Source organism: Microcoleus sp. K4-B3, from assembly GCF_036704615.1.
GTDB lineage: Bacteria > Cyanobacteriota > Cyanobacteriia > Cyanobacteriales > Microcoleaceae > Microcoleus.
Genome location: NZ_JAUBSF010000013.1, coordinates 1 through 107,702 on the forward strand (window position 1 = coordinate 1; position 107,702 = coordinate 107,702).

Here is a 107,702-nt window from a genome sequence, read left to right on the forward strand (position 1 = left end):
AATATGAGCAAGTAGTGTTGACGATTTGTGGAATAGTAAGGTTGCGAATTAGAGCGCTAATATTACCATGAGAAATATCTGCTACATCATCAGGTAAAAATCAACGCACATAACTAGATATTTTGGCTTAATTATCAACAATAAATATCTCAAAGCCTTATTAGAGCGTACAGAGTCGCTAATTTAGGATGATTGCATTTACGTCATACAGCCGGCGTTACACAAAGGCTTTAATTATTTTTGGAGATGTCTAATGTTTTCCACTGATCCACTCAATCGCGAAAAAGCGACAGAGGTAGTAAAAGAAGCTTACCTTGCAATTGATGAAGCAGAACCCGAAATTATTTTTTGCGACAGCCCCTACGAAGCTACCAATCTTGTTATTGGCTGCGAATCACTTACTCAGCTATACGAAAAATTTGGAGTCAACCTTTTTAACCAATTTTCAGAGCAACTGTACGGCGAGGCTTGGGAAAATATAAGCGAACAGCTTTCATATGAATTATTTCGCCTCCTTTGCCCGGATGAATGGAATGATTTTTCTCGTGTTTTTAGGGAACTATTAGAAGAAAGCATTGGTCATGAAGATGTTTTTGATACTGAAGGTTATGAGCCTGTAGATTCTAGAGTATGGACTGAATTTGCTGCAAATTGTGACTTCTGTTTTTCCGTATTAAAGTGCAAACACAACCCCATAACGTGGCAAGCGCTTAAGTCTTTGACTATGCACTGCGGCTGGATTTTTCCCTATAAAAAAGTTTGCATTGTGTGCGATCGCCCTCGCATTCTCTCCTTCGACAGCCAACACCGCCTCCACGCCGAAGGAGGACCCGCCATTCAATTTGCCGATGGATACAGCCTCTATTCCTATCACGGCGTCACCTTACCCGAAAAATACGGAAAAATCCACCCCAACGAGTGGCAACCGCAATGGCTGTTAGAGGAAGAAAACGCCGAACTCAAGCGAGTGCTAATTCAAGGTATTGGTTACGATCGCATAGCCCGCGAATTAGCAGCCGTTGAATTAGATACTTGGCAAGAATACACCTTATTAAAAATTGAGAGAAACGTTGACTTAGAGCCGGTTTATCTGTTAAAAATGACTTGTCCCAGCACCGGATTGATTCACGCTTTGCGAGTGCCGCCCGATATCAACTCAGCCAGAGAAGCGATTAAATGGGTGAATTGGGGAGTCGATTATGAGGATTTTTCAGTACAAACTTAAGGAGGCAAGAGTTATGCAAAGCATTAAAGTACGATCGCACGTCGGATCAGACGGGATGTTGCATTTGCAAGTCCCGGTTGGGATAAAAGATACAGATTTAGAAGTTATTGTAGTTTTCCAGCGCATATCACCCGCAACTGAAGCTAAAACACCGGAAGATTTAGGCTGGTCTCCCGGTTTTTTTGAGACAGTAATAGGAAGTTGGGAGGGAGAACCGCTTGTTCGTCCTGAGCAGTTGGAATATGAAATCCGGGAAGAATTGCTGTGATTTATCTTTTAGACACCAATACTTGCATCCGTTTGTTAAATCCAGACCGCAACTCATCGGTATCTCGCCGACTAGCAATGATGCGGTCAGGTGATGTAGCAATATGCTCTGTAGTTAAAGCAGAACTTTACTGGGGTGCTTTTAAAAGTTCTCGTCAAGATAGCAATCTAGCTAGACTAGAACGTTTTTTCAATGAGTTTGTAAGTTTACCTTTTGATGACCAGTCTGCCCTAATTTACGGTCAAATTCGCACTCAATTAGCTGCATCTGGAACACCAATTGGCCCTAATGACCTTTTGATTGCCTCTATTGCTCTCGCCAACAACCTAATCGTGGTAACTCACAATACCCGCGAGTTCAGCCGCGTTGAGGGTTTGCGTCTGGAGGATTGGGAGATAGAGGTCTGAGTTAGATGTATCGAGTTTGCATCTACTCAAAATCAAAACTTCTTTCACAACAAAACAATGCTTGCGACCCAAATAAAACTATGAAATTCACCCTAGATATAGAAAACAACCCTACAGGCTGGCCCGACCACACTCAGCTACCAGAATCCGACGGTACTTTTGTGAAAAATTTCCAAGAACATCCCCAAAGCATTCTGTTAACCGATTCAATTACTCCCGTCTTCCAAAGCATTCATCCAGATGGTAACTATTGTATCGGTCAAGACAGCGGCATTTATTGGCGATTAACTGAGCCGCTAGAACGGGGTGCGGAAGCACCGGACTGGTTTTATGTGCCGAATGTGCCACCAACTATTGACGGTCAATTGCGGCGTTATTATGTGATGTGGCAAGAATTTGTAGCACCGTTAATTGTGTTAGAATTTGTATCGGGCAATGGTGCAGAAGAACGGGACAGAACGCCTTTGTTGCGATCGGGTCAACAGGAAACTAAGCCGGGTAAATTCTGGATTTATGAAAATGTCATCCGTCCGGCATTTTACGGAATTTATGAAGTAACTAAGGCTAGCGTTGAAGTCTATCACCTGATCGAAGATAGGTATCAATTAGTTGCTGCAAATGAGCGCGGTCATTATCCCATTGAACGGTTAGGAGTGGAATTGGGAATTTGGCAAGGAAGGTATCAAAATGTTGAGTTACCTTGGCTGCGCTGGTGGGATAGTGCAGGAAATTTGCTGTTATCGGGAGCAGAAAGAGCCGATCGCGAACAAGAAAGAGCTCAACAAGCAGAAGACCAATTAGAGCAATTGCGCGCTCAGTTGCGATCGGCTGGAATCGAACCGGAATTGTGAATTGTCTGCAAGTGCGATCGCGCCCATCCCCAGCGATCGCACCTAAAAACTTTACAATGGCGATCGGGAACTCCGATCGCTCCTATTGAAGCTAAAATCAAACAACAACCCAAAATAAATCTATGGGACTCTTTGACAAAATTCGCGGCGAATTTGTCGATATCATCGAATGGTTGGACAATACCAGCGACACCATTGCCTATCGATTTGAGCGCCACCAAAACGAAATTAAACAAGGTGCTAAACTAACTGTACGACCAGGACAAATAGCAGTCTTTGTCAGCGAAGGCAAAGTTGCCGATGTCTTCGATCCAGGAATGTACGAACTGTACACCCGCAACTTACCCGTTCTCAGCACCTTAAAAGGTTGGCCCTACGGTTTCAACTCTCCCTTTAAAGCAGAAGTCTACTTTTTTAACACCAAAATATTTACCAACCTAAGATGGGGAACCTCTAACCCTGTAATTATCCGCGATCCAGAACTCGGCCCAGTGCGAATGCGGGCTTTTGGAACCTACAACATTAAAGTTTCCCATCCAGAACAACTCTTAAAACAACTAATCAGCACTGACGGACTATTTCAAGTAGATGAAATCAGCGCTCAACTCCGCAATACAATAGTCAGTGCCTTTGCCAATTGGGTTGGCAGTTCCCGCGTTCCCCTCTTAGACTTTGCAGCCAACTACACCCACATGGGCGAACAGGTACGAGTTGCCATAGAGCCAAGTATCCAGCAGTTTGGGTTAGAGTTAACTCAGCTATTAATTGAAAATATCTCGATGCCTCCAGAAGTTGAAGCAGCACTCGACAAACGAGCCTCGATCGGACTTCTGGGAAATATGCAGCAATATACCCAATATCAAGCTGCTAACGCCATAGAAGCATCAGCAAATAACCCTAGCGGCGGCAATCAAGCATTAGAATTTGGCATGGGAATGGCACTAGGTCAACAAATGACAAATATGATGCAGTCACCAGCATCCCAAACTCCGCCGCCACCTCCCCCACCAACACAACATCAGTGGTATATTGCCCAGAACGGTCAACAATCAGGCCCTTTTGGATTGGATCAACTTCTGCAAAATGGTTTGACACATCAGGTAATGGTTTGGCGTGCGGGTTTAGACGGCTGGAAGTTAGCATCGCAAGTGCCGGAATTAGCATCTTTGTTGGCGACAGTACCGCCGCCTCCCCCGCCAGCCGCAGCCTAAAATTTTGCATATTTAGTTAATTGGTAATTCGTAATTAATCTGCTTTCCAAATTACTAATTACCAATTACATCACCAATAAACTATTATGAATACTTCTGAACCTGCTGTTAAACGTTTTCCCTGTCCTAGCTGCGGGGCTTATTTAGAGTTCAACCCCCAAGCAGGAAAACTCAAGTGTGCTTACTGCGGCTGGGAAGATGCAATTCCCCAAACTGCTGAAGAGGTAAAAGAAAATTCTTACGAACAATACCTACAATTCGACGAAACAACGCTGACAACTTTATCAACAACCGCCCTTGAAGTAAAATGCAATGATTGCGGAGCAAGTGTTACTTTTGAACCGCCGAAAGTAGCGGGTAAATGCCCATTTTGTGCTTCTCCAATTGTGACGCAACCTGCAAAGGCTAGCCCTAGCGTGCATCCAGAGGGAATTGTACCCTTTGAAGTTACTGATAAACAGGCCAGAGAAAGCATTCAGAAGTGGCTCAGCAACCGCTGGTTTGCTCCCTCTGCTTTGAAATCCCTAGCCCAACAGGAGAAAATTCAAGGGGTTTATTTGCCGTTTTGGACTTACGACACTTATACGGTTAGTTACTATAGGGGCGATCGCGGAGAACACTACTACGTGACTGAAACTTATACGGAAACAAACTCGCAGGGCGAAACTGAAACTAAAACTCGCGAAGTCCAACATACTAGGTGGTGGCCTGCTTCTGGCAGAGTCAATCGCTCTTTTGACGATATTCTGATTCCCGCTACAACTTCAGTCGATCGCCCCCGTCTGGATGCGTTAGAACCTTGGCATCTCAAGGAGTCGCTGCGCGCTTACAATTCATCTTATTTAGCTGGGTTTGAAGCGCAGCGATCGCAAGTTTCTCTCACTCAAGGATTTGAATCTGCTAAAAATGTCATGGCCGGTACTATTCGCTACGATGTTTGTAGAGATATCGGCGGCGACGAGCAGCGGGTTCACAGCATTTCTACTGATTATAATGCTATCACTTTTAAGCATATTTTGCTACCTGTGTGGCTGTGTGCCTATCGCTATCAAAACCAGCGATATCAAGTAATGGTTAATGCACGTACCGCTGAAGTTCAAGGCGAACGTCCCTACAGTGTTTGGAAGATTACTGCTGCTGTTGTTAGCGGTGTGGTACTTGCGGGTGTTATGTACCTCTTGTTTACTGGTAATTGGAGATATATCCGTGTTCCCGGTCTCCCTCAGCCCCAACCTCAACCAACTTCCCTACCTGTACCGAGCCAAAAATTACCGCCAGCGCCTGTTCAGTCTGCTAATTAGTTCATTCTTCATTTTTTATTTAAACGAAGTACAACCGCGTCTCTGAGCGATCGCCCTCACAGAAGAGTGCGATCGCTTGCTAAACTGTATTGCCAACATTCAACTCACCAAGGCGCTTCAAAATACTCAGCACGCTGTACAAATCATTCCCCGGATTGAAAAGGTAAAACTTCCGAGAAAAAGCGTACTGTGGTGTTTCTCGCTTAACTAACTTAACAAATAGAAAATCTGCCCCATTCATTAACAGTCCGTAAGTAGGTCGATCGGCACTCACATTAGCTAACATATAAGCCAATAACTGCGGAATCCCTACCTCCAAAGAAAACGCAGCTTTCTTTGATTCAATAACTACTACCCACAACTCCTGAAATAAAGCCAAAACATCCAACTGTCCCCTCACAATCACTCCCTCATATTCGTCAACAATTTCTACAGATTTTTCTGAAGTAACATGAAAAGGAGCAAGATAAAAATCAGCTAAATCCAAAAACGGAGACAGCACCACCATTTTGACTGTATTTTCGAGCAGCGGCGGATGTTTGAGCAAATTCCTGTAACTTGCTTTCACTCTGTCTAATCGTTGTTTTTCATAATCACTGATTTCTGGCAAATCATCTTGCCACTCGCGAAAAAATTGGTCATCCTCAATCCACTCTATTTTGAAGTGGGTTTCCAAATCATTCAGTGCGACATTTCTAGCTTGAATTGTTTGTACCATAAATTTAACTAATTAATTGAAATTTGCCTCATAATTGATGATAGCAAAAAGTCCTAGATTTCCGTTAATACTGAGGTATTGCATCTTTGGGAACAGTCCTTTGACAATCAAGCAATTTCGTCCGGGGCCCCCGGATCGCGGCTGGGGAGCCAGAAAAAAGCTCTGCGTCGTCCTCACAAGCCCCCGGATTGCGGCTGTCAGAGCAATCTAAAATCTAAAATCTAAAATCCCCTCACATCCACCAGCCCCAGTTCCCAAAAAAATGTAACGAGTTGTAAAGTATAATTAAACCGAAGCGAACACAGAGGCCAAGTAGTATCAAATGCGAGTTGCGATCGCCGGAGCAGGCTTAGCAGGACTTTCCTGCGCTAAATATCTTACCGACGCGGGCCACACCCCCATCCTCCTAGAAAGTCGGGACGTACTCGGCGGCAAAGTCGCCGCCTGGAAAGATGCAGACGGCGACTGGTACGAAACCGGCCTTCACATCTTCTTCGGTGCATACCCAAATATGCTCCAACTATTCAAAGAACTTGACATCGAAGACCGGCTGCAATGGAAAGAGCACTCGATGATTTTCAATCAGCCGGAAACCCCCGGAACCTATTCCCGCTTTGACTTTCCCGACCTTCCGGCCCCCTTCAACGGCGTCGCAGCCATCCTGGGCAACAACGATATGCTCACCTGGCCCGAAAAAATCCGCTTCGGTATAGGTTTGATTCCGGCGATGCTTCAGGGTCAAAGATACGTCGAAGAAATGGACAAATACTCGTTTTCCGACTGGCTCAAAAAGCAAAACGTCCCCCCCAGAGTCGAAAAAGAAGTATTCATCGCCATGTCCAAGGCGCTCAACTTCATCGACCCTCACGAAATATCTGCAACCATACTGCTGACAGCCCTCAACCGCTTCCTGCAAGAGAAAAACGGCTCGAAAATGGCCTTTTTAGACGGTTCCCCCACAGAGAGGTTGTGTCAGCCGATGGTAGACTACATAACTGAGCGCGGTGGCGAAGTACGGCTGAATGCACCCATCAAAGAGTTTTTGCTCAACGATGACAACACGGTGCGCGGCTTCCACATTCGGGGGGTAAAAGGGGCAGAGTCAGAAATTCTGACGGCGGATATTTACGTTTCCGCGATGCCGGTTGACCCGCTGAAGCTGATGATGCCGAAACCTTGGGGCGAAATGGATTATTTCAAACAGCTCGAAGGCTTGGAGGGAGTACCCGTCATTAATGTACACTTGTGGTTCGATCGCAAGCTAACTGACATCGACCATTTGCTGTTCTCGCGATCGCCCCTGCTGAGCGTCTACGCCGACATGAGCAACACCTGCCGCGAATATGCCAACCCAGACAAATCAATGCTGGAACTGGTTTTAGCACCGGCAAAAGACTGGATAGGCAAATCTGACGAAGATATCGTCGCAGCCACAATGGTCGAGTTAGAAAAACTCTTTCCCGATCAAATCCCAGAACCAGCCAAACTGCTCAAATATCACGTAGTCAAAACCCCACGTTCCGTTTACAAAGCCACTCCCGGACGCCAGCAGTGCCGTCCCACACAAACAACTCCCATTAGCAATTTCTATCTAACGGGGGATTATACAATGCAGCGTTATCTTGCGAGTATGGAAGGTGCCGTGCTTTCTGGTAAGCTGACAGCGCAGGCTATTTCGACGGCCAATAACAAATGAAAAATTAAGAATTTTTCATAAAAACGTAAAAGAATCTCCCGTTTTCTAAACGGGGGAATGTCAGTTCTAATCTTTAAATTTCTTATTCTCGGATGCTGCAACTGTCAAAACTCCAGTGCATGAGAACTCTGGCTTCTGTGGATGACTCTTACGAACTGTGCCGCCAAGTCACGGCGAGTTATGCCAAAAATTTTTATTTAGGCACTCAACTCATGCCCGAAGCCAAGCGTCGGGCGATTTGGGCGATTTACGTCTGGTGCCGCCGCACCGACGAACTCGTAGACGGGCCGGGTTCTGATGCAACGACCCCTGAAACCCTCAATCTGTGGGAAAAACGGCTAGAATCTGTGTTTGCCGGCCATCCTCACGACGACTACGACGTAGCTTTGGTGGATACGCTGTCTCGTTTCCCGATCGACATTCAGCCGTTTCGAGAGATGATTGCGGGCCAGCAAATGGACTTGTACCGCAGCCGCTACGAAACTTTTGAAGAGCTCAATCTTTACTGTTATCGAGTAGCGGGTACTGTCGGGCTGATGTCGATGTCTGTCATGGGTGTAGACGAATCGAACTCCGCTGCTAACTGGAATTGGCACTGGGGGAATAGAATTCCCAAAGAAGAAGCCATCTCCCTCGGTATTGCCAAGCAGTTGACTAATATTCTGCGCGATGTCGGAGAAGACGCCCGCCGCGGCCGCATTTACATTCCCTTAGAAGACTTAGCCTTGTTTAACTACACTGAAGAAGATTTATTCAACGGTGTAATTGACAACCGCTGGCGGGAATTGATGCGGTTTCAAATTCAGCGAGCTCGCAAATTATACGCCAGCGCCGAGCCCGGAATAAAAGTGCTCAGTCCCGATATCCGCTGGACTGTTTGGGCTGCTACCATGCTGTACAGCAGGATCTTAAATGCGATCGAACGCAATCAGTACGATGTTTTCCAGAAGCGGGCTTATGTTAGCAATTCTCAAAAACTGCTGTGTCTCCCCGCCGCTTGGCTGAAGTCAAAAGTGCTTTAGCCGCAGGCAATTTTGCTGGCGATTCGGCAACGGGTAAGGGGTATTTGTCAAGTTACAAATTATATGATGTCCAGCAAATTGCATATTAGATTTGTAGGGACGCGCTAGTGCCGTGTCCCTGCCTGTTGTGTGTCGATCTAAGTCAAAGTGGCGGTGTAGCGGGTGAAATTTTCAATTGATCGATCGAACTTTCCAACAATTGCTTTTCCTGCTGGAGTTTTGCCTCTAAATTTTGAATTTGTTCCCGGCGGGCTTCAACTTCAATCAAGCGGCGAGACAATTCTTGACTCTGCAAAGTGAGAGATTGCCGCCAATCTTCTGCTTTCTGGGCTTCTTGCTGCAAAAAATCGGGAGTAAAGCCTGTTGTTAAATATTTCTCTACTAATTGTAGCACCCAGTTGGTCGCTGCTTGAATATGCAAAACCTGGCTATTTTCGTCAACATTTGCTAATAATAGCATCCCTTCATTTAAAAGATTAGTTGCAGAGTAAATTATATTTTGAGTATAATTTTTCGGTAATCTCAAAAAACTTTCTTCACTAAGAATAGCCCAAGTATCATCAGAATTTTGGCAAGCCAGCAATTGCAGACTTATCTCGCCTAAAATTTCCTGATTTTGTACTTGCGCTAAATATAACATGAGGGTTATTGGTTATTGGTAATTGGTGATTGGTGATTGGTTATTTGTTATTTGTATATCTCGCTTCTAGCCGAGTATCGATCCCCCTAAATCCCCCTTAACAAGGGGGACTTTGATCCCTCTTGTCCCCCCCTTAATAAGGCAGGTAGGGGGGATCTAGACTTCGATAAAAACAAAAGAGACGGTCAGTTTAACGTGTTTGTTGTCACTAATGGCCACAGCCTGAGAACAAAATTACAGTCCACAGTGAACTCTTAAAACAACTTTAGCCGATCGCGCCTGCGGTGGGTGAGAATCAATATTTTCCTTGGGATTCCCAGATTTTTCGCCCTCACGCAGCCTACAAATGGACTAAAAACAGTCAACAGTTAACAGTCAACTGTCAACTATTAAAACACCTTTAGCCGATCGCGCAAAATCTCGGCCTGTTTTTCGGCTTCCGCCAAAGCATCCCTCGCCCCCTGAACCACATCAGGAGTAGCCTTGTCCACAAACTTCTGATTAGTCAAACGCGCCGCAGTATGCTTAATTTCAGCTTCCACTTTGCTCAACTTCTTTTCTAATTTAGCACGCAAAGCCGCCAAATCGACCACCCCAGCCAGAGGAATCAATACTTGCACAGTACCGACAACTCCAGCAATTGTCTGTCCCAAATCTGCATCCACACTAGCCGTAACTGTCAGATTTTCGACTTTTGCCAAATCCTGAATGTAAACACCTCCATCTGAGATGATTTGGCGTTCTTTCTCGTTTTCGCTTTGCAAAATCGCCGTCACCTTCACACTGGGTTTGATATCAGCATCCGCCCGCAAATTGCGAATAGTGCGAATTGTACCGAACAACAACTCAAACTGCTGTTCTAACTCTGGATCAATTAGCGAGATATCGGCTTCAGGATAAGCTTGCAAAGCCAAACATTCACCATCACCTGTTTGAGTCAGAGTGTGCCAAATCTCCTCAGTAATGTGCGGCATAAAAGGATGCAGCAGCTTCAGAATACCTTCCAACACAAAAGCAAAAGTTTGCTGTGCCACTTTCTTAGAATTTGGTTCAGCATCCTGTTGCAAGCGAGACTTGACTAACTCAATATACCAGTCACAGAAATCGCCCCAAATAAATTCATAAAGTCCCTTCGCCGCTTCTCCCAAACCGTAAGTTTCCAAACAATTGCGGCTTTGTTGCACAACTTGATAATAGCGAGAAAGAATCCAGCGATCGCACAATTCTAACCCTTCTTCTCTCCCTCCCTCGGTAAGGGGGGGTTGGGGGGGGTGAGGAATTCCCAACTGCTGCGGCGTCTGTCCCTCCAAATTCATCATCACAAACCGCGCCGCATTCCACAACTTATTCGTGAAGTTCCGCGAAGCTTCCACCGATTTTGATTCATCAGTTTTGCGATCGTACTCCATGCGAATATTTTGACCTGCCCCTACCACTTCCTTAACCAAAGTGTAGCGCAAAGCATCAGTACCGTACTTACCAATCAACAGCAGCGGGTCGATACCGTTATTTTTACTCTTAGACATTTTCTGACCGTTTTCATCCAACACCAAACCGTGAATGTAAACAGTATCAAAAGGCATCTTTTCAGTAAAATGTCCGGCCATCATCGTCATTCTAGCCACCCAGAAAAAGATGATATCAAAACCCGTAACTAAAGTCGTTGTCGGATAGTAAAACTCCAAATCTTTAGTTTCGTCCGGCCATCCTAAAGTTGAGAAAGGCCACAACCCGGACGAAAACCAAGTATCCAATACGTCTGGATCTCTTGCTAGCTGCACGTCATTACCAAATTTAGCCGTAGCTTTTTCCTTAGCTTCAGCTTCAGTTTTCGCCACCACAAACGGCGTCGTATCAGTAATTTCGCCGTGAGTTTCGCTAACAGCATACCACGCCGGGATTTGGTGTCCCCACCACAATTGTCGGGAGATACACCAATCCTTCAGCTTCACCAACCAATCGCGATAAACCTTTGTCCATCTTTCAGGAACAAAGACTGGTGAGTTACTTTTATCTAATGCTTCTAAAGCACGTTGAGAAAGAGGATCTATCTTCACAAACCATTGCGTAGATATCAAAGGTTCGACCGGAACTTTGCCGCGTTCGCTGTAGGGAACTGTATGCTTATAATCTTCTATTTTAACCAAAACTCCGTCAGTTTCTAACCGCTTTACCACATTTTTCCGGGCAACAAATCGGTCTTGTCCCTGGAACTCTCCGGCATTTTCATTTAAAGTGCCGTCCTTATTCATAATGTTAATAAACGGCAAGTTGTGACGCTTACCCATCTCGAAGTCATTCGGATCGTGGGCGGGTGTCACCTTGACACAACCAGTTCCGAAAGTCGGATCGACAAACTCATCAGCAATGATTGGGATTTCGCGATTGACGATCGGCAAAGTCACAGTTTTACCGATAAGATGCTTGTAGCGATCGTCCTGTGGATTCACCGCCACCCCAGTATCGCCCAACATCGTTTCGGGCCGAGTCGTCGCCACCTCCAAATAACCAGAACCGTCCGTCAAAGGATAGCGGAAATGCCACAAATGGCCCTCAACTTCCTGCTGGTCTACCTCCAAATCCGACACAGCAGACTGACTCGCCGGACACCAATTCACCAGGTAATTGCCGCGATAAATTAGCCCCTCATCATACAGGCGGACAAACGCTTCTAAAACCGCAGCGGATAAGCCTTCATCCATCGTAAAGCGTTCGCGCGACCAATCGACAGACACGCCCAAACTGCGTAATTGATTAGTAATAGTATTGCCCGATTCCGCTTTCCACTCCCAGGCCCGTTCCAAGAATTTTTCTCGGCCTAAATCGTGGCGAGTTTTGCCTTCTGCTTTGAGTTGCTTTTCGAGAATAGTTTGAACTGCGATGCTAGCATGATCCGTTCCCGGCAACCACAGGGTATTGCGTCCAGTCATGCGGTGATAGCGGACGAGGACATCAATCAGCGTCTCTTCAAAAGCGTGTCCCATGTGGAGGCTGCCGGTCACGTTGGGCGGCGGGATAACTACGCAGTAAGGTTCGCCGCCTTTTTCGGGGTCAGCTTTGAAGGTTTGGTTGTCTTCCCAGTATTTTTGCCACTTGGCTTCGGTGGCTTGGGGGTCGTATTGGGGGGGTAGGTTTGCGGTCATGGTGGCTTGAGAGTTTGATCTTATTTAAGATTGTGCCACAGCGGGGGGAAGAGAAGAGGTTTGAACCGCAGAGGGCGCAGAGGGCGCAGAGGGAAGAGTGTTGGGAGGGTTTTGGATTACGATTGTGATTATTGGTTTGAGAAGAGGAGAGAAGAGAGTTGGAAGATGATCTGAATGAGTTGACTTATGCTGTGATTGGGGCGGCGATGGAGGTTCATCAGGAGTTGGGGCCGGGGTTTTTGGAAGCGGTATATGAGAATTCGTTGCGTGAAGAACTCTCGCGCCGGGGAATTCCTTTTCAACCTCAACCTACAGTAAATGTAACTTATAAAGGTGTTGTGGTTGGGGAAGGCAGATACGATATGCTGGTTGCCAACACTCTCGTTGTTGAATTAAAGTCAGTCCAAACTATACTTCCTATCCATGAGGCTCAAGTTATTTCGTACCTCAAAATGACTGGTTATCCTCTAGCCCTTCTCATCAACTTTAACGTCCGCTTTTTAAAAGAAGGAATCCGCCGCCTCATCCTCTCCTAACAAACCCTCTCATCCCTCTCCTCTCTGCGCCCTCTGCGCCCTCTGCGGTTCATTCCTCTTAATATCTTTAATTACTTCACCTCCTTATAATCCACCCCATAACTCGTATCTCTCCCCGACAAATACGTCGTTTTCCCCGTTAAAGTCTCCAGAGCTTTTTTCGTTTCAGCCGAAGTAATCGTATTCAGCGGCACGCCGAACTTGCTAGCCAAACCAGCCGCCACGCCCACACCTTGTCCTTGATAAATATTCACCGTCGCAATTCGCCCGACAGATACCGCCATACCCACATAACCCGACGATCGCCCGACAATGGCTAAATTCTTGACTTTGCTAGCCAAAGCGCTTTCTATGCCGAAATTATACACTGGGAGCGGCGGAATTCTCGCAGATAAATTCTTGACTCCGCCCCGCATATCGAAATCGTAAGAAAAACTGCCGATCGACTTTTCGGGTGCAGTTCCCCCTTTGATAATTTCCTGCCCCGTCAGCGGATCTACCACATCGCGAACGTTCAAAGTTTGCCTGATATAAACCTCGTCTGGAATAAATACTCTCACATCTTTACCAGATTTCTTTTGTAGCCAGTATTGGAGAAATGACATTTCTCTAATCATCTCAGGAGTCGGTTTTCTGCCGTTAGCTTCCATCTTCATGATTTGGTCAACTTGGTATTTAAACAGAAACCCGTTCCAGGAGAGCACATTTTTGTTATAAACGCAGACATTGCCTTTATCAAAAAAGAATCCTTTATTTTGGCTAAAGGGCAGATTTCTGTCTATGTGATACGCTGCTCCTATAGCTACGCTTCTGATGTCGTATCCGTCTGTATATGGCTGATAAATCGTACTCCAGAAATTCCTCATCCAGAATTTTGTACTAGCCGGATCTTTAGATTTCATAATGCTTTCTTTAATCTTTTTTACCAAAGGCCGATTGTATAGAATTTCATCTTCTATGCTGCGGAATTCGGACATCGTTATACCTGTAATTCTCGGAACTACAGAGACAGCTAAAGTTTCATTTTTGGATTTTATATTTTGAGATTCATATCCTGTATAATAAGATAACCCTGCTTTTCTGGCGAATTCGGCATCTTGAGTTACGTCAATAAAAGAGTTGGCTTTAATTATTAGATTGCTGCCTTTTACTTCGGCATATTCAATTTTTTTATCTACGACGCGGGGAGTAAGAGTTGAGTTGGAAATAACTTTGATTTTGGCTGCTAAAAGCATCTGTTTGAGAGCTCGATCTGCCAGTTTTGGGTCTAAGCAAGATTCGGGCGCATTCGCTTTATCTAAAAATTCCTTAAAACATTGGGCGTAGGGTTGGCGGTACCAATCGGGGATTTTATCTAAATCGATGTAAGCTAAACCGCCGCGGGTGAGTAAGCCGCCCAAAGGAGCACTTCGGTAGTTCGATCGCACGATCGCAACTTTACCCTTTGCGCCTAAAGTTTTCTTAGCCCATATCGCCGCACATATCCCCGGTACTTCATCGCCATACACTACTACATCGAACTTTTGCTCCGGTGATTTTTTGCGAGGTACCGGAGGCGGACTGCTGGATTTTTGGTGCAGAGTTCCATTGTCTAAGGTTGCACTTGCTGGGTTTCTATTTGCGATATAATTTTCTGCTTCTCTGAAAGGGGGATAGTTAACTAAAAGTTTGACGGCGACAAAGAAGATTGCAATTGAAGCTAATTTCTTGAAAGTAGAGAGCATTCAGTTGACTCGTTTATAAATTTGCATTACCTGAAAGCGCAGTTCAGGGTTTACGGAATTGAATATAGCACGTTTAGATAGTTTCGACACAATTTTAACTTTTCCGGGAACCGTGGTAAACGAATCTTCTCAACCCAAACCTGGTGATGCTGTCCTTGGCAGCCAAAATGCTACAATTACATCAATCACCAATTTAAACATAAAAAACATGACTTTTGAGGCGGTTTTAAATCTTGTTAAGCACTTGTCTCTAGCCGAAAAGTTACGATTGATTAAGTGGATAGTTCCTGAAATAGAACGAGAATTAGTTGTTGGGCCGACTCCCCGCAAATCATTGTGGGGTTTATGTGCTGACTTGGGAATTGCACCTTCTGCCGCTGATATAGATGAAGCTCGGAGGGAAGAATGGGCGAATTTCCCAAGGGAGGATTTCTAATGCTGCGTGCTGTACCTGATACTCATGCTGTTATCTGGTATATATTTGCCGATTCACGACTTTCGGTGACAGCTAGAACGACAATAGAACAGATAGCTGCCGAGGGAAATCAGGTGGCTTTTTCATCAATTACATTAGCAGAAATTGTCTATCTGAGCGAGTGAGGGCGGATTAATTCAACCACTGTCGATCTATTATTGAGAGAAGTTGAGAGCGATGATGCCTTATTGGTTGAAATTCCTTTCGATCGCAATATAGCTTTGACTTTAAGGCAAGTTGACCGATCGCAAATTCCCGATTTGCCCGATCGCATTATTGCTGCTACTGCTTTGTATCTTAATGTACTCGTTATCAGTCGCGATCGCCGGATTCAATTATCTAGTATAGACACAATTTGGTAAATCTGAGTCACTCGGCGCAAGTTTAACTTTTCCGGGAACTGTTGTTAGCGGTTTTGCCTGTGTTACTGGTTTGGGAGGGCTTTTGATGTGGGTAAGGATGGGGGGTGCGATCGCATCTCAGATATCTGGTGTCGGGAAGGGCGATCGGTTACAATAATTTAAGAACAACAATTGAGTCATCTTAAAAATACAGAAAAAATGGAAAAAGTTTTTGTACATCCTGAATGTCCTTTTTCAGCAGAGACATTTAACCTATTGGCACAATTTAATGCTCATACCAGCTCTGATTTTTACATGGAACACAAAAAAGATTTATTAAAATATGTAGAAGAGCCATTGAAGTATATTTTAAGCCAGGTAGAAGAGCAGTTACCTGATTTTATTAAAAAGTATATAAATATTAAGTATGAGAGCTGTTGCGTCATTGATTCATCAAAATATCCGGTATATATAGTCTATAGGGTAGACTACTGTATTTTTAACAGTATGATTCCTCTCCAAGCTCCTCAGTTAATGTTAAAAGTTAAAGATCAGAGATTAACTTTTGGTTTGGAGGTAAAAGAAAATGTGTTTCAGTTAATGCTATATAACTACAAAGAAGAATATAGAGATGACGTTGATTTTATCGAAATCCTCAAATGCTATAACTTGAGTAATAAACAACATCATTTTTCTTTAAAATCTAGCTGGATAGAGGAAGATTTTGATGACAACGAGCATTTTTTTTATGATTTCGACCTAAAGGGTATTTATTGCCAAATGAAATCCGAAAAAAATTTGTATGAGTTATTAGAAAATATCTTGGAAAATGTTCCTGTCGATTCACAACAATCTGAAAAATTTGAAGACGTTTTGTTTGGTGATATTTTTGCTGGTATATCACTTGAATCACAACAAATATTAGAATATTCTGCCCAACAACTAATTTATAAAATAGCGCAAATATTTAAAAAGATATTTCCATTATTTTTAATTTCTAGTCTCTACGATGACCCGGATTTACCTCGTCTACTCGATGAATATCTTTCAGTCTATGAAAAGGGATTTAATGCAGTGTATCAACTAGAAACAATTTCAGGAATTACTGGTTTTCAAACAACCCAACTAACCCAATGGATACACGCCATTAACCGCAAAGGCCAAGCCATCATTCAAGGCCCACCCGGAACCGGAAAAACCTTTATAGCCGAAAAACTAGCCAAACACTTAATCGGCGGCGGTGACGGTTTCTCAGACATTATCCAATTTCACTCCGCCTACACCTACGAAGACTTTATCGAAGGCCTCCGCCCAATAACTCAAAACGGACAATTAACCTACTCAATAGTTCCCGGTAGATTCCTAGAATTCTGCGAAAAAGCCGAAGCCTGTGAAGACACTTGCGTTCTCATTATTGATGAAATTAATCGCGCAAATCTCTCTCAAGTCTTTGGCGAGTTAATGTATCTCCTAGATGACCGACAAGACACAAAACGCTTTATTACACTAGCCAGCGGTCAAAAGTTTAGAATCCCTGCAAATGTCCGCATTATCGGCACAATGAACACCGCAGACCGTTCTATTGCCTTAGTCGATAACGCACTCCGCCGCCGCTTCGCATTCATTCCCGTTTATCCCAATTATGAAGTGCTGCGACAGTATCACCACAGAGAGGAAACAGGTTTTCCAGTTGATAAATTAACTAGCATTCTAAAAGATGTCAATCGCGCAATTAACAACAAACACTATGAATTAGGCATCTCCTTCTTTTTGACAAAAACCTTAGCTGAAGATATCCAAGATATTTGGCAAATGGAAATTGAGCCATACCTCGAAGAATACTTCTTTGATAACCTGGAAAAAATGGATGAGTTTCTCTGGGAGAAGATCAAGAATAAATTGGGCTATTGACAATCTAACGCCGTCATTAACGCCCATACCGTGGCGTTACTGCATCCACCACAATTATGAAACCAGAATCCAGCCGACTTATCGAACTTACAGAATATCAATTAGCAACTTTTGAACAAGATTTTATCCCCGAATCAGTAGGAGATAAAATATATATGAATTATGCCAAGGAAATAGAGATAGAATTTCCCAACCCTAAAACAAAATATCAATGGCACTTAAAATCTAAAGGCAGAGTGGGCAACATTCCAATCACTCCTGAATTTCACATCGCCATCCGCCCAAAGGTTCCCATAAACAACCTCTTCGGAATGATTGACTATGCCTACAACCTTAAGATAAAATTTCCCCAAGGATCGATTCAGTGCCAATCTTTACAAGAAAGTTACGAGAAATTAGCTAACATTCTTGCCCACAAAATTCTAGAACGCTGTCGCAAAGGATTATATCGCGATTACTTATCCAAAACCGAAAGACTCGCCTACATTCGCGGTCGCGTCGATTTGCGGTCAGCCCTGCAAAAACCTTGGGATGTTAAACTAAAATGCCACTATAACGAACAAACAGGCGATATTGAAGATAATCAAATTCTGGCTTGGACACTTTTCATCATTGGTCGCAGCGGTTTGTGCGGTGAATCTGTTTCATCCACTGTGCGAAAAGCCTTTCACGCACTCCAAGGATTTGTTACATTAAAACATTTTAAATCAGAAGCTTGTATTGATAGAAATTATCACCGTTTGAATCAAGATTATCAACTTTTACACGCCTTATGTCGCTTCTTTTTAGATAACACAGGGCCCAGTCACGAAAGTGGCGATCGCGAAATGCTCCCTTTTCTCATAGACATGGCTAATTTATATGAACAATTTGTCGCTGAATGGCTCAAAGCAAATACACCAAAAGGCTTTTTTGTCAAACAACAACACCGAGTCACCCACGACCAAAACTATTTCGATCGGATTGACTTACTGCTGTGCGATATTGCAACAAGTAAAGTCCAATACGTCCTCGATACAAAATACAAAGCTCCCGATAAAGTAGGCAGTAATGACCGTCATCAAATAGTGGCTTACGCAAATGCCTTAAATTGCCAAAATGCAATTCTCGTCTACCCGCAAAACCTCCAACAGCCACTAGATATAAAAAATGACGATATTCGAGTTCGCAGTCTAACTTTTTCCCTAGATAGCGACCTCCATGAAGCCGGAAAAACCTTCTTAACCTCTCTACTTCCAAACACCCTCCCCTAACTCTACTCTGCGCCCTCTGCGGTTCATTTCTCCAAAAAAAAGAGGCGCAATTGCGCCTCCCAAATCTTTCATGTCAGGGTTCTAAACACTAACAGCCACTTTCGCTTCCTTCGCAGTCAACTTCTCGTAAGTCGCCCGCATCTTCAATCCGACTAACACTTGGAACAAACCAGTTCCATTGTTGGAACCGGGATATTCGCGGTGCTGAAGCAACAGGTGAGTTAACTCGCCTTCATACTTCGCAGAAATCTTGCTCAAATGGCTTTCGATGTAAATCACTTCTTCGAGATTTTCAAACTGACCGTCTACTTCCAAAATGGAGACTTCGTGTCCGTAGAAAGCATCGGGCCCGTAGTACATCTTAATTCCGGGATAAGAACAAGTCAGCTTGCGGCCGCAAGGAACCCAGTTAATTGTTGAACCTTCGTCAAACAAATACGCAGGCTCAAAATTGGCGACGCCTTCGCGCTGGATCATCTGCACCCGCAGAACTTTCCGCTCTTTGTCATCTTTGATCAAGTTGGTCGGCAACACTTGAATTACCACATCAGCATATTGCTTTTGCGGGTCGATGTAGGCCGTAAAATCCGGTTTGCGAGCATTGATCGCAAACAGCACGTCTTCGTAACGGTGGCCCCGTTCCGCCATGTCGCGCTGGATTTTCCAAGCAATTTTTACCTCGTCGCTGATGTCGAGGTAGACGCTGAAGTCGAGGAGCGATCGAACTCGCTCGTCGTAAAGGGGATGCAGCCCTTCAATCACAATCACGTGATTCGGCTCTACCCGCTCAGGAGGATCGAGCAGACCGGTTTCGTGGTTGTAAATCGGCTTGTCGATCGCGTGACCTTCTTTGAGCGCCTTCATTTGCTCGGCCATCAGGTCAAAATTGTTCGCTCTCGGGTCAAGGGCTGTAATCCCTGTTTCCTTGCGCTGCTTGCGATCGAGACAATGATAGTCGTCAAGGCAGATTACAGTAACGAAATCTTCCCCGAACAAATCTGTCAATCGGCGCAAAAAAGTAGATTTTCCGCATCCGGAGTCTCCGGCAACGCCAATTAAAACCACGCGATCCGGCTTACTGGTCATAGTTTCCCTCTAACAAAATCACTGTTTACTAACTAACTCAAGTCTAGATTCCACAAAATTTCAGTCCCCAGATAGCGACAAGCAGGCTTTGTGCGGCTTTGCTACCCCGAGACGATGGAGTTCTCACCAGCATACAGCAGTCAGTTGACTGCCTGCCCGGGAAGACCCAAACAATCTTCAACGCAAGTAATTAATACTAACTTTAGTGGTTAATCTTACCAGAATGCATCGGCCCCCTACAAGCTCAACCTCATTAACTGGTGAAATCCTCCTTTAGGCTGTGCTGCATTTAAATTGTATATTTCAATCCCCTATTCCCCCTAGAGTCAAATCCTCGAACCCTCTCCGTTCTACCCCTCCCCCTCGAATCCTGTCCCCGAATCCCCAAATCAGAAGGACTTATCGGGGCAGATCCCCCTATCGGGTAAAATATTGGCAGTACGCAGACAACAATAGCTATAGGTCAACAGCCGAACGCAAGAGGGCTCGGTGAGCGCGGCGTTCGGCTAGTAGGGATTGGATACGCGAGCGATCGCAACTTCAACACTCCCGCCGGCGTGGCGAGGCCCAAAAATTGGCGCGGCCAATTAGTCCCGATGGCCTTAAGAAAAAAGTAAATTGAGTCTAACGTCACATTCTCTTTCTTTATAACTCTGTATCGTGAAGGAAAATCAACAAATGTACAGCCCAAGCATATCTGGTGTTGCGGCAAACTCAGAATCAGGCAGCCGCATCTTTGTCTACGAAGTGGAGGGTATGCGTCAGAGCGAAGCAACTGACCAAACAAGTAACCCGATTCGCCGTAGCGGCAGCGTATTTATCTCCGTGCCCTACGAGCGCATGAATCAGGAAATGCGCAGAATTGCTCGCATGGGTGGCAAAATTGTCAGCATCCGCCCCTCAAACAGCGCTCCCGAAACTAATAATGGCAAAGTCGCACCAGAAGCAGGGCTAAAGAGTCAGAAATCTGGAGAAAAAACTAAGCCCATGACTCAAGCCAAGGAAAAAGTTCAGGTTCCTGTTAACCTCTACAAGCCGGCCAATCCCTATATTGGTAAGTGCATTTCTACAGAAGAATTAGTCAGAGAAGGCGGCGAGGGTACAGTCCGTCACGTCAAATTTGACATTTCTGGAGGCAAGTTACACTATCTCGAAGGTCAAAGTATCGGGATTATTCCTGATGGGACGGATAAAAACGGCAAACCTCACAAAATTCGGCTTTATTCGATCGCCTCCACCCGTCACGGAGACGATGTAGACGACAAAACAGTCTCTCTGTGCGTCCGCCGCCTAGAGTACAAAAGCCCGGAAACCGGTGAAAAAGTCTTTGGTGTTTGTTCGACTTTTCTCACCGCTTTGCAACCTGGAGATGATGTCAAAATCACCGGCCCGGTAGGCAAGGAAATGCTGTTGCCAGACGACGAAGAATCCACTGTGATTATGATGGCTACCGGTACGGGTATTGCTCCTTTCCGGGCTTATTTGTGGCGGATGTTTAAAGAAAACAATCCCGATTACAAGTTCAAAGGTTTAGCTTGGCTGTTCTTTGGAGTTGCTTACACTCCCAACATTCTGTATAAGGAAGAGTTGGAGCAATTGCAACAAGAATTCCCCGATAATTTCCGCTTGACTTATGCCATCAGCCGCGAGCAAAAGAATGCTGACGGCGGCAAGATGTACATTCAAAACCGGATTCAAGAGAACGCAGACCAATTGTGGGAATTGGTTCAAAAGCCGAATACTCACACTTATATCTGCGGTTTGAAGGGTATGGAAGGCGGAATTGATGAGGGAATGTCGGCTGCGTCTAGCAAGTACGGCGTTGACTGGGCTGGCTATCAGAAACAGTTGAAGAAAGAGCACCGTTGGCACGTTGAAACTTATTAATGTGTTACCTGATTTAATCTGATTTGTAGGGTGGGCTTGGCTCGCCCTACAATTGTTTTAAACAGTTTTTAGTTTGGAGAAGCTTGAACGGCCCACAAAAAGTGTACAATATACACTAAGCTCACCGAAAAAGGGAGATAACTGACATGATCCTAATTCCTACCCAACAACTGACCTTTAAAGAGTATCTGGAATACCAGGGAGAATCAGGTGTTTGTTATGAATTATATCGGGGACATATCATTGAAATGCCAACACCGACAGCTATACATATCAAAATATGTGAATTTTTGGTTTACCAGTTCCGGCGCTTCTTTGCAGCACACAACCTACCGCTAGTTGCAGTTGTCACTACCGCAGTCCGAACCGAGGAAAACTCTGCGCGCGTTCCTGATGTTGTGATTTGCACTCAGAGTCTGTGGGAACAAGTCTGCGCGCAACCTGGTTCCGCAGTCTTGGACTTTGAAGAAAAACCGCTGTTAGTTATAGAAGTTACCAGTCAAAATTGGCGGGACGACTACATCCGTAAACGGGCAGAATATGACTTAATTGATATCCCTGAATATTGGATTGTAGACGCTAATCAACCGAAAATACGAGTGTGTAGCCGTCCAGAAAATGAAGGCAGTTACTCTCACCAGGAATTTTTGCCGGGACAGCAAGTTCAATCTGTACAGTTCGCTGAATTTATTTTATCGGTGAATCAAGTGCTATCTCCGCCGCTAGTAGAAGATTTAATTCGAGAAGAAGAAGCACAGCGACAGCAGCTAGAACAGCAAAATCAGGAACTAGAACAGCAAAATCAGCAGCTAGAACACCAAGTTAATGCAGAACGCCAGCGGGCGGAAAGATTTGCCCAGCGACTCCGAGAAATGGGGGTAGACATGGATTCAGAACTGTGAATTGTCATCTCAAATTAGATCCCCGACTTCTTAAAGAAGTCGGGGATCTGGATATTGAGCTTACTTAAATGACAAATTGCTTGATTAGCATACAATGGTTATGGCTTAATTGAGTTTCTACGGGTCAAAGTCGTGGCTTTCAAAATTGGTTTGTTAGGTTTGGGTACAGTTGGCGCGGGTACAGCAGAGATTTTGCTCTCCCCAGATCGCCGCCATCCGCTGTTGCAGGAATTGGAAATTTATCGGGTGGGAGTGCGCGATATTTCTCGAACTCGGTCTTTACAATTGCCAGAAAATGTGCTGACAACTGACCTAGAAGCGATCGCAACTGACCCGGAAATAGATATTGTAGTAGAATTGATTGGCGGATTGGAACCGGCGCGATCGCTCATTCTGCAAGCTATTGCCAGCGGCAAGCACGTAGTCACTGCCAACAAAGCAGTTATCGCCCGCTACGGTAATGAAATCTTCGAGGCCGCCAACAAAAAAGGCGTTTACGTAATGCTAGAAGCTGCTGTCGGCGGCGGCATTCCAGTCATTCAAAGCCTCAAACAATCTTTAGGTGCAAACCGCATTCAAACTGTCACCGGCATCGTCAACGGCACAACTAATTACATCCTGACGCGGATGCAAACAGAAGGTGCAGACTTTGCCGAAGTCCTCGCCGACGCTCAGCAATTAGGTTATGCTGAAGCTGACCCCACAGCAGATGTAGATGGATTAGATGCTGCCGATAAAATTGCTATTTTAGCCTCGCTAGCTTTTGGCGGACGCATCAAATTAGCAGATGTTCACTGCGAAGGTATCAGAAAAGTTAGTGCGGCTGATATTGACTACGCGGACAAGCTGGGATTTGTGATTAAATTGTTGGCGATTGCTCAAGAAACCTCCCACTACAATCGGAAGCAAGCGGAGGGAGAAAGCGAACTGCTGTCAATTCGAGTGCATCCGAGTTTTGTTCCGAAAACTCATCCGCTGGCGAGTGTTAACGGGGTTTACAATGCAATTTTAGTCGAAGGAGAGCCGATCGGGCAATTGATGCTGTACGGGCGCGGCGCGGGTGCGGGGCCCACAGCGAGTGCGGTGGTATCCGACATCATGAATGTGGCGGCCATCCTGAAAACCGAAACTGTTCCGATTCCCCATCCTTTGCTTAGTTGCAGTCACCAACACTACTGCAAAATAGCTCCGATGCAGGAACTTGTTACTCGCTTTTACGCCCGTTTTCTGACGCGCGATACTCCGGGGGTAATTGGCAAACTCGGCACTTGTTTCGGCAATCACAAAGTTAGTTTGGAATCAATTGTGCAGACGGGGATTCACGACGATTTAGCAGAAATTGTCGTCGTGACTCACGATGTTAGAGAAGGTAATTTTCAACAAGCACTCGATGAAATTCGCGCGATGGAAGCAGTCCATAGTATTGCTAGCACGTTGCGAGTTTTGTAAAAGTGATTTGCTAGGGGCGGGTTTCATATCCAATCTGTTAGCATCGGATTATTCCTATCTCTCTTCTCGACCTCTGCGTGAATCAGCGTCCATCCGTTGTCATCTGCGGTTAATACATTCTCTTTTTTTAACCGCAGATACAGGCAGATTAACACAGATTAACGCAGATGAAATTGAGATTATTCGTTGTGCGGTGGCGGGTTTATGTAGATTTTTTGTACTTATTAAATATTGTTGGTAAAACCGGCGCCTACCAGATAATGAAAGGAACTGAATTGGATTTTGTCGATCGCCAAACGGGAAGGCACTTGCTAGATTCCCTGTATGAAAAGTTTGCAAAACCCCAACTGCACGATACTTTTAAACCCAATAACCCTTCAATTTACATTCGGCACGAGTCAGGGCAAGTTATTGATGGAAATTATATCATACAAAAAGTGTTTGAAGACTCTCGCACTGGTTTTTATGCTGAAAGTCGCGTTCCCATTTCTGGCAATAATCCGCCTGTTATGGTGATTCGCGGATACGGTTCTTGGTATCCTTTCGATCGCGTTTTGGAAGATACGCCAGATGTATTTATGGCAAAACTAGAACGCCAGTTAAAATCGGCGCAAACTGCGGGTGCTATTGATTGGATAAAGCAGCAATTTCACAGCGGAAATCCGCCCGATGTCATCGGAGAAAGTTTGGGCGGCAAAGTTGCTCAGCAAATAGCCGCAAAATACCCGGATTATATTCGATCGACTGTAATTTTTAATTCTTTGGGCGTTTCGGAAAAGTTAGCTCAAACTTCCACCGCTAACAATGTTTTTCACTACTTTACTTTAGGCGAAAGGTATGCTTTCTGGGCAAATGAAGGGGATTACATACCGGGAAGGATTTTTGTGATTTCCAAGAAAGGCAACAACTGTTGTTATAAAATCGAAGAGGCGATCGTCCGGATGGCGCGTTTTGAAGGCAAGTTTCTCAAAAGACGCGCGATTGTGGCAATATTGGCTCAGTTGCTGTTGGTAAACAGACACAATGCGATCGTCCTCAACAAGCGACGGCCAGTAGTCGTTCAGATCGATCGCACTCAATTGCAAATTTTCCGAAAAAACCGCTTTGTGTAAACTCAGACAGAATTGCTTCAGGCCGCAGATGGCTGATTTTCCGGCGCTGCGACGGCCAGAAGCAGACAAAGTGCTGCGATCGCTATTAGCAAAATTGTAACATCTCGATCGCCAAAGAAGCATCTAAATCTAGCTGTACATATCTGCGTAGATCTGCGTGCATCTGCGGTTAATAATTCTCTGTTAAATATTCTACACAAATTCTCCCTTAGCAACCATCACCACCTTACCACCAACCAAAACTGCTATTTTCCCTTCATTTTGGGCTGCTTGTAACAACAGCAAAGAAGGTCGATCGATTTCATAACCCTGCTCCACTCTGACATCAATCTTTGCTGCCCCATAATAAGCATATTCTACCAAATATCCAGCCAAACAGCCGTTAGCACTGCCAGTCGCCGGATCTTCGGGAATTCCTAATGAATGGGCAAAAACTCGCACGCTTAAATCATTAAGGTCGCTGTAAGTTTCTGGGCAAAATATCAAAATTTCTTTCGCTTCCATTGTATCAACTAGCTCAAAATATTTATCTAAGTTGACTTGAGCTTTTTTGAGCGAGGCGAGAGTTTTTAACGGTACAATTATAAACGGCACTCCGGTCGAAACTTCTTGAATTGGGAATCTCGAATCAATTTCATCGGGTGCTAAATTCAGGACATTTGCCAAACTTTCGGCTGATAAAACTTGACCAAAACTAGGCGGGTTTTGTCGCATCCACAAAATATCTGCCGATTCATTGTGATAATTAAAAGTGACGGGGATTTGACCGACGGCTAGATTGAGAATTACTCGATCGACCTTTTCGCGAATAATCTCTTGCTGCAACACAAACGCAGTCCCCAAAGTCGGATGACCCGCAAAGGGCAATTCCTTTTTGGGCGTGAATATCCGCACGTCATAGCCGCCATCTCGCGGATCGGGCGATCGAATAAACGTAGTTTCTGAATAATTGATTTCCCTCGCTATCAGCAGCATTTGGGCTTCAGATAGTTCGGCAACTCCCGCACCGCAAAATACAGCTAGTTGATTGCCAGCATATTTTGACTCCGCAAACACGTCAACTATGTAATAATTCATAATTATGCCTCTGGTAAAATGGTCAGCAAAGTCGGACACGGCAATGCCGTTTCCCTACTCCCAAATAATCTTGTAGGGACACGGCACTGCCGTCTCCTGATTTGTCGTTTTCTCGTTACCAGGCTCTGCCTAGTAACGCAGATCCAGAGGCTCCGCCTTGCCAATGCCCAATGCCCAATGCCCAATGCCCGAATTCCCTACTTCAAACAGCGAATTGCTTCTAACATTCCCCTAGCTTTATTGAGAGTTTCTTCGTACTCCATATCGGGGTTAGAATCAGCCACCAAACCAGCACCGGCTTGCACGGAAACCGAATGTTTATCGCCTCCTTGAGAGCGAACAACCATAGTCCGAATTGCGATCGCACTATTCAACTGTCCCTCAAAATCATAATACCCGTAAACCCCAGAATACGGCCCCCGGCGACAACCTTCCAACTCGTGTACAATCTCCATCGCCCGAATTTTCGGAGCACCGCTAACCGTACCCGCAGGAAAACCCGCTTTCAACAAATCCCAAGCAGTCTTATCCTCAGCCAATTCTCCCACCACATTGCTCACAATGTGCATGACGTGAGAATAACGCTCAATTTCCATTAATTCGTCAACTTTTACAGTACCGTTTCGACACACTCTTCCTAAATCGTTCCTGCCCAAATCAACTAACATGACGTGTTCCGCAATTTCCTTCGGATCTTGCAGCAATTCAGCCGCCAAAGCATCATCTTCTTGAGGAGTTTTACCCCGGCGGCGAGTGCCGGCAATCGGCCGCAAAGTTGCAATCTTTTTGCCATCAGCAGTGTTTTCCGCCTTCACCATAATCTCGGGACTCGAACCGATAATCTGCCAATCTCTGAAATTAAAATAAGCCATGTACGGAGAAGGATTAATCAGACGCAAAGAGCGGTAAAGTGCAAAAGCATCGCCACTGTATTCAGCCTCTAGTCGCTGCGAAATAACTACTTGAAAAATATCTCCCGCTTTGATATAATCCTTAGCCTTTAAAACATTGGCACAATACTTTTCACGGGTAATATTACTCGTGTAAGCCAATTCTGTATTTCCGGTTGTGGAACGGGCATCTTGCCCGTTATTGGGAGGTGTCCATTCTATGAGAGTAGATTGCTGGGAAAGCGGCGATTGCAGCTTCTGAACTAACTTACCAACCCGATCGCACGCTTGCTGATAAGCCTGGGCCAAATCAACGCCAACCTCGCGCAAATCCGCATAGGCGACAGCCCAAATTTTCCGCTTCACCTGGTCGAAAATCAGCAAATTATCCACCTGCATCCACAACCCATCCGGCAAATCATTCTCGCTGGCTGGATGCACCGGAACTCGCGGTTCTATCCACTTAATTAACTCGTAACCCCAAAAACCGAACAGCCCGCCAATTCCCGGCGGTAACTGCGGCAATTTGACGGGTTTGTAAGACTGCAAACATTCAGTTAAAGCCGCAAACGGATCGCCCGCAAATACTTTTTGGGAACCGTCGCGGTAAACTTGAGTTGTGCGATCGCCCTTAGCCTCCAAAATCCACAGCGGATCGCACCCTAAGAAACTATAACGCCCGAGTTTTTCCCCACCTTCCACCGACTCCAGCAGAAAACTGTAAGGTTGACCCGCACAAACCCGATACCACGCAGATACGGGCGTATCCAAATCAGCAACCCATTCTTGATACACGGGTACAAAATTGCCTTGTTTCGCCAGTTCCGAAAATTGTGAGAAATCGGGAAATATCATATACTAACTTCGCTATACAATCAATAAACAAAAGACGGAAACCAACATCCCTCCGGCGACCTATACTCGCCAAGTGCCATCACCGCCATCGGCTTGAGGGCGCGCAGCCCCTCTTGCAAGCACCAGCGAAACAAACTTGCGTACCTCAGCGGCAAGTGAAAAGCCAGCAATTGATCGGAACTGTACGCAGCAGCCCCCAAGAGCAAAGCCTGCATATCCGCTTCAGTTTCCGCGACGCTGTGGCTCAAAGCAGACACCGCACAAGTATAAGCCACAATCTGACCTTGCCGGCAGGCAACGAAGGGAGAAAAGTCATTCAGGGCGTATTCAATCTCCGAAGTTCGATCGCACCCGCACAGTTTTTCGCACAAAGCCGCACATTCAGCAACATCCTCACTTGTCATCTGCCGCACCTCAAACCCATACTGCGGCTGGCTGCGAAACTTCCCCTCCATTAACACGAAAGGTTCTTTCACCTCAAAACCCAAAGAAGCGTACAGCGACAGCGACGCCATATTAAAAGATTCTTGAACCAAACGGATGCCCACAGCGTCCTGTCCGCGTTCCAGCAAAGCTTTCATGATTTCCCGTCCCGTGCCGCGGCCTTGAAAAGTTCGATCGACACTGACGGGCCCGATACCGCGAATCGGGTTGCGTTCGTCCATAAATCCGCAGCCGACAACGGCACCGGAACTCTCGGCTACTACCTCAAAAAACAACGGACTTTCGATCAGAAGGTCTATAATTTCAGTTGAAAACTCCAACGTCGGAAAATCTGTAGGGAATTGGTGGCGATCGGAAATATCTTTAAAAGCTTCATAAGTAATGGCAGCGCAAACATCTATATCCTGATGAGTTGCTCGCCTGATTACCAGATTCATGGTTAATTTAATTATTAATTTTTATTAATTTTTAATCGCATTTAAAGTTTGCAGTAGCGCTTGGGCTCTGTAGGTTTACCCTCCTGCGCCCAAGCGCTACTACAAACCAGAAAATGCAAGCTGAGCTTTTCAGGAAATACTACCCGATAATAGCTCAGCAATTCGCTAAAAACCTAAACTTCGTAGGTCTTTTTACCCGTGAACTTCACCTTAATCGGATTGGGATTGCTGCCAATATTGCGGTCAATCTTACCGACGAAAGGACGACCTTCGTTCACCTTCTCAGGGAACACGCCATCCTTGGGATGCAGGTACTCATTAGAACCGTCGGGAAACACGCGGTAAATTTTGTAGTTCGTGATTTTGAATTTAGCCCGCAGTTGCTGGCCGCCCAAAGCGATGCACTGCTCCTTCCGGGGCAGATGCAGCAAGTTGTCGCCTTGACGCATAATCGCAGCGCCGCCACTCGGCATTTCAAACACCTGTTCCTTGGGGCTAGTCCAAGTGATCGCGTACTTCTCTTCAACTAGCGCCTTGGTCAGCAAGCCGCCGGTGCTGCCGCCGAAAAGAGGGGGTTGTCCAGTGAGTTCTTCTGCCATAAACATATCCAAAGGATTTTTACGGCATCGTATCATCATGACGCGACACGGCTGTCGAAATTGTAAGGAAAGTTAACAGTTTTTGGGCGATCGACATTTTCTGATAATTGATAATTGATAATTTGGCATTTATTTAAGTCTTAAGTCAAGAACCAACTCGGATTGTAGCCTCGCGGAATTTGACTCAAAGCGGTTCAAGTTTCTTGACCAACTATCCCATCTGCCTTAATCCCAAAATTTTACGTCGTGTCCTCGGAATGCGCGTATCTCGGCTCATTGGTGACAACTTAACGTCAAACGTAGTATCGGTCTGCTGTTTGACGATTAAGACCCGATCCCCCCTAGCCCCCCTTAATAAAGGGGGGACTGGAAACGTCTTCAAGTCCCCCTTCTTAAGGGGGATTTAGGGGGATCTAGACTCAAGTAAATTTGCGTTTTTTTTATTAAGTTTTGCGTTTTTTTTATTAAGTTTTGCGTTTTTTTTATTAAAAAGTTTTAACTCTAGTATACTTTATTTTAAAAATTACGTAATCAAGGATATTAATCTATCATATCACCTCTTTGTGACTCAAAACTGTGCCTAAAGTAATAAAATCTCCAAAAATCCACTTTATCTCCGGGCTGCCTCGTTCGGGTTCTACCTTACTCGGAGCTTTACTGCGACAAAACCCCCGGTTTCACGCCAGTATGTCTAGCCCTGTCGGGAGTCTGGTGAGCCGAATGCTGGAAGCGATGAGCGAAGACAATGAGTTTTCCGTTTTTATCACCCCTGAGCAAAAACGGGCATTGACCTTAGCGATATTTTCAACGTTCTACGAGTCGCAAGCAGATAAAGAAGTCATCTTTGATACGAATCGGTTGTGGTGTAGCAAGTTGTCTTTAATTCAAGAGCTATTTCCCACCTCAAAGGTGATTTGCTGCGTGCGGAATGTGGCTTGGATTATGGACAGCATCGAACGGTTAGTCAGAAAAAATTCCTTTGATGTTTCCCGCTTATTTAATAACCCCACCGAACGCGCCACTGTTTACACCCGGACTGAAACCTTAAGTCAGGGGAGTAGGTTAGTAGGGTTTGCTTACAACGCCCTCAAGGAGGCTTTTTATAGCGAATACAGTTCGCGGTTATTGCTAGTCGATTACGACTTGCTCGCACAAAAACCGGATAAGGTTTTGCATTTAATTTATCAATTTCTGGAGGAGGAACCGTTCAACCATGATTTTGAAAATGTCCAATATGATGCACCAGAATTTGACAACCGACTCAACCTGAAAGGGCTGCACACAGTCCGTTCCAAAGTCGAGTTGCGATCGCGCCAAACGATTTTACCGCCAGATTTATTTACCCAGTTTAACCAGTTGTCTTTTTGGACAAATACTAGCAATAGTTTGGCGAATTTGATTGTTCCCCAGCCCATAGAAGCAACGGTTCAATCCTAGTCCCCCTTTTTAAGGGACGAAAGTTTCACTCACTCAAACAACACAACAGGAAAAAAATCAAATGACCAACTTCACCGTTAACCAAACTACTGATGACGGCACTGGCTTAACCTCAGGGACTCTCAGTTATGCAATTCTGCAAGCCAACCAACTAGCAGGAAATGACACCATTACCATCAATAACGATGTGCGTGTCACTGGGGTAATGAAAACCTTGGTGGACAGCAACATCACTATTGTGGGCAACAACCACAGCATCAGCGGCGATGCCAATAATAACGGCATCAACGACAACGGCGACGTGCGCCCCTTGTTCATCCTGTCGGGAACAGTTGGCATTTCTGACCTGACCATCACCAAGGGACGGGCTAAAGGCGGAGATAGTGGAAAAGGCGGCGGTGGTGCTGGACTGGGCGGCGGCTTATTCATCTATGATGGCAATGTATCTCTAACTGATGTCGCCTTCAGTAATAACGCAGCACAAGGCGGTAGTAGCGGTGTCAGTGGACTGAGTCGCGGCGGCGGCGGACTATTTGGCAATGCTGGCGGCGGCGGCGGCGGCGGACTGTTTGCCGGTAGCACTGACAACAATGGCGGCTATGGAGGCAATGGCAACTACGGTGGCAGCAGCAACGGCGGCTTCGGCGGTGGCGGACAGTATCAAAGCTCTAGTAGCGGCCCTGGTGGCTTCGGTGGAGGAGGAGGTGGTGGTCCCTATGCCAACGGTTTTAGTGGCGGCTTCGGCGGTGGCGGCGGCTACGGCTTCTATGGTGGAGGGCAGGGGGGTTATGGCGGCGGCGGCAGCTTCGCACAGGGCGGCTTCGGTGGTGGCGGAGGCGGCTACAACGGCGGTGGCGGTGGTGCTGGACTGGGAGGTGGTATCTTCGCCCGCAGTGGTTCTTTAACTCTAAACGATACCAGCTTTACGAACAATACGGCTACAGGTGGGACGGGAGATAGCCCAGGTCAAGGCTTGGGTGGTGCAATTTTCATCATGCAGTCCACCACCAACACCAACGGCAATAACCAAGGAATGCCTACCGTCATAGCCACTGTTACTGCTGTAAATAATCCGACCTTCAGTGGCAACAGTGCGGCAGATGATGCGGGGGCACCCACCAACAACGATAATAACTACGGCATCAGTTTCAACAGTGCCCCTGTTGCTGTTGATGACAGTGCTTCCACATTCTTTGGGACTCCCGTCAACATCCCAGTTAGTACCCTACTGGCAAATGATACCGATGTCGATGGCGACCCCCTCAGCATCACTGCTGTTAGCGGTGCTACCAACGGTTCCGCCGTCCTGAACAATAACGGCACACCCAGCAATACCGCAGATGATTTCGTTTCCTTTACCCCAAATCTTCTGTTCTTTGGCAATGCCAGCTTTAACTACACCCTCAGCGATGGTAGCCTCACTGATACTGCGACAGTGACTGTGGGTGTCGGTCTGAACATTTTTGGCACTAATTTTGCGGATAACCTGATTGGCACCATCGCTAACGACATCATCGACGGCGGTAATGGCAACGATACCATCTACGGCGGCGCAGGTAACGATAGCCTCTACGGCAACAATGGCAACGACATCTTGTATGGCGATGGACTGATGGATGGCGGCGCGGGTAACGATACCCTGACGGGTGGTAATGGCGACGATACTCTCAAAGGCGGTGGCGGTACTGATTACCTCTCTGGTGGTAATGGCAAAGACCTGCTTTATGGTGGTCTTGGCAGTGATTTCCTCACAGGTGGCAACGGTAACGATATATTTGCCTTTGCTGCTGGGGAAGGGACTGATACCATTACTGATTTCTCAGACGGTAATGATTTGATTGGTCTGTCCGGCGGTTTAACCTTTGGTCAACTGTCCTTCTCTGGCAGCAACATCATTATTACCAGCACCAATGAAATCCTGGCAACGCTGACGGGTATTAATACCACTACCCTCACGGCTGCTGATTTCATGGCGATTTAGGATTACAGCCCTTTTGGGTGATTGGTGATGCGATCGCGTTTGAGAACAAAAAAAATGCGATCGCACTTTCGTCCATAAAGCCTATTTAATCAAACGCGCTTAAAACAACAGGAATCACCCCATGCCTAGTTGCAATCGCGCCAAACGATTTTACCGCCAGATTTATTTACCCAGTTTAATCAGTTGTCTTTTTGGACAAATCCTAGCAATAGTTTGGCGAATTTGATCGCTCCCGGGCCCATAGAAGCAACGGTTAAATCCTAGTTTCCCTTTTTAAAGGACGAAAGTTTCACTCACTCAAACAACACAAAAGGAAAAAAATCAAATGACAAACTTCACCGTTAACCAAACCACCGATGACGGCACTGGCTTAACCACAGGCACCCTCAGCTACGCCATTCTCCAAGCAAACCAACTAGCAGGGGATGACACCATTACCATCAACAATGATGTTCGCGTCACTGGGGTAATGAAAACCTTGGTGGACAGCAACATCACTATTGTGGGCAACAACCACATCGTTAGTGGCGATGCCAACAACAACGGCATCAACGACAACGGCGACGTGCGCTCCTTATTCATCTTGTCGGGAACTGTCGGTATTTCTGACCTGACTATTGCCAACGGACGGGCGCAAGGCGGCGCTGGTGGCGGCGGCGGTGCCGGACTGGGGGGCGGCTTGTTCATCTATGATGGCGATGTCTCCTTAACCAATGTCGCTTTTAGTAATAACGCAGCCCAAGGCGGCAGCGGCGGCTACGGCGGCGGCGGCGGTATGTTTGGCAATACTGGCGGCAGCTACGGCGGCGAAGGCGGCGGCGGCGGACTGTTTGGTTCTGGCACTGGCAACAACGGCGGTTACGGCGGCAACGGCAATTATGGCGGTAGCAGCAATGGCGGCTTCGGCGGCGGCGGTGTTGCCGTGAGCAGCGGACTCAACGGCGGTGCTGGCGGCTTCGGCGGTGGCGGTGGCAGCGGATTAAGTGGCGGATATGGCGGTGCTGGCGGCTTCGGCGGCGGCGGTGGCGGTATATCTGCCATAGGAGTCGGCGGTGCTGGCGGATATGGCGGTGGCGGCGGAACTTATGGCGGTACTGGCGGCTTCGGAGGCGGTGCTGGCAGCAATTCTGGCGGCGGCGGCGGTGCTGGACTGGGGGGCGGCATTTTTGTCCGCAGTGGTTCTTTAACCCTCAGCAACACCAGCTTTACCAACAACACGGCTACAGGTGGGACGGGGGTTAACTCAGGTCAAGGTTTGGGTGGGGCAATTTTTCTCATGCAGTCCACCACCAATACCAACGGCAACAACCAGGGAATGCCCACCACCCTTGGCACTATCGATTTTGTGGGTTCGTCTACCTTCAGCGGCAACAGTGCCGCTAACGATGCGGGGACTCCCACCAATAACGATGATGTTTACGGCACACAAATACCTACAACCAACCAACCCCCCGTCGCTAACCCCGACAGTGCCACCACTGCCAAAAATACTGCCGTAACCATCCCGGTAAGTACCCTGTTAGCTAACGATACCGATCCCGACAGCAACCCCCTCAGCATCACTGGTGTCAGTAATGCTACCAACGGTGCGGCAGTCCTGAATAATAACGGCACTCCTCTCAACTCGGCAGATGACTTGATTGTCTTTACCCCGACGACTGGGTTCAGCGGCAATGGCAGCTTTGACTACACCCTCAGCGATGGCAGCCTCACCGACACTGGTAATGTCACCGTTGCCGTGGGAACTAACCTTTCTGGTGGTAACGGCGACGACTTGCTCAACGGCACAGCAGGCAAGGATAACCTCTCTGGTGGCAACGGCAAAGACACCCTCAACGGCAATGCTGGCAATGACACTTTAGCAGGTGGTAACGGCGGTGACATCCTCAACGGTGGCGACGGCAACGATTTGTTGCAGGGTGACGAAAGCGACGAAAGCAGCAACGGCAAAGACATCCTCACTGGCGGTGCCGGCAATGATGCCCTCTATGGCGGTAACGGCAAGGATGATTTGACTGGCGGTACTGGCAACGACATCTTAACTGGTGGCAGTGCTTCTGATACTTTCATCTTCGCCGCCCTAGACGGCACTGATACGATTACCGACTTTAACGATGGACTCGATTACATTGGTCTGTCCGGCGGTTTAACCTTTGGTCAACTGTCTTTCTCTGGCAGCAACATCATTATTACCAGCACCAATGAAATCCTGGCAACGCTGACGGGTATTAATACCACTACCCTCACGGCTGCTGATTTCATGGCGATTTAGGATTACAGCCCTTTTGGGTGATTGGTGATGCGATCGCGTTTGAGAACAACAAAAATGCGATCGCACTTTCGTCCATAAAGCGTATTTAATCAGAGGCGCTTAAAACAACAGGAATCATATCAATTCCGGTTGCACTCATACATGATATAGAGGACACGGCAGTGCCGTGTCCCTACCGCGATTAATTGTACGGACACGGCACTGCCGTCTCGAAAGCTGTGGGTAATATTAATTCCGATGCTTGAAGAGATCGGAATTAATCTAACAAATTTTCCCCCAATCCTGCTGATATTTATCTCAAATTCAGTGACAGATAATATCGTTTCCGTTAGCATCGGAATGATATAAACGGAGGACACGGCAGTGCCGTTTCCCTACCACGATCAATTGTAGGGAAACGGCACTGCCGTGTCCTCTGTATCATTCCGGTGCAGCCGGAATTGATATAAGCTATCAAACTTGTCTAATTTTTTCTGTCAATTCCGTTGGGATTTTTGGTAATTATCGTGTCTAATTTTAGGTGCATCTTTAGGCATTTCCCGCATCAACTCTATTTCCCAATGTACTCAGAACAGGAGCATCTGACGCTTGGAAGCTTTCCTAAAAATTTATTGACAATCTTGGGTAAGTTTGATATCATCGAGCTAAACAGTGGGAATAGTGAAATGAAATTCACTCCCTCTATCTTTTCCAGGGGAATCTACCCAAATTTTGCCTCCCCAGCCGGCAACAATCTGCTTGCAAATTGCCAATCCCAAACCGGTACCGCCGGCACTGCGGCGCAGCGCTCCTTCTTCTTGATAAAATCGATCGAACACTACTTTTAAACTATTCGCCTCGATTCCCCTCCCCGTATCCGATACCAGCACTTCCACCATCCGAGAACCGTTGTATTTCGCTCGCACTGTCACGCTTCCCTGAGGTGTGGTGAACTTGCAAGCGTTGTCTAGCAGTTTGGAGAGCACCTCCACCAACCACTCTCCGTCAGCTTGCACTAAAGGCAATTCTGCCGACACTTCGGCGATAATTTCCGGTAACTGTCGATCGACCGTGCGCGATCGCACGCTGCTGAGGGCTAAATCAACGCATTCTTGCAGCGTCAGCGATTCTACATTCCATTGAACTCGCCCGCTTTCTAAGTGAGAAAGAGTTAAGAAATCCTGCACGAGTTTTCGCATTCGATCGGCATCGCCGAGGGCAGTTTCTAACATGATTTGCCGCAACTCTGCGGGCATATCCGGTTCGGAACTCAAACTTTCCAAACAAACTTGAATTGTAGAAAGTGGAGTGCGGAGTTCGTGTCCGGTGATGGCAATTAGATTGCTGCGAGTGCGGTCTAATGCTTCTAATTGTTGGTTGAGTTCTTCTAAATGAGCGTAGGTTTCTGCTTGAATTAAGGCTGCTCCGAGTTGGGTGGCGATCGCCTCTACTAAAGAAATTTCGTCTTCTTCCCAAGGCAAAACCGCTCGGCACTGGTGCATTTCCACCATGCCCAAAACTCGCCCCTGATAAAGCACTGGCACCATTAACCAAGAAACAATTTTCCAATTTTTTACAGTTTCCCTGAGGGATTTTGTATTGACAATCAGCGGGTGTTGTGCTGTGTCTTGGATGTAAACTCGCTCTTGCCGCGCCACCGCGTCGCTCCATATTTGATTTTCCTGCAACAGCCAAGTCTGATCCAGCATGGAACTAGCGCCCGGAGCCAAAAACTCGCGATCGATTTTGACCGCCACATCTGTGGCCTTGCACCGATAAATCAAACACCGGCTTGCCGACAGGGCAGTTCCCAGTTCTTGCACTGCGACTTCGACGATTTCTTGCGGGTTGAGAGACTGCCGCATTGCCGTGGTAATTAAGTTTACGAGGCGTTCTTTGCGTTCCTGAGCGGCGATCGCGCTGTATGCTTTGAGCAGTTTGTGCTGGCCTGCTTGCAAGTAGGTTACTAAGCGTTCGGTAAAAGCGTCGCTCAATTGGGGATTGGGAATTGTTGAGTTTTTTGGCGCACTTATGTCGGGTTTGGCGGCTTTGGAGGTGGCGGATTTCCTCGTTTTTTTCGGTGTTTTGAGTAGCTTGTAAGTAGTTCGCGCTCGATCGATCTTTTCGGCCAATTCCGGGCGATATTGGACAATTCTATCGAGCAACAATGCGGCAGCTTTGGAGGTTACCTCGCGATCGAACGTCCAAATTCCTTCAAATCTGCGAGCTTGATCCATCAACATTGGCCCGCGATCGTCCTGATTGTCGATCGGCACAATTTTTTCATGACAAATCAGGCAAGTTGAGTAGTGTTGCCCCAGCACCACTAAGTGCCACTCTTTACTTAATCCGTCCTCCGGTGCAAAAGCCACAGTTTCGTGACACTCCGAAGCATTTTTAAAGTCTGTTTCCGGTGCTGCCAGCACGTATACCTGAGAGGAACGTGAGGCAATTCGTCGGTAACGGTGAGCTTCCTGGCGGTAGAAGCGCTCTCGCTGAAAGCTTGCAATGACTAGCGGTGCGTCGGAACCCGCCAAAACCAAGTCTTCCATCGCGTGAGACAGGGCTGTCATGGAAGATTTGAAATAAATTTGTGCCCGCAGTTGGGGCAAAGCTTGCAGAAGTTCTGCCAGTAGCGAAATAGGGACGATCATCTAGCCTTAAACGTGCATTTTTGCCGATGACAAAACAGGATCGATAGGAGGTTTAGAGCGATCCCTTTTCAGTATCTGATACATTTATGCTTCATAACACGACTGTTTAAGTCATATCATGCTAGCCATATCATTTAGACGAATCTAAGCAGAGGTATGCCTCCCAGACCTTGAGTTCATCCCAAAGTCACCTGTTTTTACCTCTAGGTTTTGACGCCAACTCATCTATTCAGGCTTCGATTCGGGCGTTAGCACTCTCACCATTCAGACTTGTTAGGCACCGCTTGCGGATCTCTTGCATTATACTATTCTTGAGCTATTTGATATCAGTGCGATCGGTATAGGTTTTTGGCGATCGAGCTACTTGGTAATTAAACTTTATAAAAGCACAAGTAATTGGCTATTAGTTAAAAACTAACGACCAATTATTTTGAGGACTTATCCCAATAAACCCGGTTTTTACCCACAATGTATGAATAAACCGGGCTTCTGACACCGAGCGTGTAAGTCCTATTTTTTTTTTTGAGGCATCGCGCCTGAGTATAAATGCTGCGGCTGTGGTTGTATCAGGCTAGTTCGCCCCCTTCGTCGTTGCCGCCCGGAGATGATTTGTAGAGAGCATCTAATTGTTCGCGGGCGTCTTGGACAGTCAGCGAACGCATCACTAACAGTGGCTCATTGACAATGTTGCCGTGTTCGTCTAAAAGTTCTGGATGCGGTACAGATTGAGAGCGAGGATAGGATGGGTAGGGATTATTTGCCCTGAATTGTTGAGGGCGCTGGGACTCCATACCTACGGTGACGAGACTGCGGATTAAGTTACCGACTGCCAGAAAGGCAAGAACGGTAAAAGCTAAAATATAAAGCAGGTGCAACATTATTTTCTCCTCCGGGCTAAACAGCCACACAGCAATTTACAAATGTGTTTCAGCAAGTAATAACTTATTAACTGGAAATCTGTTTGAGGTTGTCAAGTCAGCCAACACATTTCCACAAGTTTGGGATTTGAGTGCAAGTTTAACTTAAATTCGCTTCCTTATTTTCCTGGGGGAGCTGACTGCAATGAGCGAAAGCGCGCCGATACTTGCCAGCATTCGGCGAGCAGTCTGTGCCACGGCATCAGTGCTGCGGTTTCAATGCCAACTTGACCTGCTGTTGCTTGAAATAGAGCTTTAGCCGCGCCTACTTCTTGCTGAGCCTGTTTGACTCGCGCCAGCAAGTCAGATTGATCTTCGCCGCTGAGAAAGGGTATTTCCTCAGTTTCTAAGAGCTTTGCCGATCGGTCGAACCAGTAATTGAAATCCTCTAACAGCGGTTCCAGTAACGCTTTGAGCAATTCTGATTCGGGCAAGTTGGAATTAAGCATGGATCAAAAATGGGTTATTTATCTATTATAGTCTTAGACGGTCTTTACAAATTGTAACATATTTTTAACAAACATTCAAAAATTTAACAACAATTAGCCAATGAGTTTGAACAAATTTAACAATGTCAGCAGCGATTTTTGATTTGCAATCCCAAAATTTTGCTAAATATCCGCTCAGACTCGCTAGCGACAGCTCATAGCAGAAGGAAGAAGGAAGAAGGAAGAAGGAAGAAGGAAGAAAAAAACTATGCCCAGCCCAATGCCCAATGCCCAATGCCCAATGCCCAGAATCACTAATTTCCAGGAGTGTACCCCAGCCGGAAGTCGGCGCTTGCTGTCCCAATCTGAGTAAGATAGAAGCAACTGCAACTAAATTAATTGCTAATTCAGCCGATGTCTAGCTCAGAATCCATGTCCGCTCCAGAAGAGTCCGTTAAGATTGAGTTGCCCCGCACGAGTGAGTCGGAGGCACTAAAAAAAATTCGCCACACCACCTCCCACGTTATGGCGATGGCGGTGCAGAAGTTGTTTCCCAAGGCGCAAGTGACGATCGGCCCTTGGATTGAAAACGGTTTCTATTATGACTTTGACACTCCCGAACCTTTTACGGAACAGGATTTAAAAGCCATTAAAAAAGAGATGATCAAAATCATCAACCGTAAATTGCCTGTAATTCGCGAAGAAGTCAGCCGCGAGGAAGCGGAACGCAGAATTAAGGAGATTAACGAACCTTACAAATTAGAAATTTTAGAAGGTTTGATCGAACCGATTACTCTTTACCATTTGGGTGACGAATGGTGGGATTTGTGCGCCGGGCCTCACTTGGATAATACCAGTGAATTGAATGCGAGGGCGATCGAGCTAGAAAGCCTAGCAGGCGCTTACTGGCGCGGCGACGAAACCAAAGCTCAGTTGCAGCGCATTTACGGCACAGCTTGGGAAACTCCCGAACAATTAGCAGCATACAAACACCGCAAAGAAGAAGCATTAAGACGCGATCACCGCAAATTAGGCAAAGAATTAGGCTTGTTTATCTTTGCCGATCCGGTGGGCCCGGGTTTGCCTTTGTGGACGCCAAAAGGCACTGTTTTGAGAAGTATTTTAGAAGATTACTTGAAACAAGAACAAATCAAGCGCGGCTATTTGCAAGTGGTGACTCCGCACATCGCCCGAGTCGATTTGTTCAAAATTTCCGGCCACTGGCAGAAATACAAAGAAGATATGTTTCCGCTGATGGCAGAAGATGAGGAAGCGGCAGCAAACGAACAGGGTTTTGTGATGAAACCTATGAACTGCCCTTTTCACATTCAAATTTACAAAAGCGAATTGCGTTCCTATCGCGAATTGCCGATGCGCTTAGCGGAATTCGGCACAGTTTACCGCTACGAACAATCGGGAGAATTGGGCGGTTTAACGCGGGTGCGCGGCTTTACGGTGGATGATTCCCACTTATTTGTCACGCCGGAACAGTTGGATCAGGAATTCTTGAATGTGGTGGATTTGATTCTGTCTGTCTTCAAGAGTCTGCAACTGAAAAACTTTAAGGCGCGTTTGAGTTTCCGCGATCCGAACAATTTAGAGAAATACATTGGTTCCGATGAAGCTTGGGAAAAGGCTCAAGGTGCAATCCGCCGCGCGGTAGAAACTTTGGGAATGAATTATTTTGAGGGAATTGGGGAGGCGGCTTTTTACGGCCCAAAACTCGATTTCATTTTCCAAGATGTCTTGGATAGAGAATGGCAATTAGGAACTGTTCAGGTAGATTACAATTTGCCAGAACGTTTTGATTTGGAATACGTCGCTGAAGACGGCACTCGCAAGCGTCCGGTGATGATTCACCGCGCTCCTTTCGGTTCTTTGGAACGCTTGATCGGAATTTTGATCGAGCAGTATGCGGGCGATTTTCCGCTGTGGTTAGCGCCGATTCAGGTGCGGTTGTTGCCTGTCAGCGCCGAGTTTTTGCCGTTTGCTAAGGAAGTAGCGGCTAAGATGAAAGCGCTAAATATCCGCGCTGAAGCTGATGAGAATAGCGAGCGTTTGGGCAAGTTAATTCGCAATGCTGAGAAGGATAAAATTCCGGTGATGGGTGTTGTGGGTGCGAAGGAAGTTGAGGCGAATAGTTTGAATATTCGGACTCGGGCTTCTGGGGAGTTGGGGGCGATTTCGGTTGATGAAGTGATTGGGAGGTTGCAGGGGGCTATTAGTAGTTACGGCGATTTTTAGGGAATTTTAATCGCAGATGCACGCGGATTAACGCAGATGATATTTTGATATTGTCTGCGTTTTTCTAATGGAGCTGATAAAATAGTAGTGGTAAACGGGAAGTACGCTCATGCCTAATCCATTTCCGGGGATGAATCCTTATTTAGAACATCCTGATTTTTGGCCAGAAGTCCATCATTTACTGATTAGTGTGATTAAGGAGTCGTTAACTCCGCAATTGCGCCCTAAATACCGCGTCGCTATTGAAAAGCGAATTTACGAAATCAAAGGTGAAAATTCTCTATTAGTAGCGATTCCTGATGTCTCTATCCAACAGAAACGCCGTCCCGCAAGTGCGATCATCGCATCTAATGCTGTCGCCGTCGCTTCCCGAACTGTGCAGCCTTTAAAAGTGAGAATCCCAGTGTCGGAAGAATTTAGGGAAGGATATTTAGAAGTAATCGATATGGCAACCAAGGAAGTTGTCACGGTTCTTGAAGTGCTTTCGCCTGCAAATAAACGCCGGGGGGAAGGTCGAGAAAAGTATGACAATAAGCGAAATAAAATATTTGATAGCAGTACCCATTTAGTCGAAATAGACTTGTTGCGGGGTGGGGAACCTTTGCCAGTTTTCGGACATTCCCATAAAAGCGACTGCCGCGTTTTAGTCAGCCGCAGCAATCAACGCCCGATCGCAGATTTATACTTATTTAACCTTCCCGATACAATTCCTGCATTTCCCTTGCCTTTGCGTCCAGAAGATGTAGAGCCTGTTCTGGATTTACAGGCGCTGATTAATCAAGTATACGATCGCGCAGGTTATGATTTTGAAATTGATTACACAGCCGATGCAGTGCCCCCGCTGTCAGAAACGGATGCTGTTTGGGCCGATTCTCTGTTGCGGGACAGAGCGTTAAGGGGATAATACAAGTAGGTAAATTAACAGGAGCTAGATTAATGCCTAATCCGTTTCCAGGGATGAATCCTTATTTAGAAAGTCCTGAATTGTGGCCTCAAGTACATCACTTGCTAATTAGTAGCATTTTTGAATCATTAGTGCCGCAGTTGCTGCCAAAATATATCGTCGATATTGAAAAAAGAGTTTATGAGCTTAGCGGGGACAATTCCCTATTAGTGGGGATTCCTGATGTCACTGTGCAGCGTTCTCCTAGTCCAACCAACCCTACTTCTTCTAATGTTGCAGTTGCCGCACCGCCTGTGACAGCTTTGAAAGTAAGACTGCCAGTACCTGTGGAATTTAGGGAAGCATATTTAGAGATACGAGATACAGCAACTAGGGAAGTTGTGACAGTGATTGAATTGCTGTCACCAGCCAATAAGCGCCCTGGCAAAGGGCGAGAAATGTATGAAGCAAAGCGAGAAAAGGTGTTTGGTAGTCGGACTCATATGATTGAGATTGACTTGCTGCGAAGTTACCAACCCATGTTAGTTTTTGATAACGATATTGAGGCAAATTATCGGATTTTAGTGAGTCGCGGAAATCAAAGGCCTTGGGCGGATTTGTACCTTTTCAATTTACCCGATATGATTCCTGCGTTTCCATTGCCTTTGCGCGCAGGCGATGCAGAACCAATTGTAGATTTACAAGGGTTATTAAATGGGGTTTACGATCGCGCCGCCTATGACTTTAGAATAGATTACACCGCCGCACCCGTACCTGCGCTTTCAGAATCAGATGCTGCTTGGGCGGATGCTTTGTTGGAGGAGAGAGGGTTGAAAGGGCGATCGCAAATAACAACTGATAGTTAAGCGTCTAACCGCTTTTTCAAAGCATCTAAAAAATGAACAGACCAATATTCAAGAAATCGGCTTTTCAGAGGCTTGATGAATTTATCCCAAGGATTGAGGTCAACAATATAATTACCGATTTTGATGCCAACAGGCTCTAAATGTTTGCCTTCTATTTCCTGGCTCAATAAGGGCAATTTTCTATTACTTAGCTGTTGTATGAGCCAAAGTACATCGCTCATTTTTTGTTGTTCTATACTTTTGTTGATATCATTGGTAGAACCAGCAATATCATCTCGCTCGAAAGAAATTATTGCAGTCAAATTAAACAAAGAACTATTAGCAATAAAGCATTGAGTTTGTTCTCTGGTTGGTAGCACTCCTAAGCGGAATTTGTCTAACAATTGTGCTAGCGATCGCACTGGAATAGCGCTCTCTGTATTGCTGATATCAGGAGCAATTAATAAGGACGGCTGGCTTTTAATTGAAGGTCTGTCGATGCCCAGGTTTTCGATTAAGCTGTGAATCTGTTCGCAGTCCGGGCGATCGCAGAATTTATCCACAATATTTGGATACCGATCGTCGCTTAAAAATTCTAAAAGAGCAATGTACTTGCATCCCAGACTGTGACCAACCCAAAAATAACTCGATGGTTCTTGATAAATTTCGCTTTCATAGCCTAATCTTTGAGCAATCTCGGTCAGTTCTGTTCTCAGTATCTCCTGCTCTTTTAATAACCCAATAGCGATCGGCCAGTGACGAAAAGTAAATCTAAATGGCAAAGCAACTACGGTATAACCTTCTTCAAATAACTGCTGTAAAAAATATCGATAAAACAGAGTTGGCAAACTACCAAAAAAAGTTCCACCAATAAATTGAACAACACCTTTGGGCTGCGGATGAACAGCCACCCAACTAAAAGAAACAGGCTGAAATTTAAATGAGTTCGACATTTGAATAAAGCTCAGTGAGTGTATAAGTGGGCGTAATTAAACGTAATCAAACGTAAGGTGGGTCTTGCCCACCTTACAGTTACTTACCCTTTAACAGTTCTAGCTGCGAGACATTCTGACAGGAATATCAAATTTGTCCATCACTGTATTTAGCTCTTGCAAATTGATATCGTTGGTATCGATTTGGGCCAGCAGTTGCACTAGCATTTGAGCTTTTTCTGAATTGTCAGCGTCCAAACTAGGCAAGTCCAAAGTACCGTTGCGCAACTCTTCCAAAATCGGCGCAACAATTGGCAAATGGATGATGATTGGTTGGCCAGGTTCAGGAGGAATCTCGTTCAAGGCTTTTCCACTGGCGATCGCTAAAGTGTAATTAATTTGATCGAAGTCTAGTGGAGCTTTAGCTGCTAGTGGCGAGAACTCATTCGGCAAGAAAGTACCGCGAATTTCGGGATTCAATAATACCTTGACTGGTTTTTCGCTTTGCGGTACAGGGATCGGAAAGCTTCGGCGCGGCGGCAAAAACAAGGAGACATATCCGCGCACTTCTAACAAACCTGGGGTCAAACTTCCTGGCAGAATTGGCAACAATTCAACAGATGCAGTTTTGTGAGCGGGTATTGTGAAAAATCCTCGATATACCTTCGGTTTTCCCGGCTGCTGAGTCAGAGTTACAGAAGTGTTATTGCCTTCAACGTCAACAACTAAGAAAGCGTTGTTGAGCAAGATTTTATTAGGATCTGCCGGCACGGGTAAGCTAACGGTAAACTCAATCCGATATCGCAAGTCGATCGCTTCGAGATTGGAGATGGTGAGAAAGTATCCCTGAACGACTCGGCGAGCAACAGCCTCAAGGCCACCAATCGGAGGTGCGATCGGCTTTGTGAGGATTTCAAAGGTGGAAACTTCCATGTTTTTGTCAGAGTAATTTAAGTTTGTGGTTTGGTCTTTAGCCGGAAAATTTTGTTTCTGTTTTTCCGTGGCTATATCTATGAATAACTGCCCGTCGCGGTTGCTTAACAGTCGCTTTTTCTGGTGACACTCGTTTGAGTTAACTCAAGTGAGTGTCGCTCGATCGTGCGACTTGACAATTTAAAAATTTTTGTTAAAGCGCTGAGGAACACGGATCGGGAATTTAATTTATCCTTGTGTATCTGAAGATGAAAATAAAATATCGAATTGATAATCAGCCCGATCGCACATTAATCTGTTGGTATAATCCCCGTTCAAGGGGCCCGCGGCGATCGAAAAACTCAAAACACCTACACAAAACGTTACATATTTGTTAACATCGGGACGAGCCTGTCCTCAACAGTCCCTCTATTAACCTTCTAAACTAACCGTTATGAGTCAACCTCCCTCAGCAATTCCCGCCTCCGAAGAGTCCGCCGAAACCCCGGCTGCACCGACAAACAATGCACCTCCACCGAGTTATGTCAAGCTGGCGATGCGGAACATGGTTCGCAAGCGGGCGACTTCTCTGTTTCATTTTGCTTTGACAGCGATCGGACTTTTAGGCGTACTCGTCGGTTTGGCTTTTCTCGATCGCTATTTCAATTCTTAATCGGGGATGCCAACAATCAGCCTCTAATTTCGATGTCTATTTTCATCTTTCACAAATAGGGAGTTAAGCTGATTGTTCTGCCTGCCTGTTGCAATCTCTAACAGATTACTGTATCTTTCCAGCAACAGCAAAATCCCCTGCCGTTCGATCGCGCAATTGGAATTTGTAAAAAAATTGAATATATTCCTTGACAGGAGATCAAAAAAATGTTACTAGAGGTGAACGTCGAAGACTGTTACGGGCTCGCCCAGCAGTCAGCCGACGCTTCCAGCCTCCCTGAGATTGCAGCCAGCGGGGAGATTTGGGCCCAAACCTGGGAAAATTGGTTTAGCGTTTGGCTGGAAAACCAGGCGGCGGATGTGCCAGCGGCCCCGGGCTACGAAGTCAGTCTGCGTTTAACCGCCGATACGGAGATGCAAGCCCTCAACCTCCAGTACCGCCAGCTCGATCGATCGACGGATGTACTAGCTTTCGCAGCTTTAGAGGTAGACTGTCCTCAGCTAGAAGAAATGCAGTCATCTGAACCCCTATACTTGGGTGATATCGTCATCTCGATCGATACAGCTCAGCGACAAGCCCAGCAGCAAGGACATCCCCTGAAGACCGAACTAGCTTGGCTGGCAGCCCACGGTTTTCTGCATCTTTTGGGCTGGGATCACCCGGATGAAGAAAGTCTGACTCAAATGCTCGATCGACAAGAAACATTGCTGCGGGCGATCGGTCTTGCGATCCAAACAGCATAACTGAAGTTGATGGTTATTTAACAAATCATGTCAAGCCCAACATAACTTTCTGAAATTAAACCAAAACTTTAGTAAAAACTTAGGAAAGTTACCTAGACTTGATTAAGTCAATTTAAAAAGTCTAGCTTTCATTCATCTCTGTAACTTAAAGTTGGTTATTTATGACACTAGATAGACCGTCAATTTCATCAAAAATCGCACAGTTTCTGCCCATGCCTCCAGACTCTTCTAGCCAGACAGTCCACGAGTCTAAAAAAGCCTTGAAATACAACCGAGAGCTGTCCTGGAAAATCGCATCTAGCTTAGCTACGAGTTTTAGATACGCTTGGGGGGGTCTGAGTTATGCTTTTGAAACTCAGCGCAATTTTCGGATTCACACAATTATAGGAACATTGGCGATCGGACTCGGGCTATTTTTGCAACTCAAACCTGTAGAAATATCTGTGATCGGCGTCACCATTGGCATAGTTTTAGCCATGGAACTTTTGAATACGGCGATCGAATCGGTGGTAGACTTGACAGTCGGGCAATCTTACCACGAACTAGCCAAAATTGCCAAAGACTGCGGTGCCGGAGCGGTTCTGGTATCGGCAATGGCTGCGATCATCGTCGGTACTGCACTTCTGCTTCCTCCTTTGTGGGCAGTCGTTCAAATTGCGATCGCCCGTCAGTAACTTATTAGACCCAGAAAATTTTAGGTTTTAGATGAGCAATTTGAGATTTTTAGTTTTATTCGTCTATATTGCAGCTATTTTTATTTTCGGCATCTATCTAAAATCTTCAAACCCTTGCTTTCAGGGAGCGAGTCAATCTAAAATCTAAAATCTAAAACCTAAAATCTAACTTAACCCGTGATTATAGTCATCGATAACTACGACAGTTTTACATACAATTTGGTACAGTATCTCGGAGAACTGGGTGCTGAGTTGCCGGTAGCCAGCGAAGTGCAAGTCTACCGCAACGACCAAATTTCCTTAGCACAAATTCGCCAATTGCAGCCTGCCGCAGTGGTGATTTCTCCAGGGCCGGGACGGCCGGAAGATGCGGGAATTTCTCTGGAATTAATCAAAGAATTGGGGCCGACTCTGCCAATTTTAGGCGTGTGTCTCGGACATCAAAGTATCGGTCAAGTATTTGGCGGCAAAATTGTTTCTGCACCCGTGTTGATGCACGGCAAAACTTCTCAGGTAGAACACGCAGGAGTCGGAGTTTTTCAGGGCGTGGAATCGCCGATGATTGCAACTCGCTATCACAGTTTGGTAATTGAAAAGCAGAGTTGTCCAGAAGTTTTGGAAATTACGGCTTGGGTTGAAGACGGAACTATTATGGGCGTGCGGCACCGCGAATATCCGCACATTGAAGGTGTACAATTTCACCCGGAAAGTATTTTGACGACTTCGGGAAAGCAATTATTGCGAAATTTCTTGGAAAGACTTTAGAGCTTTTTTGGATTGCGTAAAAAGTGCGATCGGATATAACCATCGATAACCCGGCAAGGTCGGACACGGCATTGCCGTGTCCCTACCCCAAAACATCACCCGACTAATTGTAGGGAAACGGCACTGCCGTGTCCTGATTTCGGGTAACTTGTCAGGGCGATCGATCTGATTCTGAAAGATTCAACAAATTGAATATATAGTTTTTTCATGGATTTATGGTATAACAACAAACGACCAACACCCGACAACCCCAACCACAAGATGAAACGGCGACAATTAATACGTTACGCACAGACGGGTTTGCTAGCAGCTTTAGCAACTGGTTTACCATCTGGATGGGAAAGCTATCAAGCTCAAACTGCTGATTCTTTGTCGGTTCAGTGGTTGGGCCACACTTGCTTCTTGTTCGCCGGAGGCGGTGCGAGGGTGCTGGTGAATCCTTTTCGCCCCCTGGGCTGTACCGCAGGCTATCGCTCTCCTAAAGTGCCAACAGATTTGATTCTGATTAGCAGCCGGTTGCTCGATGAAGGGGCGATCGACGGATTTGCGGGCAATCCCGGCCTTTTGTACGAACCGGGCGCTTACAGGTCTAACGGACTGCGGATTCAAGGGATTCGGACGGAAAAAGACCGTGAGGGAGGACGGCGATTTGGGGTCAATGTGGCTTGGCTGTGGCAGCAAGCGGGCGTTAAGATTTTACACTTGGGCGGAGTTGCTGGCCCGATCGGCATTGAAGAACAAATTTTGATCGGGCGGCCGGATGTAGTGCTAATTCCCGTGGGCGGAGGGCCGAAAGCTTACACTCCGGCGGAAGCGAAGCAAACTTTGCAACTTCTCAAACCGAAGATGGTGATTCCGACACATTTCAAAACCCAAGCCGCCGATGCTGCTGCGTGCGATTTAGTGCCGCTAGATGAATTTTTGGCGCTGATGGATGGTACGCCGGTGCGCCGATTGAATAATGACACGATTTCGATCAAATCTGCTGACTTACCCCAAACTGGTTCGGTGATTGAGGTTTTGAGTTACAGATTTAGCGGTTGATGCCCGATTTCTCAGCTTGCGTTATAGTAAGGAAGTTTTGGTCGATCGGGGATGCAAGACAATTTTCTCTCTATCTTAGCCTCTGGCAACCTTGCTTTTTGTCGAGATTTGGCTAACATAACAATTCATGTTCACTGTTTTATCTCATAAGGAAATGCAAGCGAAATGAAAAATCAAAATTTACCTAGCTGGATGAAACAACTGACAGGTTTCGCAGGAATAATCGGCGCTAGCGCGCTAATCGGTTTCCCGGCTTGGGCTCACATCACCTCCAACACCAATGTTGCTAATGCAACTCAAACTCCACAAGTTCCAGGAAAGGTGAAAACCGCTGCTTCACCAACACCAAATGGCGCTTCACCGGCACCAACTGGCGCTTCACCGGCACCAACTTCCGCTACTAAGGATATTGTTGCTATTGCATCTGGCGACGCTCAATTCAAGACGCTGACGAAGGCTTTGGGAGCAGCAGGTTTGGTGACAACTTTACAAGGAAAAGGCCCTTTCACTGTTTTTGCACCGACAGACGCGGCATTTGCTGCTTTGCCAAAAGGAACTGTTGATGATTTGCTCAAACCGGCCAACAAAGCCAAACTTACTAAGATTTTAACTTACCACGTTGTTCCTGGTTCGGTTTTATCTACCAGCCTGAAATCCGGCGATGTTAAAAGTGTCGAAGGCAGTTCGCTGAAGGTGGCTGTTAGCGCAGGCAAAGTTACTGTCAGCGGCGCTAATGTTGTGAAAGCTGATATCAAAGCTAGCAACGGCGTGATTCACGTAATTGACAAGGTTTTGATGCCGCCCGATGCCAAGTAGGACTAGCGGTTTTTGCATCAATTGATGTCAGGTTCGGTTAAAGGAAGGCGAAGTCCCCGACACGGCAGAAGTAAGGACACAGCAGTGCGGTGTTCCTACAGAGATAATGTGTAATTAACCGAATTTGAGCTGAGTGGCAATTAAGTGATATCTGGTGAAATACAGATATTCTGTAGGGACACAACATTGTTGTGTCCTTATTTTTATGGCACACAATGAAGGCGAAGGCCCGGACACGGCAGTGCCGTTTCCCTACTGATATCTGGTCAAATATAGATATTCTGTAGGGACACAACATTGTTGTGTCCTTATTTTTATGGCAGGCAATTCAGAATTATATAGATAAAGCTTTAGCTAGCTGCAGGTACTTACAAAAATGGCTGCCAACTCTTACCTCGATAGCCAAAATCGAAGATTTCGGGATGGAGAATTTCTGCTAAAATTTCTAACGAATCAACCAATCTCGGCCCCGGCCGATTAAAGTAAGAATTGCCGTCAGTAATGTAAACTTTCCCCGTTTTTACTGCTTGCAAATTATGCCATTCTGCGTATTTAGTTATCTGCATTGCTTCGCTGCGAGTGCGGTTTAAATCAAAGCCGCAAGGCATGAAAATAATTACATCGGGATTAGCTTCTACTAGCGATTCCCATTTTAACCAAGGGGAATGTTCCCCGACAATTCCAAACAGCGAATTGCCTCCCGCCATTGCCACTAATTCGGGAATCCAGTTACCCGCAGCCATCAAAGGCTCAATCCACTCGATGCAAGCTACTTTGGGAAGTCTTTCTTTTGTGGTAAGAATAAATGATGCTTGTGTTTTCGAGGTAATAGCATCAATGCGGGATTGCAAAAGATCGATCGCACTTTTGCCATTTACGCCCAAAGCATCAGCAACTCGCTGAATATCCGTCCAAATTTCTGCTAGCAGATTCGGCTGCAAAGAAATAATTTCCGGCTTGCTATTTACCAGCGTGCTTACTGCTTGTTCAACCTCTGTCAGAGAACAAGCACAGACTTCACATTGAGCTTGAGTAATAATGTGAGTCGGCTGCAATTTTTCCAAAGTATCTATTTCTACTTTATAGACACTCAGCGCATTTTGCAACAATTCTGTCACGCGGTTGTGAATTTCGCTGCTAGTTCCTTCGGGATTGAATTTAGGCTGAGTGCAAACAGGTAAATTTTGGATTTCTGGGGGATAGTCGCATTCGTGGGAACGGCCCACAATTGCATCCGTTAATCCTAAAACTGCTACAATTTCGGTGGCACTGGGAATTAGAGAGACAATTCTGAGTTGGTTCATTGGTTTTCTGTTTTTTACCGCTTCGCAAGCACAGGCGGGAGGCCCTTGCCACAATAAAAGGGATTGTTAAATTTTTAGTTTTTTTAAGTATTGCAAATCTTGCCATGCTTGAAGGAGATTACCTTGCATCAGAGCGGCTACACCGTTTAAAATTCTAATTTCCGGTAGATTGGAGTTGAGAGCGAGAGCAGGTTTTAAGGCTGTTTGAGCGGCTTTGGGATGCCAGCCGTAAAGCTGGACGAAAGCGAGATAAGCATAGGCGTATGGGTTTTGAGAGTCGAGTTGGGTAACTTTTTCTAAGGCGGCGATCGCACTTTCGACATTCTGCTGCAATACCCTAGAAAATGCCAAAGCATAAGCCAATTCTAGATTATTTGGTTCTTGCTGCAACCGATATTCTAAGGTTTGTTCCGCTTGCACCGTATAATCTTGAATTGGATCGTACTGATTGATCCGCCCAATCTGCTCGAACACGGGTTCTAAACCGGACAATCCTTTGGGTAAATTAACCGCCATCGCCCGCAATTGAGTCACCAAATCTAACTCGGGCTGATCTGTATTATCCTCATTTTCATGCTCTGCCTGAGAACGCATATCCAGAGGTTCTGCCTCGATCTTAACACTAATTGCCGGCACATTAATCGGATAAGTTTCGCCAGTTTTGCGATTTAGATAAGTAGCTTGCAGATTGTAAGTTCCCGGTGCAATATTAGCAGGAGGAAGCATCGCCGTGCGATCGACAACTCGAAACCCCACAGCAAATTTATCCGCTTCCAGTATCCCCGGATGCAAAGTCGCCTGGGCGATCGCGCGATCGTGTAAAATCCTGAAAGTCTGTCCCGGTGGAATATCGCCAGACTGCTGATTTTCCCACGTTACCAACACTAAACCAGACTGCAACTGCTGCCAAGACCCAGACCAAGTATAAGTAACCGGCAGCGCGACTCCGGGAACTGCTTTTGCAGCGACAGTAACTCGATCTAATTGTACTTGCGATCGCGCTTCATTCAACGGCTGTATTTCGACAGGTTGCACTCGCTTGCGATAAAGATTTAAATTAGTATAATCTGGCAAAATCCAAGTTTTTTCTAACTGAAATTTATCACCTTTTTCAATCGCGGTTACGGCTGCATTTTGAGCTTTTTTAATCCGTTCGCGAATCGAACCTTGCGGGCCACTTTTTGTGACGAACCAAGAGAGCGATCGCACATCTTGCGGCACTTGTTTTAAATTAGTTCCCACCTGCCGCCCGTAAACCTGAAAATTAGCCAAAGCACCGTAAAAATTCAAATTATGCTGGTTAATTTCCGGCGTCGAAGGCAACACGCCTAAACTAGATTGCAAATAAGGTTCCCTATCAATTATTTCTGCAATTACCTCTCGGTGCGGCCACTCTTTCCCCAAGTAAGGATAGTTAGAATTGCCGGGACTGATAATTTGAACTAAGCTATGTCCAAAAGCACCTCCCAGCGGCCACATATGGAACAGCATCGCCAGAATTGCCAAGCCAATTGTACCCCAACGAATTTGTCGCCCCCACCGAGAAGGCCACAGCGTTAAACAGTAGGCTAAGAAAATAGATAAAACTGGCAAATAAGGTATCACATATCGGTCATCTTTGTTGATATTTAGAGAATTAATTAAATAAGCTCCTACCCAGAAAACAGCCAGCCACCGACAGGAGTTGAGATGCAAGATGGACGAACTATCTTGCCGGCGACGCCAATAAAGTATCAATCCGACTAAGGGAATAAGTAACAGAGGCCAAGAAATGTGTTCGGGTAAGTGCTCACCGTAGTAAATCCAAGCGTCGATCGTATTGATGCCCGGATCTCCTTCGGCGATCGCAGAATCCAGCGTTGCCCGTTTTCCCCCGGTCAAAATTAACAGCCAATTGGTTTTGGCCCACGGGCCAAACACAGCTACCGACAGCAACAAAGCACCAGTTAATTGACCTAATCTCCCCCAAGCTTTTCGCCGCACAGAACCCACAGCCAGCCACACAATCGGGGTAAACAGAAATAATACGGTAGTGTGTTTAACTAATATTGATAAACCGAGAGAAATTCCAAAGGCGATCGCCCAAAAGAAAGATGACGCGGAGAGTGAGGGAGTGGGGGAGGGGGAGAATTTATACTTTTTCTTTGTTCCTTCTTCCAACTGAGTTCTATCGGTTACATCCGTTAAATCCGTTGTCGAACTTCCTTCTTCCTGACATCCGTTACATCCGTTACATCCCGTACAGTGCTCGTTGCCGAACTTCCTTCTTCCTTCAGAAGCCTTCCACATTGTCAGACAATAGAAAGCAAAAGTAATCGCAGCAGTGAGGGGATAGTCGAGCAAAAATTGCAAGCGGAACCGATAAAGTCCCGGTAACAAAACGCAAATTGCAGCGGCCCACAAAGCGACTTGCCTGTTAAATAATTGGACGCCCAGACTGTAGACTGAAGCGAGGAGAATTGCACTAAATAATAGATGAACGAGGGTTGCCCGATCGCCCCCAGTACCGAAAACCTGAAGAAAGGGAACCGTTAAGATGTATGCCAAGGGCGGAATTTTCGTCGAAAGCAGCCAGAAGTTTGTCCACCACTCCCCGGAAAACCACTGAGGATGCTGCAACGCCTGCAAGTAATTCAGCGTGCTAGTCAGGTATTCTGCCTGATCCCACGCGGGGACAGATCGATCGAGGGCAAACCAGAGGCGATCGCTAATTGCCCCCAGCAGCCAAATTATGCCCAGGACAAGCAGACTCTTGCCCTCGCTGTCCCGATGTTGCTGTGCCATTGCGATTCTTGGATTTTAGGTTGCAGCCTTTAGCTTACAGGCGGGCGGTTCCGGGCGATCGAAAAATTAATTGAGAAAAGTGCTTGCTAAATTCCGTATGTGTCTGCTAAGATAGTAAAGCGCGAAAAAACAAGCCGGGATAGCTCAGTTGGTAGAGCAGTGGACTGAAAATCCACGTGTCACGAGTTCAAGTCTCGTTCCTGGCATCGCAAAGCCCTCACAAAGTTGAGGGCTTTTTTTTAGGAAAAATGCGGGCAATGCAGCTAATTAAGATGTAGGTTTGCCGATGGGGAGGTGACAACCCCCCCCGAAACCGAGACAGAGCTAATATTTGACCGACTTGTGCTAAAAAAAACATAGGTCATATCAGACAAAAATTACACTTGAGTATAATTGTCAGATTAATAAGTCCAGTTTTGCTTGGTCTGCAAGCTATAGGTTCCATCTTTCACATTCACGCGCTCAGGAATCAGATCTAAATCTCTAAATATATTTGCCTGGTGCTGTAGGGCCGTGAGCGATTGGTCGTCGATCGGGATAATAGCGCGTTCGGCACTACGTTGCTGTAAAATTTCTACAATGGATGGATCGATTTCATGGTGCTCTGCCAATCGCTTAGTAGCTTCTAATTCCTGTTTCTTAGCCCAAGTTCCCGCTTCATTTACCTCTTCTAAAATCACCTTAAGCAAGTCGGGATAGTCGCGTACCAACTCTGGAATCGCGTAGTAATAAGTCGGAACTTCTAAAGAGGCTTTGTCACCAAAGATGCTCTCTAAGTCTGCAATCGAGCGCCCTGGATAAGCACTTCGGGCTTGAGTTGTCGTGTAGGGAACCCAAATCACCCAAGCATCGACCTCACCCGCGCGGAATAGGGGCAGCGCCTGTGGCTGGGTCAGATAAATTGGCTCAATGTCACTAAACTCCAGTCCCACTTTTGCCAATGCTCGCACAAGTATGTAATGGGCGCTTGAGCCTTTGTCAAAAACAATCTTCTTACCCTTCAGGTCGGCCAGCGTCTGAATCGGAGAGTCTTCTGGTACCAGAATCGCTTGACCTTTAGGAGCGGTATATTTTTCTTTAGCCACCCGCACAAACACATGATCTGCTGCTTGCGAGAAGATGCTGGCCGTACCACCGCCGCCGCAGAAATCGATCGTCCCATTGCTTAATGCTTCTATCAGAGCAGAAGCTGATAAGAAGCTGGTCCAAGTAACAATCAGCCCAAAGGGTCGCAAACGATTTTCTAGCAAGCCTTGAGCGCGGAGGACTTCCAGATTTGTCATCCCCTCTGGATAACCGATTTTGAGTTGCTTGAGCCGCCGCGCTTGCTCAGCTAAGGGCGTGTTACCAGATTGAGCAGAACGTTTAGAGAACCAGCGATCCAAAACTATACAGAAAATGATGCCTCCCACAAACAGTCCCACCGTTTCCAGTAACCGGATTGTTGAGTCTTTAGGTAGTGTGGTCTGATTTACCTGACTTACTAGAGGGGAGAGTACATTCCCAGAGGCAGAAGCGGCAACAGCATGACTGTCAAAAGCCAGACTCAAGACCAAAACCAAGACCAGGCCGATACAAAACAGACCTGCAAACCGATAGGCGGCCGATCTACGAGTGGCCGAACTGAGCGACCGTAAGATATTTTGACCTGCGCCTCTAGGCAGAAGGTCAATCAAACGGCTAATCATAATGACTCCTTTGATAAACACAGGTGATGGACATTCTTGGATGAATTGAAGATGGGGGCTCAAGTCAAAGCACCGCTTGATACGGATAAACTACCAAATTTGCTCGCTTGTTACACCCAATATGCGATACTCACATTATCATACCGAGATTATGGTGATTTTTCACAGCGGTTGAGAAATCTGTAGTTTCGGCGATCGGACAGGTGTTGAGTGAGAGATGGTAATGGATTGGTTAATTGCAACAATTAAGATCGGACTGGCTGTTGCTGTAGCAACAACGTTTGACGACAACATTTATCTGACGGCCTTCTTCAGTGAGGTTAATCGTACTTTTCGTCCTAAACACATTGTGGTTGGCGAGCTTCTAGGGTTCACGGTATTGCTGTCAATAAGTCTGGTTGGTTTCTTACTGGGGCTAGCAATTCCCTCAACTTGGACGGGGCTACTGGGGATTTTGCCGATACTCATTGGTTTGAATAATTTACTCAACCTTAACAAGGATGATTCAGCCGAAGATAAGTCAGATAATCTAAAAAGAAACTCTAAATTTCGCGGATTTGATTCTCGGCAGCGATCGCTCTGGGACGTAATTCGCGATCCGCAGACTTATCGCGTTTCCGCAGTCACGATTTCTAACGGTGGTAACAATCTTGGCATCTATATTCCCCTATTTGCTACTAGCAGCATTCAAAATCTGGCTGTGATCGTACCAATTTGCTATTTTATTGTTTGCTGCTGGCTGTTTATGTCCTATACTCTGACGCATCTACCTGGTATTGCTGTGGTACTCAGCCGTTATGCGAGCAAGTTTTTCCCTTTCGTGCTGATGTGGCTGGGTTTCAGAATTCTGATGGACAGCGAATCCTATCGTCTTTTTCTACCGAACGCTTGACAGACAAAGGCGATCGAAACATCGAAAAAATTCATGACAACAGTACCATTCCCTACAATAAAGGAAGAAAAAAGACTTTAACATTATAGAATAATACAAAAAAAAGCGATGGCGTAAATCCCAAATTAGTGGTCTATCAATTTAATCTCCTTGCCATTCCCGATCTTGCAGTGGCTTTTGAGGGAGTAGCAACGTGCCTTCAATTTATTGCCTAATTGCTGTTGTGACTTCGCAGTTACTGTTCAAGCAATCGATCGGGAGCAGTGGACTGAAAATCCACGTGTCACGAGTTCAAGTCTCGTTCCTGGCATCGCAAAGCCCTCACAAAGTTGAGGGCTTTTTTTTAGGAAAAATGCGGGCAATGCAGTCAATTATCGAACTCGATTTGCCTGAAGTTTAGCTGACGAGATTGGTGAATCTGTTCGACCTGAATATTTAAAGCTGTGGAGAAGCGTTCAACCCCGCCGAGAATAGTTTTTAGAGTGAATTATTTAACTGCTTAAAGTTATGATACAAAAGATGGGACGGCTACATAAGATTGACACAAAAGCGTTTCCAACTTCTCGTTCCGTCCTTCCAAACGCTCAGTTTTCATCCGGAAACATTGCCTCCAACTCTTGGAAACCGCTCATAACACGCAAAATTTCGATACCATTCTCAACCACCCGATAAAAGATAATGTAGCCATCAAGCGGTACTCCCCGGAGTCCCGACTTAATTCGATCGTAACTGCGCCCCATATTCGGAAATTTGACTAAGTTGTCACACTTTTTGACAAACTCCCGAAGCAATCGCTCCCCAGCCTCAATATTGCGCCCAACAAAATAATCACCAATGGCATCCAAGTCTCGGCTTGCTGTTGGAGAGACAAAGCATCGGTTCATCCCTGAACCTCTCGTGCCTTGCGAAACTTTTCCTGCAATTGCTCGATCGCAGTCTCTAAGGGAATTCCCTCACCCCGCGATAGTTCCGCCTCCGCTTCCTCCACCGAAGAGCGCACCTCTTCCACCCACTCGCAATAAAGCTTCCGCGTTTGAGTCAAAGTCTGGAGGGCTTTTGTAATCACCTCTTCCGGCGAGGTAAACTGCCCCAGTGCTAATTGCGCTTCGATCAATTTCACCTGCTCAGGACTCAAAGTAATATTCATAAAAATCTCCGGGAGTCTCGCTGACACAAATCCCTTTTCTAAGAGTAGCGCTACTTTCTGGGCAGCGCGATCGTCTTAAGCGCCGATGGACGTGCGGTGACGTGTACTGTCTTATTTTTGAGTGAGGTACGACGCTAATTCTGGAATTTCACCCGCGCGCTGCCACTCGGCTTCCCCGCGGCGCACTTTGGTTCGGGCTGTAATTTCCTGAACCTCCCATAATTGCAATTTGGTATAGGGCCCCTTGGCTTCTCCGCTGCGAAACACATACCATTGAGCAACTTCAGGAGTTGGCTGGGTCGATCGTCTCACAGGCTTCATCCGATTCATTCCAGTTGTGGCTTTGAGCTGATTTAGCTCTTGTTCTACCGGATTAGGAGGCCCTGAATTAGAATTGGGCGATCGCTTTTTCTTAGCCTCCGGCTTACCTGTGGCAATTTCTACTTCGCGAGGCCACCCCCAGAAATGCCATAGCGCCACCCAAACTAGCGCCACGACAGATCCTACAATCTCTTCTTGTGTTTCTGACCATTCTGAAGACTCTCCAAACAGCAGAAAAGCGATCGCACCGAGTACGCTTGCTATGAGGTTTAGGTAAATTAGGTTGGTAGCGTCGTTAGCGGCTAAGTGCCAACTGGTTGTGTGCCGAACAAAAGATTGGCTGGTTGCTGTCCTGTTGTGTTTCCAGGCTTTGCGAGCTTGAATCCGGCTTTGACCAGGAGATTCGGCAGGCCACCACATCGCTGCCCAATTAACTAAATGCGCTGACCAATACTGCAAAGCTGCATATCCCACTATTCCACTCAGCAGTACGCACACAACTAAGAAAAAAGTTGTTAATGGTAGTAGCTGTTTCGGTAGGATTTTTGCCGTCGCAATAGTTAGCAGAAAAAACGGAGTACCAGTTACTACTGGAACTAACAAAAGTTCAAATATCTTTATAAGGTCTGCATAGAAAATCCCTAAGAATTTAAGAATAATTTTAAGCAGCTTTGCAAAGCGGAAGTGATACAGGTAAGCAGATGCGATCGCAGTTCCTAGAATTAAAGGAATGAGCGCGCCTGAAGAGCTTCTGAGCGGCAGCATAAAAATTGCGATCGCCGGAATTCCCATCACGATTGCTGCTGGCAGCGTGAGAAATGCGATAACGCCTTCCCTCCAGTGCTGCCAAGCCGATACAGTCGGCGGTTGCTGATTGTGCCGGCGAATTTCCACCCACTCTGCAAGCTTGGTTAACCCCCAGTGATAGAAAGCAAATAACAAGATTTGGCACAACCAAGCAAGTACGATCGGGGATTCCCAGTCAGAGCTGCTAAATCCGTCGGAGGAGTAGTAAGCGTTGGGCAGCAGCACAGAAAGAATCAGCCAAAAGCTAATGCTTAAGGCAAGCCCTCTGGCGCACGATGTAGGATCGGGGAGGAATTTCGGCCAATTATTCATGGTTGGGATAATTTGACTGGATATCAATATTGTCCCATCGCGCCGATCGTTCTGGGCAGTGCGATCGTCTTAAGCGGCGATCGCTTGAGACCGATCTCCCGCTCAGGGACAATTTAAATTAAATTCCTGCAATTACCAACTTTACAATAAAGATAACTGTGCTTCTATGAGTTCCTTGTCCCTCAAAAAAATATCGATTCTATTAGCCACAATCTCACAGTAATCAGCCCTAATTTCAAATCCAATAACTTGTCGCTGCAAACCCAGAGCCACAATTGCTGTAGTCCCGGAACCCATAAACGGATCTAAAACAATTTCGTTTAAATTCGATGCAGACTTGATGATGCGATCGACAACAGCAACAGGAAATTGAGCGGGGTGAGGCGTGCGTTCTTTTGAAGCTCGGTTTTTCCCCGACGTAACTTTTGGGAACTGCCAAACATCCGTCGGATTTTTGCCTTTTAAATTTACTTTAATCTTGCCGTTCTTTTTCTGATTCGGGTATTTCACATTTGGATCGCGCACTTCATCTAAATTAAAAGTATACTTATCTGGATTTTTTACATACCAGAGAAACTTTTCATTGCGGGGTGAAAAGAACTTGCTGCCCGCAACTCCCGCGCGGTAGTTCCAGACAACTTCTTGAATCAGATAAAAAGGCACTTTGTCCCAAAGCAGGTAGGAAATCGGAATTGCTTTTGCCCGATCGCGAATTGACAAATAACCTAAATTCAGCCAAAACGCTCCTCGATCGATCGTTACCCGGTAAACCTCCGCTATCCACTGCTCGCACCAGTTTAAATACTCATCTAACCCCAGGATTTTTCGTACTCTTTGCCGATGTTATAAGGCGGGCTGGTAACGGTTAAATCTACAAATTGATCGGGCAGCAGCTTCATTGCCTCCAAACAATTCATGTTATAAATTAAGCAATTAGGAGCTTGAAAGTACGGTTTACCTAAAATATTCGCGATAGCAGTCAAGCTCATGAAATATTTGGGAGATATTTGGTTGACAAAATGCAATAATTATAGTAAATGAGTTAAGAAATATTGTCAAACTCATCGGGACTGGGGAATCGCCCTGCCGGAAACAAAAGGTTACAATCAAAAATAGATTCTATTTCCATAACATTACTGTTTATAGCTTGAACTCCTCAGTGACAAATAACAACACCTCAACTCAATCCTTTCAATTTGACTCAATTGACAGCGCCCTCGTAGACCTCAAAGCAGGTCGCATGGTGGTAGTAGTCGATGACGAAAATCGCGAAAACGAAGGCGACGTGATTTGTGCCGCCCAATTCGCCACCCCCGACAACATCAATTTCATGGCCGTGAACGCCAGGGGTTTGATTTGTCTGGCCTTGAGTGGCGAAAGGCTCGATCGCCTGGAACTGCCCCTCATGGTCAGCAAAAATACTGACAACAACCAAACTGCCTTCACCGTCAGCATCGATGCAGTCAACGGCGTCAGTACCGGTATCTCCGCCGAAGACCGGGCGCGCACCATCCAAGTCGCCATCCACCCGGACACCAAACCTCAAGACTTGCGCCGTCCCGGTCACATTTTCCCCCTGCGGGCGATCGACGGTGGCGTCCTCAAACGCGCCGGTCACACCGAGGCCTCGGTTGACCTCGCCAGACTCGCGGGCCTGTATCCTGCCGGCGTCATCTGCGAAATTCAAAACCCCGACGGTTCGATGGCGAGGTTGCCGGAATTAATCGAGTACGCCAAAACCCACAACCTAAAAATCATCAGTATTGCCGACTTAATTAGCTACCGGCTCAAGTACGATCGATTTGTCCGCCGCGAAACCGTCGCCAAATTGCCCACTCAATTCGGCGAGTTTATGATTTACGCCTACCGCGACACTCAAGACAACTCAGAACACGTTGCTATTGTCAAGGGCGACCCGGCAGAATTTAAAGACAAACCCGTGATGGTGCGGGTGCATTCCGAATGCCTGACCGGCGATGCTTTGGGTTCCCTGCGCTGCGACTGCCGAATGCAACTGCAAGCGGCACTGAAAATGATCGAAAATGTCGGTTCTGGCGTCATCGTTTATTTGCGCCAAGAAGGTCGGGGGATTGGATTGGTAAATAAACTAAAAGCTTACTCCCTGCAAGATTTGGGATTCGATACCGTAGAAGCCAACGAACGGTTGGGATTTCCCGCCGACTTGCGGAACTACGGCGTCGGAGCGCAAATGCTCAACGATTTGGGAGTTCAAAAAATTCGGTTGATTACCAACAACCCGCGCAAAATTGCCGGTTTGAAAGGTTACGGCATTGAAGTAGCCGATCGCGTTCCCTTACTAATTGAAGCCACAGATTACAACTCGATCTATCTGGCAACAAAAGCCGAAAAACTCGGTCATATGCTGCTGCAAACTTATTTAATCACAGTGGCGATTCAGTGGGGCGAACTGAAGGCAGAAAATAGAAGCCAGAAAGCAGAAGGAAAAGACGAAGATGCTGCCATTCAAAATCGGTACGAACACCTGGAAAAACTGCGGCAGTTGGTAGCAAGTCGCGATTTACTGCTGCAAGAAGAAGCGCGACCGGTGGGAATAGCCCTTTTCGGAGAAAGCTCCCTGATAGTTCACCTCGGCTTCGACCAAGCCGGACTCGCAACCCCCGATTGGTACAAAGATCCAAACCATCCTTACGTCAAGGCGATCGGTCAAATTCTCGGCGAAATAGCCACCTGGTCGGATTTGCAAAAATTAGAATTCATGGTTTCCTCCGGTGCAGATCCGCTCAAAACCCTGCAAGTCCAGCTCGATCGCGAGACATTCCTTTTGTCGGAATTAGTCGGAATTTGCGATCGGCTTGAACCTCAAAAAATATATAGTTTTGCTCCTATTCCCTGAAGGCAGAAGGTAGAAGGCAACCCCCCCTACCCCAGCAGGGGGGAACGCAGAAGCTTAGAAAAACTGTGTTTTCCGAACAATACTTGTTGATACCAGCATCTTCCTTTCCTCAGAAATCAGCCGCCAAGAAAAACAGTTAATAACAAAGTTGGTTGCAGTCTAACAAGTCGATGCAGCGGACACTTGAGAGATCGTCGTAGATGCACGTTTATCTTATTAAGCAGTATTAATATTCATTAAATCCTTAAATAGAACTTTTAGTTAATGTTAATTTTTTTAGATATTGATGCTGTACTTATTCCTGATAGAAGACATGAAACATCTGGCTTGCAAGCAGATATAATGAAATTTAATTTGGCTGACCTTAATCACTTTGAAAAAGTCCTTCGTTCCTATCCTAATGTGCGAGTAGTAATTTCATCCTATTGGCGTGAAATATTTCCCTTCGAGGTAATACCTCCATTGTTTTCACCAGATATCGCTATCCGTATTATCGGATTCACCCCTTTTCTCAACCCCAAAAATATTCACCAACACAAATATCTGCGACATCAGGAAGTTCTTGAGTATCTTCGACAAAATCAAGCCGAAAACTCACCTTGGGTAGCCATTGACGATATTCCAGAACACTATCCGCCAGATGCACCTGTTGTGGCTATTGATGATTACAATGGTTTTGACCAGAACTCAGCAAAGGTACTTTCAGAATATCTAACTTGATTTCAAAGGTTAGGAACAAAGTATCGGAATAGAGAGGGTGAATTGACATGGAAATGAACGTTGGTGACTTTCTGCACCGACTCGACCTCAGGGGACAAGCCCTCAAAGGCACCAACCTCGGCGGTGCAGAACTCCGGGGAGCCAACCTCAGAGGCACCGACCTCCGAGAAACCAACCTCAGCGACGCTATTCTCAGGTATGCAGACCTGATAGAAGCCGACCTTACCGGCGCCAATCTCAGCGGGGCGGATTTAGCTGAATCATTTCTCAATTTAGCTAACCTCACTAGAGCCAATTTGACCGATGCTGTCCTCCGAGAAGCTACTCTCGTAGGAGCCGAACTCACGGGCGCCAACCTCAAACAAGCAAGTTTGATCAAGGCTAATTTAGTTGGAGCAAATCTCCAGGAAGCCAACTTAACCAGAGCAAACCTCAGCGGAGCCGATTTGCGCGGTTGTCAGTTGAGAGGCGCCATTCTAGACAAGGCTGTATACAACAACCGAACTATCTTTCCCGAGGATATTGACCCGGGTGCATTGGGAGCATTTTTGCTAGCTCCCAATGCTTCGCTCCCCGGCTTAAATCTGGCTATGGTAGATTTGACCGAAGCCGATTTAAAAGGAGCCGATTTGCGGCGGACAAACTTATACAAAGCTATTTTATTTGGCGCAAAACTCGATCGGGCAAACTTAGCAGGAGCCAACCTCAGCGCAGCGGACTTGAGGGAAGCCAGTTTGAGCGGCACGATTTTGGAGAAAGCTGTTTATAGCAACAACACTTTGTTTTCAGAAGGCATTGACCCCGCTCTGGGCGGAGCTTATTTAATTGCTCCCAATGTATCGCTGCAAGGGATAAACTTAACCGGAGCCGACTTAAACGGATCAGATTTAAGCGGAGCTAATTTGAGCGGTTCTAACTTAAGTTCGGTTAATCTCAAAAATGTAGACCTCAGCAGAGCTAGCTTAAAAAAAGCTTACCTCAAAGGTGCAAATTTGGAGGGAACAGATTTGAGAGGAGCCGATTTAAGCGGCGCAATTTTACACCAAGTAAACTTGAGTTCTGCTGACCTCCGGGGTGTAGACTTAACAAGGGCTGACCTCAGCGGCGCTAATTTAAGCGATGCCGATTTGAGGGAGACAGATTTCACCGGAGCTACTTTGCTGTTCGCTAACTTGAGCGGGGCAGACTTGAGAGGTGTAGACTTGACCAAAGCTGACCTCAGCGGCGCTAAGTTAAACGAAGCTGACCTCCGAAAAGCAGATTTGATGAGAGTAAATTTGGAGGGAGCAGATTTAACTGAGGCAGACTTGAGCGATGCTCATTTATTCCGAGTTAATCTCAGAGGTGCTAACCTGAAAGGTACTAATCTCAAAGGCGCCAGTTTAAAAGGCGTATTTTTGACCGACGCTTATTTGAGCGAAACTGATTTGACGGATCTATATCTGAGTCCGAGTTTTTTTGAATTGCCACTAGAATCGGAATGGTAATTAGTTAAGTGTTAACAATCGGAAATAGAAAATTGAAAATCGCCCAGCGAAAATTGCTCGATTATTAACAATCTAAAATCTAAAATCTAAAATCTAAAATGGATCGACCGTTAGGCTCTGTTATTCAAGGTTCCCTGAGCAAGGGATTAGAAGTGCGGCTGCACGCCGACGTTTCGGTGGAAGATATGAGGGTGGGGAAATTTCTAGTAGTGCGGGGGGTGCGATCGCACTTTTTCTGTATGCTCACCGACGTGTCTCTCGGAACTTCCAGCGCTCGCATTTTATCGAATCCTCCCAATCCCAACGACGATTTTCTTCTAGCAGTGCTAGCCGGTAGCAGCACCTACGGTACGATCGAACTGTCGCCGATGTTGATGTTGACTGCTGAACGAGAAAAACAGCAGGCAATTTTCGACCCGAAAAACGGCGGAGTCCGCGAGAACAAGTTGGCTTTAGGAAATTTGGCTTCTTTTGAGTCACAAACCGGTGCGGATATTGAGTTGCTGCCGGTCAAAACTATTCCCAGCCACTTTTCCCAGGTGTTTGATGCCAAAGAAACCGATTTTCGGGCAGTTTTTGGCTGGGAAGATGACCCGTACCGCCGCAATTTTGCGATCGGCAAACCGATTGACATGGACGTTGCTGTATGCTTGGATTTAGACCGATTTGTGGAACGCAGCAACGGAGTTTTTGGCAAGTCGGGAACGGGAAAATCTTTTCTGACTCGCTTGCTGCTATCGGGAATTATTCGCAAGCAAGCTGCTGTTAATTTAATTTTCGATATGCACTCGGAGTACGGGTGGGAAGCTGTTTCGGAAGGAAAACAGTTCAGCACTGTTAAAGGTTTGCGGCAGTTGTTTCCCGATAAAATTCAGATTTATACCCTCGATCCAGAATCGACAAAACGCCGGGGAGTCCGCGACGCTCAAGAGTTGTTTTTGAGTTTCGATCAAATTGAGGTGGAAGACATCGCGCTGGTGCAGCGCGAGTTAAATTTGTCGGAAGCTAGTATCGAAAATGCGATTATTTTGCGAAATGAGTTGGGCAGTGGTTGGATCAACAAGTTGTTGGAAATGACCAACGAAGATATCCAAATGTTTTGCGAAGAAAAGCGGGGAAATAAGTCTTCGATTATGGCTTTGCAGCGGAAGTTAGAGCGATTAAACGATTTGAAATACATTCGGAAACGGTGTCCTAAAAATTATGTAACAGAAGTTTTGCAGTGTTTAGATGGTGGAAAAAATGTAGTAATTGAGTTCGGTTCCCACTCGGATTTGCTGTCCTATATGTTAGCAGCAAACGTGATTACTCGCCGCATTCACCAAGCTTACGTGCGGAAAGCTGAGAAGTTTTTGCAGAGTAAAAATCCTTGCGATCGCCCGCAGCCCTTGGTGATTACCATAGAGGAAGCTCACCGCTTTCTCGATCCGGCGATCGTCCGATCGACTATTTTCGGTACGATCGCCCGAGAAATGCGAAAATACTTTGTCACCCTGCTGATTGTAGACCAGCGTCCCTCCGGCATTGATGCCGAAGTCATGTCGCAAGTCGGAACGCGCATTACTGCTTTGCTAAACGATGATAAAGACATCGATGCTATTTTTACCGGCGTTTCGGGAGGGCAGAGTTTGCGATCGGTTTTGGCAAAACTCGACTCCAAACAGCAAGCATTAGTGTTGGGACACGCCGTACCCATGCCCGTAGTCGTGCAGACTCGTCCTTACGACGAGCAATTCTACAGGGAAATCGGGGATATAGACTGGCAAGAAATGCCCGACGAACAAGTATTTGCAGAAGCTGAAGCTGCCAAAATGGATTTAGGATTTTAACAACAGATTAAACCATTATAAAATCCCTCTTTATCAGCGTTAACCTGCGTGCATCAGCGGTAAAAAAATCTAATTCCTATGTTTTAATAATTAATTCAACGCGGCGGTTTTTCTCCCTCCCCACCGGGTTGTCTGAGCCGTCTAAATTATTATTAGGAGAAATCGGTTTAGTTTTGCCGTAACCTTTGGTTTGCATTCGGGTATTCTGCACCTGGAAAACGTTGATAAAATAATATTTTACCGCTGCGGCTCGCTTCTGGGAAAGTTCGAGATTATAGGAATCTTCCCCGTGGTTGTCGGTGTGTCCGTTGATGAATATTTGGGCGTTTTTGTAATGTCTCAGCAGCAGATTTATCTTGATGAGAGTGGGTTTAGCTTGGGCGCGGACGTTATATTTGTCAAAATCAAATAAAATAGTTTCTGGCACATTAATTCTGATGCCTTCCGGTACTTTTTCGGCGTTCAACTCTGTTTCAATCTTTTTGACAGTCTCGGTTGTTATTTGAGTTGGTAGCTGATCCTCTGTGGCAGTCTGATTCTGATTCGCGCTGATATTCTCAACTTTTACTGTGGTATGAGCAATAATTTCAACTTTTACTGTAGTAGGAGTAATTGGTATTACTTCTAAGGTTGTAACTGCTGTTGATTCTGATTCAACCGTATCGACTTTTGCGGATTTACTGGCAGCCAACTGAGAGGATGAGGTCGCGAAAAGCAATGATGAGATTATCGTAGTATTAATTAGTCTAATTAGCTTTGTCATTTCTCAATTACCTGTTAATTGGAATATTGTCGAATAGGGGAATAGAGTTACCCTCATAATTTATAGTGGAATATATCCGCAAATGATTTGCTTCCGGTTGTAACCAACCTACGAATACAAACTGCCCTTTGAGCGTAGTGCCTGGTTTAATCATAATTTGGGTATTATTGGAGGGAGGTAACAAATTATATCGTTGGTTATAGTTGTCGTAGAGATACATACCATCTTTACCATTAAGCATTACAACTTCCTTGCTACCATTTGTAATCACCATAGTCACTATAATGCTATCTTCACCAAAGGTAATTTTTGTCAGCCGTCGCCATAGTAGTCTATTGATAACGCGCAGGTCGTAAGTTTGTGCAGGTGGCAGGGAATTTGTAGGTTTTTGGGCAACCTCTAAACTCGTTTGAGTCGGAATTGGTGTGGAAATTTGAGTTTTTTGTGCTGTTGGTGTTTGAGTAGGCGGTGAAATCGGTGGAGTCTGAATTGGCGTAGGAGTTGGATTATTGGGTGCGGGCGATGCGGCGGGTTCTTGTGCTATTGGTGTTGGAGCAGGATGTGAAATGGATGGAGTTTGAATTGGCGTAGGAGTTGAGGTATTGGGTGCGGGCGACGCGGCGGGTGCTTGTGCCAATGGGTTTTGCACACAGGCGACACACGCCAGCGATAGTAATGCTAATTGTGGGAAATTTTTAGCTTTCATTGCTGCACCCGATCGAGCTTTTGTGCTAATTTTAATATAGAGTAGTCGTTTTTGTTGCGGGTTTAATCTAGCCTTGAGAATTAGATGAGCTACAAAGTGCGATCGCCCTTAAAATCTCTTTAATTAGAAATTACGATCGAACGTCAAAAAAAATTCGCCCCCAGCTTTCAGCCAGAAGCTTTTCCCCTTTCACCCCCTCACCCCTCATCCCTACCTTCAAAAAATTTGCCTAAGCTTAAATCTGGTTGAGCATCGCGGCACAATTCAACTTAAACAGCCCAACAGCCAGCCTTTATACACCTTTACTTACTCACAGCCGAGTTGCAATAGCATATTCTAAGAAAAATGTCAATATATATTTTAAAGCGTAAGTCGTAGCTAATACGGCGATCGAGTTCGGTTATCTCGCATCGCAGCATCTAGGCAGCGAGAAAATTTCAAGCGATGATGGAACAGAGAGCAAAACAAAGCCCTCGATTTGCATGAGTCTGTTTGCATGAGTCTGTTTGCATGAGTATTGTGAAGTTGAGTTGCAGTTAAAACTAGCAGGGAATTCAAAACCTTAAGGAAAAATGTAGAATCTTGACCTTAAGACAGAGGTTTTTACCCTTTACGATCCTCAAAATTGGGAATAATATTGAGAAAACTAAACTCTTGCTCCACTTCGCCTTGAACTAGCCGTTAAAGCTAGCGAGCTACCGAAAATCGACGGGGATTACTGGAAAATCCAGCACAAAAGTAATCCCAAACAAAAAGCTTCTACCGATCGTCACCGATAAACAGGAGGGGAAACATCCCCCCTGTCGCAGTCTTTATCCCACTTGCAAAAGTGGGACAGGGTATCACCAACTTTTTATCTGTTGTTACAAGGAGTGCAATACTCACCCATGTCCACCACAACCCCCAAAAACAAAACAGTGAAAGCCGATCGCATGGGCAGCCGGCCATACTCCTCAACGGATACGGTTCGTACCTATCTGCACGAGATCGGTCGCGTACCCCTGCTAACCCGAGAAGAAGAAATTGTTTTCGGGAAGCAGGTGCAGCAAATGATGAAATTAATCGAAGCAAAACAAGCACTTGCTAAAGAATGGCAGCGGGATCTGACGAATCAAGAGTGGGCTGCCGAAATGGAGTTGACCGAAGCTGAACTGAACCGGATATTGCAGTTAGGCCGGCGCGCCAAGCAAAAGATGATTGAAGCGAATTTGCGGCTAGTAGTGGCGATCGCCAAAAAATACCAGAAACGCAATATGGAATTCTTGGATTTAATTCAAGAAGGCACCCTCGGTTTAGAACGAGGAGTTGAAAAATTTGACCCGATGCGGGGATACAAATTTTCTACCTATGCCTACTGGTGGATTCGGCAAGCAATTACCCGCGCGATCGCCCAACACGCCCGCACAATTCGATTGCCAATTCACATCACCGAAAAACTCAACAAAATCAAAAAGGTACAGCGGGAACTCACCCAGCAGTTGGGCCGGTCTCCCTCCCCTGCGGAAATTGCCGCCGCCTTGGAACTGCACCCTTCCCAAATTCGGGAATACCTGCTGATGGCAAGACATCCAGTTTCTTTGGACTTGCGGGTAGGAGATAATCAAGATACCGAACTGCAAGAACTCTTAGAAGACGAAACGGCATCTCCAGACAACTACATTACCTCGGAATTGCTGCGGCAAGACCTCGATACTTTGATATCAGAACTTACCCCCCAGCAGCGAGATGTGATAATTCTGCGCTTCGGTTTGGAAGACGGCACAGAAATGTCTCTGGCGAAAGTCGGAGAACGGTTAAATCTCAGCCGGGAACGGGTGCGGCAGCTAGAACATCAAGCCCTCGCCCACTTGCGGCGTCGCCAATCTCAAGTCCGAGAATACTTGGCTAGTTAGTCACTAAAAAAGTTGAGATTTTTGCCCACAATCTCAACTTTTTTTATGTGTTGGCGCGGCTGGGAAAAATACTTTTATACTCACAACTTGCACAATTCTCGCTTAAAAAGCCCGACGGCCTGTTTCACAAAGAGTAAATTTTCTAGTGGGGTGCGCCCCAGAACCCGGCGGTGCAAGGCTTATTAACAATGGTGCAAGATGTGAGTTTATACCAGTTTAAAAAAAGAATGCAACTGTAGACCCGTACTCCAAACCCTTATGGAATAGGTCACACCAAATTCTTCAATTCTTTAATCTAAAATTTAAAATCTAAAATAGTATTATTTGATGGGTCGAGCGCGCGATCGGGGCGGGCGCAAAATTTGTCAAAACTAATCTTAGAATTAAGTTCAGGAACCGGGCGGGCGATCGTTCATTCAAGTTAATAGCCAGCGTTAAGCGAGATACCCGGTTTCTCTACGAGCTTTTTGAAACTGGTACAAGAGGTGCTTCGAGGCAGCTATTTTAAATTTTGGGGTCTGGAGTGGTTTTGACTTATTTGATCTTGACAGGAAGTTTACAAGCGATCGCGATCGTGCTTGCTCTCTCGCCCGGTAATTTCAGCATCGCATTCCCCGCACGCCTGGTTGGGAACTCGGACATCAAATCCGGCGTTTTCAGGTCGCAATCTCCCCCCAATCCTGCGCCCGATTCGGCTAGCACAGGTTTAGCAGAGGGCATTTACCTCTACGGCCAGTCGAGCAAGCCAGATGAAATTAAACAAGAATATTTTGTATTTGAAATGCGGCAGAGTAAGGTAGTCGGCGCTTTTTACCTGCCTCGGTCTGCTTTTTACTGTTTTTACGGCACAAGCGAGCGAACTCAGTTAAATTTAACAGTAGTGGACAGTTACGACGGCAGTCGCTCTCCTTACTCCGTAAACCTGCAACAGTATTACCCAATTTCCACCATCAGCGACAACGATCGGCGCATCTTGGGTATTTGCAAGGCAGCTCACAAACAGCAGGTGTGGGAAAAGTAGCAGACAGGCCCCGCCGCAGCAGTCAGGACTCAGAAAACATCAGTAAAATTGCTCCTGAGTTGACAATTTCGGACGGACACCACACACACGGCAAGATGAAACTGCGTCGGAAAACACTATCGATAGTTGGCATTACCATCGCTGGACTGACTGGCATTCTGTATGTCGCCTCATCAAGCATCCTCTTGGGCAGCCTGGTCAAAGCAGAGGAACAAGAAGCCACACAGGTTGTCAGGGGAGTGCTCAGCGTGTTCGGGCAAACTGCCGACGACTTCAACTCGCGCTTTGCCGACTGGTCGTCCTGGGATGACACCTACGCTTTCATGCAAAACCGCAACTCAGAATTCATTGCCTCCAATTTAATTCCAGAAGGGCTGGCTAATATAAGAGTTAATATAGCCGTATTTGTCAATACTTCTGGCAAAATAGTTTACGGTACGGGTTTAGACAGCGAAAAGCTGAAACTAACGCCTGTTCCAGAAGCATTAAAACGGCGCATTTCTCTCAGTGACCCGCTGTTGTTGAAGCACCCCAACGCCAAAAGCAGCCTTGCTGGTATCCTGCTGCTACCGTCAGGGCCGATACTGATTACTTCCCGACCAATTCTCACGACTAAAAGCACCGGCCCGATCCGAGGTACGCTGATATTCGGGCGCAATTTGGATGCTGCTGGTATTGCGAAGCTTTCTAAAATTACTCGCTTGCCACTGATCGTACACAGCGTTAATGAGCCTCATTTGCCTGCTGACTTTCACCAAGTGCGGGAGAAACTGTCGGGAAAAAAATCGATTTTGGTGCGTCCTTTAAGCGAAGAGTCGATCGCAGGTTACGCTTTGATCCGCGATATTTACAACCAACCTGCGCTGCTATTGCGGGTGGATATTCCCAGAGAAATATATCGGCAAGGTCAAATTAGTTTGCTGTACCTGCTGGGGTCTGTAGCGTTAGCGGGAGTTGGGTTGGTCGGCTGTACTCTGCTACTGCTAGAGCGTCTGGTGTTGTCTCGTTTGAGCGGTTTGGCGAAAGCAGTGAAGCGCGTCAGTAGCAGCCAAGACCTCTCGGTGCGACTACCGGTGACGGGCGAAGATGAGTTGTCCGACCTTGCCCATACTATCAACGGAATGTTGAGTGCGATCGCCCAAGCCGACAGCGAACAACTTGAGGAAAAAGCCCGCTACCAAGCCGTAGTCGAGCAAGCTACAGATTGCATTTTCCTGTGGGACGCTCAAACCAAACGCCTTTTGGAAGCTAATACAGCGTTTAGAAACTTGCTCGATTACAGTCTTGAGGCGATGAAGCAACTGACTATTTACGATATCATCGCTTACTCTAAAGACCTAATTGACAACAATATCGAGTTGCTGTTGACGGACAAACAATTCAGAATTGGCGAAGTTCTCTACCGCCGCCGAGACGGTTCCTGCGTGGATGTAGAAGTGAGCGGGAGCGTGATTTCCTACGGCGGCCGCGAGATTATTTGCACTGTTGTCCGCGACATTACCGAGCGCAAGCAAGTCGAAGCTGAACTGCGAGGCTCGGAAGAACGCTACAGACTTTTGTTTAAAAATAACCCCCATCCAATGTGGGTTTACGATTTAGAAACTCTAGAATTTATAGCCGTCAATCAGGCTGCTATCCACCACTACGGCTACAGTCGCGACGAATTTCTCAACATGACCGTTGCGGACATTCGTCCCCCCCAAGAGTTGCCGAAATTGCTAAAAAATATATCCCAAGTAGATGCCGGTATTGATTTTGCCGGTGTGTGGCAGCACAAGAAAAAAAACGGAACAATTATTGATGTAGAAATTACTTCTTATGCCCTGATCTTTGATAGCAGAAATGCAGAATTAGTGCTGGCTCACGACGTGACCGACCGCTTGCAAGCCGAGGTAGAACTCTACAAGGCAAAGGAAGCCGCAGAAGCAGCTAGTTTGGCTAAAAGTCAGTTTTTGGCTAACATGAGCCACGAACTGCGAACTCCTCTGAATGCAATTATCGGTTACAGCGAGATTTTGCAAGAAGAGGCTTTTGATTTGGGCGAAGAAGATTTTGTGTCGGATTTGGAGAGAATTCACAATGCAGGCCAGCTTTTACTAACATTAATTAATGATATTCTGGACTTGTCGAAGATTGAAGCCGGTCACGCGGAACTTGAATTAGAGACTTTTGACGTGTCGGAGGCAGTTCAAGATGTAGCGAGAACTGTTGAACCGCTATTTTTGCGAAACGCCAATCGCCTAAATGTTGACTGCCCTAATAATATTGGCGAATTGCATTCAGATCAAATTAAGTTGACTCAAATTTTGTTTAATTTACTGAGCAACGCAGCTAAGTTTACTCATAAAGGGACAATTAAACTCAGCGTTGAAAGAATTAAAAATGACGAGAATGATTGGGATTCTGAAAGGTTAATTTTTAAGTGTACTGATACAGGGATTGGGATTACTCCTGAACAGCTAGAAAAGTTATTTCAACCTTTTACGCAAGCTGATGCTTCTACTACCCGCAAGTACGGAGGTACGGGTTTGGGTTTGGCAATAGCGCAGAAATACTCTCAGATGCTGGGGGGAGAAATTACGGTGAATAGCGAGTTTGGCAAGGGGTCAACTTTTACTTTAACGTTGCCAGCATAGATCCATTTTTAATTTGAGATTGGGGAAAAAGTCTTGACTACAAACAACATTAATACTCAATACCTGGTTGAGCTTTAATGCCTTGTTCTCGGAATGGATGCTTAACTAATGTCATTTCTGTCACCAAATCGGCTCGTTCAATTAGTGCATCCGGCGCGCCTCTGCCTGTTAAAATAATGTGGGTTTGTTCTGGTTTTTTTTCTAACCCGGAGATTACTTGCTCTACTTGCAAATAACCTAGTTTTAATGCTATGTTGACTTCATCTAGAAGAACTAATTTAAATTCGGGATTGCAGATAAAAGTTAGGGATTTTTCCCAGGCTTTTTGAGCTGTTTCGATATCTCGATCGCGGTCTTGCGTGTCCCAGGTAAAACCTTCTCCCATTGCATGAAATTCGAGCTGATTTTCCCATATTTGAAAAACGGCTTTTTCTGCGGGTTCCCAGGCGCCTTTGATAAATTGTACTATGGCGACGCGGTATCCGTGACCGAGCGATCGCACAACCATTCCCAAAGCGGCTGTAGTTTTGCCTTTGCCGTTACCGGTATTGACTATAATTAAACCTTTTTCTTTTGAGGAGTTAGCGATTCGCTGTGATTGCACTTCTTGGCGGCGCTGCATTTTCTGTTTGTGTTGTTCCGCTGTTAAGCCAGTAGTTTCAGTGGTTTCTGTATTGGTTTCCATAAGATTTTTTTAACCGCAGATGAACGCAAATAAACGCTGATAGATGAAAGATGTCTAGTTATTGCCACAGTGTTTTCAAGCTTAGCACGAAACCGGGCAAAATATCTTCTCCTGACAGTTCTGTTGGACTTTCCAAAACTTCTTTCTCTTGTCCTTGGCGATAGATTTCGACTCTCCGGGTTTTGCGGTTGATTAACCAGCCTAGTTTTACTTGGTTATTCATGTATTCTTCCATTTTGTCTTGAGTGTCTTTTAGGCTATCGGTGGGCGACATTAACTCTAAGACAAAATCCGGGGCAATCGGTGGAAATTTTTGTTTTTGTTCGGGAGTTAGTGCCTCCCATCTTGATTTTTCAATCCAAGAGACATCGGGAGAACGATTGGCACCGCTGGGCAGTTGGAAGCAAGTTGAAGAATCGAAACAAATCCCCAGTTTACTTTGTCTGTTCCAAATTCCAAAATCAGTAGCTATTTCAAAATTATAATTTCCGGTTTCTCCTCCTGTGGGTGACATAACGATTATTTCTCCGTGGGCGTTGCGTTCAAATTTGACATCGGGGTTTTCGCGGCACAGTTGATAAAATTGGTCGTCGGTTATTTTAATTATGGAGTTGAAGTTGATAGTAACTGCTATCATGGTATTATCTGTTGGTTAATATGGTGGCAGCAGCCTGCTAAATCGGATGTTAGGGATGTTGTTTCTGTATTGGTTTCCATAAGATTTTTTTAACCGCAGATGAACGCAAATAAACGCTGATAGATGAAAAATGTCTAGTTATTGCCACAGTGTTTTCAAGCTTAGCACGAAACCGGGCAAAATATCTTCTCCTGACAGTTCTGTTGGACTTTCCAAAACTTCTTTCTCTTGTCCTTGGCGATAGATTTCGACTCTCCGGGTTTTGCGGTTGATTAACCAGCCTAGTTTTACTTGGTTATTCATGTATTCTTCCATTTTGTCTTGAGTGTCTTTTAGGCTATCGGTGGGCGACATTAACTCTAAGACAAAATCCGGGGCAATCGGTGGAAATTTTTGTTTTTGTTCGGGAGTTAGTGCCTCCCATCTTGATTTTTCAATCCAAGAGACATCGGGAGAACGATTGGCACCGCTGGGCAGTTGGAAGCAAGTTGAAGAATCGAAACAAATTCCAAGTTTACTTTGTCTGTTCCAAATCACAAAATCAGCATTAATTTCTGAGTTATAACTTCCGGTTTCTCCTCCTGTGGGTGACATGACGATTATTTCTCCTTTGGCATTGCGTTCAAATTTGACATCGGGGTTTTGGCGGCACAGTTGATAAAATTGGTCGTCGGTTATTTGAGCGATCGAGTTGAAGTTGATGGTAACTGCTATCATGGTATTTTATCAGGATGCCTGGGGATTTTTAAGCCAGATAATGTATATGAATGCGGATCAATGCCGAACGATGCAGATGCTGTAAATATTATTGATGTGGGAAGGAGGACTTTAGGAATATTTTTTATGCACTTTGCTCATTATATCACCTACTTATAACTAGCTATTAATAGTTTGATAAAAAACTTTTTGGAGAAAACACTTACAGACATACCAATAATAAAACGCAATGTTGATTTCGCTAAACAATTTAGGTACTCCTTCCAGCAAGCTGGAAATTATATTGCTTTTTAAATGCAGGGAATCCACGCCGATCGCAAAAAACAACAAGCCCAAACCAGCTAACAATATTTGGTAGGGAGTACACTGTAGTTCTCGCCGAAAAAACCATCCGTAGGAGGACAAAACAACGGCGTACAAAAGACTTACTCCTAGCTTGGGAATTCCCACTGCTACCATATATATATGAATTCTGTAAATTTCATTTAGTAAAAATCCACCTGTTAACAAAGCCGAAAAGAGAATAAATCTATTTTCTGAAGTGCGCGGTTGAATACTTTGAGCTAATTTATAGGTAAAAGTACAAACAATGAGTGGTACAGAACATAAAATCTGGAATGTTCTAGTTAACAAGGCGACAGTGGGATTGGGGGAAAAATAAGGGTGAAAGAATAAATCGCTGACTTTTAAGCCGGAAAGTTGAGTGAAAAGTATCAGCAGCGCCACTAGGAATAAGGATAAACAATTTAGTCGAACAACAAAACGAGAAATAGTCATAAGCAATTCATCGCAAAAATCAGACTTACTGCCGAAAAAAAAATTATATCACCAATGTCTATGGAGATTTTGCTAAAGTTAATCAGGAGTGTTATCAATACAAGGAGACAGTCATGCTGTCAGTGAAAGAAGCAGAATCGATCGTTCTAAATTTGGCACAACCCCTAGACAGTCAGCGGGATGTAGAAACTGTAGACTTGCTGGCAGCATCGGGGCGCATTTTGGCTGCACCCGTCACGGGTTCCCTCGATTTTCCTTATTGGGATAATTCAGCAATGGATGGGTACGCGGTGCGGTTTGCTGATGTGGAAAATTGCAGCGCCGAAAAACCGATCGCACTTGATATAGTTGAAGACATTCCAGCGGGATATCAGCCTCAACATACTGTACAATCGGGGCAAGCGGCGCGAATTTTTACAGGCGCTGTGATGCCAGCGGGTGCTGATACGGTGGTAATGCAGGAGGATACGCGGCGAGAGGGCGATCGTATTTTTATCTTAGTTTCTCCTGAAAAACCGCAAGCATTTGTCAGGCACAAAGGCGCTTTTTATCAAGCAGGAACAACTTTGCTAACTCCCGGTACAGTTATCAACGCCCCAGAAATGGCGGTGTTAGCAACTGCACAGTGCATTCAAGTTCCCGTTTATCGGCGGCTGCGGGTGGCAATTTTTTCTACTGGTGACGAATTGGTATCGCCTGACGAACCTTTGGCACCGGGGAAACTGGTAGACTCGAATCAGTATGCTTTGACAGTTTTGTTGGCACAAATGGGATTTGAGCCGATTCGATTGGGGATTGTTCCTGATAATGAAGATGCGTTAAACAAGGCGATATCCCGCGCTGTTGCGACAGCAGATGTGGTTCTTTCTACGGGCGGCGTCTCGGTAGGAGACTACGATTATATTGAGAAAATATTGGGGGATTTGGGAGGAAAAGTTCACATTAGTTCTGTGGCGATTAAGCCGGGGAAACCTTTAACTGTTGCTGCATTTAAACGAGGTGAAAAAAATGATGATTCGCCGAGTTCGAGTTCGGATTGTCTCTATTTTGGTTTGCCGGGAAATCCTGTTTCGGCTTTAGTCTGCTGTTGGCGGTTTGTTGTGCCTGCTTTGAGAAAAATTTCTGGGCTTGCCCCGGATGCTTGGGGGCCGGAGTTTGTCCGGGTTCGGTGTCAGGCTGAATTGCGATCGCACGGTCGGCGCGAAACTTATGTTTGGGGTAAACTACATTTAGTTGCCGGAGTCTGGGAATTTCAACCTGCTAGCGGCAGCCAAAATTCAGCGAATTTAATTAACCTGGCAAATACGAGTGGTTTAGCAGTTTTGCCCGCATCGGAAACCTGGATTTGGCCCGGCGAATTCGTTGAAGTTTTAAAAGTTAGTCATTAGTTAGTTGTTATTGGTTATTTGTTATTGGTTCGGTATAATTTCATGTAAAATATTAACAACTAACTAATCTTCCTTCTTCCTTCTTCCTTCTTCCTTCTTCCTTCGTATTATGAAAATTTTAATTGTTGAAGATGACCCGATGATGCAACTGGGATTAGAGCAAGTTTTAGCCGATTCCCCAGAAATAGAAATAGTAGGACAGGCAGAAGACGGTTATTTAGGCGTAGCAGCCGCACTGAAACTCAAACCTGATATTATTGTAATGGATATCGGTTTGCCTCGGCTGGACGGCATAGCAGCGACGCAGCAAATTAAAGCACAACTGCCAGAAGTTCGAGTAGTAATGTTAACTTCTCACACGGCAGAAACTGAAATTATTGCTGCTCTTTCTAGTGGTGCTGATGCTTATTGCATTAAAGGTGCTTCCGTAGACAGGCTGTTAGCAGCGATTGCAGCCGCAGCAGAGGGGGCGACATATCTTGACCCTCAAATTGCCCGGACTGTCATCGAACACCTCAAACCCCCTATACCTGCCTCTACAACTACTTTTGGTCAGTTGTCGCAGCGGGAATTGGAGGTGTTAAGATTAATGGTGGAAGGTAACAGCAATCCCGAAATTGCAGCGGCGCTTTACTTGAGTCCAAATACTATTAAAACTCACGTTCGCGGTATTATGAATAAGTTGGCAGTGGATGACCGCGTGCAAGCTGCAGTTGTAGCGCTGAGAACTGGATTGGTGTAAAGAAGGAAGTTCGGCAACGGATTGTTTAACGGATGTACCGGATGGATGTTGATGGAAGAGGGAGGTTTGGTAACGGATTGTTTAATTTTTTAAGGGATTTAACGGAGGTTAATAAGAGGTTCGAGGGAATAATTCTTAGTTACCAATTCCTAGTTACCAATTACCAATTAGCAATTCTCGCTTGCCAATTCCCATTATCAATTAGTAGCAATTTGAGTGATATAATCTATGTCTGAGTGGATAGAAATCGGTAAAATTGTAGCAGCTCAAGGTTTGGACGGGGAAGTGCGAGTCTATCCCGATTCGGATTTCCCGGAAAGGTTTATCGAACCGGGGAAGCGGTGGATTTTGCGCCCTAACAAAAGTGAACCGGAACCGATCGAGTTTTTGGGCGGTCGCTACATCCCGGGTAAAGGGCTGTATGCTGTAGAGGTAGAGGGTGTGGAAGACCGCGATGGTGCTGAGGCGCTGCGGGGCTGCAAGTTGTTTGTTGAAAAGACCGATCGACCTTACCTCGAATCTGATGAGTTTTACGTCCAAGATTTGATCGGTATGGAAGTTATTAACCAGTTAACCGGGGAAATCTTAGGCAAGGTAAGTGATATTATTCCCGCCGGTAATGACCTTTTAGAAGTTGAAACGAATCTAACGCCGCCGGAAATCGTCGTCGCAGAATTAGAAAAGCCAAAACAGCCTGAAACTCCTAAAGCAAACGCTGACCCCAGAAATACCCGCAAACCACGGAAAACCCGCGTTAAAGAGCCTAAATCAACAAAAATTTTGATTCCTTTTGTGGAAGAGATTGTGCCAATAGTTGATTTAGAACAAGGCAGAATTGAAATTGTGCCTCCTCCTGGTTTATTGGAATAATATCATGTCCGGTCGAACGACCGGATATGATATTAGTTATTAAAAATTTCCTATTCCCAATTCCCGATATTAATCTTGTTCTTTATTTGTGTGCCGCACTATCAAGTAACTGATGGAAAGCGCGAAAATTGCAACCGCCAAACCAATCAAGTCGGCTGCTGTTTTCTTTTCTAGGTCAAGAATGATAATTTTTCGAGATACTGCTATCAAAGAAGTTACAATAACTAGCTCTACTTGAATTACGTGCTTTTTCAGGTAAGCTGTAATATTTTCTAAGATTTCCAGAGCAATTAAAACATTTAAAAATAACCCAAATATCACAAACAACGTGTCTTTTAACAAATTCTGCTGGTCGTTTACCAATTCTTTTGCTAAAAAAATCAGCAAATCGCAAACGCTGACGATAATTACCAAAATCATCGCCAGTGATAAAATTTTCGATATTATTACTTCTACACTTTCTGTAAAATGCAGAAAGTTTTCATCATTGCTTAACTTGGAAATTTGCCTAAATATTTTTTTCAGCATACCAGTGATTTAGTCATCATTCTTGATGATTTTGTCATTGTTCGGTACACTTTGCAAGCGCAAAACTATGTGATTGCGGGGTTTCACTGCACCACCCGGGCGATCGGGAAGGGAGCTCTCTCTGCCTGTTATATTTTATAGTTTTTCGTGTCAGCTAGGAATCGATCGCACGCGATCGAACTCCCGATTAATAATTTTTGCCACAAAAAAGCCTCAAACTATTGTCTAGCAATATTTTGAGGACTTTAAGGCGCGGTGCGATCGCACAACTAACTATCTATTTTTCACAGAGAATTATTGTTGACTCTCCTATCGCTCCGGCACAACACAAGCGAGCTAAAAATTTAGCTTGGGTGGTTTAGTAGCGACGAGAATTGCCACCGCGATCGTTGTTGCCCCAGTTACCGCTGTTAGAAGAACCACGTTCTTCGCGGGGTTTTGCCTTATTGACCTTGAGGTCGCGACCCATCCACTCAGCACCGTCAAGAGCCTCAATGGCTGCGGTTTCTTCGGCTTCAGTAGACATTTCTACGAAAGCGAAGCCACGCATCCGGCCTGTTTCGCGGTCAGCAGGCAATTGAATGCGCTTTACTGTTCCGTACTCTCCAAAAGTTTGGCTGAGGTGCTCCTGCGTTACTTCGTAGGATAAATTGCCGACATAGATTGACATTGAACATTCTCCAGAATCAGAGGGTGTAGAGATTTAAATCCGGAGGAACGCCGATCGAACGAACTGTACTGCCGAAAATAAAGCCTTGTAAAAACATCATAGCACCTATAGGTGCAAACTGCAATTGTCTGACTCGATTAATTAAAAAGAAGGCAGAAGGCATTCGCCAGAAGATATTCTCCCGAAGGAAAAACCCCCCATCAAGAAGGAAAAACTTAGAATAAATAAATTTAATTTTCCTTGTTCCCGGGCTCTGCCGGGGAAACGCAGCTTGTAGGCTGGGTAATGGCATAACGATTGTAGCTTTTAGATTTGGGATTGAGGATTTGAGATTTATGTGTAGGGTGCGTCCGGGCTCAAAATTGCTCGATCGAGAGAGGTTGTTACCCTAAAAACGGATACTTGCGAACGACAGGAGTCGTCGAGAGATCGTAATTTTAGACTCTTGTTCAAGCTCCCAGATTCATCTGTGGAGTAAATCTCAAATCGTTCGACTCAGCGCGACTCGACTCAGCGCCGAACGTCAACCGCGTTCATCCCCATGTCGATCGCCACGGGCTTCCCCCTCGTTATTCGGTGAGTTGTAACATCCCATAGTTGGAGGGCAGCTCAAGAAGTGACGGCGAGGGTCGATTTTGCCCAATTAAATTCCCCAACTTCTGCTGCAACTTCTGCTGCCGTTTCTGCCCCAACCAGCACCAACTGCACCGCACAAGCTTTTAACTCGGGCTGTTTGGAATCTGGACAGCTTGCAGAATGAGTCATGGCATTAGCTTCAGCACCTTCGGCCCACAGAGAACCCCAGTGCATCGGTACAAATAGCGTACCCGGGGCGATCGCCTTTGTGACTTTTGCCGGAAACTGCGCCTTGCCGCGGCGCGATCGAACTTCCAGCAAATCCCCCTCCTTAATCTGCAATTTGGCAGCATCGCGGGGGTGAATTTCCAAAAACGGATCGGGGTGCAATTGATTAATTTTTTCTGTTCTACCCGTCCGCGTCATCGTGTGCCAGTGTCCGTAAAGTCTCCCTGTCGTCAACACAAACGGATAATTCGGATCGGGAGGTTCTGCCAGTCCCCGGGAGTGATAGGCGGAAAATCTTGCCCGCGCGTCAGGAGTGTGAAAACGCCTGTCAGTATACAGCCGTTTCGCTTCGTTCGCTGGATGCACAGGCTCGTTTTCCCGGCAAGGCCACTGCTGCGGCCCTTCTTGGCGGATGTATTCGTGGCTGAGGCCGGTCATGTCGCAAGGCTGACCCCGCGTCAACTGCGCGTACTCTTTAAAAACCTCCGCACTGTTCTCGAAAGCAAAGTGTTCGGCAAAACCCAACCGCCGTCCCACCTCGGCGAAAATGCTCCAGTCATCGCGGGCTTCCCCGGAGGGAGTGTCGAAACCGGGACAAAACGTAACGCGGCGTTCGGAATTCGTCATTACTCCGGTTTTTTCGCTCCACTGCGTTGCCGGCAGCAGGATGTGAGCGTAGGCCGAGGTTTCAGTGGGATAGTAAGCTTCTTGATAAATAGTAAAGGGCGATCGCAGCAAAGCGGCTTTAGTGCGTTCCAAATCCGGCATACTCACCACCGGATTAGTAGCTGCAATCCACAGCAACTCGACATCGCCAGTTTCCAAGCCCACAATCATGTCCCAAGCTGTGCGGCCCGGATTCGGGGAAATGCTTCCCGGTGCGATTCCCCAAAACTCCTCAACTTGGGTTCTGTGTTCGTCATTTTTCACAAACCGATATCCCGGCAATAAGTGAGACAGTCCTCCGGCTTCCCGCCCTCCCATCGCGTTTGGCTGGCCGGTGAGGGAAAACGGGCCGCATCCCGGTTTGCCGATTTGACCGGTCATCAAGTGCAAATTAATCAGCGATCGCACCTTGGCCGTGCCTTCGGAGGACTGGTTGATTCCCATCGACCACAGCGACAAAACCCGCTGCGACTGTTCCCAGTAGTTTGCCGCCGTTTCTAACTCGCTGACAGTAATGCCGCAGCGCGAGGCTACAAACTCTGGCGTGTAGCTGCTAATAACCTCAGCAAAAGCTGAAAAATTCGCCGTGCATTCTTGAATAAACTCAGGATCTATTGCTTGCCTCCGCAACAGCAAATATGCAATTCCGTTAAGCAAATCTATATCCGTACCCGGTTTAATTGCTAAGTGCAAATCGGCCGCTTCAGCAGTCGGAGTCCGCCTCGGATCTACCACAATCATCTTGACATTGGGATGTTTTTTGTGGTACTTTGCTAATCGGTTGAACACAATCGGATGGCATTCCGCTGTATTGCTGCCGATAATAAAAGCGCAATCTGTTAATTCTAAATCCTCGTAACAGCAAGGTGGCCCGTCCGAACCAAAACTTTGAACGTATCCCGAAACTGCTGAAGACATACACAAGCGAGAATTCGCATCAAAATTATTTGTACCCAGACAACCTTTCATGAGTTTCTGGGCAATATAATAATCTTCTGTTACGAATTGACCCGAACCGTAAACGCACAAAGCATCGGGGCCGCTGGTGCTGCGAATTGTTTGGATGCGGTTAACAATTGCATCGAGAGCTTCGTTCCAGCTAGCGCGGCGGAAGGGTTGGTCGAGAGTATCTCGCATCATCGGATAAAGTAGCCGATCGCTCCGAATCGACTCTGCTACAGTTGCTCCCTTAATACAAACCATGCCCTGACTCGATGGGTGATTGCGATCGCCCCGGACTTTCCAATTTTGTTTTGTGTCAGGAACAACTTCTAGACCGCAACCTACACCGCAGTATGGGCAAAGAGTTTTTATAGTTTCCATCTGGTGATTTTAGATGCTAATTTTTGAAAGCTAATGGGTAATTGGTAATTCGTCATTATAGTCGGAACTGAGGGCTCCTGCAAATAATGTATCAATAATTACTAAATTACCGCAAAAATGCTTTACAACAACGGACAATACCCTGATTTAAAATTAACCGCTCTCTTACTAAAACTCGCGATCCATCTGGGTTGTAGTCAGCTTCTCGCTGCTCCTAAATTCCTCTCAAATAGAGGTACTCCTGACATAAATCTTGTCACCCCAAGGATGGGGGCTAGGAGGAATCTTTGCAGGATTCAAACAGCGGGCAGATACTACTTTTGACCTAGTTGTTGATAGCAATTATAGATTTAGTGCGAGAGTATTATATCCCCTACTTCCCTGTTTTAACTTCTAATACGCCACCGTTGGCAGGGCTAAAAGTTACTTGGAATTCAGCAGTTTTTTCAGCGCCGGCTGTGACACCTGTAGGAGTTTGCAAAACTGGCAGAGGAGTTTCTTTGACGAAATCTTTAGCTGCTTTATTTGTGGGATCGAACTGTAGGATATCGCCGTTTTGTTTTACTTTGACCCGATAAGTCAAACTTTCGGTAAATGTCGGAGTTGTTCTCCACTTTTGGTCGATTTGTGCATACAACTGCTGTCCGATCGCATCGAGTTCGGCTTGGTCAGAAATCTCTGATGTGGCACTGGTTGCTGCACCCATCGAGGCAGCCGTCGCGGCGGCAGCATCGATGGGTGCAGGACTGGCAGCATCGATGGGTGCAGGGCTAGCAGCATCGATGGGTGCAGGGCTAGCAGCATCGATGGGTGCAGGGCTAGCAGCGATGGGTGCAGGGCTGGCGGCAGCAGCGATGGGTGCAGGGCTAGCATTCGGTGCGATCGAACTTGCTGCGATTTGCGGGCTGGGGGGAGAACTCACAACTGCCGCCGCAGTCGCCGCTTGCGGTGCAGTTTCTGTTAGTTTCGCTTGCTTTAGCTGGTTGGAAACACCAGACATATTGACTGCTGCTAAAGTAGCCATTCCTACCAACCACGAGACAGCCAGGATGCCGCGTTTGATCGGCGAGGCTTCTCGGGCTTCCGCAGCGTGAGGCACAAAGGGGGCAGGTGCGATCGGCTTGTTAGCAGTCTCCGCAAGCGCAGGCTTTTTGCTAGCAGGTAATGGCATCGGTAGCGCGACGGCTTCTGTCTCCGAGTCCGTTGCTTCATCGCCTTCGTGATGGGCGTAGCGAGAAAATAGGAACTCCAAAGCAAAGTTGCGAAGTTCGTAGTATTTCGGGTCTTCCATAATCCGCGCCCGGTTGCGGGGACGGCTGAACGGAATGTGCATATCTTCGCCGATGGAAGCAGCAGGCCCGTTGGTCATCATCACGATGCGATCGGCTAAAAACAAAGCCTCATCAATATCGTGAGTAATCATAATGACGGTAATTTTGTGCTGCCGCCAAATTTTCAGCAATTCTTCCTGCAACTCTTCCCGCGTAATTGGGTCTAGAGCCCCGAAAGGTTCGTCTAAAATCAACAGTTTGGGTTGAGTTGCCAGAGCTCGGGCGATCGCAACTCTTTGTTTCATCCCCCCTGACAATTGGCCCGGTCTTTTGTTACAAGCTTCAGTGAGCCCCACTAATTCCAAGTGTTCCTTGACGATCGTATTGTGTTCGTCTGCGGACTTTTCCGGGAAAACATTTTCAACGCCGAGGTGAATGTTTTCAGTAGCAGTCAGCCACGGCAAAAGCGAGTAGTTTTGAAACACCACCATGCGATCGGGGCCTGGTTCAGTAATCTGCGAACCTTGCAGGGCCACTTCTCCGTTTGTCGGCCCGTTGAATCCCGCGATCATATTCAGCAAAGTTGATTTGCCGCAGCCAGAGTGACCGATCAAACAAATAAATTCGCCTTCATTAATAGTCAGGTTTACACCGTCGAGAACGACGTAAGGGCCTTTAGGAGTTTCGTAGACTTTCGATACGTCTTTAATAGTAAGAAAGTCTGGCTTGTCCGTTTGAATTTTGGTTGTTTGGGGGGTTTTGAGAGTTTGCATATTTTCAGGAGGGGGATTTTGGGTTGGGGAATTAGACATGACAACTTAGGATTGAGAATTTGAAATTAGGGATTTAGGAAGTGGGAAATGTGGAGTCTTGTTTCCTGATTTCTTGCTCATGATTCCCTCTTCCTATTTGCTGGTTATGCTGGCAGTTTGATGGAACATTGACTGCCTATTTGTTCAATTAAAATTTCTTCTATGCGGACGGCGCGCTTAATTTTGACATTCTGAAGATACTGGATCGGGTCGTCTAGATTAAATACAGTGCCGTCAAATAGCTCGATCGTCCGGCGATCTCTGGCGATATCCGGCAAACCCAATTCGCGCACTGCTTGACCGAAAACATCGGGCCGCAAAACTCGATCGACCACTTCCACCCAGTTTTTCGGGAACGGAATCAGTCCCCAGCGAGCCATCTGCGCCATCACCCACACCATTTCTAGGCGGTCTGGACAATTGGTTTTGTCAACGTAGAACTGGTTGAAGTTGTAGAGCATTTCAGGTTCTGCCTCCGTACCGGAGTTGTACGGGTCGAGGAACCCCGGACGGATGTCTTTCGGATCGGCACCGATGTATTGTCCTTGGCTAATCAATTCTAGGACTTCTTCGCGGTTGCGGCGGTCGTCGCAGTAGTCGCAGGCTTCCAAAAGCGCTTTGACGAGGGCGAGGTGGGTTTGAGGATATTTCTGAGCCCAATCTTCGGTAACACCGAGAACTTTTTCGATGTGTCCGGGCAGAATATCGAGGGAACGGGCCATGACAAAACCCGTACCGCTGTTGACTGCGTGGGAGTTCCAGGGGTCGCCCGAGCAGTAGCCGTCAATGTTGCCTGCTTTTAAATTCGCTACCATCTGCGGGGGCGGAATCACGGTCAAGCCCACGTCGAGGTCGGGGTCGATACCGCCGGCGGCCAGCCAGTAGCGGAACAGCAGGTTGTGCATGGAGGCCGAGTGTACCGTGCCCAAGGTGTGAACTTTATCCGGAGTCTTGGCGATCGCAGCTTTGAAATCCTCTAATGTCCGAATGCCTTGTTGGTAAAGGTGTTTGCTGAAAACAATCGAATTGCCGTTGCGAGACAGCGTGAGGGCGCTGCAGACGGGCACAGGGGCCTCACCGTCGAGCCCCAACAGCATGGCGATCGGCATTCCTGCAACCATTTGCGCCGCGTCCAGCCGTCCTTCGGTGACTCCTTTGGCGATCGCTTTCCAGCTAGGTTCGCGGCTGAGAGTAACTTCTTCCAAGCCGTGGGCTTGGAAAAATCCTTTTTCTTTGGCTACTACTAAGGGCGCGCAGTCGGTGAGGGGAATAAAGCCGATGTCGAGGTTGATTTTTTCCAAGCCGTTGCGGGCGATGACAGGCGGTTGTTGTTTTGCCCGGCGCTGTTTGACCCGCTTTTGCTGGTTGAGGAAGTAAACCATTTCGTTACGCAGCGCGTAGTAACTCGGATGGTTGACAACTTCCATGCGCTTGCGGGGGCGGGGAATATTCACTTCGAGGATTTGCCCGATTTGCGCTTCCGGGCCGTTGGTGAGCATCACAATGCGATCGCTCAGTAATAAAGCCTCATCCACGTCGTGAGTTACCATCACGCTGGTGACTTTGCTTTCCTCGCAAATTTTCATCAACTGTTCTTGCAAACCGCCGCGAGTTAAAGCATCAAGTGCTCCGAAAGGTTCGTCTAGCAGCAGCAATTTCGGGCGAATCGCCAGGGCGCGGGCGATCGCAACTCTTTGTTTCATCCCCCCAGAAATTTCGCTGGGGCGTTTGTCGGCGGCGTGTCCGAGTCCGACTAATTTAATGTGGTGTTCGATCACCAACTCGCGATCTTCTTTCGAGTTACCGCTGTAAATTTCATTTACTGCTAGGGCGATATTTTCGCGCACCGTCAGCCAAGGTAGCAGCGAGTAATTTTGAAACACCACCATTCTGTCCGGGCCTGGATCGCGGACTTCGCGCCCTTCTAAAGTAATCCCGCCCTGACTTGCTTTGTCGAGGCCGGCGATGATATTTAGCAGTGTAGATTTGCCGCAGCCCGAGTGTCCGATTAAGGTGATGAATTCTCCCTTTTTTATTTTCAGTTCGATATTTTTAAGAGCGATGTATTGCTCTCCATTTGGTAAGTTAAATACGCGGTCAACGTGGTCTACTTCAACAAATACTGACATGGTAATTTTAGGTTAGTTTGTAATTTGTAGATTAAATCAATTTAGGGTGCGCCTGGCCGCACCTTCCCTTGTTGGCTTTAGGGTGCGCACTGCGCACCTTACCTTGTTTAGGTCACTCTCAACCAAATCCTATTTCTGTTCTTCGGGAACAACTTTGGAAGCGATGAAACCAACAATTCTGTCTAAAATCAAACCGACAATTCCTACATAAAGCACCGCTAGAATCACTGCGCTAAGTCTAGAACTGTTGTAAGCGTCCCAGATGAAGAAGCCGATGCCGACGCCGCCGACTAACATTTCCGCAGCTACGATCGCCAGCCAAGACAAACCGATGCCTATTCTCAAGCCTGTGAAGATGTAAGGAACAGAAGAGGGAAGCAGGATTTTCCAGAAGTATTTTTGGTTGGGGAGGCGCAAGACGCGGGCGACGTTTCTGTAGTCTTGGGGTATTTGTTGAACGCCTACTGTGGTATTAATTAAAATTGGCCAAATTGCTGTAATTAAAATTACGAAGAGTGCTGACACTTCGTTAGCTTTCACCCCCATGCCTTCAAAGGGATTGAACTGTTGAAATACTGCCAGGGCGATCGGCAGCCAAGCCAGGGGCGGGATAGTTCTGAATACTTGAAACAGCGGGTCTAAAGCATCGAACATTAAGGAGTTTGTGCCGATGAGGATTCCCAAACTGATGCCGAGAACTGCTGCTAGAGTAAAGCCGATCGCCACCCGCTGCAAGCTAGCCAAAATTTGCCAGAACAAGCCTTTGTCTGTACCGCCATTGTCGAAGAAAGGATTGATAATCAGATTCCAGCTTTCTTGGACAGCTTTGATTGGCCCCGGCAAGGTGGATGAGGCATCGTGGCAGAGGATTTGCCATATTATCAGTAGAACTGCGATTGCAACTAGCGGGCGGATGATTTTTCGGCGGTTTTTTTGAACCTGATCCAGAACGAAATTTACTGGATTTTTGCTTTTAGTAACAGCGAGGTTTGTTGCCATTTTTGTTTTTGCAGTATTGTGAATAATCGATTATTTGTAAATACTTTGAACAGAGTTCAGCAGGTTTAGCCCTTGGAACGAGCCCTCCGTTTCACTCTGCCCAACACCGTCAATTTTAGGCGTTTGTCAAGTGTCAACACTCAAGTGTCAACACTCAACAAACTAATTATGCTTTTTTGATTGCCAGACCATTCAGATATTCTTGTGGTTTTTCTGGGTCAAACTTTACGCCGTCAAAGAAGGTTTCAACACCGCGAGAAGTGGTAGCAGGAATTTGGGCGGCGGGAACGCTAAGTGCTGTCGCAGCAGCTTTCCAAATATCTTCGCGGTTAACTTTATCAACCGTGGCTTTGATGTCGGTAGTTGCCGGCATATAACCCCAGCGAATATTTTCAGTTAAGAACCAAGTATCATGGCTCTTGTAGGGATAAGAAGCATTATCAGCCCAGAATTTCATCGCCACTGGGCTGGCAGCTTCTATGCGGCCGGTACCGTAGTCAATTTTACCCTTAGAGCGACTGATAATATCTGCTACTGGAACTTTTAACCACTTATCTTGAGAGATGATTTGGCACATCTCATCGTGATTTTCTGCCTTGTCGCACCACTGCTGGGCTTCCAGTACGGCCATTGTTATTGCTTTTGCAGCTTTGGGGTTTTTTTCAACCCAATCTCCTCTTAAAGCGAAAGCTTTTTCTGGGTGGTCTTTCCAAAGTTCTCCGGTTACTAAGGCGGTGTATCCTACCTTTTGAGTAACTAGCTGAGCATTCCAAGGTTCGCCTACGCAAAAGGCTTCCATGCTGCCAGATTTCATGTTCGCTACCATTTGGGGCGGCGGTATGGGAATCACGGAAACATCTGTATCTGGATTAATACCGCCGGCTGCTAGCCAGTAGCGCATCCACAAGTCGTGGGTGCCGCCGGGAAAGGTTATAGCAATTTTTTGATTGGCGAGGGCTTCTTTGAGAGGTTTGCTGTCAGTACCTACTTTTAAATCTAGGTATTTTTTGCTGAGGGAAATTGCTTGACCGTTAGTATTTAACCGGGCAACAATGTTCATCGGCACTGGCTGATTGCCTTTGGTAATAGTGCCTAATGTCATTTGGTAAGGCATCGGGGATAAGATGTGGGCGCCGTCAATCCCACCTTTTTCGGAACCGAGTTCTAAGTTGTCGCGAGTAACTGGCCAAGATGCTTGTTTGGTAACTTGTACGTCTTTCATGCCGTACTTGGCAAATAACCCTTTTTCTTGGGCGATGATTAAGGGTGCTGAGTCGGTGAGGGCGATGAATCCGAGTTTGGCTGCGGTAACTTCTGGGGCGTCGGCGGGGTTGATGTTGACTGCTGGGGTGGCGCTGGGTGTGGCGCCGCTGGGAGTTGCGCTAGATGTGGTGGAACCGGAACTGCAACCGTGGGCTAGGAGGGTGCCGGCTGCTGTTGCTCCGGCGGTGATGATGAATTTTCTTCGGGAAAGGTTGCTCATTTGTCTTGAATTGTTGTTGTACTTTGAGATCTTGGAAATGTGAGATGTGAGATTGATTCGCGACCTTCGCATCGCATCTCACATTGTGAGATTAGGCGTCGATCGACACTTTGCCGATCGCCCGCGCGCTGCAAGCTAAAATGAACCCTGGTTCTAAGTCTCGGGCCGCGTCGGGTTGGCTGTCGTAGACTGTTTGGCCTTCTAGGAGTTTCTGCTGGCAAGTGCCGCAGCTTCCCGACCGGCAATTGCTGTCAAGTTCGACTCCGGCCCGTTCGGCAACATCGAGAATGAACTCATCTTCGCTGCAAGCAACTTCTTTGCCCGATCGAGCGAAAATGACAGTAGATGTCTGAGGTTTGGCTGCCGAGACTGCCGTTTCGTCCCTCTCAACCGTCAGTTGCAGTTGTCGGTTGAGGGAAGCTACCTCATCTTCTTGAGATAGATTGGGAACGGCCCCGAAGTTATCGACTAAAAGTTGGCGCAGCACTGGTTTGAGGTCTTCGCAAGGGATGCTTTTTTGGACGCAAGTACCCAAATGAGCGTCTTTGCCGACTGTACCTCCCATGTAAATGTCTACACCTTCGAGGGTTTTGCCGTTCTTGCGAACTTTTGTTCCCATCAAACCGATGTCTGCTACTTGGGGTTGAGCGCAGGAATTGGGGCAACCAGTCCAGTGAATTCTGACCGGTTTGGGAACTGAAAGTTCGGCTTCGAGTTCCTCAATCATTGCCACGGCGCGGCTTTTGGTTTCAATGAGGGCGAAGTTGCAAAACTTCGAGCCGGTGCAGGAAACCAATGCTCTCGTCAGGGGTGCGGGGTTGATGGAAAAACGCTGCAACAGCGGTTCTTTGACCAGCGATTCAATCCGCGAGTCGGGAACGTTAGGAATAATCACATTTTCTTCGACGGTGAGCCTGAGGTCGCCGCTGCCGTAAACCTCGGCGATTCTGGCCAAATCGAACAAATCCGATGCCTGCAGCCGTCCGACTGGAACGTGCAACCCTACATAGTTGAGCCCTGATTGTTTTTGGGGGTAGATGCCGATGTGGTCGCGTTTGTCCCAGAGGATTTCATCTTTGAGGGCGGCGGCGGGCAAAGTGCGACCTAATTCTTGTTCGACTTCGGATCGGAATTGTTCGATTCCCAGTTCGTCAATCAGCCACATCAGTCGGGATTTTTGGCGGTTTACTCTCGGGCCTCGATCGCGAAACACAGTTAAAATTGCTTTGCACAAATCTACAACGTCGCTGGGACTGGCCCAGGCGTTGAGGGGAACTGCTGCCTCGCAGCGTTTGGCGGAGAAGAAACCGCCGACTAAAACGTTAAAGCCGATGTTGCCGTCTTGGTAAGCGGGTACGAAGGCGATGTCGTTGATTTCTGCGTGGACTGAGTTGTCGCGACAGCCTGCGATCGCAATATTAAACTTTCTCGGCAAATTTGAAAACGCGGGGTTGCCTTCGCCGTGGTTCGTAATCAAATCTTGGACTTGGTTCGCCAGTTCCCGCGTATCTATCAGTTCGTCCGCGTCCAAGCCCGCGACTGGGGAACCCGTGATGTTGCGCACGTTGTCCATGCCAGACTGAATGCTGGTCATGCCCGCTTCTTTGAGGCGGCGGAAGATGTCGGGTACGTCTTCGATGCGAATTCCGCGCAGTTGTAGGTTTTGTCTGGTGGTGATGTCGGCGCTGCCGTCGTCGCCGTAGCGTTGGACGATTTCTGCTAGCGTTCTGGTTTGATTGCTAGTAATGATGCCGTTGGGCAAGCGCAGCCGCATCATAAATTTGCCGGGAGTTACTGGCCGAAAGAAGATGCCGAGCCATTTGAGGCGGTGCTCGCGATCGATTTCGTCCATTGCTTCCCAGCCGATCTCGGCGAAGTGGTCGAGTTCGGCTGTTAATGCTAAGCCATCTTTTTCGGCTTTGAGTTTTTCAAACTTGTTCAGGCTCGCTTGGGCTTTGGGTTCTACTGTTTGGGTCATCGGTTTACCCTCGCTGCTGGCTTGTTGGGGAGAAGTATTGACTTGGAGCATAAAGTGTGTGATTCCTGCTAACCTTAGTGAGTGTATGGATTTAAAACTGTATATTTAGTTACTAGATCGAATTTCTTTTAAGCATGGTTGGTCTTCTGTAAATTTGAGCTTGACTGGGCGCTGCCTCGAAGTCGCAAAACTATGTATGGTTATAGTTGTTACCGATGGTTCGGTCGATTCCTGGGTTTCTATGCACCTTAGTTATGAGCTAATGTAAAGCGCACCACTGTAAACATTCGTAGCTATTTTTACAAAATATTGAGTTTTATGAATTTTTAGCATAGTGGCGATGCGTTTTATACATGGGTAATGGGTAAAGACACCCACACAGCGGAAAAATCTCTTTAAATCTTTAGATTTGGCAGGGGAGATGGGGAATTTGGAAGATATAAAATCATGTTGTGACTAAGATCGCAGACTTAAAACGCAGCTCGTCACACAATTAGAGCGGTCGCTGTCACACAGTTTGCCTGAAAACATCACGTTCTCTGCTATGCCAGCGTCACTCTTAATTTTCCGAGAAGGAGAGATGATATAAGTATCGAATTCAGGGAATGTCTCATGTTTTTAGTTCAACTTATCCCCGGCGCTATTTCCGAAATGCTTGCCTCTGTTACTGATACGGGTTGTTTGACTTTAGCCGATCGCTACGGTTTGATGGCTGCTGTTTTAGACGACTCTCTCGACGATGAATGCAGACATTCGATCAACCGCCTGCTGCGTTCTGTTCTCAAGGGAAGAGTCAAGATAGTCAACGAACTCTCGGCGATATGTTAACAACATTTAAAAAATGGCAATGCCCAATAGTTGCGAGCAACTATATTGTGAAATTTGATTGATTTATACAGCGCTTCAAGTGTTGAAAACACCGCCCGAGTTAGAAGGAACCCGCAATGCCTGCACCGGATGTATGGCAGAAATTTTCTTGACTGTTCTAAAAACGTGTGATCGCTCATCGCCGTCTGAAATTTTTTTAATTTTCCAATTCTCGCTTTGTGCGGCACTTAGAGACAAAGTGCCGCTCCACAGTTTGTCTATCGATTAAGAGCCTGTTGGGTCGATCGCTTCTAGTAAAATTAGTAAAATTGTGGGCGATCGGCTTTTTAGAAGTTTAAGAAATAAAGCCATCGCCACCAACGTAATTATAATTATTGAACAGGGCTGGAGATGACAGACAAGTTATGAAAATTATTAATCAAACAATCGAAATATTAACAGAATCAGGCATCGGCATCTACAACATCATATCAAATCCGGTAGCATCGGAATTAATATTACCCACAGCTTTCGAGGCCGCGAGAACCCCGTGTCCCTACCGCGATTAATTGTAGGGATACGGCACTGCCGTGTCCTCTATATAATTCCGGTGCAACCGGAAACGATATCACACACCCAATCTTCAAAATTTATTGGTAATCGATCAAAAATCAATTAAGTAGATCGGCATGAAAAAACAATAATATCTTGTAGGGGCGGGTAAAGCCTAGATATGGACTAGCAGGCAGTTTATTGCTGCTCTCAACCGCCCAAACCCGGTAGTCGGTTTATTTGCACCTACAGGACTTATGCAGCTACACTATATACTGTGCCTGCGTCAGTCCTGTATTTAGCTAGTGGCATTGGTTGGTTTTTTTAACCAATCTCGTTGATATGATGCGATCGCCGGACAAAATCTTTACCGAAACTTTAATAAATTCGGTCGGAATGGATGATTTACTGAAAATTAAAAACAGTCGATCGAGCAGAGTTGATACTTTAACACTTATTTCCCCGGGAGAATGTTATGACTTCCATTACTAGAAACAGCATCCACTGGACTTACTCAGTGGCTGTTTTATGTGCAATTATCGCACTACAGCAACAAAAAGCTACAGCAGCAACACTATCTAACGGCTGGAATTATGCGATCGATTCCTTCAACGACGGCGTGACAGGTGCCCAAATCGGCGGCGGCGAATTTGAATTTTACGGCATCGCCGTCAAAGAAACATCAGATACAGCTTTCATCGCGATAAACTCCAATCTAAGTTTAGCAGGATACGCCGACCCACTAGCTCAAAGAGGCAACATCAACTACGGCGATTTGTTCTTCAATTTTTCCGGTCAAAACTTCAAGACAGCTAACGCAAACAGCAGCTTGTTTGGTATCCGCTTTGTCGAAGGAAATGACTCAAGCGTAGCCACAACAGGCGTTTACAGCAACGTTACCGCTAAAAACGTCACCAGAACTAACTCTGGCTTTACTAATTTAAATCAATTCAATACGGTAGTTGCATCTCAAGGCGGAACCCCGTCTCTGGGCGATTTAGCTGCCACAGACCCCTATTTTCAACAAATAGGTAACTGGACGGTTCTCAACTCAATTGCTACGGGTACAAAAGTAGGAGAAATTAATGTTTTAACGCCAGCAACTTTGAGCGCCCTCGGTCTTAATTTCGCTCAGTTTAATGCCGTAGGTTCTCAAACAATCGGATTCAGTTTCAATAAATCCTCAATGCCTTCGGGGAACTATATTGCTAACTTTTTTGCCGAGTGCGCTAACGATGCGATCGCCATTAAAGGCTCTTTTGAACAAGGCTCTGCTGAACCAGTACCAGAACCTGCTACTATCTTCGGTACTTTAGCCGGATTTGGGATTCTAGGCATTGGTGCAGCGAAACGCAAAATTAAGCGCAAGATTGCCTAAGTTATGTAGGGTGCGCACGGAGTACCTTACGAATAGCTGTAATGCGCACCTTACAAATAGTCGTAGTGCCTCAAACTACTTGCAAACCCTAGAGTAGATTATCGAGAGATAAAATGCGCCCAAACATTCCCATCTGGCCCAGCAACTTGATTGACGTAGCTGTAGGGATACATCAACTTTCTCCCCTCAGTATCGCTGTAACCGGTAAGTGCATCTCCCCAAGGATCTTGCACGATATAACCCTGAGAATTGTAGCCAATTAAAGTGATAATGTGACCGGCCGCAGTAAAATCTCCCGCTAAAACTACTGGCCGCCGATTCAGCAATTCCGATCGCACATCGGCCCATTTGCGAGTTGTACTAAAACTCGTCTTAAACCCGTAGGCCTCAATCAGCGCCGACAGCACGTTGTGATCGGTTTGAGAACCCTGACCGGCATAGTCGAAACACCACTGCAACAACTCATCCTCCAACTGTCCGCCCCATTCAGAACGAACGCCGTAGTAATAAAATACCATCGCGATCGCAGTTACGTTGCAAGTAGACCAATCAAAACGCGGATTGTCCCGCTGCGAAAAATAGGGCACGTTCAATTCCACATTGTTCGGAACAGGATCGAAAATTTTATCTCCCCGCTTGAACTGAACAAAACTAGGAAAAACATAACCTGTATTGCCAAAATTCGGCAGTTCTTCAGTCAGGGAAACTTTCAGGTGATCTCCTTCCGCACCGTAGCTGTTCACGCCGTAAACTCGACCTAAAGGCAGCGTAGTTTTTTCGGTACTGCTCAGGCTAGCAGCATCTACCGGCCGTTTTTTAAACACAGTTGCTTGCAGGATTGTCATCGTCAAAGCATCGGGGTCAAAGGGAACTTCTTTGCCGTCTTTTTTGATTTTAACGTCCTGCCAGTAAATAAATCCGATATTGCCGAAACCGGGAATAGATTCGGCGAGAGTCACTCGGAAATGCCCCAAAATGCAGGCATAACCAGTAATGGCATAGGTGCTGCCTAAAGTTATTTGAGCAACTTGATTTGCAGGTAGTTTAGATGAATCTTCTGGTTGACCTTTAATCTGAGTTGTTTGAATTACCAACAGTTGAGCGCTGACGTTGCTATTCGGTACGTCAGCTAGGTCAAATTTTAGGATTTGAGAACCTTTGGCCAACTGAACGTCGGGTTCGTAAAAATAGCCAAAAGTGCCGATCGGCGAAATTACTGAATCCACAACCACCTTGAGATGCCCGTCAATAAATCCGTACTTGCTAACTGCCAAAGTCTGACCTGCTTTGACAAGAACTTTTTGCTGATTGTTGAGGCGGGAAGAATCAAGCGGAGCTACCTTAAACAAAGTGTCAGAAACTATCTTTAAGGTCAAACCTTGTCCGACAGTTAGCGGATCGGAACTTACGGTAATGTAAATTATTTGGCTGCCAGTAACGTTGCCTTTGCTGTCAGTTGCCCGCAACCTGAGCCACCGAGCTCCAGCTACGCTAAATCCTTTAGACAAATTAACTTGCCAAGTGCTGGCCTCTTGGTTTAGCGTCACGCTTAGGGGCAATGTATCCTCAGCTATCACCTCAATTTTTGCTGCTTGTTGCCTGTCAAAAGTACCCCGAAGGACGATCGGCTGATTTACTAAAACTTCTGACGGCCCTTGATAACTTAAATTCACAGCGGGACTAAAAGATTTGCCACCGCGACTGAATTGCACAAAATCGGGATAAATGAAACCCGTATTGCCAAATTGCGGCAAATTCTCGGTTAGCGAGACTTTAATGTGGCTTTGTTCGATCGAGAATCCGGCAATTCCGTAAATCATTCCCGCCGGCAAAGTAAATTTTTCTTGGGGTGGCAGGTTAGCGGCATTTACAGGCTGCTTTTTGATCGCAGTAGTTTTGATAACAGTCATCGTAACTGCATTTCTATCATACTCAATTCCCCTCCCGTCTCGCAAAATTTGGACGTGCTGCCAGTACACAAATCCCGAAGTTCCTAATTTAGGAACTGCCCGAGCAAAAGCGACTCGGAAATGGTTTTCCACGCAAGCGTAGCCAAGAACATTGAAAGTTTCTCCCAGGTTAAATTGTAATTTCTGAGTTGAGCCTAAAGTTGCAGAATCTGCGGGGGTTAACTTTAACCATGTTTTTTTGATCACCCACAGTAACTGCATTCCAGGCGGCGGGACCGGCAACTCGGCGCGATCGAATATGAGAATTTTTGCGCCTTTGGTTATAAGTACGTGTTTTTCGTAGAAAAAGCCAGACTTTCCCACCGGAGAAATTGGATTATTTAGTTGAACATTCAGGTGTCCGTCTTCTAACTCGTAGTCGGTAATTTGATAAATTTTCCCTGCTGGTATGTCCGCTTTTTGCAGGTTATTGAGATTGCTCGCGGGCAGTGTTCCGGCTTTGAATACGGTATCTGTGAGAGTAATTAACGTGAAGAATTGAGCGGGTGACAGAGAAGCAGGATTAACTTTGATGTTAATTGTTTGTTGACCGATAACTTTGCCTGTCTTATCAGTTGCCCTCACCTGCAGTGTACGAGTTCCTGCGCTATCGAATCCTTTTTCTAAACTGATGTTCCAAATGCCTCTAGAGAGATTTATCCCCACATTCAGGGCATTTGAGCCTTCTGCTGCTGAAATCGCTGCCACTAGATTTTTGTCAAAAGTGCCAACTAAGACAGCGGCTCTATTGACCTCAATTTCTCGCGGGCCTAAGTAACTTAAAATAATGTTGCTGTTTGTCATTATATATCCCTCTACCTACTTAGTTATTCAGCTAAAGCAAGGATAACTTCTGATTTTATCAAACACAATGACTCGAACCAGGAAAAAATCGCCCCTAGATTCAGCCTACGGGCGGTTAATGCCTTTTCCAGCATAAGTTTTTAATTATTGGGGCGAGTTGCGCCACAAATCTAACTTTAGGCGCACACTAAGCACATTAACCGAATAAATGGGTAGTTGAGCGGATTTGTGGTGCAAGTTTTGAGGGAAGGAATTTAGTTCGAGCAGTTTGCTTCCCCCTCTACCCTTGACCCCTCACTTGCTGAGTCAGGACTTACAAAAAAAACCCGGTTTCTACGAGAATATTGCCTATAGCAACGAGGCATCTAGAAAGAAACCGGGTTTTTAGCCGTTTGGTGCATCCAGGAAGGTTAGTGCGATCGGCTAAACTTCGACTAAACTATGGTGACAAGAATATCTTGAGCGTGAGTGTCAACTTTCATGGTTTCGCCCTCATAAACTTGAATGATTTTGCCGGTACCGTCGATGACGAAAGTAACGCGCTTGGCATAATCGCCTTTCTCGACATCGTAAGCTTTGGTAATCGTGCCATCAACATCTGCTAATAGCTGGAAAGGCAAACCGTATTTCTCTGTGAACTTTTGGTGCGATTCCTCGTTGTCTCGGCTGACACCGAGAACTACTATATCTTTGCCTTTGTATTCTTCATGGGCTGCTTTGAAGCTTTGGGCTTGTCTGGTGCAGCCTGGGGTGTCATCTTTGGGGTAGAAATACAGGATTACGGTTTTACCGGCAAATTCGGAGAGGGATACTGTTTTGCCGTTCGTGTCTTTGGCGGTAAATTGAGGCGCCGCGCACCCAACTGGTAATGTCATAGTTTGGTTTCCCTTGTTTGGTTTTTATTGCAGTTCCTCAAGTTATTTTACTTGGTTCTGTGCCTTTTCAAGAGACCGTTGCTAAAAATCGCGTGAAGCGAAGCTATCCCGCAGGGAATCGCCCCCAACTCCATGACGCTAAGCTTTACTGCATTTAACTTGCACCTAAGACGCAGGCACAGAGTGCCTGTGACACGCATAGTTTCAATACTGAGATATTGCACCATTGTCAATAATCCTTTTTTGAACAGGCAAGATGCCTGTTCCACAAAGAGTAGATTTTCTCGCTTCACAGGCATCTTGCCTGTTCAGCGAAAATACTGCAAGATGTGAGAATAGACATCTGCTAAAAAGCAGATGTCTAATTGAATGTTCGCGGATTCTACACACCAACCGGTTGAGCTGCTGCTGCCATCATAGACGGATCGATCGCAATTCCTAAACCTTCTGCAACTTGGCGGCCGTAATTCGGATCGGCGCGGAAGAAATGGCACAGTTGGCGCATCTGAATCTCCGGTTTTGCTGCACTCAAACTTTCCACAATGTTAGCGACAAGTCGCTGCTGTGCGTCGGGTTTCATCAAGCGATAAAGGTCTCCTGCTTGGGTGTAATCGTCATTTCCCTTACGGTGATCGTAGCGATCGACTTTGACATTTCCTAAGTCCCAAGCTGGCTCAGCATAAGCACAGTTTTGCTTCGGCGCATCCTCGTGGCTGTTCGGTTCGTAGTTGGGCCCGCTACCACCGTTGTTACCCGGTGCCATGGCGCCATCCCGTTGATAGTGCATCACCGGACACTTTGGTTGATTGACGGGCAATTGTTGATAGTTTGCACCGAGACGGTAGCGTTGAGCATCTGCATAAGACATGATGCGAGATTGCAGCACCTTATCTGGAGAGAAGCTAATACCTGGAACGACATTAGAAGGAGAAAATGCCGCCTGTTCTACCTCCGCAAAAAAGTTTTGTGGATTGCGATTGAGTTCAAGAATTCCCACGTCAATTAACGGAAACTCTGAGTGCTTCCACACTTTTGTCAAGTCAAAGGGGCTTTCGCGATACTCTGCGGCTTGGGCCTCGGTCATTACTTGAATGCAAAACCGCCATTTGGGATAATTACCTTGGTCGATCGCCTCAAACAAATCGCGAGTGGCATGATCGGGGTCTTCGCCTTTGATCTGCGTCGCTTCTTCGGCGGTGAAATTATCAATACCTTGCATGGTTTTGAAGTGGAATTTGCACCAAACCCGTTCTCCTAGATCGTTGATTAGGCTGAAGGTATGGCTGCCAAAACCGTCCATGTGGCGGTGGTTTTTCGGCGTACCGCGATCGGAAAACAGAATTGTCACCTGATGCAAAGCTTCTGGACTCAGCGACCAGAAATCCCACTTCGCGTCAGGATCTTTGAGATGCGTTTGGGGATGGCGCTTTTGCGTGTGGATCAAATCAGGGAATTTGAGCGGATCGCGGATGAAGAAAACAGGGGTGTTGTTGCCTACTAAATCCCAGTTGCCTTCTTCGGTGTAGAACTTCATCGAAAAACCTCTGGGGTCGCGTTCGGCATCCGCTGAACCTTGTTCGCCACCTACGGTAGAGAAGCGGAGGAGAACCTGAGTTTCTTTGCCAACTTCTGAGAATATATGAGCTTTGGTGTAGCGAGTAATGTCATGGGTGACGGTGAACGTGCCAAATGCAGCGGCTCCTTTGGCATGGACAACGCGCTCAGGAATGCGTTCCCGGTTGAAGTGAGCCAGTTTTTCCATCAGGTGAAAATCCTGCATGAGGATAGGCCCGCGTTCACCTGCTGTCAAGGAATTCTGGTTATCTGCAACCGGAATTCCGCTAGCGGTTGTCAATGTTTTGTCTTCTGTCATCGTGGGTAATATTGATTGCTGCATCCTAAGTATTCTATACCTTTGTGGGGCAGAGGTGTTTCTGCGGTGGTAATTCTCAGATTGGCGATTGTGTGTTAAATTATTAGTATGTTTTCCAAATTTACTGAGTCAATTAAAACCAATTTACAATCAAATAAAATTGATTTATACACTGTGATTCTCATAAAAAATTCCGATTATTGGGTTTCTTTGTGTAGGTTTCTATAAACCGGGCGAGGTGAGTTGATTTAATCGGGACTTACGCATCAAAAGTAAAGAAACCGGGTTTTTTAGATTTATGCGCGCTGTAATGCGTCTTCTCAACAAAAAACCCGGTTTCTGATTAGCTGTGGTTAAGTCTTATTAATTAAACTTCAGTCGGTTGTTTTTGGGACTCTAGCCAGCGATCGTAAGCTGTTCGATCGCCTCCGAATGAATCAATGGTTACGGGCGATCGCTCATATTGCTTGAGTGGAGCATTTTCTATTGGTTTGTAAGCGCAATAGCAAATACAAATTGAGTCAAACTCTGCGCCATAGGCAGCGGGAATTTCAGGGGTATATTCCTGAACTTTCACAACTTCCCAGCCGCTGTCTCTAAAATGAGTTGATGCACTGGGAAACATTGGATCGATCGCACTTGGGACAACAACGCTTTCGGTTAAACGATAGCCCGGTGCTGGGGATGGCTTACCACTAGAGTCATAATGCTCGGCTATTGTCCAAATCAATGACTTAACCGATCCTGCATTAGCTACTCGGTAAAAGCTTTCTCCTACTTTTGTTTCGGTGAGTGAACGATATTTTTCCACTTCACCTTTTTCTGCCCTGAAAATAATGTATTTACGCATTTTCTTTTCTCTCCTTCAGATAATCACCTTGGCTCAAGTCCATTGGCGACGGCGGAAACTCGCAATTTCCATCAAAAATGCAATCAACGCTCAAAATAGAATTGCCAGTCTCTTCTACATTTTTAAGCTGCCAACCGTATTTTTCTTCCATATTAGTGCAAGCCTCTTCGCTTGTAGCTGCATGGCGCGTCTCGTTTTTTTCGTCATCATACCGAGGTTGTGACATAATTAATATGCTCCCTTGTTGGTTGTTTCAACATTTGGAGTAGTGGTCTTGTCCGGGTGTTACCGCAATCGGACAAGACGCTTGTCCTTTATTTATAGTATACAGCAGGCTATGTGTATAATATCTATCTTTAATTTACCAGGTAAAATATGATTGATTTCTACACTGTGATTATCAGAAAAAGTGCCGATCATAGGGTTTCTTTGTGTTTAGAAAATGGCTTGGTTGGACAAGGAAATACTACCGAAGAATCTATTGATAAACTCAAACAAGCTATAGAGTCATTTTCCGAAGTTTATGAATCAGAGTCTGATGTTTATTTCAGTCCTATTTCTATTAATGAATTACACGAGTTTCTGACTTTAGAAGATGCAGAATCCTCAGACACTTATGAACTTAGGAAAGTTTATGCCTAAAAACCTTCCATCTTTAAAACCTAAAGCATTAATTAACATTTAAGAACAAAACGGATGTCAGTTTTACCGAGAGGGGAAAGGGGATCATCGTTTGTATATGCGTGAAATTGAAGGCAGAAAAAGGATTGTTCCGATTGATATCGGTGCTGGGGAAATGTCACCAGCTTATGTGTTTGTTGCGGATTTTCAGACAATTTGGGTTTACCGATCCAGAAATTGAGGGGATGATTAGTTAAGTCCGCATTAATATGCTCCCTGGTTGGTTGTTGCAACATTTGGAGTAGTGGTCTTTGCCACTCAGAAAAGCGATCGCCTAAAATGGCTTTTACAGCCAAACTCGTCTAACCTGTCCTAAAATAGAAGAGACATCCTATATTAATTCCCTACCATGTCGATCGCCGTCATTAAAGAACATATCGAAATCACCCCTGGAATCTGTGGGGGAAAACCCCGTATCGCCGGACATCGCATCCGAGTTCAGGATATAGTTGTTTGGCACGAACAAATGGGAATGTCACCAGACGAAATTCTGTATCACTATCCGAGTATTACTTTATCTGACATCTATGCAGCTTTAGCCTATTATCACGATCGTCGAGATGAAATTCGCTCGGCAATCGAAGCAGATGCAGAATTTGCCAGCCAATTGAAAGCTCAAACCCCATCGCTATTGCAACAAAAATTAAAAAATCGTCAGCATGGCTAAGATAAAATTTCATCTTGACGAAAATATAACTCTTGCAATAGGAAATGGATTGCGAAGACGGGGAATTGATGTCACCACAACTCCAGAACAAGGAATGATCGGGCAATCCGACGAACAACAATTAGCATTTGGCCTGTCTCAAGAACGAGTGATTTTTACCCAAGATACGGATTTTTTAAGACTGCATCAGGCAGGTTTGTCTCACGCGGGTATTGTTTACTGTCCGCAAACCAGTAAATCGATTGGGGAAATTTTGCAAGGATTAGTATTAATTTGGGAGGTAGTGAATGCTGAAGAAATGAACGGTCGTTTGGAGTATTTGTAAAAATAGGCGATCGGCACTTGCCACCTGAGTATTAATCTTACCGAAGTTTCGGATCTTTTGACCCGCTGTCATATTTGGGTAGATGTTTCAAAAATCGACTTAGACTCTAAATCTGTAACAATTAAAAATATAGTACCTAGTCAAAAGTTCTCGCAATGACTTTTATCCCATCCGAAGCGTTTAAATCTATTAGTTATCCCGGCCGCACCGTCAAAAGAGCCGATCGCGCCGTCCGCTGTTCCCCTTTTCTATTACACTTCTTCCAGACAATCCGCGATAACAGTGTTTTCCTAAGTGCGATCGCCTCAAATTCCGGTGTCGAAAGCGGCTACACGCGATCGCCCGTATCCGAACTCGCAGCCGAAAACTCCCTACTCTGGCTGATCCAAGTGGGCGTGTTGCGGCGGGAAGTAGACGGACAAGGCATTACCGACAGTTTTCGCCTCACGCCCCTGGGCCGCCAACTCGTGGAAAAATGGGAACAGCAAGGACAGGGAGTGCCGGATGCGTCATTGTGCGATCGTATGGGAAATGCCGTTAGCCGCGGGTTGGGAGTATTTCTATAACCGAAATGGCGGCTAATAAGTGGTTGAACCTTAAAATTTAAGCTTTTGGGCGGGCAAGATGCCCACCCCACAAGAGTTTGAAGAAATCCACCCCACAAGCAAATTTACTCTTTGTGGAACAGGCATCTTGCCTGTTCTTGAGAGATGTGAGTATAAATTAAATGCGCGATCGCTTAACTAATACAAATTAAACTTAAATCAAATTAAAACAATGGTTCAAACCCCGACTAAACCTTTGACTCTCGATGAATTTCTCCAACTGTCAGAAACCAAACCCGCCAGCGAATTCATCGACGGTCAAATTATCCAGAAACCTATGCCCCAAGGAAAACACAGCACAATTCAAAGCGATTTGGGTGCTGACATCAACCGGGTACTCAAACCCCAACGTATCGCCCGCGCCTATTCAGAATTGCGCTGTACCTTTGGCGGTCGATCGACTGTACCCGATCTGGCAGTCTTTACCTGGGAACGCATTCCCCGCGACGAAAACGGCGAAGTAGCCAACACTTTCGCCATCGCCCCCGACTGGACAATCGAAATTCTTTCCCCCGAGCAAAGTCAAACTAAAGTCGTCCGCAACATTCTCCACAGTCTCGGCCACGGAACCCAGATGGGCTGGCTGATTGACCCGGAAGAAGAACTGGTATTTGTCTATTTTGCCGATCGCACCATAGCAGTTTTTGAACAACCGGGCGATCGCATCCCCGTTCCAACCTTTGCCGCATCCTTCAATCTCACCGTCGGTGAAATGTTCAGTTGGCTAACCGAATAGCCCAACCTCGATTTGTGATATCGTTTATGGTTCGACCGGAATGATTTAACCGCAGAGGGCGCAGAGGGCGCAGAGGAAGAGAAGAGAGAGATCTCTACGGATTTGGTTCGATCTAATTTGCGGTCGATCGCCTATACTAGAATATCTGGCTGTCAGCTCTTCAAGGACGAGAGAGGGCTTGCGTTCCTCACTACAAACTTAATTATGATTATTTAACCGGACTTGATATCATCTTTCAAATAACCGCTAACTACTAACAACTAACTACATAAAACGTTTCTCAAAAATGGAAGCTAAATCTTACAAAGACACGGTAAATCTGCCCAAAACCAAGTTTGATATGCGCGCCAACGCCGTCAAACGGGAACCAGAACTGCAACAATTTTGGGCAGATCGAGAAATCTACGATCGCCTCTCGGAAAATAACCCAGGCGACTTGTTCATCCTCCACGACGGGCCCCCCTACGCCAACGGACAACTCCACATCGGCCACGCCCTCAACAAAATCCTCAAAGACTTTATCAACCGCTACCAAATGCTGCGCGGCAAAAAAGTCCGCTACGTGCCGGGTTGGGATTGTCACGGATTGCCGATCGAACTTAAAGTATTGCAGAACATGAAATCGGAGGAGCGGCTAAATCTTACCCCGATCGAACTGCGCCGCAAAGCCGCCGCCTTCGCCCAGCAAACAATGGAACAGCAGCGCGAATCCTTCCAGCGCTACGGCGTTTGGGGCGACTGGGAACACCCGTATTTAACTCTGAAACCCGAATACGAAGCGGCCCAAATCGGCGTTTTCGGTCAAATGGTACTCAAAGGCTACATCTACCGGGGCTTCAAACCTGTTCACTGGAGTCCGAGCTCGAAAACAGCCCTCGCCGAAGCGGAACTGGAATATCCCGAAGGCCACACGTCGCGCAGCATCTACGTCGGCTTCCACGTGAAAAAATTGTCAAAATCTTTGCAACAGAAGCTCAAGCGCTATATGCCGAGCCTCTGGGCGGCGATTTGGACGACTACCCCCTGGACAATTCCGGCAAACTTGGCGATCGCAGTCAATCCCGAACTGACTTATGCGGTGGTGGAACCGCCGGCAAATTCCCACATCGCACAACAATTTATGTTAGTAGCTGTCGATGCGGTCGATCGGCTGTCGGCAACTTTTAACACTCAATTAAAAATACTGGCTACCTTCAAAGGCAAAGAATTAGAAGGTTGCATCTACAAACACCCGCTGTTCGATCGCGAAAGTCCAATTGTTGCCGGCGGCGACTACATTACCGCTGATTCAGGGACAGGATTGGTGCACACCGCACCGGGCCACGGACAAGAAGACTTTATCGTCGGAAAGCGCTGCGGTTTGCCAGTTTTAACACCCGTAGACGAGAACGGAAATTTCACCGCAGAAGCAGGACAGTTCGCAGGTTTAAATGTCCTCGGAAATGGCAATGCCGCAGTGATTGATGCCCTTGCCGAAGCAAATTGTTTGATTAAAGAGGAAAGTTACGCTCACTCTTATCCTTACGATTGGCGCACGAAAAAGCCGACTATTTTTCGGGCGACGGAACAGTGGTTTGCCTCCGTCGAAGGGTTCCGAGATGAAGCACTAAAAGCGATCGCCGGTGTGAATTGGATTCCCGCCCAAGGGGAAAATAGAATCACGGCAATGGTTAGCGATCGATCGGATTGGTGTATTTCTCGCCAGCGGACTTGGGGCGTTCCCATTCCCGTATTCTACGACGAAGAAACCAACGAACCGCTGTTAAATGAAGAAACGATCGCCCACGTGCAAGCCATCTTTGCCGAACGCGGTTCCGATGCTTGGTGGGAATTGTCGATCGATGAATTGCTGCCGGAATCTTACCGCAACAACGGCCGGACTTACCGCAAGGGTACAGACACGATGGATGTATGGTTTGACTCCGGTTCTTCCTGGGCCGCAGTTGCCCAAGGTCGATCGGAATTAAACTATCCTGCTGATATCTATTTGGAAGGTTCAGACCAACACCGCGGCTGGTTTCAATCCAGCTTGCTGACCAGTGTAGCAACAAACGGCGTGGCTCCTTACAAAACTGTTTTGACTCACGGTTTTGTGCTCGATGAAAAAGGCCGCAAGATGAGCAAATCTGAAGGCAATGTCGTCGATCCTGCCGTCGTAATTAAGGAATATGGAGCCGATGTTTTGCGGTTGTGGGTGTCTTCGGTAGACTACTCGGCAGACGTGCCTTTGGGCAAAAACATTCTCAAACAGCAGTCGGATGTTTACCGCAAAATTCGCAATACAGCTAAGTTTTTGCTGGGCAATTTGCATGACTTCGATCCGGCAAAAGATGCCGTTGCTTACGAGGAATTGCCGGAACTCGACCGCTATATGCTGCACAGAATGGGCGAAGTATTTGCGGAAGTTCAAGATGCTTTTGAAAGCTTCCAATTTTCCCGATTTTTCCAAACAGTGCAGAATTTCTGCACGGTGGATTTGTCGAATTTTTACTTGGATATTGCCAAAGACCGACTTTACATCAGCGCGACAGATACCCTTCGCCGCCGCAGTTGTCAGACGGTGATTGCAATTGCTGTGGAGAATTTAGCAAGGGCGATCGCACCTGTTTTGTGTCACATGGCCGAGGATATTTGGCAGTACCTCCCCTATCCGACTCCTTACAAGTCAGTGTTTGAAGCCGGCTGGGTGCAAATAGAGGCTTCATGGCACAATCCAGAATTGGCTGCGCGCTGGCAGTATTTGCGGCAAGTGCGCGGCGAAGTTAACAAGGTTTTGGAACAAGCCAGGATTGAAAAGGCGATCGGTTCTTCTTTGGAAGCTAAGGTTTTATTGTACGTTCCCGATGTTGAGAAAAGGCAGCAACTGCAAGCTTTGAATCCCAGCAGCGAAGGATTGGTGGATTATGTGCGATCGCAAAATTCAGTCATAGAGTTAGCGGCAGAGGAGAAAGCAAAAGCAGCACAAGATCGACAGGAAGAACAAGCGGCAAAAGTTGCCAAAGTCTTGACAGAAAACACAGTTTATGTTGAGTCGGAAACGATCGCAGAAAAGAGCGATCGCTCTTCTGCGATAGTAGAGTATTCCGCCCCTGAACTGTCGGCTTCTGATTCACAGGCAATCTTAGATCAAGCCGCCCAGTTTGTGGCTAATTTGCCTGAATATGCGGGCAACTTTGTCACAGAATACCAAAAAGTGCTGGTCACACTGGGGCTGTTAGCCTCTGTGGTGATAACGGGTAGAGTAACGCTGGCGATTTTGGATACGATGAATCAGATTCCGGTGTTGGGAGGCTTATTGGAAGTCATCGGCATCTTATTTACAATCTGGTTTGCTTTCCGTCACTTGTTGTTTGCCGCCAACCGTCAAGAAATTGCAGAACAAATTGATTTCCTGACAGCAGATGTGGTGGGCCGGAGTACAGCGCTTGTACTTGCAGAAACAAAGGCGATCGTACTCGCACCGGCATTAGATACAGCGCTTGTGCTTGTAGAAACACAGGCGATCGCACAAACAGCCCCAGCCGAACAAGTGTTTGTAGAAACACCCCAAATCCCGACAGCAGAATTAGTTGCGATCGAACCCAAACCAGAAATTCCTGCTGAAATAGCTGTAACGCCCGATTCTACAATGATCGGCAAGGGTGTAGACGAACTGCGGTATTTGTTCATTACTTCGGAAGTGGAACTGGTTGAATCGAATGCAATCCTGCAAGAATTGCCGTACAGTTATCAGTCTCCCGAATTGGCGATTGGTGTAGTGAAAGCAGACGGGGAAAAGTGCGATCGTTGCTGGAACTACTCGACTCACGTCAGCGAGTCGATCGAACATCCGCTAATTTGCGAACGCTGCGTTTCAGCAGTAGACGGCAAATTCTAACCTAGGATGTACACCGCACACCGCTGTAACTGTCATTGCGAGCTATACGCGAAGCAATCGCAGACTCCGTGATGGCTTCACTATCTACTCGTTACCAGGCTCCTGCCTGGTAACGCAGATCCGGAGGCTCTGCCTCCATCTTCCCAGCCGAGGCAGAGCCTCGCTTATATGGGTTCCAAGGCAGAGCCTTGGAACCAGTTAAATCAATCAAACAATGAGTGGGATGGGCTTTGAGCAGCGTCCCGAATATGCTATTTCTTAAAAAAACGGCAGACGATTTCACCAGGGTTGTTTTGTCCAAACGCCAAAACTGTTCCATCTTTCTTACTGTAGTTTAGACTAAATAAAGATGAGAACGGTGGCTTTCAGAAGAACTAGAGCCACCGCGCCGGGAGAGAATA

General features: G+C 46.2%; 93 protein-coding genes, 2 tRNA genes and 2 pseudogenes. 53 read left to right on the top strand and 44 right to left on the bottom strand.

What is annotated here, in order from left to right; all coding sequences use genetic code 11:
• The first annotated feature begins 253 nt into the window (after positions 1-253).
• From QUA78_RS08675 to QUA78_RS08690, 4 genes are all read left to right on the top strand, one after another.
• Positions 254-1,225 (top strand): DUF6745 domain-containing protein, encoded by a 972-nt coding sequence (locus QUA78_RS08675; RefSeq protein WP_333306589.1) that lies wholly within the window; start codon positions 254-256, stop codon positions 1,223-1,225.
• Positions 1,226-1,238: 13 nt separating this feature from the next.
• The gene (locus QUA78_RS08680; RefSeq protein WP_333306587.1) at positions 1,239-1,493 is read left to right on the top strand and encodes a hypothetical protein; all 255 of its coding nucleotides are present in this window, start codon (positions 1,239-1,241) and stop codon (positions 1,491-1,493) included.
• The gene (gene vapC, locus QUA78_RS08685; RefSeq protein ID WP_333306585.1) at positions 1,490-1,900 is read left to right on the top strand and encodes a type II toxin-antitoxin system tRNA(fMet)-specific endonuclease VapC; all 411 of its coding nucleotides are present in this window, start codon (positions 1,490-1,492) and stop codon (positions 1,898-1,900) included. The genes QUA78_RS08680 and vapC overlap by 4 nt, the downstream gene beginning before the upstream one ends.
• An 80-nt stretch (positions 1,901-1,980) precedes the next feature.
• On the top strand, positions 1,981-2,751 hold the full coding sequence (locus tag QUA78_RS08690) for a Uma2 family endonuclease (RefSeq protein ID WP_333306583.1): 771 nt from the start codon (positions 1,981-1,983) through the stop codon (positions 2,749-2,751).
• Here QUA78_RS08690 and QUA78_RS08695 read toward each other — a convergent pair.
• Positions 2,715-2,852, bottom strand: coding sequence for a hypothetical protein (locus QUA78_RS08695; RefSeq protein WP_333306581.1), 138 nt, complete (start codon positions 2,850-2,852; stop codon positions 2,715-2,717). The genes QUA78_RS08690 and QUA78_RS08695 overlap by 37 nt on opposite strands.
• Positions 2,853-2,873: 21 nt before the next feature.
• Here QUA78_RS08695 and QUA78_RS08700 point away from each other — a divergent pair, with 21 nt between their 5' ends.
• Both QUA78_RS08700 and QUA78_RS08705 read left to right on the top strand, forming a co-directional pair.
• The gene (locus QUA78_RS08700; RefSeq protein ID WP_333306579.1) at positions 2,874-3,962 is read left to right on the top strand and encodes an SPFH domain-containing protein; all 1,089 of its coding nucleotides are present in this window, start codon (positions 2,874-2,876) and stop codon (positions 3,960-3,962) included.
• An 86-nt stretch (positions 3,963-4,048) separates the two neighbouring features.
• A complete protein-coding gene (locus QUA78_RS08705; RefSeq protein ID WP_333306577.1) occupies positions 4,049-5,263 on the top strand; it encodes a hypothetical protein in 1,215 nt (404 codons plus the stop codon).
• Between the two features lie 79 nt (positions 5,264-5,342).
• Here QUA78_RS08705 and QUA78_RS08710 read toward each other — a convergent pair whose 3' ends face one another.
• Entirely contained in the window at positions 5,343-5,981 is a 639-nt protein-coding gene (locus QUA78_RS08710; protein ID WP_333306576.1) for a restriction endonuclease subunit R, read from the bottom strand.
• A 322-nt stretch (positions 5,982-6,303) separates the two neighbouring features.
• On the opposite strand from QUA78_RS08710, the gene pds reads away from it, so the two are divergent.
• Complete coding sequence (gene pds / locus QUA78_RS08715; protein WP_333398724.1) at positions 6,304-7,677, top strand: 15-cis-phytoene desaturase; 1,374 nt, start codon at positions 6,304-6,306, stop codon at positions 7,675-7,677.
• Between the two features lie 92 nt (positions 7,678-7,769).
• Complete coding sequence (gene crtB, locus QUA78_RS08720; RefSeq protein WP_333398725.1) at positions 7,770-8,699, top strand: 15-cis-phytoene synthase CrtB; 930 nt, start codon at positions 7,770-7,772, stop codon at positions 8,697-8,699.
• Between the two features lie 142 nt (positions 8,700-8,841).
• Here the strand turns inward: crtB and QUA78_RS08725 are convergent, their stop codons facing one another.
• Together QUA78_RS08725 and QUA78_RS08730 are read right to left on the bottom strand one after the other, a co-directional pair.
• Positions 8,842-9,339, bottom strand: a complete 498-nt coding sequence (locus tag QUA78_RS08725; RefSeq protein WP_333300398.1) for a hypothetical protein — start codon at positions 9,337-9,339, stop codon at positions 8,842-8,844.
• 389 nt (positions 9,340-9,728) lie between these two features.
• Positions 9,729-12,482 (bottom strand): valine--tRNA ligase, encoded by a 2,754-nt coding sequence (locus QUA78_RS08730; protein ID WP_333300400.1) that lies wholly within the window; start codon positions 12,480-12,482, stop codon positions 9,729-9,731.
• Positions 12,483-12,640: 158 nt separating this feature from the next.
• Between QUA78_RS08730 and QUA78_RS08735 the strand changes: the two genes are divergently transcribed.
• Positions 12,641-13,018 (top strand): GxxExxY protein, encoded by a 378-nt coding sequence (locus QUA78_RS08735; RefSeq protein WP_333300401.1) that lies wholly within the window; start codon positions 12,641-12,643, stop codon positions 13,016-13,018.
• 71 nt (positions 13,019-13,089) lie between these two features.
• On the opposite strand, the gene QUA78_RS08740 is transcribed toward QUA78_RS08735, so the two are convergent.
• Complete coding sequence (locus QUA78_RS08740; protein WP_333300403.1) at positions 13,090-14,742, bottom strand: FAD-dependent oxidoreductase; 1,653 nt, start codon at positions 14,740-14,742, stop codon at positions 13,090-13,092.
• Positions 14,743-14,800: 58 nt separating this feature from the next.
• On the opposite strand from QUA78_RS08740, the gene QUA78_RS08745 reads away from it, so the two are divergent.
• The 5 genes from QUA78_RS08745 (at position 14,801) to QUA78_RS08765 (ending at position 18,722) form a co-directional block, all read left to right on the top strand.
• Positions 14,801-15,178 (top strand): hypothetical protein, encoded by a 378-nt coding sequence (locus QUA78_RS08745; protein WP_333300404.1) that lies wholly within the window; start codon positions 14,801-14,803, stop codon positions 15,176-15,178.
• The gene (locus QUA78_RS08750; RefSeq protein ID WP_333300406.1) at positions 15,178-15,342 is read left to right on the top strand and encodes a hypothetical protein; all 165 of its coding nucleotides are present in this window, start codon (positions 15,178-15,180) and stop codon (positions 15,340-15,342) included. The genes QUA78_RS08745 and QUA78_RS08750 overlap by 1 nt, the downstream gene beginning before the upstream one ends.
• Before the next feature lie 33 nt (positions 15,343-15,375).
• On the top strand, positions 15,376-15,579 hold the full coding sequence (locus QUA78_RS08755; protein ID WP_333300407.1) for a PIN domain-containing protein: 204 nt from the start codon (positions 15,376-15,378) through the stop codon (positions 15,577-15,579).
• 198 nt (positions 15,580-15,777) lie between these two features.
• Positions 15,778-17,469 (top strand): AAA family ATPase, encoded by a 1,692-nt coding sequence (locus QUA78_RS08760; protein WP_333300409.1) that lies wholly within the window; start codon positions 15,778-15,780, stop codon positions 17,467-17,469.
• Between the two features lie 56 nt (positions 17,470-17,525).
• Positions 17,526-18,722 carry a 5-methylcytosine restriction system specificity protein McrC gene (locus tag QUA78_RS08765; protein ID WP_333300411.1) on the top strand — a complete coding sequence of 399 codons (1,197 nt, stop codon included), beginning with the start codon at positions 17,526-17,528 and terminating at the stop codon, positions 18,720-18,722.
• A gap of 81 nt (positions 18,723-18,803) precedes the next feature.
• On the opposite strand, the gene QUA78_RS08770 is transcribed toward QUA78_RS08765, so the two are convergent.
• Positions 18,804-19,808, bottom strand: a complete 1,005-nt coding sequence (locus tag QUA78_RS08770) for a phosphoribulokinase (protein WP_333300412.1) — start codon at positions 19,806-19,808, stop codon at positions 18,804-18,806.
• A 678-nt stretch (positions 19,809-20,486) separates the two neighbouring features.
• On the opposite strand from QUA78_RS08770, the gene petH reads away from it, so the two are divergent.
• The 4 genes from petH (at position 20,487) to QUA78_RS08790 (ending at position 25,158) form a co-directional block, all read left to right on the top strand.
• On the top strand, positions 20,487-21,695 hold the full coding sequence (gene petH / locus QUA78_RS08775; RefSeq protein WP_333300414.1) for a ferredoxin--NADP reductase: 1,209 nt from the start codon (positions 20,487-20,489) through the stop codon (positions 21,693-21,695).
• A 146-nt stretch (positions 21,696-21,841) separates the two neighbouring features.
• Entirely contained in the window at positions 21,842-22,597 is a 756-nt protein-coding gene (locus tag QUA78_RS08780) for a Uma2 family endonuclease (protein ID WP_333300415.1), read from the top strand.
• A gap of 132 nt (positions 22,598-22,729) precedes the next feature.
• Positions 22,730-24,046, top strand: coding sequence for a homoserine dehydrogenase (locus tag QUA78_RS08785; RefSeq protein ID WP_333300417.1), 1,317 nt, complete (start codon positions 22,730-22,732; stop codon positions 24,044-24,046).
• A gap of 167 nt (positions 24,047-24,213) precedes the next feature.
• Positions 24,214-25,158 carry a hypothetical protein gene (locus tag QUA78_RS08790; protein ID WP_333300419.1) on the top strand — a complete coding sequence of 315 codons (945 nt, stop codon included), beginning with the start codon at positions 24,214-24,216 and terminating at the stop codon, positions 25,156-25,158.
• A gap of 192 nt (positions 25,159-25,350) precedes the next feature.
• Here QUA78_RS08790 and QUA78_RS08795 read toward each other — a convergent pair whose 3' ends face one another.
• From QUA78_RS08795 to QUA78_RS08810, 4 genes are all read right to left on the bottom strand, one after another.
• Entirely contained in the window at positions 25,351-26,235 is an 885-nt protein-coding gene (locus QUA78_RS08795; protein ID WP_333300421.1) for a PhzF family phenazine biosynthesis protein, read from the bottom strand.
• 197 nt (positions 26,236-26,432) lie between these two features.
• Positions 26,433-27,980 carry an anthranilate synthase component I gene (gene trpE / locus QUA78_RS08800; RefSeq protein ID WP_333300422.1) on the bottom strand — a complete coding sequence of 516 codons (1,548 nt, stop codon included), beginning with the start codon at positions 27,978-27,980 and terminating at the stop codon, positions 26,433-26,435.
• Positions 27,981-28,000: 20 nt separating this feature from the next.
• A complete protein-coding gene (locus QUA78_RS08805) occupies positions 28,001-28,861 on the bottom strand; it encodes a GNAT family N-acetyltransferase (RefSeq protein ID WP_333300424.1) in 861 nt (286 codons plus the stop codon).
• Between the two features lie 173 nt (positions 28,862-29,034).
• Positions 29,035-29,460 (bottom strand): photosystem I reaction center subunit II PsaD, encoded by a 426-nt coding sequence (locus QUA78_RS08810; RefSeq protein WP_333300472.1) that lies wholly within the window; start codon positions 29,458-29,460, stop codon positions 29,035-29,037.
• Positions 29,461-30,036: 576 nt separating this feature from the next.
• On the opposite strand from QUA78_RS08810, the gene QUA78_RS08815 reads away from it, so the two are divergent.
• From QUA78_RS08815 to QUA78_RS08825, 3 genes are all read left to right on the top strand, one after another.
• Positions 30,037-30,897 (top strand): sulfotransferase, encoded by an 861-nt coding sequence (locus tag QUA78_RS08815; RefSeq protein ID WP_333300425.1) that lies wholly within the window; start codon positions 30,037-30,039, stop codon positions 30,895-30,897.
• Positions 30,898-30,958: 61 nt separating this feature from the next.
• Entirely contained in the window at positions 30,959-32,878 is a 1,920-nt protein-coding gene (locus QUA78_RS08820; RefSeq protein WP_333300427.1) for an Ig-like domain-containing protein, read from the top strand.
• A gap of 325 nt (positions 32,879-33,203) precedes the next feature.
• On the top strand, positions 33,204-35,150 hold the full coding sequence (locus QUA78_RS08825; protein WP_333300429.1) for an Ig-like domain-containing protein: 1,947 nt from the start codon (positions 33,204-33,206) through the stop codon (positions 35,148-35,150).
• Positions 35,151-35,794: 644 nt separating this feature from the next.
• Here QUA78_RS08825 and QUA78_RS08830 read toward each other — a convergent pair.
• The 3 genes from QUA78_RS08830 to QUA78_RS08840 all read right to left on the bottom strand — a co-directional run bounded on the left by QUA78_RS08830 (position 35,795) and on the right by QUA78_RS08840 (position 39,149).
• Positions 35,795-37,783, bottom strand: coding sequence for a DICT sensory domain-containing protein (locus QUA78_RS08830; RefSeq protein WP_333300430.1), 1,989 nt, complete (start codon positions 37,781-37,783; stop codon positions 35,795-35,797).
• Positions 37,784-38,349: 566 nt separating this feature from the next.
• Positions 38,350-38,661 (bottom strand): DUF2973 domain-containing protein, encoded by a 312-nt coding sequence (locus tag QUA78_RS08835; RefSeq protein WP_333197152.1) that lies wholly within the window; start codon positions 38,659-38,661, stop codon positions 38,350-38,352.
• A 158-nt stretch (positions 38,662-38,819) separates the two neighbouring features.
• On the bottom strand, positions 38,820-39,149 hold the full coding sequence (locus QUA78_RS08840; protein ID WP_333187452.1) for a DUF2605 domain-containing protein: 330 nt from the start codon (positions 39,147-39,149) through the stop codon (positions 38,820-38,822).
• A gap of 266 nt (positions 39,150-39,415) precedes the next feature.
• Here QUA78_RS08840 and QUA78_RS08845 point away from each other — a divergent pair, with 266 nt between their 5' ends.
• The 4 genes from QUA78_RS08845 to QUA78_RS08860 all read left to right on the top strand — a co-directional run bounded on the left by QUA78_RS08845 (position 39,416) and on the right by QUA78_RS08860 (position 43,121).
• Positions 39,416-39,550 carry a hypothetical protein gene (locus tag QUA78_RS08845; RefSeq protein ID WP_333300432.1) on the top strand — a complete coding sequence of 45 codons (135 nt, stop codon included), beginning with the start codon at positions 39,416-39,418 and terminating at the stop codon, positions 39,548-39,550.
• Entirely contained in the window at positions 39,543-41,372 is a 1,830-nt protein-coding gene (thrS, locus tag QUA78_RS08850) for a threonine--tRNA ligase (RefSeq protein ID WP_333300433.1), read from the top strand. Before QUA78_RS08845 ends, thrS begins: the two co-directional genes overlap by 8 nt.
• Before the next feature lie 109 nt (positions 41,373-41,481).
• Entirely contained in the window at positions 41,482-42,276 is a 795-nt protein-coding gene (locus QUA78_RS08855; protein WP_333300435.1) for a DUF4058 family protein, read from the top strand.
• A 32-nt stretch (positions 42,277-42,308) separates the two neighbouring features.
• On the top strand, positions 42,309-43,121 hold the full coding sequence (locus QUA78_RS08860) for a DUF4058 family protein (RefSeq protein ID WP_333300437.1): 813 nt from the start codon (positions 42,309-42,311) through the stop codon (positions 43,119-43,121).
• Here the strand turns inward: QUA78_RS08860 and QUA78_RS08865 are convergent.
• Positions 43,118-44,053 carry a DUF1350 family protein gene (locus QUA78_RS08865; RefSeq protein ID WP_333300438.1) on the bottom strand — a complete coding sequence of 312 codons (936 nt, stop codon included), beginning with the start codon at positions 44,051-44,053 and terminating at the stop codon, positions 43,118-43,120. The two genes, QUA78_RS08860 and QUA78_RS08865, sit on opposite strands and share 4 nt — an antisense overlap.
• A gap of 99 nt (positions 44,054-44,152) precedes the next feature.
• Positions 44,153-44,965, bottom strand: a complete 813-nt coding sequence (locus tag QUA78_RS08870; protein ID WP_333300440.1) for a hypothetical protein — start codon at positions 44,963-44,965, stop codon at positions 44,153-44,155.
• 433 nt (positions 44,966-45,398) lie between these two features.
• Between QUA78_RS08870 and QUA78_RS08875 the strand changes: the two genes are divergently transcribed.
• The 6 genes from QUA78_RS08875 to QUA78_RS08900 all read left to right on the top strand — a co-directional run bounded on the left by QUA78_RS08875 (position 45,399) and on the right by QUA78_RS08900 (position 49,659).
• The gene (locus tag QUA78_RS08875) at positions 45,399-45,617 is read left to right on the top strand and encodes a DUF3285 domain-containing protein (protein WP_333300442.1); all 219 of its coding nucleotides are present in this window, start codon (positions 45,399-45,401) and stop codon (positions 45,615-45,617) included.
• A 206-nt stretch (positions 45,618-45,823) separates the two neighbouring features.
• Positions 45,824-46,360, top strand: a complete 537-nt coding sequence (gene ybeY / locus QUA78_RS08880) for an rRNA maturation RNase YbeY (protein WP_333300444.1) — start codon at positions 45,824-45,826, stop codon at positions 46,358-46,360.
• A gap of 161 nt (positions 46,361-46,521) precedes the next feature.
• Positions 46,522-47,034, top strand: a complete 513-nt coding sequence (locus tag QUA78_RS08885; RefSeq protein ID WP_333300446.1) for a diacylglycerol kinase family protein — start codon at positions 46,522-46,524, stop codon at positions 47,032-47,034.
• A 177-nt stretch (positions 47,035-47,211) separates the two neighbouring features.
• A complete protein-coding gene (locus tag QUA78_RS08890) occupies positions 47,212-47,799 on the top strand; it encodes an aminodeoxychorismate/anthranilate synthase component II (protein ID WP_333300447.1) in 588 nt (195 codons plus the stop codon).
• Positions 47,800-48,060: 261 nt separating this feature from the next.
• The gene (locus tag QUA78_RS08895; protein WP_172190728.1) at positions 48,061-48,843 is read left to right on the top strand and encodes an MBL fold metallo-hydrolase; all 783 of its coding nucleotides are present in this window, start codon (positions 48,061-48,063) and stop codon (positions 48,841-48,843) included.
• Between the two features lie 165 nt (positions 48,844-49,008).
• Positions 49,009-49,659 (top strand): fasciclin domain-containing protein, encoded by a 651-nt coding sequence (locus QUA78_RS08900; RefSeq protein ID WP_333300449.1) that lies wholly within the window; start codon positions 49,009-49,011, stop codon positions 49,657-49,659.
• Between the two features lie 368 nt (positions 49,660-50,027).
• On the opposite strand, the gene QUA78_RS08905 is transcribed toward QUA78_RS08900, so the two are convergent.
• Positions 50,028-50,963 carry a cobalamin-binding protein gene (locus tag QUA78_RS08905; protein WP_333300450.1) on the bottom strand — a complete coding sequence of 312 codons (936 nt, stop codon included), beginning with the start codon at positions 50,961-50,963 and terminating at the stop codon, positions 50,028-50,030.
• 66 nt (positions 50,964-51,029) lie between these two features.
• Positions 51,030-53,747 carry a glycosyltransferase family 39 protein gene (locus QUA78_RS08910; RefSeq protein WP_333300452.1) on the bottom strand — a complete coding sequence of 906 codons (2,718 nt, stop codon included), beginning with the start codon at positions 53,745-53,747 and terminating at the stop codon, positions 51,030-51,032.
• Positions 53,748-53,880: 133 nt separating this feature from the next.
• On the opposite strand from QUA78_RS08910, the gene QUA78_RS08915 reads away from it, so the two are divergent.
• Positions 53,881-53,953: transfer RNA gene (locus QUA78_RS08915), tRNA-Phe, on the top strand.
• Positions 53,954-54,148: 195 nt separating this feature from the next.
• Here the strand turns inward: QUA78_RS08915 and QUA78_RS08920 are convergent.
• The gene (locus tag QUA78_RS08920) at positions 54,149-55,435 is read right to left on the bottom strand and encodes an aliphatic sulfonate ABC transporter substrate-binding protein (RefSeq protein WP_333300453.1); all 1,287 of its coding nucleotides are present in this window, start codon (positions 55,433-55,435) and stop codon (positions 54,149-54,151) included.
• A 223-nt stretch (positions 55,436-55,658) separates the two neighbouring features.
• Here QUA78_RS08920 and QUA78_RS08925 point away from each other — a divergent pair, with 223 nt between their 5' ends.
• Positions 55,659-56,327 carry a cadmium resistance transporter gene (locus QUA78_RS08925; protein ID WP_333300455.1) on the top strand — a complete coding sequence of 223 codons (669 nt, stop codon included), beginning with the start codon at positions 55,659-55,661 and terminating at the stop codon, positions 56,325-56,327.
• Between the two features lie 206 nt (positions 56,328-56,533).
• Positions 56,534-56,634: transfer RNA gene (locus QUA78_RS08930), tRNA-Phe, on the top strand.
• A 277-nt stretch (positions 56,635-56,911) separates the two neighbouring features.
• On the opposite strand, the gene QUA78_RS08935 is transcribed toward QUA78_RS08930, so the two are convergent.
• From QUA78_RS08935 to QUA78_RS08955, 5 genes are all read right to left on the bottom strand, one after another.
• Positions 56,912-57,211, bottom strand: a complete 300-nt coding sequence (locus QUA78_RS08935; protein ID WP_333300457.1) for a type II toxin-antitoxin system RelE/ParE family toxin — start codon at positions 57,209-57,211, stop codon at positions 56,912-56,914.
• Positions 57,208-57,474, bottom strand: coding sequence for a hypothetical protein (locus QUA78_RS08940; protein WP_333300458.1), 267 nt, complete (start codon positions 57,472-57,474; stop codon positions 57,208-57,210). The genes QUA78_RS08935 and QUA78_RS08940 overlap by 4 nt, the downstream gene beginning before the upstream one ends.
• A gap of 111 nt (positions 57,475-57,585) precedes the next feature.
• Positions 57,586-58,914, bottom strand: coding sequence for a DUF4339 domain-containing protein (locus QUA78_RS08945; RefSeq protein ID WP_333300460.1), 1,329 nt, complete (start codon positions 58,912-58,914; stop codon positions 57,586-57,588).
• Between the two features lie 141 nt (positions 58,915-59,055).
• Positions 59,056-59,736, bottom strand: coding sequence for a site-specific DNA-methyltransferase (locus tag QUA78_RS08950; RefSeq protein ID WP_333300474.1), 681 nt, complete (start codon positions 59,734-59,736; stop codon positions 59,056-59,058).
• Positions 59,724-59,903, bottom strand: coding sequence for a hypothetical protein (locus tag QUA78_RS08955; RefSeq protein ID WP_333300462.1), 180 nt, complete (start codon positions 59,901-59,903; stop codon positions 59,724-59,726). Before QUA78_RS08955 ends, QUA78_RS08950 begins: the two co-directional genes overlap by 13 nt.
• Positions 59,904-60,073: 170 nt before the next feature.
• Between QUA78_RS08955 and ribBA the strand changes: the two genes are divergently transcribed.
• From ribBA to QUA78_RS08975, 4 genes are all read left to right on the top strand, one after another.
• Entirely contained in the window at positions 60,074-61,789 is a 1,716-nt protein-coding gene (gene ribBA, locus QUA78_RS08960) for a bifunctional 3,4-dihydroxy-2-butanone-4-phosphate synthase/GTP cyclohydrolase II (RefSeq protein WP_333300464.1), read from the top strand.
• Between the two features lie 264 nt (positions 61,790-62,053).
• The gene (locus QUA78_RS08965; RefSeq protein WP_333300466.1) at positions 62,054-62,509 is read left to right on the top strand and encodes an HAD domain-containing protein; all 456 of its coding nucleotides are present in this window, start codon (positions 62,054-62,056) and stop codon (positions 62,507-62,509) included.
• 47 nt (positions 62,510-62,556) lie between these two features.
• Positions 62,557-63,996 (top strand): pentapeptide repeat-containing protein, encoded by a 1,440-nt coding sequence (locus tag QUA78_RS08970; RefSeq protein WP_333300468.1) that lies wholly within the window; start codon positions 62,557-62,559, stop codon positions 63,994-63,996.
• 98 nt (positions 63,997-64,094) lie between these two features.
• Positions 64,095-65,825 carry a helicase HerA domain-containing protein gene (locus QUA78_RS08975; protein WP_172190655.1) on the top strand — a complete coding sequence of 577 codons (1,731 nt, stop codon included), beginning with the start codon at positions 64,095-64,097 and terminating at the stop codon, positions 65,823-65,825.
• A 76-nt stretch (positions 65,826-65,901) separates the two neighbouring features.
• Here QUA78_RS08975 and QUA78_RS08980 read toward each other — a convergent pair whose 3' ends face one another.
• The gene (locus QUA78_RS08980) at positions 65,902-66,588 is read right to left on the bottom strand and encodes an OmpA family protein (RefSeq protein WP_333300470.1); all 687 of its coding nucleotides are present in this window, start codon (positions 66,586-66,588) and stop codon (positions 65,902-65,904) included.
• 7 nt (positions 66,589-66,595) lie between these two features.
• Positions 66,596-67,294 (bottom strand): hypothetical protein, encoded by a 699-nt coding sequence (locus tag QUA78_RS08985; RefSeq protein WP_333300471.1) that lies wholly within the window; start codon positions 67,292-67,294, stop codon positions 66,596-66,598.
• 887 nt (positions 67,295-68,181) lie between these two features.
• Here QUA78_RS08985 and QUA78_RS08990 point away from each other — a divergent pair.
• The 3 genes from QUA78_RS08990 to QUA78_RS09000 all read left to right on the top strand — a co-directional run bounded on the left by QUA78_RS08990 (position 68,182) and on the right by QUA78_RS09000 (position 72,843).
• On the top strand, positions 68,182-69,186 hold the full coding sequence (locus tag QUA78_RS08990; RefSeq protein WP_172190656.1) for an RNA polymerase sigma factor, RpoD/SigA family: 1,005 nt from the start codon (positions 68,182-68,184) through the stop codon (positions 69,184-69,186).
• Positions 69,187-69,709: 523 nt separating this feature from the next.
• Positions 69,710-70,207 (top strand): hypothetical protein, encoded by a 498-nt coding sequence (locus QUA78_RS08995; RefSeq protein ID WP_333302302.1) that lies wholly within the window; start codon positions 69,710-69,712, stop codon positions 70,205-70,207.
• The gene (locus QUA78_RS09000) at positions 70,168-72,843 is read left to right on the top strand and encodes a CHASE4 domain-containing protein (protein WP_333302301.1); all 2,676 of its coding nucleotides are present in this window, start codon (positions 70,168-70,170) and stop codon (positions 72,841-72,843) included. Before QUA78_RS08995 ends, QUA78_RS09000 begins: the two co-directional genes overlap by 40 nt.
• Before the next feature lie 49 nt (positions 72,844-72,892).
• Here QUA78_RS09000 and cobO read toward each other — a convergent pair whose 3' ends face one another.
• From cobO to QUA78_RS09020, 4 genes are all read right to left on the bottom strand, one after another.
• Complete coding sequence (gene cobO, locus QUA78_RS09005) at positions 72,893-73,528, bottom strand: cob(I)yrinic acid a,c-diamide adenosyltransferase (RefSeq protein ID WP_333302300.1); 636 nt, start codon at positions 73,526-73,528, stop codon at positions 72,893-72,895.
• 58 nt (positions 73,529-73,586) lie between these two features.
• On the bottom strand, positions 73,587-74,165 hold the full coding sequence (locus QUA78_RS09010) for a Uma2 family endonuclease (RefSeq protein WP_333302299.1): 579 nt from the start codon (positions 74,163-74,165) through the stop codon (positions 73,587-73,589).
• Between the two features lie 138 nt (positions 74,166-74,303).
• Positions 74,304-74,882, bottom strand: a complete 579-nt coding sequence (locus tag QUA78_RS09015; RefSeq protein ID WP_333302298.1) for a Uma2 family endonuclease — start codon at positions 74,880-74,882, stop codon at positions 74,304-74,306.
• 159 nt (positions 74,883-75,041) lie between these two features.
• Positions 75,042-75,659, bottom strand: a complete 618-nt coding sequence (locus tag QUA78_RS09020) for a hypothetical protein (protein ID WP_333302297.1) — start codon at positions 75,657-75,659, stop codon at positions 75,042-75,044.
• Between the two features lie 113 nt (positions 75,660-75,772).
• On the opposite strand from QUA78_RS09020, the gene QUA78_RS09025 reads away from it, so the two are divergent.
• The 3 genes from QUA78_RS09025 (at position 75,773) to rimM (ending at position 78,659) form a co-directional block, all read left to right on the top strand.
• Positions 75,773-77,047 (top strand): molybdopterin-binding protein, encoded by a 1,275-nt coding sequence (locus tag QUA78_RS09025; protein WP_333302296.1) that lies wholly within the window; start codon positions 75,773-75,775, stop codon positions 77,045-77,047.
• 109 nt (positions 77,048-77,156) lie between these two features.
• A complete protein-coding gene (locus QUA78_RS09030) occupies positions 77,157-77,789 on the top strand; it encodes a response regulator transcription factor (RefSeq protein WP_333129729.1) in 633 nt (210 codons plus the stop codon).
• A 228-nt stretch (positions 77,790-78,017) separates the two neighbouring features.
• On the top strand, positions 78,018-78,659 hold the full coding sequence (gene rimM / locus QUA78_RS09035) for a ribosome maturation factor RimM (protein ID WP_333302295.1): 642 nt from the start codon (positions 78,018-78,020) through the stop codon (positions 78,657-78,659).
• 69 nt (positions 78,660-78,728) lie between these two features.
• Here the strand turns inward: rimM and QUA78_RS09040 are convergent, their stop codons facing one another.
• From QUA78_RS09040 to QUA78_RS09085, 10 genes and pseudogenes are all read right to left on the bottom strand, one after another.
• Positions 78,729-79,187 carry a phosphate-starvation-inducible PsiE family protein gene (locus QUA78_RS09040; protein WP_333302294.1) on the bottom strand — a complete coding sequence of 153 codons (459 nt, stop codon included), beginning with the start codon at positions 79,185-79,187 and terminating at the stop codon, positions 78,729-78,731.
• 358 nt (positions 79,188-79,545) lie between these two features.
• Positions 79,546-79,857, bottom strand: coding sequence for an RNA recognition motif domain-containing protein (locus QUA78_RS09045; RefSeq protein ID WP_172190665.1), 312 nt, complete (start codon positions 79,855-79,857; stop codon positions 79,546-79,548).
• Positions 79,858-79,873: 16 nt separating this feature from the next.
• Positions 79,874-80,020, bottom strand: a complete 147-nt coding sequence (locus QUA78_RS09050; protein ID WP_333302293.1) for a hypothetical protein — start codon at positions 80,018-80,020, stop codon at positions 79,874-79,876.
• Between the two features lie 446 nt (positions 80,021-80,466).
• Entirely contained in the window at positions 80,467-82,650 is a 2,184-nt protein-coding gene (locus QUA78_RS09055; RefSeq protein ID WP_333302292.1) for a nitrate reductase, read from the bottom strand.
• Between the two features lie 1,216 nt (positions 82,651-83,866).
• Positions 83,867-84,694 (bottom strand): annotated as a pseudogene (locus tag QUA78_RS32810) (ABC transporter ATP-binding protein); the annotation flags it as partial.
• A 143-nt stretch (positions 84,695-84,837) separates the two neighbouring features.
• Positions 84,838-86,862: a nitrate ABC transporter ATP-binding protein gene (locus QUA78_RS09065; protein WP_333302290.1), complete on the bottom strand. Its 2,025-nt coding sequence runs from the start codon at positions 86,860-86,862 to the stop codon at positions 84,838-84,840.
• Between the two features lie 129 nt (positions 86,863-86,991).
• Positions 86,992-87,861, bottom strand: coding sequence for a nitrate ABC transporter permease (ntrB, locus tag QUA78_RS09070; RefSeq protein ID WP_333302289.1), 870 nt, complete (start codon positions 87,859-87,861; stop codon positions 86,992-86,994).
• 166 nt (positions 87,862-88,027) lie between these two features.
• Positions 88,028-89,344, bottom strand: coding sequence for a CmpA/NrtA family ABC transporter substrate-binding protein (locus QUA78_RS09075; RefSeq protein ID WP_333302288.1), 1,317 nt, complete (start codon positions 89,342-89,344; stop codon positions 88,028-88,030).
• Positions 89,345-89,435: 91 nt separating this feature from the next.
• Positions 89,436-89,747 (bottom strand): 2Fe-2S iron-sulfur cluster-binding protein, encoded by a 312-nt coding sequence (locus tag QUA78_RS09080; protein ID WP_333398729.1) that lies wholly within the window; start codon positions 89,745-89,747, stop codon positions 89,436-89,438.
• Between the two features lie 39 nt (positions 89,748-89,786).
• A pseudogene (locus tag QUA78_RS09085) lies at positions 89,787-91,322 on the bottom strand (ferredoxin--nitrite reductase); the annotation flags it as partial.
• A 612-nt stretch (positions 91,323-91,934) separates the two neighbouring features.
• On the opposite strand from QUA78_RS09085, the gene QUA78_RS09090 reads away from it, so the two are divergent.
• From QUA78_RS09090 to QUA78_RS09100, 3 genes are all read left to right on the top strand, one after another.
• Positions 91,935-92,150: a hypothetical protein gene (locus QUA78_RS09090; RefSeq protein ID WP_333302287.1), complete on the top strand. Its 216-nt coding sequence runs from the start codon at positions 91,935-91,937 to the stop codon at positions 92,148-92,150.
• Positions 92,151-92,554: 404 nt separating this feature from the next.
• Positions 92,555-92,698 (top strand): hypothetical protein, encoded by a 144-nt coding sequence (locus tag QUA78_RS09095; protein WP_333302286.1) that lies wholly within the window; start codon positions 92,555-92,557, stop codon positions 92,696-92,698.
• Positions 92,699-93,156: 458 nt separating this feature from the next.
• The gene (locus tag QUA78_RS09100) at positions 93,157-94,059 is read left to right on the top strand and encodes a PEP-CTERM sorting domain-containing protein (protein WP_333302285.1); all 903 of its coding nucleotides are present in this window, start codon (positions 93,157-93,159) and stop codon (positions 94,057-94,059) included.
• A gap of 98 nt (positions 94,060-94,157) precedes the next feature.
• On the opposite strand, the gene QUA78_RS09105 is transcribed toward QUA78_RS09100, so the two are convergent.
• From QUA78_RS09105 to QUA78_RS09125, 5 genes are all read right to left on the bottom strand, one after another.
• Positions 94,158-96,812 (bottom strand): C39 family peptidase, encoded by a 2,655-nt coding sequence (locus tag QUA78_RS09105; RefSeq protein ID WP_333302284.1) that lies wholly within the window; start codon positions 96,810-96,812, stop codon positions 94,158-94,160.
• A 434-nt stretch (positions 96,813-97,246) separates the two neighbouring features.
• Positions 97,247-97,687, bottom strand: coding sequence for a peroxiredoxin (locus tag QUA78_RS09110; RefSeq protein ID WP_333083840.1), 441 nt, complete (start codon positions 97,685-97,687; stop codon positions 97,247-97,249).
• Between the two features lie 382 nt (positions 97,688-98,069).
• The gene (locus tag QUA78_RS09115; RefSeq protein WP_333398727.1) at positions 98,070-99,584 is read right to left on the bottom strand and encodes a catalase; all 1,515 of its coding nucleotides are present in this window, start codon (positions 99,582-99,584) and stop codon (positions 98,070-98,072) included.
• 343 nt (positions 99,585-99,927) lie between these two features.
• A complete protein-coding gene (locus tag QUA78_RS09120) occupies positions 99,928-100,410 on the bottom strand; it encodes a hypothetical protein (protein WP_333302282.1) in 483 nt (160 codons plus the stop codon).
• The gene (locus QUA78_RS09125) at positions 100,403-100,636 is read right to left on the bottom strand and encodes a hypothetical protein (RefSeq protein WP_333133300.1); all 234 of its coding nucleotides are present in this window, start codon (positions 100,634-100,636) and stop codon (positions 100,403-100,405) included. Before QUA78_RS09125 ends, QUA78_RS09120 begins: the two co-directional genes overlap by 8 nt.
• Before the next feature lie 149 nt (positions 100,637-100,785).
• On the opposite strand from QUA78_RS09125, the gene QUA78_RS09130 reads away from it, so the two are divergent.
• From QUA78_RS09130 to ileS, 6 genes are all read left to right on the top strand, one after another.
• On the top strand, positions 100,786-101,052 hold the full coding sequence (locus QUA78_RS09130; protein WP_333302281.1) for a hypothetical protein: 267 nt from the start codon (positions 100,786-100,788) through the stop codon (positions 101,050-101,052).
• A 388-nt stretch (positions 101,053-101,440) separates the two neighbouring features.
• Positions 101,441-101,758 carry a DUF433 domain-containing protein gene (locus QUA78_RS09135; protein WP_242723461.1) on the top strand — a complete coding sequence of 106 codons (318 nt, stop codon included), beginning with the start codon at positions 101,441-101,443 and terminating at the stop codon, positions 101,756-101,758.
• Complete coding sequence (locus QUA78_RS09140; protein WP_333302280.1) at positions 101,751-102,083, top strand: DUF5615 family PIN-like protein; 333 nt, start codon at positions 101,751-101,753, stop codon at positions 102,081-102,083. Before QUA78_RS09135 ends, QUA78_RS09140 begins: the two co-directional genes overlap by 8 nt.
• 155 nt (positions 102,084-102,238) lie before the next feature.
• On the top strand, positions 102,239-102,649 hold the full coding sequence (locus QUA78_RS09145; protein WP_333302279.1) for an Npun_F0494 family protein: 411 nt from the start codon (positions 102,239-102,241) through the stop codon (positions 102,647-102,649).
• Between the two features lie 211 nt (positions 102,650-102,860).
• Positions 102,861-103,424, top strand: a complete 564-nt coding sequence (locus QUA78_RS09150; RefSeq protein WP_333302278.1) for a Uma2 family endonuclease — start codon at positions 102,861-102,863, stop codon at positions 103,422-103,424.
• A 286-nt stretch (positions 103,425-103,710) separates the two neighbouring features.
• Complete coding sequence (gene ileS / locus QUA78_RS09155) at positions 103,711-107,301, top strand: isoleucine--tRNA ligase (RefSeq protein WP_333398728.1); 3,591 nt, start codon at positions 103,711-103,713, stop codon at positions 107,299-107,301.
• The last annotated feature ends 401 nt before the right edge of the window (positions 107,302-107,702 follow it).

Bases quoted from the DNA above. Each gene is read 5' to 3' on its own strand.
- QUA78_RS08680 (WP_333306587.1), top strand. From the start codon at position 1,239: ATGCAAAGCATTAAAGTACGATCGCACGTCGGATCAGACGGGATGTTG.
- petH (WP_333300414.1), top strand. From the start codon at position 20,487: ATGTACAGCCCAAGCATATCTGGTGTTGCGGCAAACTCAGAATCAGGC.
- QUA78_RS08835 (WP_333197152.1), bottom strand. From the start codon at position 38,661: ATGTTGCACCTGCTTTATATTTTAGCTTTTACCGTTCTTGCCTTTCTG.
- QUA78_RS09050 (WP_333302293.1), bottom strand. From the start codon at position 80,020: ATGCCTTCTGCCTTCTTTTTAATTAATCGAGTCAGACAATTGCAGTTT.
- QUA78_RS09100 (WP_333302285.1), top strand. From the start codon at position 93,157: ATGACTTCCATTACTAGAAACAGCATCCACTGGACTTACTCAGTGGCT.
- QUA78_RS08860 (WP_333300437.1), top strand. From the start codon at position 42,309: ATGCCTAATCCGTTTCCAGGGATGAATCCTTATTTAGAAAGTCCTGAA.
- QUA78_RS09025 (WP_333302296.1), top strand. From the start codon at position 75,773: ATGCTGTCAGTGAAAGAAGCAGAATCGATCGTTCTAAATTTGGCACAA.
- QUA78_RS09020 (WP_333302297.1), bottom strand. From the start codon at position 75,659: ATGACTATTTCTCGTTTTGTTGTTCGACTAAATTGTTTATCCTTATTC.
- QUA78_RS08770 (WP_333300412.1), bottom strand. From the start codon at position 19,808: ATGACCAGTAAGCCGGATCGCGTGGTTTTAATTGGCGTTGCCGGAGAC.
- rimM (WP_333302295.1), top strand. From the start codon at position 78,018: ATGTCTGAGTGGATAGAAATCGGTAAAATTGTAGCAGCTCAAGGTTTG.
- QUA78_RS08920 (WP_333300453.1), bottom strand. From the start codon at position 55,435: ATGATTAGCCGTTTGATTGACCTTCTGCCTAGAGGCGCAGGTCAAAAT.
- QUA78_RS09115 (WP_333398727.1), bottom strand. From the start codon at position 99,584: ATGCAGCAATCAATATTACCCACGATGACAGAAGACAAAACATTGACA.
- cobO (WP_333302300.1), bottom strand. From the start codon at position 73,528: ATGGAAACCAATACAGAAACCACTGAAACTACTGGCTTAACAGCGGAA.
- crtB (WP_333398725.1), top strand. From the start codon at position 7,770: ATGCTGCAACTGTCAAAACTCCAGTGCATGAGAACTCTGGCTTCTGTG.
- QUA78_RS09135 (WP_242723461.1), top strand. From the start codon at position 101,441: ATGTCGATCGCCGTCATTAAAGAACATATCGAAATCACCCCTGGAATC.
- QUA78_RS08705 (WP_333306577.1), top strand. From the start codon at position 4,049: ATGAATACTTCTGAACCTGCTGTTAAACGTTTTCCCTGTCCTAGCTGC.
- QUA78_RS09040 (WP_333302294.1), bottom strand. From the start codon at position 79,187: ATGCTGAAAAAAATATTTAGGCAAATTTCCAAGTTAAGCAATGATGAA.
- QUA78_RS09145 (WP_333302279.1), top strand. From the start codon at position 102,239: ATGACTTTTATCCCATCCGAAGCGTTTAAATCTATTAGTTATCCCGGC.
- QUA78_RS09055 (WP_333302292.1), bottom strand. From the start codon at position 82,650: ATGGAAACTATAAAAACTCTTTGCCCATACTGCGGTGTAGGTTGCGGT.
- QUA78_RS09150 (WP_333302278.1), top strand. From the start codon at position 102,861: ATGGTTCAAACCCCGACTAAACCTTTGACTCTCGATGAATTTCTCCAA.
- QUA78_RS08965 (WP_333300466.1), top strand. From the start codon at position 62,054: ATGTTAATTTTTTTAGATATTGATGCTGTACTTATTCCTGATAGAAGA.
- QUA78_RS08725 (WP_333300398.1), bottom strand. From the start codon at position 9,339: ATGTTATATTTAGCGCAAGTACAAAATCAGGAAATTTTAGGCGAGATA.
- ybeY (WP_333300444.1), top strand. From the start codon at position 45,824: ATGTTACTAGAGGTGAACGTCGAAGACTGTTACGGGCTCGCCCAGCAG.
- QUA78_RS08955 (WP_333300462.1), bottom strand. From the start codon at position 59,903: ATGAGCTTGACTGCTATCGCGAATATTTTAGGTAAACCGTACTTTCAA.
- QUA78_RS08795 (WP_333300421.1), bottom strand. From the start codon at position 26,235: ATGAATTATTACATAGTTGACGTGTTTGCGGAGTCAAAATATGCTGGC.
- trpE (WP_333300422.1), bottom strand. From the start codon at position 27,980: ATGATATTTCCCGATTTCTCACAATTTTCGGAACTGGCGAAACAAGGC.
- QUA78_RS08895 (WP_172190728.1), top strand. From the start codon at position 48,061: ATGAAACGGCGACAATTAATACGTTACGCACAGACGGGTTTGCTAGCA.
- QUA78_RS08805 (WP_333300424.1), bottom strand. From the start codon at position 28,861: ATGAATCTGGTAATCAGGCGAGCAACTCATCAGGATATAGATGTTTGC.
- QUA78_RS08970 (WP_333300468.1), top strand. From the start codon at position 62,557: ATGGAAATGAACGTTGGTGACTTTCTGCACCGACTCGACCTCAGGGGA.
- QUA78_RS08845 (WP_333300432.1), top strand. From the start codon at position 39,416: ATGCCCAATGCCCAATGCCCAGAATCACTAATTTCCAGGAGTGTACCC.
- ntrB (WP_333302289.1), bottom strand. From the start codon at position 87,861: ATGGCAACAAACCTCGCTGTTACTAAAAGCAAAAATCCAGTAAATTTC.
- QUA78_RS09045 (WP_172190665.1), bottom strand. From the start codon at position 79,857: ATGTCAATCTATGTCGGCAATTTATCCTACGAAGTAACGCAGGAGCAC.
- QUA78_RS09110 (WP_333083840.1), bottom strand. From the start codon at position 97,687: ATGACATTACCAGTTGGGTGCGCGGCGCCTCAATTTACCGCCAAAGAC.
- QUA78_RS09095 (WP_333302286.1), top strand. From the start codon at position 92,555: ATGAAAATTATTAATCAAACAATCGAAATATTAACAGAATCAGGCATC.
- QUA78_RS09065 (WP_333302290.1), bottom strand. From the start codon at position 86,862: ATGTCAGTATTTGTTGAAGTAGACCACGTTGACCGCGTATTTAACTTA.
- QUA78_RS09125 (WP_333133300.1), bottom strand. From the start codon at position 100,636: ATGTCACAACCTCGGTATGATGACGAAAAAAACGAGACGCGCCATGCA.
- QUA78_RS08875 (WP_333300442.1), top strand. From the start codon at position 45,399: ATGAGTCAACCTCCCTCAGCAATTCCCGCCTCCGAAGAGTCCGCCGAA.
- QUA78_RS08975 (WP_172190655.1), top strand. From the start codon at position 64,095: ATGGATCGACCGTTAGGCTCTGTTATTCAAGGTTCCCTGAGCAAGGGA.
- QUA78_RS08825 (WP_333300429.1), top strand. From the start codon at position 33,204: ATGACAAACTTCACCGTTAACCAAACCACCGATGACGGCACTGGCTTA.
- QUA78_RS08980 (WP_333300470.1), bottom strand. From the start codon at position 66,588: ATGACAAAGCTAATTAGACTAATTAATACTACGATAATCTCATCATTG.
- QUA78_RS08790 (WP_333300419.1), top strand. From the start codon at position 24,214: ATGAAATTGAGATTATTCGTTGTGCGGTGGCGGGTTTATGTAGATTTT.
- QUA78_RS08830 (WP_333300430.1), bottom strand. From the start codon at position 37,783: ATGATCGTCCCTATTTCGCTACTGGCAGAACTTCTGCAAGCTTTGCCC.
- QUA78_RS09105 (WP_333302284.1), bottom strand. From the start codon at position 96,812: ATGACAAACAGCAACATTATTTTAAGTTACTTAGGCCCGCGAGAAATT.
- QUA78_RS08855 (WP_333300435.1), top strand. From the start codon at position 41,482: ATGCCTAATCCATTTCCGGGGATGAATCCTTATTTAGAACATCCTGAT.
- thrS (WP_333300433.1), top strand. From the start codon at position 39,543: ATGTCTAGCTCAGAATCCATGTCCGCTCCAGAAGAGTCCGTTAAGATT.
- QUA78_RS08985 (WP_333300471.1), bottom strand. From the start codon at position 67,294: ATGAAAGCTAAAAATTTCCCACAATTAGCATTACTATCGCTGGCGTGT.
- QUA78_RS08750 (WP_333300406.1), top strand. From the start codon at position 15,178: ATGCTGCGTGCTGTACCTGATACTCATGCTGTTATCTGGTATATATTT.
- QUA78_RS09140 (WP_333302280.1), top strand. From the start codon at position 101,751: ATGGCTAAGATAAAATTTCATCTTGACGAAAATATAACTCTTGCAATA.
- QUA78_RS08935 (WP_333300457.1), bottom strand. From the start codon at position 57,211: ATGAACCGATGCTTTGTCTCTCCAACAGCAAGCCGAGACTTGGATGCC.
- QUA78_RS08810 (WP_333300472.1), bottom strand. From the start codon at position 29,460: ATGGCAGAAGAACTCACTGGACAACCCCCTCTTTTCGGCGGCAGCACC.
- QUA78_RS09030 (WP_333129729.1), top strand. From the start codon at position 77,157: ATGAAAATTTTAATTGTTGAAGATGACCCGATGATGCAACTGGGATTA.
- QUA78_RS08765 (WP_333300411.1), top strand. From the start codon at position 17,526: ATGAAACCAGAATCCAGCCGACTTATCGAACTTACAGAATATCAATTA.
- QUA78_RS08690 (WP_333306583.1), top strand. From the start codon at position 1,981: ATGAAATTCACCCTAGATATAGAAAACAACCCTACAGGCTGGCCCGAC.
- QUA78_RS08885 (WP_333300446.1), top strand. From the start codon at position 46,522: ATGACACTAGATAGACCGTCAATTTCATCAAAAATCGCACAGTTTCTG.
- QUA78_RS08700 (WP_333306579.1), top strand. From the start codon at position 2,874: ATGGGACTCTTTGACAAAATTCGCGGCGAATTTGTCGATATCATCGAA.
- QUA78_RS08905 (WP_333300450.1), bottom strand. From the start codon at position 50,963: ATGAACCAACTCAGAATTGTCTCTCTAATTCCCAGTGCCACCGAAATT.
- QUA78_RS08780 (WP_333300415.1), top strand. From the start codon at position 21,842: ATGATCCTAATTCCTACCCAACAACTGACCTTTAAAGAGTATCTGGAA.
- QUA78_RS08675 (WP_333306589.1), top strand. From the start codon at position 254: ATGTTTTCCACTGATCCACTCAATCGCGAAAAAGCGACAGAGGTAGTA.
- QUA78_RS09015 (WP_333302298.1), bottom strand. From the start codon at position 74,882: ATGATAGCAGTTACCATCAACTTCAACTCGATCGCTCAAATAACCGAC.
- pds (WP_333398724.1), top strand. From the start codon at position 6,304: ATGCGAGTTGCGATCGCCGGAGCAGGCTTAGCAGGACTTTCCTGCGCT.
- QUA78_RS09120 (WP_333302282.1), bottom strand. From the start codon at position 100,410: ATGCGTAAATACATTATTTTCAGGGCAGAAAAAGGTGAAGTGGAAAAA.
- QUA78_RS09130 (WP_333302281.1), top strand. From the start codon at position 100,786: ATGATTGATTTCTACACTGTGATTATCAGAAAAAGTGCCGATCATAGG.
- QUA78_RS08710 (WP_333306576.1), bottom strand. From the start codon at position 5,981: ATGGTACAAACAATTCAAGCTAGAAATGTCGCACTGAATGATTTGGAA.
- QUA78_RS08760 (WP_333300409.1), top strand. From the start codon at position 15,778: ATGGAAAAAGTTTTTGTACATCCTGAATGTCCTTTTTCAGCAGAGACA.
- QUA78_RS08900 (WP_333300449.1), top strand. From the start codon at position 49,009: ATGAAAAATCAAAATTTACCTAGCTGGATGAAACAACTGACAGGTTTC.
- QUA78_RS08925 (WP_333300455.1), top strand. From the start codon at position 55,659: ATGGATTGGTTAATTGCAACAATTAAGATCGGACTGGCTGTTGCTGTA.
- QUA78_RS08945 (WP_333300460.1), bottom strand. From the start codon at position 58,914: ATGAATAATTGGCCGAAATTCCTCCCCGATCCTACATCGTGCGCCAGA.
- QUA78_RS08865 (WP_333300438.1), bottom strand. From the start codon at position 44,053: ATGTCGAACTCATTTAAATTTCAGCCTGTTTCTTTTAGTTGGGTGGCT.
- QUA78_RS09090 (WP_333302287.1), top strand. From the start codon at position 91,935: ATGTTTTTAGTTCAACTTATCCCCGGCGCTATTTCCGAAATGCTTGCC.
- QUA78_RS08910 (WP_333300452.1), bottom strand. From the start codon at position 53,747: ATGGCACAGCAACATCGGGACAGCGAGGGCAAGAGTCTGCTTGTCCTG.
- QUA78_RS08840 (WP_333187452.1), bottom strand. From the start codon at position 39,149: ATGCTTAATTCCAACTTGCCCGAATCAGAATTGCTCAAAGCGTTACTG.
- QUA78_RS09010 (WP_333302299.1), bottom strand. From the start codon at position 74,165: ATGATAGCAGTTACTATCAACTTCAACTCCATAATTAAAATAACCGAC.
- ileS (WP_333398728.1), top strand. From the start codon at position 103,711: ATGGAAGCTAAATCTTACAAAGACACGGTAAATCTGCCCAAAACCAAG.
- QUA78_RS08940 (WP_333300458.1), bottom strand. From the start codon at position 57,474: ATGAATATTACTTTGAGTCCTGAGCAGGTGAAATTGATCGAAGCGCAA.
- QUA78_RS08990 (WP_172190656.1), top strand. From the start codon at position 68,182: ATGTCCACCACAACCCCCAAAAACAAAACAGTGAAAGCCGATCGCATG.
- QUA78_RS09075 (WP_333302288.1), bottom strand. From the start codon at position 89,344: ATGAGCAACCTTTCCCGAAGAAAATTCATCATCACCGCCGGAGCAACA.
- QUA78_RS08730 (WP_333300400.1), bottom strand. From the start codon at position 12,482: ATGACCGCAAACCTACCCCCCCAATACGACCCCCAAGCCACCGAAGCC.
- QUA78_RS08870 (WP_333300440.1), bottom strand. From the start codon at position 44,965: ATGGAAGTTTCCACCTTTGAAATCCTCACAAAGCCGATCGCACCTCCG.
- QUA78_RS08740 (WP_333300403.1), bottom strand. From the start codon at position 14,742: ATGCTCTCTACTTTCAAGAAATTAGCTTCAATTGCAATCTTCTTTGTC.
- QUA78_RS08820 (WP_333300427.1), top strand. From the start codon at position 30,959: ATGACCAACTTCACCGTTAACCAAACTACTGATGACGGCACTGGCTTA.